The 115343-nt window shown below is 58.5% G+C and carries 101 protein-coding genes, 1 tRNA gene and 1 pseudogene (2 of these 103 running past the window's edge); 42 read left to right on the top strand and 61 right to left on the bottom strand.

The genetic code is table 11. The annotated features are described in order from the left end of the window. Positions 1 to 296: the 5' portion of a transposase gene (locus tag PJU76_RS09180; RefSeq protein ID WP_271779278.1), read on the bottom strand. The gene continues 1075 nt to the left of window position 1, outside the view; only the first 296 of its 1371 coding nucleotides appear in the window; it begins with the start codon at positions 294 to 296; its stop codon lies off the left edge, out of view. A 62-nt stretch (positions 297 to 358) separates the two neighbouring features. Here PJU76_RS09180 and PJU76_RS09175 point away from each other — a divergent pair, with 62 nt between their 5' ends. Next, positions 359 to 775, top strand: coding sequence for a GFA family protein (locus tag PJU76_RS09175; RefSeq protein WP_271779277.1), 417 nt, complete (start codon positions 359 to 361; stop codon positions 773 to 775). A 128-nt stretch (positions 776 to 903) separates the two neighbouring features. Continuing rightward, complete coding sequence (locus PJU76_RS09170; protein WP_271779276.1) at positions 904 to 1209, top strand: hypothetical protein; 306 nt, start codon at positions 904 to 906, stop codon at positions 1207 to 1209. A 56-nt stretch (positions 1210 to 1265) separates the two neighbouring features. On the opposite strand, the gene groL is transcribed toward PJU76_RS09170, so the two are convergent. The 3 genes from groL to PJU76_RS09155 all read right to left on the bottom strand — a co-directional run bounded on the left by groL (position 1266) and on the right by PJU76_RS09155 (position 4154). Next, on the bottom strand, positions 1266 to 2921 hold the full coding sequence (gene groL, locus PJU76_RS09165) for a chaperonin GroEL (protein WP_271779275.1): 1656 nt from the start codon (positions 2919 to 2921) through the stop codon (positions 1266 to 1268). A gap of 47 nt (positions 2922 to 2968) precedes the next feature. Beyond that, the gene (gene groES / locus PJU76_RS09160) at positions 2969 to 3259 is read right to left on the bottom strand and encodes a co-chaperone GroES (protein WP_064219362.1); all 291 of its coding nucleotides are present in this window, start codon (positions 3257 to 3259) and stop codon (positions 2969 to 2971) included. Between the two features lie 133 nt (positions 3260 to 3392). Then, the gene (locus PJU76_RS09155; RefSeq protein ID WP_271779274.1) at positions 3393 to 4154 is read right to left on the bottom strand and encodes an alpha/beta hydrolase; all 762 of its coding nucleotides are present in this window, start codon (positions 4152 to 4154) and stop codon (positions 3393 to 3395) included. A gap of 395 nt (positions 4155 to 4549) precedes the next feature. Here PJU76_RS09155 and dsbD point away from each other — a divergent pair, with 395 nt between their 5' ends. Next, a complete protein-coding gene (gene dsbD / locus PJU76_RS09150; protein ID WP_456298491.1) occupies positions 4550 to 6379 on the top strand; it encodes a protein-disulfide reductase DsbD in 1830 nt (609 codons plus the stop codon). A 20-nt stretch (positions 6380 to 6399) separates the two neighbouring features. On the opposite strand, the gene PJU76_RS09145 is transcribed toward dsbD, so the two are convergent. The 3 genes from PJU76_RS09145 to glnE are packed head-to-tail and all read right to left on the bottom strand — an operon-like array spanning position 6400 to position 10419. Next, positions 6400 to 6612 (bottom strand): zinc-finger domain-containing protein, encoded by a 213-nt coding sequence (locus PJU76_RS09145; RefSeq protein WP_215850352.1) that lies wholly within the window; start codon positions 6610 to 6612, stop codon positions 6400 to 6402. Between the two features lie 4 nt (positions 6613 to 6616). Then, the gene (locus PJU76_RS09140; RefSeq protein ID WP_271779272.1) at positions 6617 to 7540 is read right to left on the bottom strand and encodes a branched-chain amino acid transaminase; all 924 of its coding nucleotides are present in this window, start codon (positions 7538 to 7540) and stop codon (positions 6617 to 6619) included. 14 nt (positions 7541 to 7554) lie between these two features. Beyond that, positions 7555 to 10419 carry a bifunctional [glutamate--ammonia ligase]-adenylyl-L-tyrosine phosphorylase/[glutamate--ammonia-ligase] adenylyltransferase gene (gene glnE / locus PJU76_RS09135; protein ID WP_271779271.1) on the bottom strand — a complete coding sequence of 955 codons (2865 nt, stop codon included), beginning with the start codon at positions 10417 to 10419 and terminating at the stop codon, positions 7555 to 7557. Positions 10420 to 10560: 141 nt separating this feature from the next. Between glnE and PJU76_RS09130 the strand changes: the two genes are divergently transcribed. After that, positions 10561 to 14379, top strand: coding sequence for a YhdP family phospholipid transporter (locus PJU76_RS09130; protein ID WP_271779270.1), 3819 nt, complete (start codon positions 10561 to 10563; stop codon positions 14377 to 14379). Then, entirely contained in the window at positions 14376 to 15206 is an 831-nt protein-coding gene (locus PJU76_RS09125; RefSeq protein ID WP_271779269.1) for a carbon-nitrogen hydrolase family protein, read from the top strand. Before PJU76_RS09130 ends, PJU76_RS09125 begins: the two co-directional genes overlap by 4 nt. On the opposite strand, the gene PJU76_RS09120 is transcribed toward PJU76_RS09125, so the two are convergent. Then, positions 15191 to 15673, bottom strand: coding sequence for a DsrE family protein (locus PJU76_RS09120; protein ID WP_271779268.1), 483 nt, complete (start codon positions 15671 to 15673; stop codon positions 15191 to 15193). The genes PJU76_RS09125 and PJU76_RS09120 overlap by 16 nt on opposite strands. A 126-nt stretch (positions 15674 to 15799) precedes the next feature. Between PJU76_RS09120 and PJU76_RS09115 the strand changes: the two genes are divergently transcribed. The 3 genes from PJU76_RS09115 (at position 15800) to PJU76_RS09105 (ending at position 18950) form a co-directional block, all read left to right on the top strand. Continuing rightward, positions 15800 to 17563: an ABC transporter ATP-binding protein/permease gene (locus PJU76_RS09115; RefSeq protein WP_271779267.1), complete on the top strand. Its 1764-nt coding sequence runs from the start codon at positions 15800 to 15802 to the stop codon at positions 17561 to 17563. Between the two features lie 68 nt (positions 17564 to 17631). Continuing rightward, the gene (locus tag PJU76_RS09110; protein WP_215850347.1) at positions 17632 to 18207 is read left to right on the top strand and encodes a thioredoxin family protein; all 576 of its coding nucleotides are present in this window, start codon (positions 17632 to 17634) and stop codon (positions 18205 to 18207) included. After that, positions 18204 to 18950, top strand: coding sequence for an SDR family NAD(P)-dependent oxidoreductase (locus tag PJU76_RS09105; RefSeq protein ID WP_271779266.1), 747 nt, complete (start codon positions 18204 to 18206; stop codon positions 18948 to 18950). Before PJU76_RS09110 ends, PJU76_RS09105 begins: the two co-directional genes overlap by 4 nt. 75 nt (positions 18951 to 19025) lie before the next feature. On the opposite strand, the gene PJU76_RS09100 is transcribed toward PJU76_RS09105, so the two are convergent. From PJU76_RS09100 to PJU76_RS09075, 6 genes are all read right to left on the bottom strand, one after another. Next, a complete protein-coding gene (locus PJU76_RS09100) occupies positions 19026 to 19244 on the bottom strand; it encodes a hypothetical protein (protein WP_064219370.1) in 219 nt (72 codons plus the stop codon). A 246-nt stretch (positions 19245 to 19490) separates the two neighbouring features. Next, the gene (gene lspA, locus PJU76_RS09095) at positions 19491 to 19949 is read right to left on the bottom strand and encodes a signal peptidase II (protein ID WP_064219350.1); all 459 of its coding nucleotides are present in this window, start codon (positions 19947 to 19949) and stop codon (positions 19491 to 19493) included. Beyond that, a complete protein-coding gene (gene ileS / locus PJU76_RS09090) occupies positions 19949 to 22762 on the bottom strand; it encodes an isoleucine--tRNA ligase (protein ID WP_271779265.1) in 2814 nt (937 codons plus the stop codon). Before ileS ends, lspA (PJU76_RS09095) begins: the two co-directional genes overlap by 1 nt. A gap of 2 nt (positions 22763 to 22764) precedes the next feature. Then, positions 22765 to 23703: a bifunctional riboflavin kinase/FAD synthetase gene (locus tag PJU76_RS09085; RefSeq protein ID WP_271779264.1), complete on the bottom strand. Its 939-nt coding sequence runs from the start codon at positions 23701 to 23703 to the stop codon at positions 22765 to 22767. Positions 23704 to 23963: 260 nt separating this feature from the next. Continuing rightward, positions 23964 to 25517, bottom strand: a complete 1554-nt coding sequence (gene murJ, locus PJU76_RS09080) for a murein biosynthesis integral membrane protein MurJ (protein ID WP_271779263.1) — start codon at positions 25515 to 25517, stop codon at positions 23964 to 23966. A 167-nt stretch (positions 25518 to 25684) separates the two neighbouring features. Continuing rightward, positions 25685 to 27019 (bottom strand): TolC family outer membrane protein, encoded by a 1335-nt coding sequence (locus tag PJU76_RS09075; protein ID WP_271781007.1) that lies wholly within the window; start codon positions 27017 to 27019, stop codon positions 25685 to 25687. Positions 27020 to 27183: 164 nt separating this feature from the next. On the opposite strand from PJU76_RS09075, the gene pabB reads away from it, so the two are divergent. The 3 genes from pabB (at position 27184) to PJU76_RS09060 (ending at position 29714) form a co-directional block, all read left to right on the top strand. Continuing rightward, a complete protein-coding gene (pabB, locus tag PJU76_RS09070) occupies positions 27184 to 28572 on the top strand; it encodes an aminodeoxychorismate synthase component I (RefSeq protein WP_271779262.1) in 1389 nt (462 codons plus the stop codon). Between the two features lie 67 nt (positions 28573 to 28639). After that, positions 28640 to 29626 (top strand): lysylphosphatidylglycerol synthase transmembrane domain-containing protein, encoded by a 987-nt coding sequence (locus PJU76_RS09065; protein ID WP_271779261.1) that lies wholly within the window; start codon positions 28640 to 28642, stop codon positions 29624 to 29626. Between the two features lie 12 nt (positions 29627 to 29638). After that, a tRNA-Thr gene (locus PJU76_RS09060) sits at positions 29639 to 29714 on the top strand. A gap of 20 nt (positions 29715 to 29734) precedes the next feature. Here the strand turns inward: PJU76_RS09060 and PJU76_RS09055 are convergent. The 4 genes from PJU76_RS09055 to PJU76_RS09040 all read right to left on the bottom strand — a co-directional run bounded on the left by PJU76_RS09055 (position 29735) and on the right by PJU76_RS09040 (position 31694). Continuing rightward, positions 29735 to 30085, bottom strand: a complete 351-nt coding sequence (locus PJU76_RS09055; RefSeq protein ID WP_271779260.1) for a tyrosine-type recombinase/integrase — start codon at positions 30083 to 30085, stop codon at positions 29735 to 29737. After that, positions 30061 to 30201, bottom strand: a complete 141-nt coding sequence (locus tag PJU76_RS09050) for a hypothetical protein (RefSeq protein ID WP_271781036.1) — start codon at positions 30199 to 30201, stop codon at positions 30061 to 30063. Before PJU76_RS09050 ends, PJU76_RS09055 begins: the two co-directional genes overlap by 25 nt. 141 nt (positions 30202 to 30342) lie before the next feature. Beyond that, entirely contained in the window at positions 30343 to 31008 is a 666-nt protein-coding gene (locus PJU76_RS09045) for a Pr6Pr family membrane protein (RefSeq protein ID WP_271779259.1), read from the bottom strand. A gap of 80 nt (positions 31009 to 31088) precedes the next feature. Next, positions 31089 to 31694, bottom strand: a complete 606-nt coding sequence (locus PJU76_RS09040; protein ID WP_271779258.1) for a hypothetical protein — start codon at positions 31692 to 31694, stop codon at positions 31089 to 31091. Positions 31695 to 32143: 449 nt separating this feature from the next. Between PJU76_RS09040 and PJU76_RS09035 the strand changes: the two genes are divergently transcribed. Genes PJU76_RS09035 through PJU76_RS09025 form a run of 3 tightly spaced genes read left to right on the top strand, consistent with a single transcriptional unit; the run spans position 32144 to position 33090 of the window. After that, positions 32144 to 32359: a site-specific integrase gene (locus tag PJU76_RS09035; protein WP_271779257.1), complete on the top strand. Its 216-nt coding sequence runs from the start codon at positions 32144 to 32146 to the stop codon at positions 32357 to 32359. A gap of 48 nt (positions 32360 to 32407) precedes the next feature. After that, a complete protein-coding gene (locus PJU76_RS09030; protein WP_271779256.1) occupies positions 32408 to 32644 on the top strand; it encodes a DUF4160 domain-containing protein in 237 nt (78 codons plus the stop codon). Next, positions 32641 to 33090, top strand: a complete 450-nt coding sequence (locus tag PJU76_RS09025) for a DUF2442 domain-containing protein (RefSeq protein ID WP_271779255.1) — start codon at positions 32641 to 32643, stop codon at positions 33088 to 33090. Before PJU76_RS09030 ends, PJU76_RS09025 begins: the two co-directional genes overlap by 4 nt. Positions 33091 to 33137: 47 nt before the next feature. Here PJU76_RS09025 and PJU76_RS09020 read toward each other — a convergent pair whose 3' ends face one another. Further along, positions 33138 to 34352: an ISAzo13 family transposase gene (locus PJU76_RS09020; protein WP_271779254.1), complete on the bottom strand. Its 1215-nt coding sequence runs from the start codon at positions 34350 to 34352 to the stop codon at positions 33138 to 33140. 263 nt (positions 34353 to 34615) lie between these two features. Between PJU76_RS09020 and PJU76_RS09015 the strand changes: the two genes are divergently transcribed. The 3 genes and pseudogenes from PJU76_RS09015 to PJU76_RS09010 all read left to right on the top strand — a co-directional run. Further along, entirely contained in the window at positions 34616 to 34927 is a 312-nt protein-coding gene (locus tag PJU76_RS09015) for a BrnT family toxin (RefSeq protein WP_271779253.1), read from the top strand. After that, on the top strand, positions 34896 to 35180 hold the full coding sequence (locus PJU76_RS13750) for a BrnA antitoxin family protein (RefSeq protein ID WP_408629734.1): 285 nt from the start codon (positions 34896 to 34898) through the stop codon (positions 35178 to 35180). The genes PJU76_RS09015 and PJU76_RS13750 overlap by 32 nt, the downstream gene beginning before the upstream one ends. Before the next feature lie 541 nt (positions 35181 to 35721). After that, positions 35722 to 35937 (top strand): annotated as a pseudogene (locus PJU76_RS09010) (IS3 family transposase); the annotation flags it as partial. Between the two features lie 353 nt (positions 35938 to 36290). Here the strand turns inward: PJU76_RS09010 and PJU76_RS09005 are convergent. From PJU76_RS09005 to PJU76_RS08990, 4 genes are all read right to left on the bottom strand, one after another. Next, on the bottom strand, positions 36291 to 36605 hold the full coding sequence (locus PJU76_RS09005) for a HigA family addiction module antitoxin (RefSeq protein WP_271779252.1): 315 nt from the start codon (positions 36603 to 36605) through the stop codon (positions 36291 to 36293). A 15-nt stretch (positions 36606 to 36620) separates the two neighbouring features. Continuing rightward, positions 36621 to 36899, bottom strand: coding sequence for a type II toxin-antitoxin system RelE/ParE family toxin (locus tag PJU76_RS09000; RefSeq protein WP_271779251.1), 279 nt, complete (start codon positions 36897 to 36899; stop codon positions 36621 to 36623). A gap of 382 nt (positions 36900 to 37281) precedes the next feature. Beyond that, positions 37282 to 37755 carry a signal peptidase II gene (gene lspA, locus PJU76_RS08995; RefSeq protein WP_271779250.1) on the bottom strand — a complete coding sequence of 158 codons (474 nt, stop codon included), beginning with the start codon at positions 37753 to 37755 and terminating at the stop codon, positions 37282 to 37284. A gap of 121 nt (positions 37756 to 37876) precedes the next feature. After that, positions 37877 to 38275 carry a GFA family protein gene (locus tag PJU76_RS08990; RefSeq protein ID WP_271781006.1) on the bottom strand — a complete coding sequence of 133 codons (399 nt, stop codon included), beginning with the start codon at positions 38273 to 38275 and terminating at the stop codon, positions 37877 to 37879. Positions 38276 to 39082: 807 nt separating this feature from the next. On the opposite strand from PJU76_RS08990, the gene PJU76_RS08985 reads away from it, so the two are divergent. After that, complete coding sequence (locus tag PJU76_RS08985) at positions 39083 to 40333, top strand: NAD(P)/FAD-dependent oxidoreductase (protein WP_271779249.1); 1251 nt, start codon at positions 39083 to 39085, stop codon at positions 40331 to 40333. 5 nt (positions 40334 to 40338) lie between these two features. Here PJU76_RS08985 and ilvA read toward each other — a convergent pair whose 3' ends face one another. From ilvA to PJU76_RS08965, 4 genes are read right to left on the bottom strand one after another with little or no spacing between them, the layout of a single operon-like run. Next, positions 40339 to 41859, bottom strand: coding sequence for a threonine ammonia-lyase, biosynthetic (gene ilvA, locus PJU76_RS08980; protein WP_271779248.1), 1521 nt, complete (start codon positions 41857 to 41859; stop codon positions 40339 to 40341). Then, on the bottom strand, positions 41856 to 42227 hold the full coding sequence (locus PJU76_RS08975; protein ID WP_064217783.1) for a winged helix-turn-helix domain-containing protein: 372 nt from the start codon (positions 42225 to 42227) through the stop codon (positions 41856 to 41858). Before PJU76_RS08975 ends, ilvA begins: the two co-directional genes overlap by 4 nt. Beyond that, entirely contained in the window at positions 42224 to 43192 is a 969-nt protein-coding gene (locus PJU76_RS08970) for a YheT family hydrolase (protein ID WP_271779247.1), read from the bottom strand. Before PJU76_RS08970 ends, PJU76_RS08975 begins: the two co-directional genes overlap by 4 nt. Next, entirely contained in the window at positions 43189 to 43398 is a 210-nt protein-coding gene (locus tag PJU76_RS08965) for a (2Fe-2S)-binding protein (protein WP_014029538.1), read from the bottom strand. The genes PJU76_RS08970 and PJU76_RS08965 overlap by 4 nt, the downstream gene beginning before the upstream one ends. A 352-nt stretch (positions 43399 to 43750) precedes the next feature. On the opposite strand from PJU76_RS08965, the gene PJU76_RS08960 reads away from it, so the two are divergent. Together PJU76_RS08960 and PJU76_RS08955 are read left to right on the top strand one after the other, a co-directional pair. Continuing rightward, positions 43751 to 44527 (top strand): GNAT family N-acetyltransferase, encoded by a 777-nt coding sequence (locus tag PJU76_RS08960; RefSeq protein WP_271779246.1) that lies wholly within the window; start codon positions 43751 to 43753, stop codon positions 44525 to 44527. Further along, the gene (locus PJU76_RS08955) at positions 44524 to 45426 is read left to right on the top strand and encodes a lysophospholipid acyltransferase family protein (RefSeq protein WP_196762786.1); all 903 of its coding nucleotides are present in this window, start codon (positions 44524 to 44526) and stop codon (positions 45424 to 45426) included. Before PJU76_RS08960 ends, PJU76_RS08955 begins: the two co-directional genes overlap by 4 nt. Here the strand turns inward: PJU76_RS08955 and hemE are convergent. The 12 genes from hemE to pilM form a co-directional block, all read right to left on the bottom strand. Further along, the gene (gene hemE / locus PJU76_RS08950) at positions 45423 to 46481 is read right to left on the bottom strand and encodes a uroporphyrinogen decarboxylase (protein ID WP_271779245.1); all 1059 of its coding nucleotides are present in this window, start codon (positions 46479 to 46481) and stop codon (positions 45423 to 45425) included. The genes PJU76_RS08955 and hemE overlap by 4 nt on opposite strands. 3 nt (positions 46482 to 46484) lie before the next feature. Next, positions 46485 to 47885, bottom strand: coding sequence for an FAD-dependent oxidoreductase (locus PJU76_RS08945; RefSeq protein ID WP_271779244.1), 1401 nt, complete (start codon positions 47883 to 47885; stop codon positions 46485 to 46487). 28 nt (positions 47886 to 47913) lie between these two features. Next, positions 47914 to 52341 carry a glutamate synthase large subunit gene (gene gltB / locus PJU76_RS08940; protein ID WP_271779243.1) on the bottom strand — a complete coding sequence of 1476 codons (4428 nt, stop codon included), beginning with the start codon at positions 52339 to 52341 and terminating at the stop codon, positions 47914 to 47916. 135 nt (positions 52342 to 52476) lie between these two features. Continuing rightward, entirely contained in the window at positions 52477 to 53649 is a 1173-nt protein-coding gene (locus PJU76_RS08935; RefSeq protein WP_271779242.1) for a deoxyguanosinetriphosphate triphosphohydrolase, read from the bottom strand. Beyond that, positions 53642 to 54487, bottom strand: a complete 846-nt coding sequence (thyX, locus tag PJU76_RS08930) for an FAD-dependent thymidylate synthase (protein WP_215849903.1) — start codon at positions 54485 to 54487, stop codon at positions 53642 to 53644. Before thyX ends, PJU76_RS08935 begins: the two co-directional genes overlap by 8 nt. Then, on the bottom strand, positions 54480 to 55574 hold the full coding sequence (gene aroB / locus PJU76_RS08925; RefSeq protein ID WP_271779241.1) for a 3-dehydroquinate synthase: 1095 nt from the start codon (positions 55572 to 55574) through the stop codon (positions 54480 to 54482). Before aroB ends, thyX begins: the two co-directional genes overlap by 8 nt. A 105-nt stretch (positions 55575 to 55679) precedes the next feature. Then, complete coding sequence (locus PJU76_RS08920; protein WP_271779240.1) at positions 55680 to 56219, bottom strand: shikimate kinase; 540 nt, start codon at positions 56217 to 56219, stop codon at positions 55680 to 55682. Then, a complete protein-coding gene (locus PJU76_RS08915; RefSeq protein WP_271779239.1) occupies positions 56216 to 58561 on the bottom strand; it encodes a type IV pilus secretin PilQ in 2346 nt (781 codons plus the stop codon). The genes PJU76_RS08920 and PJU76_RS08915 overlap by 4 nt, the downstream gene beginning before the upstream one ends. A 44-nt stretch (positions 58562 to 58605) precedes the next feature. Next, the gene (locus PJU76_RS08910) at positions 58606 to 59154 is read right to left on the bottom strand and encodes a pilus assembly protein PilP (RefSeq protein ID WP_271779238.1); all 549 of its coding nucleotides are present in this window, start codon (positions 59152 to 59154) and stop codon (positions 58606 to 58608) included. After that, positions 59151 to 59768 (bottom strand): type IV pilus inner membrane component PilO, encoded by a 618-nt coding sequence (locus tag PJU76_RS08905; RefSeq protein WP_271779237.1) that lies wholly within the window; start codon positions 59766 to 59768, stop codon positions 59151 to 59153. Before PJU76_RS08905 ends, PJU76_RS08910 begins: the two co-directional genes overlap by 4 nt. Next, positions 59765 to 60358 (bottom strand): PilN domain-containing protein, encoded by a 594-nt coding sequence (locus PJU76_RS08900; RefSeq protein ID WP_271779236.1) that lies wholly within the window; start codon positions 60356 to 60358, stop codon positions 59765 to 59767. Before PJU76_RS08900 ends, PJU76_RS08905 begins: the two co-directional genes overlap by 4 nt. Further along, on the bottom strand, positions 60355 to 61419 hold the full coding sequence (gene pilM / locus PJU76_RS08895) for a type IV pilus assembly protein PilM (RefSeq protein ID WP_271779235.1): 1065 nt from the start codon (positions 61417 to 61419) through the stop codon (positions 60355 to 60357). Before pilM ends, PJU76_RS08900 begins: the two co-directional genes overlap by 4 nt. Before the next feature lie 225 nt (positions 61420 to 61644). Between pilM and tadA the strand changes: the two genes are divergently transcribed. The 9 genes from tadA (at position 61645) to pssA (ending at position 69611) form a co-directional block, all read left to right on the top strand. Further along, positions 61645 to 62211 (top strand): tRNA adenosine(34) deaminase TadA, encoded by a 567-nt coding sequence (gene tadA, locus PJU76_RS08890; protein ID WP_271779234.1) that lies wholly within the window; start codon positions 61645 to 61647, stop codon positions 62209 to 62211. Then, positions 62192 to 62623 (top strand): secondary thiamine-phosphate synthase enzyme YjbQ, encoded by a 432-nt coding sequence (locus tag PJU76_RS08885; protein WP_064217768.1) that lies wholly within the window; start codon positions 62192 to 62194, stop codon positions 62621 to 62623. The genes tadA and PJU76_RS08885 overlap by 20 nt, the downstream gene beginning before the upstream one ends. Beyond that, positions 62623 to 63048, top strand: a complete 426-nt coding sequence (locus PJU76_RS08880; protein ID WP_271779233.1) for a hypothetical protein — start codon at positions 62623 to 62625, stop codon at positions 63046 to 63048. The genes PJU76_RS08885 and PJU76_RS08880 overlap by 1 nt, the downstream gene beginning before the upstream one ends. Before the next feature lie 62 nt (positions 63049 to 63110). Further along, positions 63111 to 64649, top strand: coding sequence for an endonuclease MutS2 (locus tag PJU76_RS08875; protein WP_271779232.1), 1539 nt, complete (start codon positions 63111 to 63113; stop codon positions 64647 to 64649). A 131-nt stretch (positions 64650 to 64780) separates the two neighbouring features. Beyond that, the gene (gene ilvB, locus PJU76_RS08870; protein ID WP_271779231.1) at positions 64781 to 66526 is read left to right on the top strand and encodes a biosynthetic-type acetolactate synthase large subunit; all 1746 of its coding nucleotides are present in this window, start codon (positions 64781 to 64783) and stop codon (positions 66524 to 66526) included. Positions 66527 to 66529: 3 nt separating this feature from the next. Then, complete coding sequence (gene ilvN, locus PJU76_RS08865; protein WP_064217764.1) at positions 66530 to 67015, top strand: acetolactate synthase small subunit; 486 nt, start codon at positions 66530 to 66532, stop codon at positions 67013 to 67015. A gap of 50 nt (positions 67016 to 67065) precedes the next feature. Next, positions 67066 to 68082, top strand: a complete 1017-nt coding sequence (gene ilvC, locus PJU76_RS08860) for a ketol-acid reductoisomerase (protein ID WP_064217763.1) — start codon at positions 67066 to 67068, stop codon at positions 68080 to 68082. Positions 68083 to 68199: 117 nt separating this feature from the next. Further along, positions 68200 to 68862 carry a phosphatidylserine decarboxylase gene (locus tag PJU76_RS08855; protein WP_271779230.1) on the top strand — a complete coding sequence of 221 codons (663 nt, stop codon included), beginning with the start codon at positions 68200 to 68202 and terminating at the stop codon, positions 68860 to 68862. Further along, positions 68859 to 69611, top strand: coding sequence for a CDP-diacylglycerol--serine O-phosphatidyltransferase (gene pssA / locus PJU76_RS08850; RefSeq protein WP_064217761.1), 753 nt, complete (start codon positions 68859 to 68861; stop codon positions 69609 to 69611). Before PJU76_RS08855 ends, pssA begins: the two co-directional genes overlap by 4 nt. 129 nt (positions 69612 to 69740) lie before the next feature. On the opposite strand, the gene PJU76_RS08845 is transcribed toward pssA, so the two are convergent. The 4 genes from PJU76_RS08845 to PJU76_RS08830 all read right to left on the bottom strand — a co-directional run bounded on the left by PJU76_RS08845 (position 69741) and on the right by PJU76_RS08830 (position 75911). Then, a complete protein-coding gene (locus PJU76_RS08845; RefSeq protein ID WP_271779229.1) occupies positions 69741 to 70091 on the bottom strand; it encodes a copper-binding protein in 351 nt (116 codons plus the stop codon). Between the two features lie 126 nt (positions 70092 to 70217). Beyond that, a complete protein-coding gene (locus tag PJU76_RS08840; RefSeq protein WP_271779228.1) occupies positions 70218 to 73328 on the bottom strand; it encodes an efflux RND transporter permease subunit in 3111 nt (1036 codons plus the stop codon). Then, a complete protein-coding gene (locus tag PJU76_RS08835; RefSeq protein ID WP_271779227.1) occupies positions 73321 to 74631 on the bottom strand; it encodes an efflux RND transporter periplasmic adaptor subunit in 1311 nt (436 codons plus the stop codon). Before PJU76_RS08835 ends, PJU76_RS08840 begins: the two co-directional genes overlap by 8 nt. Then, positions 74628 to 75911 (bottom strand): TolC family protein, encoded by a 1284-nt coding sequence (locus tag PJU76_RS08830; protein ID WP_271779226.1) that lies wholly within the window; start codon positions 75909 to 75911, stop codon positions 74628 to 74630. Before PJU76_RS08830 ends, PJU76_RS08835 begins: the two co-directional genes overlap by 4 nt. Before the next feature lie 75 nt (positions 75912 to 75986). Between PJU76_RS08830 and PJU76_RS08825 the strand changes: the two genes are divergently transcribed. Together PJU76_RS08825 and PJU76_RS08820 are read left to right on the top strand one after the other, a co-directional pair. Then, positions 75987 to 76223 carry a hypothetical protein gene (locus PJU76_RS08825; protein ID WP_271779225.1) on the top strand — a complete coding sequence of 79 codons (237 nt, stop codon included), beginning with the start codon at positions 75987 to 75989 and terminating at the stop codon, positions 76221 to 76223. A gap of 340 nt (positions 76224 to 76563) precedes the next feature. After that, on the top strand, positions 76564 to 76779 hold the full coding sequence (locus PJU76_RS08820) for a hypothetical protein (protein ID WP_196762978.1): 216 nt from the start codon (positions 76564 to 76566) through the stop codon (positions 76777 to 76779). Positions 76780 to 76853: 74 nt separating this feature from the next. Here the strand turns inward: PJU76_RS08820 and PJU76_RS08815 are convergent, their stop codons facing one another. From PJU76_RS08815 to PJU76_RS08790, 6 genes are all read right to left on the bottom strand, one after another. After that, the gene (locus tag PJU76_RS08815; RefSeq protein ID WP_271779224.1) at positions 76854 to 77903 is read right to left on the bottom strand and encodes a DMT family transporter; all 1050 of its coding nucleotides are present in this window, start codon (positions 77901 to 77903) and stop codon (positions 76854 to 76856) included. Positions 77904 to 78003: 100 nt separating this feature from the next. Beyond that, on the bottom strand, positions 78004 to 81072 hold the full coding sequence (locus PJU76_RS08810; RefSeq protein ID WP_271779223.1) for an efflux RND transporter permease subunit: 3069 nt from the start codon (positions 81070 to 81072) through the stop codon (positions 78004 to 78006). Next, positions 81069 to 82085, bottom strand: a complete 1017-nt coding sequence (locus PJU76_RS08805; protein ID WP_271779222.1) for an efflux RND transporter periplasmic adaptor subunit — start codon at positions 82083 to 82085, stop codon at positions 81069 to 81071. Before PJU76_RS08805 ends, PJU76_RS08810 begins: the two co-directional genes overlap by 4 nt. Further along, entirely contained in the window at positions 82082 to 83386 is a 1305-nt protein-coding gene (locus PJU76_RS08800) for a TolC family protein (protein WP_271779221.1), read from the bottom strand. The genes PJU76_RS08805 and PJU76_RS08800 overlap by 4 nt, the downstream gene beginning before the upstream one ends. An 85-nt stretch (positions 83387 to 83471) precedes the next feature. Continuing rightward, positions 83472 to 84914, bottom strand: coding sequence for a heavy metal sensor histidine kinase (locus PJU76_RS08795; RefSeq protein ID WP_271779220.1), 1443 nt, complete (start codon positions 84912 to 84914; stop codon positions 83472 to 83474). After that, entirely contained in the window at positions 84892 to 85566 is a 675-nt protein-coding gene (locus PJU76_RS08790) for a heavy metal response regulator transcription factor (RefSeq protein ID WP_271779219.1), read from the bottom strand. The genes PJU76_RS08795 and PJU76_RS08790 overlap by 23 nt, the downstream gene beginning before the upstream one ends. A 105-nt stretch (positions 85567 to 85671) precedes the next feature. Between PJU76_RS08790 and PJU76_RS08785 the strand changes: the two genes are divergently transcribed. Continuing rightward, positions 85672 to 86610 (top strand): hypothetical protein, encoded by a 939-nt coding sequence (locus PJU76_RS08785; RefSeq protein WP_271781005.1) that lies wholly within the window; start codon positions 85672 to 85674, stop codon positions 86608 to 86610. A gap of 15 nt (positions 86611 to 86625) precedes the next feature. Here PJU76_RS08785 and PJU76_RS08780 read toward each other — a convergent pair whose 3' ends face one another. Beyond that, complete coding sequence (locus PJU76_RS08780) at positions 86626 to 87228, bottom strand: cytochrome b/b6 domain-containing protein (protein WP_271779218.1); 603 nt, start codon at positions 87226 to 87228, stop codon at positions 86626 to 86628. A gap of 327 nt (positions 87229 to 87555) precedes the next feature. On the opposite strand from PJU76_RS08780, the gene PJU76_RS08775 reads away from it, so the two are divergent. The 7 genes from PJU76_RS08775 (at position 87556) to PJU76_RS08745 (ending at position 98011) form a co-directional block, all read left to right on the top strand. Next, the gene (locus PJU76_RS08775; RefSeq protein WP_271781004.1) at positions 87556 to 89919 is read left to right on the top strand and encodes a TonB-dependent receptor; all 2364 of its coding nucleotides are present in this window, start codon (positions 87556 to 87558) and stop codon (positions 89917 to 89919) included. 211 nt (positions 89920 to 90130) lie between these two features. Next, positions 90131 to 90442, top strand: coding sequence for a PepSY domain-containing protein (locus tag PJU76_RS08770; protein WP_271779217.1), 312 nt, complete (start codon positions 90131 to 90133; stop codon positions 90440 to 90442). Between the two features lie 89 nt (positions 90443 to 90531). Then, complete coding sequence (locus PJU76_RS08765) at positions 90532 to 91194, top strand: response regulator transcription factor (protein ID WP_271779216.1); 663 nt, start codon at positions 90532 to 90534, stop codon at positions 91192 to 91194. Beyond that, positions 91191 to 92504, top strand: a complete 1314-nt coding sequence (locus tag PJU76_RS08760) for a sensor histidine kinase (RefSeq protein WP_271779215.1) — start codon at positions 91191 to 91193, stop codon at positions 92502 to 92504. Before PJU76_RS08765 ends, PJU76_RS08760 begins: the two co-directional genes overlap by 4 nt. A gap of 46 nt (positions 92505 to 92550) precedes the next feature. Next, entirely contained in the window at positions 92551 to 93927 is a 1377-nt protein-coding gene (locus PJU76_RS08755) for a TolC family protein (protein ID WP_271779214.1), read from the top strand. Positions 93928 to 93929: 2 nt separating this feature from the next. Continuing rightward, positions 93930 to 94967 (top strand): efflux RND transporter periplasmic adaptor subunit, encoded by a 1038-nt coding sequence (locus PJU76_RS08750; protein WP_271779213.1) that lies wholly within the window; start codon positions 93930 to 93932, stop codon positions 94965 to 94967. Next, a complete protein-coding gene (locus PJU76_RS08745) occupies positions 94967 to 98011 on the top strand; it encodes an efflux RND transporter permease subunit (RefSeq protein WP_271779212.1) in 3045 nt (1014 codons plus the stop codon). Before PJU76_RS08750 ends, PJU76_RS08745 begins: the two co-directional genes overlap by 1 nt. A 51-nt stretch (positions 98012 to 98062) precedes the next feature. Here PJU76_RS08745 and PJU76_RS08740 read toward each other — a convergent pair whose 3' ends face one another. Then, positions 98063 to 98899 (bottom strand): winged helix-turn-helix transcriptional regulator, encoded by an 837-nt coding sequence (locus tag PJU76_RS08740; protein WP_271779211.1) that lies wholly within the window; start codon positions 98897 to 98899, stop codon positions 98063 to 98065. Between the two features lie 253 nt (positions 98900 to 99152). Here PJU76_RS08740 and PJU76_RS08735 point away from each other — a divergent pair, with 253 nt between their 5' ends. Beyond that, positions 99153 to 101123, top strand: a complete 1971-nt coding sequence (locus tag PJU76_RS08735; RefSeq protein WP_271779210.1) for a DNA topoisomerase IV subunit B — start codon at positions 99153 to 99155, stop codon at positions 101121 to 101123. 17 nt (positions 101124 to 101140) lie between these two features. Continuing rightward, positions 101141 to 103450: a DNA topoisomerase IV subunit A gene (gene parC, locus PJU76_RS08730; protein ID WP_271779209.1), complete on the top strand. Its 2310-nt coding sequence runs from the start codon at positions 101141 to 101143 to the stop codon at positions 103448 to 103450. Between the two features lie 88 nt (positions 103451 to 103538). Here parC and PJU76_RS08725 read toward each other — a convergent pair whose 3' ends face one another. Then, positions 103539 to 104108 (bottom strand): lytic transglycosylase domain-containing protein, encoded by a 570-nt coding sequence (locus PJU76_RS08725; protein WP_271779208.1) that lies wholly within the window; start codon positions 104106 to 104108, stop codon positions 103539 to 103541. 254 nt (positions 104109 to 104362) lie between these two features. Here PJU76_RS08725 and PJU76_RS08720 point away from each other — a divergent pair, with 254 nt between their 5' ends. Beyond that, positions 104363 to 105052: a pirin family protein gene (locus PJU76_RS08720; protein ID WP_271779207.1), complete on the top strand. Its 690-nt coding sequence runs from the start codon at positions 104363 to 104365 to the stop codon at positions 105050 to 105052. 62 nt (positions 105053 to 105114) lie between these two features. Here PJU76_RS08720 and PJU76_RS08715 read toward each other — a convergent pair whose 3' ends face one another. The 9 genes from PJU76_RS08715 to PJU76_RS08675 form a co-directional block, all read right to left on the bottom strand. Next, on the bottom strand, positions 105115 to 105681 hold the full coding sequence (locus PJU76_RS08715; protein ID WP_271779206.1) for an ANTAR domain-containing response regulator: 567 nt from the start codon (positions 105679 to 105681) through the stop codon (positions 105115 to 105117). Positions 105682 to 105685: 4 nt separating this feature from the next. Further along, positions 105686 to 106042 (bottom strand): sirohydrochlorin chelatase, encoded by a 357-nt coding sequence (locus PJU76_RS08710; protein WP_271779205.1) that lies wholly within the window; start codon positions 106040 to 106042, stop codon positions 105686 to 105688. 9 nt (positions 106043 to 106051) lie between these two features. Next, a complete protein-coding gene (cobA, locus tag PJU76_RS08705; protein WP_271779204.1) occupies positions 106052 to 106837 on the bottom strand; it encodes a uroporphyrinogen-III C-methyltransferase in 786 nt (261 codons plus the stop codon). Between the two features lie 13 nt (positions 106838 to 106850). Beyond that, complete coding sequence (gene ybiB, locus PJU76_RS08700; protein ID WP_271779203.1) at positions 106851 to 107882, bottom strand: DNA-binding protein YbiB; 1032 nt, start codon at positions 107880 to 107882, stop codon at positions 106851 to 106853. Beyond that, positions 107864 to 110665 carry a nitrate reductase gene (locus PJU76_RS08695; protein WP_271779202.1) on the bottom strand — a complete coding sequence of 934 codons (2802 nt, stop codon included), beginning with the start codon at positions 110663 to 110665 and terminating at the stop codon, positions 107864 to 107866. Before PJU76_RS08695 ends, ybiB begins: the two co-directional genes overlap by 19 nt. Further along, complete coding sequence (gene nirD / locus PJU76_RS08690; protein ID WP_215849175.1) at positions 110662 to 110982, bottom strand: nitrite reductase small subunit NirD; 321 nt, start codon at positions 110980 to 110982, stop codon at positions 110662 to 110664. The genes PJU76_RS08695 and nirD overlap by 4 nt, the downstream gene beginning before the upstream one ends. A gap of 10 nt (positions 110983 to 110992) precedes the next feature. Beyond that, entirely contained in the window at positions 110993 to 113446 is a 2454-nt protein-coding gene (nirB, locus tag PJU76_RS08685) for a nitrite reductase large subunit NirB (RefSeq protein WP_271779201.1), read from the bottom strand. Between the two features lie 238 nt (positions 113447 to 113684). After that, a complete protein-coding gene (locus PJU76_RS08680; RefSeq protein ID WP_271779200.1) occupies positions 113685 to 114923 on the bottom strand; it encodes an alginate export family protein in 1239 nt (412 codons plus the stop codon). 22 nt (positions 114924 to 114945) lie between these two features. Continuing rightward, positions 114946 to 115343 carry the 3' end of an MFS transporter gene (locus PJU76_RS08675; RefSeq protein ID WP_226817479.1) on the bottom strand. The gene runs 1009 nt beyond the window's last position, so the window shows 398 of its 1407 coding nt (coding positions 1010-1407); its start codon lies beyond the right edge, outside the window; its stop codon occupies positions 114946 to 114948.

The raw sequence follows: 115343 nt of genomic DNA, 5'->3' as shown, positions 1-115343 counted from the left end.
ATGCCTTGGGAGTAGGCGAACAGCACGACCTTCAGGAGCATGGCGGGCGGATAGGCGGCCGCGCCGGTTTCATCATTCTTGAACCGGGCATCGAAGCTGGATAGATCCAGCTCAAAGTCGATTAGATGGTTGAGGGCGTGCTCGAATGTGCCGGGCAATAGTTGCCGTTGCAGGTCAACAGCAAGAAATCGGGGGCTGGTATCGATGGGTTTGTAGCGCGCCATTTGCATCTCCAAAATATCGTCCTCCACTTCGACCTTGATATTTATTTTGGTTCCCGGCACGATTGTGGGCATAAAGATACTTTTTCTACAGCCTCGTTAGGCATCCTTACAGATCACATCAAAAAGGATATGTTATGAATGCCAAAGAGGTGTCTTGTCGTTGTGGCGCCGTGGAATTGCGAATTACTGGAGAACCCGTCGTGCAGCTCTACTGCCATTGCGATGACTGTCAAGCGGCTCATGGGGCAGCCTATGTGCCAGTAGCAATCTACCCGGCACAGGCGGTGGAAGTCATCAAGGGCAACCCCACTCCGATGACTGCCAATACGCTTCCAAGAATACGCTGTGCAGAATGCGGTCAGCACCTGTTTAATGACGTTCAAAGCCATGGTTTAAGAAATGTTAACGGGTACCTTCTCCCCAAGGGGGAGTTCAAACCTCAATTTCATGTTCAGTGCCAGTACGCCGTTCTTCCTGTTGTAGATAATCTGCCGCATTACAAGGGATTTCCAGTTGCGTTCGGCGGCTCAGATGATCTTGTTTCCTGGTAAGCGTGATGCCCAACACATTTATTTCAAACGCTCAGAGGAAGAATATCATTCATGGATTATTTAACGGATATTACAAGACTATAGATAAGCCGGTTATTTTTGACACTAACAGATCGTGGTGCGTAAAAATGGACCTATTAGCCGATTTGTTTCCCGAGTCCAGGGTGATCGCCTGTGTGCGACATATTCCATGGATTATCGACAGTATAGAGCGGTACGCCGTGAAAAATCCGTATCAACCATCCCTGATTTATGATTACAAGTCAGGAGGAACGGTTTATATGCACGTGAAAGATGTGTTCCAGCACGATTTCGATAATGTGCATCAGGAGACAGTCTCTTATGATGAGAAAATGGGCGCCCCAGGTCTTCATTCTGTGTTGATGGTTTGTATAGCGCCCACATACATTTGCGGCGAGACGCATGACCCATAAAAAAACCGGCCCCGAAGGGCCGGCTCTCTGACGCTACAGACGTCGGGGAGTGGGGCTTAGAAACCGCCCATACCACCCATGCCGCCCATACCACCCATGTCACCACCCATGTCACCACCGGACTTGTCGTCTTTCTTCGGCAGTTCGGTGATCATGGCTTCCGTGGTGATCATCAGGCCGGCAATGCTGGAGGCCTTCTGCAACGCGGTACGGGTGACCTTGGTCGGGTCGATGACGCCCATCTCGAACATGTCGCCATATTCGTCGGTGGCGGCGTTGTAGCCGTAGCCGTCTTTACCGCCCACAACCTTGTTCAGCACTACGCTGCCTTCACCGCCGGCATTGGCGACGATCTGACGCAATGGCTCTTCGATGGCACGACGGATGATGGCAACACCCATGTCCTGGTCGTGGTTGGCGGTCTTGAAGCCTTCCAGTGCGTGACGGGCGCGAACCAGTGCCACGCCGCCGCCGGGGACGATGCCTTCTTCGACAGCCGCACGGGTAGCGTGCAGGGCGTCTTCGACACGAGCCTTTTTCTCCTTCATTTCCATCTCGGAACCGGCACCGACCTTGATGACGGCAACGCCACCGGCCAGCTTGGCCACGCGCTCCTGGAGCTTCTCGCGATCGTAGTCGGAGCTGGCATCTTCCATCTGACGACGGATCTGCTCAACGCGCGCCTTGATCTCGCTCTGCTGACCAGCGCCATCGATCATGGTGGTGTTTTCCTTGTCGATGACAATTTTCTTGGCCTGGCCGAGATCGGCGAGGGTGGTACTCTCCAGCTTCATGCCGATTTCTTCGGAAACCACGCGACCGCCGGTCAGAATGGCCATGTCTTCGAGCATCGCCTTGCGACGATCACCAAAGCCAGGGGCCTTGACCGCAGCGACCTTGATGATGCCGCGCATGGTGTTGACGACCAGGGTAGCCAACGCTTCGCCTTCGACATCTTCAGCGACGATCAGCAGCGGACGACTGGACTTGGCGACCTGCTCCAGGATGGGCAGCATGTCGCGGATGGAGGAGATTTTCTTGTCGTGCAGGAGGATGTAAGGATTCTCCAGCTCGGCAACCATCTTGTCCTGGTTGTTGACGAAGTAGGGGGAGAGGTAGCCGCGGTCGAACTGCATACCTTCGACGACGTCCAGCTCATTGGCGAGGCCGGAACCTTCTTCCACGGTGATGACGCCTTCGTTGCCGACCTTCTCCATGGCTTCGGCAATGATCTTGCCGATGGAGTCGTCAGAGTTGGCGGAGATGGTGCCTACCTGAGCCACTTCCTTCTGGGTCTTGCAGGGCTTGGACTGTTTCTTCAACTCTTCGACGATGACGACGACGGACTTGTCGATGCCGCGCTTCAGGTCCATGGGGTTCATGCCGGCGATGACGGCCTTGAGGCCTTCGCGGATGATGGCCTGGGCCAGAACGGTAGCGGTGGTGGTACCGTCACCGGCTTCGTCGGAAGCCTGGGAGGCGACTTCTTTCACCATCTGCGCGCCCATGTTCTCGAACTTGTCGGCCAGTTCGATTTCCTTGGCGACGGAGACGCCGTCCTTGGTGATGGTGGGGGCACCGAAAGATTTGTCGAGCACCACGTTACGACCCTTGGGACCTAAGGTGACCTTGACGGCATCGGCAAGCACGTTAACGCCGCGCAACATCTTCTCGCGGGCATGTTCGGCAAAGGCTACTTGTTTAGCTGGCATAAATACTCCTCAAAATATGTGGATAGGGTTGGGATATTCAGCAATGCTTACTTTTCGACGACCGCCATGATGTCGTCTTCACGCATCACCAACAGTTCTTCGCCGTCTACCTTGATTTCAGTGCCGGCATATTTAGCGAACAGCACGCGATCGCCGACTTTGAGGTCGAGGGCACGAATCTTGCCGTCTTCCAGAATTTTGCCATGGCCAACGGCAACGATTTCACCCTGTACAGGCTTTTCTTTGGCAGTGTCGGGAATGATAATCCCGCCCGCAGTCTTTTGTTCTTCTTCCAGACGACGGATGACGACACGATCATGCAAAGGACGCAATTTCATTGAGCATTTCCTCGTTTTATACAGGTTAGTGGATGACTCCATCCTGGGTGCTGTTAGCAGTCACACCCATCGAGTGCTAATGATAGGCGCTAAGAATGTTCTGTCAAGGGGCGGCCGGAGCTGAGGTGTTCGTTTAGGAAATACGGGTCCAAAGGGATTGCAGGCTGCGCAGGAGCACAGTATCGGCGCCCTGCAAGCGATGATTTATCCCAGGTAAGGGGCGGATAGTCAGTTCCGGCGCATGGGCGCGGGCGGCGAACTGATAACTGAGGGCAAGGGGTACGTCCTTATCGGCGCTGCCGTGGAGAATTTCTACGGGACAACGCAGATAAGGCGGGAAGCGCAGAAAATCGTAGCGCCAACTGTCTGCCACCAGATCAAACCGCATGTGCAGTTCGCCGAGGCCATAAGGATCTTCCCAGCAGCGCAGGTTGGTGTCCTGCCAGGCTTGTTGTTCGTCAGCGGGCAGGTTCCGGAAAATTTCCTGAATAAAGTTGTAGGCGGGGGCGATGAGTAACAGGGCGCGGATCTGTTTTGGCCAGCGGGTGGCGGCGATGGTGCCCAGCCAGCCACCCAGGCTGGAGCCTACCAAAAGCACTGGACGGTTTTCCAGCATTTGCAAAATCAATTGGAGGTCCGCCAGATAGCGGGACAGAGTCAGGGCCTGAAACAGTCCGTCCGAGCGTCCGACGCCACGCGGATCAAAGCGTACCCAGGACCAGCCTTGCACCTGCGCGCTGCGGGCGAGGAGTCGTGATTTGGCGCCCTCCATGTTGGAGGCGAAGCCGGGCAGAAAGACGCCGACGGGGTCAGTATGGGTTTCATGAATGAGTCCGCAAACGCGTTCCCCGTTGGGATGAACCAGAGTAAAAGGTCTTTCGGCTGAGAGGGACACAGGCTGCTCCGCGCAAAAAAGGGCGACTTTAATCGCCCTAAAACCACAAAGGAGGAAAGAAACATGCGCTGCAGCCTGCTACTGACTGCAGCGAAAAATATTAGCAAATTACAGGAACGCTGGCAAATTACATTCCGACCGGTCGGATAAAAGAAGGGCGGACCGTGAGGTCCGCCCAAAACCACCAAAGGAGGAAGAAACATGCGCTCGCAACCATTACAGCCGCTTGCAAAGGATTAGAGAACGAGGTCTGCAGAAAGTTCCATGCCGCTGGGATTTCTTTCTGAGACCCCGTATCCTCAGCGTGGTGGCGCAGTTCTTGCTGCCTTAAGGAACGGATAACCTGCGGAAAATGTCCGCAGGGTAATGACAGCGTGGTGAGGAGCGATGCAGGGATGAAAATTGGAGCAGGGAATAGGACCATTCGGGCCAGGAACGTATCGGTGTGGAGTGCCATTTTCGGTTTCCTGCTGCTGTTTTGGCTGCCGTTAACCCACGCTGCACCATTCTTGGCGCCGGACCAGGCCTTTCGCTTTGACGCGAGACTGAGCGGCCACGACCAGTTGCAACTGCGCTGGAATGTGGCGCCGGGATACCACCTGTACCGCGACCGGATAAAATTCTCCGTGACTCCGGGCAGCATTATCCTCGGCCGTTACACCTTGCCCACGGGGATGATGCTGAATGATCCGGCCTTTGGCAAAGTACGGGTGCTGGAAGGACAAAATACCCTCACGGTACCTTTCACCATCCAAGGTGCGGCCCCTGCGTTCATTGAACTAAAAGGCACCTATCAGGGCTGTGCCAATGCCGGCGTTTGTTACCCTGAGCAGACCAAGACGATCAGGCTGGCTTTGCCCCGGCAAGCTATGGCATCTTCGGCGGCGCCTGTTGTGCAGTCACCGAACGTGGTGGCCACATCTGCCGCGATCAGCCCGACGAGTAATGCCGGGGCCATCGCGGGGGCTTTGCAGGGTCGTTTCTGGCTGACGTTGGGGCTCTTTTTCCTCTCCGGGCTGGGTCTGGCGTTCACACCCTGTATTTTCCCCATGATCCCTATTCTCTCGGCGCTGATTATCGGGCAGGAGGCGGGGCACGGCCAGCAACGCTCACGTGCCTTTGCGCTTTCCATCGCCTATGTGCTGGGAATGTCGCTGACTTATACGATTGCCGGAGTGCTTGCGGCGGTGACTGGTGCCTATATGCAGGCGGCCTTTCAGAGCCCTTGGGTACTGGGGGTTTTTGCATGTATTTTCGTGCTGCTGGCACTGTCCATGTTTGATTTTTACGAACTGCAAATGCCGAGCAGTATCCAGACGCGCCTGGCGGGCGCGGGACGGGGCGGACATCTGTTCAGTACCTTTGTCATGGGGGCACTGTCAGCGCTGATTGTCGGACCTTGCGTGGCGGCACCCCTGGCGGGCGGGCTGCTCTTTATTTCGCAGACGGGGAATGTTTTTCTTGGCGGATTATCGCTCTTCGTGCTCAGTTTGGGGATGGGGGTGCCCTTACTGATCATCGGCACTTCCGCTGGCCATTTGTTGCCGCGCGCTGGCGCTTGGATGGATGCCGTCAAAGCGGTTTTTGGTGTATTGATGTTGGGCGTCGCTATCTGGCTGCTGGCTCGGGTTCTGCCGGGACCGGTGAGTCTGGCCTTGTGGTCAGCGCTGGCGGTGGTCAGCGCCATGTATCTTGGCGCGTTGGATGTGATGGCGGCGGGCGCCTCGGGCTGGCGCCGTTTCTGGAAAGGTGTCGGCGTCTTATTGCTGGCCTATGGTTTGGTTATGGGCTTGGGGGCACTGAGTGGGGCCAGTGATCCGTTACAACCACTGACACCTTACACGGCAGGACCGGCGCATCAGGAAACTCGGCCGGGTGCGCTGCACTTTAGCGTGGTAAAAACTCCGGAGGCTTTACAGAATGCGCTGGCGCAAGCCCACGGCAAGCCGGTACTGGTGGATTACTGGGCAAGTTGGTGCGTGGAATGCGTGCGTATGGATAAAGTCACTTTCGCCGATCCGCGGGTACGGGCCGCTTTACGGGGATGGGTGCTGATCCGCGTGGATGTAACAAAGGATGATGCCGCCAGTCGTGTCCTCCTGAAACGTCACAATCTGGTCGGCCCTCCCGCCTTCATCGCCGTAGGTGCCGACGGCAAGATGGCCGCGCAGCAGGAAGGGTATTTAGGATCAGAGGCGTTTTTGCAGTGGCTGCCGAAATCTTAGAGTAGTCATGCCGATGCTTTTCAGTGCCCCGTCGCCTTCTTTACTGGCCAGCCCTTGAGCACATAAAGTGTCCCGCAATACGGGCAGCGGACTTCCCCGGTTTCTTCGATCTTGAGAAAGACCCGGGGGTGCCCGTTCCAGCGGCTCATGCTGGGCATGGGGCAGTAGAGGGGGAGGTCTTTGGCTTCCACCTCGGTATAGCTCTGGTCACAGCACTTGATGGGTTGGGTCATGGGGTCAGCCAACGTGATGCAGCCATTCCGGATGGTCATCGCGGCGCCCGGTTACGGTGTCGAAGTAGCGGCTTTGCAGCATTTCGGTGACCGGACCACGATGCCCTTCGCCGATGACCCGGCCATCAATCTCGCGGATGGGGGTGACTTCCGCCGCGGTGCCGGTGAAGAAGGCTTCGTCGGCAATATAGAACTCGTCGCGGGTCAGTTGTTTCTCGACGATGGGGATGCCGGCTTCGCGGGCGAAGCGCAGGATGGTATCGCGAGTGATACCCTCCAGGGCGCTGGTCAGTGTCGGCGTGTAAAGAACGCCGTCGCGGATCATAAAGATATTTTCGCCGGAACCTTCCGCGACATAGCCTTCACGATCCAGCAGCAGGGCTTCATCATAGCCGCAGGATGAAGCCTCGCGCTGGGCCAGCATGGAGTTCATGTAGTTGCCGGTGGCCTTGGCCTTGCACAGGTGCACGTTGACATGGTGACGGCTGAAGGAACTCACCTTGACGCGGATCCCTTTTTCCAGCGCTTCCTGGCCCAGATAGCTGCCCCAGCTCCAGGCGGCGATGAGTGCATGGACCTTGAGTCCCTTGGCGGACAAGCCCATACCTTCAGCGCCGTAGAAGAGTAGGGGGCGGATATAAGCGGACTCCAGCTTATTGGCGCGGATGACTTCTTTGGTGGCGTCGTTGATCTGCTCTTGCGTGAAGGGGACCTCCATCTGCAAAATCTTGGCGCTGTTGAAGAGGCGTTTGGTGTGTTCCGGCAGGCGGAAAATGGCGGTGCCCTGGAGGGTGGCATAGGCACGTTCGCCCTCAAAACAGCCCATGCCGTAATGTAGGCTGTGGGTGAGGCCATGCACGGTGGCCTCCCGCCAGGGGACCATCTTGCCGTCAAACCAGATAAAACCGTCGCGTTCCGCCATGGACATCGTCACATCTCCTGTTAATCGCTATAACTGCCAATGAGTTCCTGCCAAATCTCCCGCACTCCATGCGCTGCGGCTTGTAGCGCGTCCCAATCGGGAACCGCTGCAGTGCGAATTTCGTTGCCCTGCAAATTCAGCCAGCGCCGGTTTTCTTCCTGGCGGTACAGTCGCCAGGCTTGCCCGAGGACGGCGCCCCGTTCCGCGTTCCAGATACCCGCGCGGGTCAGTGCGGCTATCCCTGCGGCGGTCCCGGTATCCTGGCATAGAGTCGGCTGCCGGGAGCAAGCCTCTAGCATAGCAAATTGTACGAGAAACTCGATATCTGTGAGACCACCGGGGCTCAGTTTGAGGTGAAAGGCGTCCTGGGCGATGGTTTTGCTCCGATAAATGCGCTGCCGCATGCTGCGGACGTCTTCCACTAACTGCTCGGGATGGCGCGGCCGACTGAGGATTTCTGCACGCAAGCGGGTAAAACGGGCACCGAGTTCCCCATCCCCGGCGACCCAGCGGGCACGGGTGAGGGCTTGATGTTCCCAGGTCCAGGCGGATTCGTGCTGATAGCGGCTGAAGGCCTCCAACGTCGTGACTAGAGGCCCGGATTGCCCACTCGGGCGCAGGCGCATGTCGATCTGGTAGAGCAGACCGGCACGGGTGAGGGTGCTGAGGATGTGAATAAGCCGTTGTCCGAGACGGGCAAACCAGATAGGGGCAGGAAGGGGCAGGGCACCGTCGCTTTCGGTGTCGAGGGATGCGTCATAGAGGTAGACCAGGTCGAGATCGGAGGCAAGACCCATTTCCCGGCCGCCCAATTTGCCCAGGGCGATAACGATGAAGGGGGCCACCTGGCCGTTGCCGGTCCGCACGCTGCCGTGGCGACGCTGCATTTCCGCTTCGGCCCAGGCCAATGCGGTTTGCAGGGTAAGCTGGGCGAGGTCACTGAGTTGGGGGAGCAGGGTCTCCACAGGCATCTGGTTCGTCCAGAAGGCGGCGGCGAGGCGCAGGACTTCGGCGTTTTTGAAGCGCCGCAGGGCATCCATTCGTTCTTCCATATCCTCAGCGAGCTGTAACTGTGCAGCGAGGGCTTGCGGCCAGTGCTCGGGGCTGATGATCGTGTCGCCGAGTACGTCATCCAGCAGGATGGGGAAGCGTGCCAGTTCCTGTGCCAGCCAGGGGCTGTGCAGTAACTCCGCGATGCGCATGAGGTACGGCGGATTTTCCGCAAGCAGGGCGAGGTAGTTGGCACGCCCCAGAATGGCCTCAATGAGGGTAAGGAAGCGATGTAACCAGGCGTCGGTGTCTGGCTGGGCGCTGCAGAGATCGAGGGCCAGTGGAAGCAGGCGATCGAGGCGTTGACGTCCTTCTGTAGAGAGACGGCTGGCCACATCGCGGCTGTGGGTGAAACGCCAGAGGCGTGTCCATACGGCTTCCGGTGCCGTGAAGCGCAGGACCTGGAGCAGATCGCTGGGAACGGTTTCCAGCGCATTGGTCTGAGCGCGTTGCCAGAGTTTCTCTCCATTGCTGTTTTTACCCTGGCGATCATCCTTCCCGGAGGCCAGGGTGCGCTGAAAGATGACGTGGTTCTGCTGGCGGAAGGTGTCGAGGGTTTCGCGCATGGTCATGACATCAGGGAAACCCATGCCGCAGGCCAGGCGTTGCCATTCCAGCTCAGAGTGCGGTAATTGCTGAGTCTGCTGATCATCGACCATTTGCAGGCAATGTTCAGTATTGCGCAAAAAAAGATAAGCGCGGCGTAGCCGGTCGGTATCGTCCGCGGGCAGTAATCCGGCACTGGCGATGGCCGCAAGGGTATCCAGGGTGTTGGTGCTGCGCAGGGCGGGTTGGCGGCCACCGTGGATAATTTGCAGGGATTGACAGACAAACTCGATTTCACGGATGCCGCCTTGGCCCTTTTTGATGTCGTTGCTGCTGCCACCCTGTTCCGCATCCATGAGGGCTTTGACTTCCCGCAGGCCGGTGAGGGCGGTGTAGTCCAGGTAGCGGCGATAGACAAAAGGGCGCAGGGTGTGGAGGAGGTTTTGGCCTAAGGCGAGGTCACCCGCGACGGGGCGCGCCTTGATAAAGGCGTAGCGCTCCCAGCCGCGGCCATGCACCTGATAGTATTGCTCCATGGCCGCGACGGAGATGCAGAGGGGGGCGGCATCTCCGAAAGGGCGTAGGCGCATGTCGACGCGGAAGCAGAAGCCGTCAGCCGTCCGCTGATCGAGGGCCTGAATCAGCCAGCGACCGAGGCGTTGGAAGTATGTGCTGTTGTCGAGGGGGATGGGGCCATCCGTCTCGCCGTCTTCGCCGTAGCAGAAGATGAGGTCGATGTCGGAGGAGAGATTGAGTTCGCGTCCTCCCAGCTTGCCCATGCCGAGGACGGTGAAAGACACCTCTTGACCGTCGTCGTTGCGGGGGATGCCATGGCGCTGGCGCAGCATCTCTACGCCATAAGCATAAGCCTGTTGCAGACAGATTTCGGCCAGCTCGCTGAGGGCGGCTACTGTTTCTGGATAATGTTCGCCGGGCTGACGATCCTGCCAGATGATTTCTACCATACGGGCATTGCGGTACTGGCGCAGATTGGCAAGGAAGACGTCGCTGCTGAGTCCATGGCTGGTGGCAAGGTCGCTGTGTCCGCCGCGTGCAAGGCGCGGCAACCAGTGGGGATGACGGAGGAGGAGTTGGCGCGCAAAGGGGCTGACACAAGCGATATGTGCCCAGTGTGCGGCAAAGGCAGATCCCAGGTGTCGGAGCTCGGTCTGCTCCTCAGCAGAGAGGGCGGCCCAGGTGGTTTCGAGCGGTTCGGTGATCGCCGCCGCTTCCAGGGGTAACAGATTAATGGCGTGGATGATTTCCTCGGGTAACTCGGGGGCCGCCATGCGTGCTCCTTCCGGTGGTGTTCCGCATCGTGTGTATGGGCAGTGTAACTTAATCTCTGTTTTGGGGTCCGCATGAGGCTCTGTGGTGCTTCTTGTGCTAGGATTTTGTGCGGTTACCGTTGGCGCGTTACGCGGTGCTATATGGTAACGCGATCCGCAGAGAGAATCGTAGCAGGGAGCACATTACATTACCTCACGGCGTTTACCGGCGTTGACCGGACGGGTTGGCTGATATTGCGGGTTTTCAAGGAGAGGCGTGCCTTGCCGCGCTTACGCCTGACTTTTGCCGGTGCCCGCCGGGCGGGCGGTTGGCTGCTGGCCATCGTGCCGACCGTGCTGGTGTTGCCGACGGTGGTTTTTTATCTTCTGCTGATTCCCCATCTGGAATTATTGCGTCCCTATGTTTCTCAATACCTGTCGCGGGCTTGGGGTGCTCCGGTGCAGGTGCGCGGGATGCGCTTGGGCTGGAACTGGGGACCGTCGCTGGAATTGGCCACGTTGCGGGTGGGTCCGTCTGCACAGCCGGAACTGGCGCTGCACGGGGTGCACCTACGCCTTTTTGCCTTGCCACTGCTCTGGGGGGACCTGGTAGCGCGGGATTTCCGCGTTGCGGACGGCGAGGTGTCCGTCGTTCAGGTGGCCAACGGTGGCTGGCAGGTGGCCGGACAGTCGCTGGGACGTGGCGGGTCGCCTTTGCCACTGGTGCCGCTGGATCTGGACTGGGCCCATGTGGATGTTCAGCACCTGACTCTACAATGGCGCTCCCAGTTGCAGGCCGCTCCCGTTTCTCTGCAGGTACGGTGGCAGAGCAGCGGTGGTCTGCGCCCACGGATGCAGGTGCGGGTGCGCTGGTCACCGCAAGGCTTCTTGCGCTACTCAGGAGCGGCGCGTGGCGTTTTTACCCGTCCGGGGCGTTCCTCCGGCAGCGGTAATTGGATATTGCAATCGTTGCCGCTGCCGTGGCTTCATCTCGCGGATCCGCGCCTGCCGATGTTGAGCGGAAACGTGAGTGGCAGCGGGCGCCTGCAATGGCGTTATGGCTTGCCGCGCACCGCTACCGGGCAATTTGCCGTGCATGACGCCGGGGTGGACGGCAAGCAGTGGGCACAAATCCATGGCCATCTGGGCTGGGTTGGAACGGGTTCTACCGGGACATTGCAGCTTGCTGATTTGACAGGACTTGCCGCACAACCTTTGGCAATGCGCTTGGGGCTCAACTGGCGCCATCGCCTGCAATGGCAGGTGCAAACGCCACTGTTTCCCGCCGCACTTCTCCAGAACGTGCCGGAGATGGTCCTCCCCGCGCAACTCCGGTGGATACCTCAGCAACGGTGGCAAGGTAACCTGCGCGACCTGCGCTTTCGCTCATACAGCGCCGAACACCACCAGCCCGTCACTTGGGAGCTTCAGGCCGTACTTCATGGCATTGGTGTTCCACCCCATGGATACTGGTTCGGCGTGCAGGGCCTTAGCGGCGACCTCGTCATTCGCCCGGAAGTAGTAAAATTTCATATGGTTAGTCAGAAGCTTACCCTGGACTGGCCGCAGCACTTCGCGGCACCGCTGCATTTGCAGGAAATTTCGGCACGGATTGTCGCCCGGAAAACAGACGCAGACTGGACGATTCAGGCCAATCCGATCGCGTTTAAGGGCCCTGGTCGCCTGCACGCCAGCCTCGCGGTGCAGGGCCAGCAATTGCGTCTGAAGGCTCAGCTTGACGATATGCCCACGACGGCGCTGGCGGATTTCGTACCGCAGAGCGGTATTAGTCCTGCCCTGCGCCACTGGTTGCTGCAGGCATTTCAGGCAGGGTCCTTGCAGCATGCTGATCTGCGGTGGCGGGGACCATGGAATCACCTTCCCCGCCAGGCGCTGGGCGGACATTTTTCGCTGCGGGCGAATTTTCGCCATGTGACCCTGCATTATGCCCCGCACTGGCCAATGGCGACGCAAGTGAACGCGCAACTCCTCTGGCTGGGAGACCGCCTTTCCGTTCAGAGCCATCAGGGTGACATTTTCGGGATGCCGGTTGCTTCCGCCAGCATCGATCTCAACCATCTTTTCGCAGCGCATACTTCACCGCTGCAGGTAACCTTGAAGACGCCGATCCCGTTGGATAAATTGCTGCCCTTTTTGCGGGAAACACCCATACTGGAGGGCAAGGCCGTGGCGAATATGCCTCTGCGTCTGAGCGGGCAGGGACAATTACAATTAGCCTTCAGCATCCCTTTCGGGGCTGAGAAAAGCCAGGTGGATGGCCGAATCGATATCCGTCATGCGGGAGCCGAATGGAGTGGTTGGCAGGCTACCGGTATACAAGGGCCGATTTATTTTCAGCGGGATAAGATTCAGGTTGGCGGGCTGCAAGGCATTTTTGCCGGTGGTCCCGTGCAGGCGAGCCTGCGGGCCAGTCAACTGGCGACCGTGCCGCGCCTGCATTTTTCGCTGCAGGGTGCGCTACAAGCGGCGGATCTGCCGATGCCGGAGCGTTGGCGCACGGCTTTCAGTGGCGTCGTTCCATATCAGGGTAGCGGTACATTGTTAAACGACGAGTTGCGTTTCAAAGGCAGTGCCGACCTGCGCCAAAGTCGTAGTATTTTGCCAGCGCCCTTGAATTGGGCATCAGGCAAGGGTGGCAGCCTGACCGCGCAAGGCCATGGTAACGTGGCTCACCGTCTGCAAGTCAATTTCAATCTACCCATAGGGTCTGCGGTCCTGGACTGGCAACGGGAGAAATCCGGCTGGCGATGGAAGGCTGGCGCCGCCCGTTTGGGTGGAGAAATTCCTCCGTCACTGCCCAGTAATGGGTTTTCCCTTCGGGGCCTTGGTGATAGCCTCTCCGTAGGGCCGTGGCTGAGTATGCTGAGAGGTGGAGCAGACCGCGGGACATGGCCGGAAATCCGCTTCGACCTGCATTGGCGGCATCTGCGTTTTCTGGAACAGGATTGGCCGGATGTGCAGATGCGCGGCCGGGTGGCGGCGGAGAAAAAGCTGTATCTGCAATGCGCCAGCCCCCGGTTATCCGGCGTCTTACAGTATGCGCACGCGCCGCAGCCCATGGTCCCTGCTCAATTGCATCTGGACATCCAGAAATTAAGCATCGCGGCACCGACATTCTCTGGGTCTTCTGCCGCCACCCTTTCGCAAACACTGCGGGGAGCTGCGGGTAATCCGCTGACGCTGCATACCCATGTCGCGCAACTCGATTGGCGGGGCCACAGGGTGCATGACGTAGTGCTGGATGCCGGGCGATCGAAGACCGGCTGGAACATATCTATGCTCAAAGGCGATTGGGCCGGCAGTCAATGGGACTTTAAAGGGTCGTGGCAGGGCGCCGGAGTTGGCCAGTCGACCTTTCAGGGCAATGTCCGCAGCGATAATATCGCCCCTGTTCTGCAGGACATCGGCATGGATACCCTGGACTACGGCCGTGCCGATTATGCGGGAAAGCTGTCCTGGCCGGGCGCGCCCTGGGATTTCTCCGTGGCGCATCTCAGCGGAAACATACAATCAAAGCTGTGGAATGGCCGACTCGGAAAATTGGGTACGGATATTTCCTGGCTCGTCTTCCTGAATCCTACCACGTTATTTCAGGACGTTCTCACCTTTGATTATCGCCCGCTCTTCGGCAGCGGCTTGTTCTTTTCCAAGCTTTTTGCCGATTTCCAGGTACAGGATGGTGTCGCCCATACCCGCAATCTACGCCTTGAGTCCAGCGCGCTCGAAATGAAGGGGGTTGGCGCTGTCGACTTGACACACCGAACCATGAGTATGGGGTTGCAGGTCTATCCCTTGCAGAGTTTTGACTTGCTCCTCGGACATTTTCCGATTCTTGGTCCCGCCCTCTTCGGGAAATCGGGTAAGGTGCTAGAATGGCGTTATCAGGTGGATGGGCCCTGGAAGCATCCGGTGGTGCGTCAGGTCCACGCACCGGTCAAAGCCGGAGGGGAAAAACCATGAAAATCCAGGTTGCCGTAGTGCAGATGGTGTCTTCGGAGGTGCTGGCGGATAACCTCGCCCATGCCGAGTCTCTGCTGGCGCAGGCAGCTATGGGAGGGGCGCAACTGGTGCTCTTGCCTGAGAATTTTGCGCTCATGGGACGCGACGAAAAAGCCAAACTGGCCATTATGGAAGTGGATGGCGATGGCCCGATCCAGTCCTGGCTGGCAGCGCAGGCGCAGCGCTTTGGCCTGTGGTTGATAGGGGGCAGTATTCCCCTGGCCGCCCCTGACGGACGCTGCTATGCCGCCTGCTTGGCCTTCAACCCCGCCGGGCAACGCCAGGCGCGTTATGACAAGATACACCTCTTTGACGTCGATCTGGCGGGCGGCGAAAGTTACCGCGAGTCCCGCACCATTGCCCCCGGCAGGACCCCGGTGGCCGTGACCACGCCCTGGGGCCAGCTTGGCCTCTCTATCTGCTACGACCTACGCTTTCCGGAGTTGTACCGCTGTTATGCGGGGGCTGAATTACTGGCCGTCCCCAGCGCCTTTACCCAGCAGACGGGTGCCGCGCACTGGGAGTGTCTGCTGCGGGCGCGTGCCATTGAGAACCAGGCCTATGTGCTCGCCGCTGATCAGGGTGGTTTGCACCAGAATGGCCGTCAGACCTTCGGCGGCAGTATGATAATTGATCCCTGGGGTCAGGTGCTGGCCCGTCTGGACCAGGGTGAAGGAGTCGCGCTGGCCCAGGTTGACATGGAATTTTTGCAGCGCTGTCGCAGTAATCTGCCTGCCCTGCAGCATCATCGTCGCCAGGCATGTTGCGGCGCTTACCAGGAGATATAGGCGTAACCCTTCTGTTGCAGGATGATAAGGTCCACTGCGCCGCTGAATACCGGCTTCGCCTCAGGAATCAGGCTGGCCTTGTCGATTTTGACGGTCTTCATGGTTTGCTCGCAAGCATTAAAGACCACGCCATACATAGACAGGCTTTGTACCTGTTCCATAATGAATTTTTCGTAGTGGTGATGGTTTTTTGCCGTTTTGACCAGCAGCCAGATACCGGGTCCGAAACAATCAATGACGATGTCTGCGTCGTTATTGAAATGCTGCAGGACCGTTGCCGCACTGTGCAGAATATCTAAAATATAGGCCGCATCAGATTTATTTAGTTGGTAGACCGCTTTGTTCTTGCTGGGTTCCAGCATTTCCCCGGCCTTGCCCTGACCAGCGACGGCCAAAGCACCGACCCCGGCCGCGGCGGCGAGACCTTCCATGAAGTGGCGGCGGGAATGGTTTTTGGCTTGAGCCATGCTATCCTCCTGAGCTTTGCGGGTTGTGATAATCACCCTAAGACTAGCAAAATTTGCGCCGACGTGATCGCGGCGGATGAGGAGCGTATGCGTGGATGTTGAACAGATATTCTTCAGAGGCCGTGCATGAAGCAATTTAACGGCGCATTTTTCCGTGACCTATGGCAGATGACCAAGCCTTATTGGTGGCACTCCGAGGAGCGCTGGATGGCACGCGGGGTGTTTGCCTGCATTATCCTGCTCAACCTGTTCATGGTCTTTATTTCCTACCGTATCACCGAATGGTATGCGGTGTTCTGGAATGCCCTGCAGCGCTTTGCGGTGAATGCCGCCTGGCACCAGATGCTGATTTTTCTCGGGCTGGCCACGTTATATATTGTCGCCGCAGTTTCCCAGACCTTTTTTACCCAGATGCTGGAGATTCGCTGGCGGCGTTGGCTGACGAAGCATTATCTGGATGCCTGGCTGGCCAAAAGTACCTTCTATCACATGCAGGTACTGGGTGATGGCACCGACAATCCGGATCAGCGTATCAGCGAGGATCTGGCCAGTTTCACCGGGCAGACGCTGAATATTGTGATAGGTTTGCTCAGTTCCGTCACGACCCTTGCCGCCTTTGTGTTCATGCTCTGGAACTTGTCGGCCATGATTACCATTCCCTGGCAGGGCAGTCTTTATACGATTCCGGGCTATCTGGTCTGGGCAGCGCTCATTTATTCCATCTTCGGCACCATTCTGGCCGCGCTTATTGGGCGGCCGCTCATCAGTCTGAACTTCAACCAGGAGCGCTTTCAGGCGGATTTCCGTTTCAGTATGATGCGCTTGCGTGAAAACAGCGAGAGTATCGCGCTGTATGGCGGCGAGACCGAAGAGCACCATCACTTCTTACAGCGCTTTGCCAATGTATATGCTAACTATTGGCGGATTATCTGGCGCTCCATGCGCCTGAACTGGTGGGTATCAGGGTATGGTCAGGCCGCCATTATTTTTCCAATCTTGGTGAGTCTGCCAGCCTATTTTGTGAATAGGGCGATTGGTATCGGTGGGTTACAGCAGATTGCTGCGGCTTTTGGTCAGGTGCAAGGCGCGTTGTCCTTCATCGTCAGCAGTTACAGCAGCCTCGCCAACTGGCATGCGGTGGTCGATCGGTTGCGTTTTTTTGAGCGGTCTATGGATGAGGTGCGGATCATCCGTGAAACCCATTACCAGATTGAACGCAAAGACGGCCCGCGACTGCTCGTGAAAGATCTCAACGTGCGCCTGCCCGATGGCCGGGAGTTGATTCATCGTTTGGATATGGATGTGCAGCGTGGGCAGCGTTTGCTGATCATGGGCCCATCCGGCAGCGGAAAAAGCACGCTGGTACGTGCTTTGGCGGGTATTTGGCCCTTTGGCGAAGGGGTCGTGCAAATGCCCCAGGGCGACCATCCTCTCTTCTTGCCGCAGAAACCCTACCTGCCATTGGGTACTTTGCGTGATGTGCTGGTGTATCCCTTCGGAGTGCCGGGGGTCAGCGATGTCCAGTTGCAACAAGTGCTCCATCTGGTCGCTATGGATGCACTGGTCGACAAGTTGGAAGATGCTCGTTTGTGGGCCCATGTATTGTCTTTGGGTGAACAGCAGCGCTTGGCCTTTGCCCGCATTCTGTTACAGAAGCCCCAGTGGGTGTTTTTGGACGAAGCCAGTTCCGCACTGGATGAACCAGCAGAGGATGCGCTCTACCATATGCTCGTCGAGGCGCTGCCAGAAACCGCCATCATCAGCGTGGGTCACCGCTCCAGTCTGTTGCGGCATCATCAGTATTGTTTGCGTCTGCAAGGAGACGGGCGTTGGCACCTGGAGACCGTTGTTCATCCCGTCTCTGGAGGACAAGAGCCGGTACCGATCTGATGCTGGCAGCCGGAAAGAACACCTTGTTTTACTCTTATCCATCCTGCTGGTTTTAAAGGAGATGAAATATGGCCATGACCGCAAAAGATTTGCCGGTTGGTGGGGCAATGCCCGAATTCTGCCTGCCCATCGGGGGTCAGACAGGACAATGGTGCAGCACGCAGGCGCGGGGCAAGCCTTTGCTGGTGCTTTTTATCTGTAATCACTGTCCCTATGTAATCCATATCAGTAAGCGTTTAGGCGAGTTGACGACGCAATGGCAGCAGCAGGGCGTGCAGGTGGTGGGTATCAACAGCAACGATGCCGTAACTTATCCCGACGATGCTTCGGAAAAAATGCCTGCAGAGGCCCGACGCGCCGGGTATTCCTTCCCTTATTTGTTTGATGGAGAGCAAAGTGTAGCCAAGGCTTTTAATGCGGTGTGCACGCCTGATCTGTTCCTTTTTGATGCGGCGGGCGCGCTGTTTTATCACGGCCAGTTTGATGCGAGTCGTCCCAAGAATGATTTGCCGGTGACGGGTGAAGATTTGGCGGCGGCGGTTGCGGCGGTGTTGGCGGGGGCCGAGCCGCCAGCTAAAGTGCTGCCCAGCGTTGGTTGCAGTATCAAATGGCGGCCGGGTAACGAGCCGGAGGACTGGGTATGAGTGCGCAGGGTCTTTGCGCCGTGGTGACCGGTGCCTCTTCCGGCATCGGGACGGCTGCGGCGCGTGCGCTGGCAGCACAGGGATACCGGGTGATTCTTGGTGCCCGGCGCTTGGAGCGTTTGCAGGCGCTGGCGACCGAGTTGGGAGGGGAAGCCGTTTTTCTGGACGTAAGCGATGCGGCTAGTGTGGCTGAATTTGCGGCTCAGCTACCATCCGGAGTCGATGTGCTGGTCAATAATGCGGGTGGTGCGCTGGGGCTGGAATTCCTTGCGGACTTAAATGAGGCCCATTGGCAGGAAATGTGGCAGAGCAATGTTCTCGGCCTTGCGCGCATGAGTAAAGCGCTCTATCCCCATCTGCTGAAAGCATTTTCCGGAGTTGGTCACGTGGTGAATATCGGTAGTGTCGCTGCCCACGAAACCTATGCCGGTGGTGGTGGTTATACGGCCTGTAAACATGCCGTAAAAGCGCTTACGGAGACTATGCGCGCGGAATGGCTGGGTCAGCCTCTGCGGGTGACGGAAATTGATCCTGGTCTGGTGGAGACGGAATTTAGTCTCGTGCGCTTCGACGGCGACGCAGAGCGGGCCGCCAGCGTCTATGCCGGCATGAAACCTTTGGTGGCTGCAGATATTGCCGACGCCATCTTATGGGCGGTGACGCGGCCTGCGTATGTGAATATTGACGAAATTATCATTAAGCCACGGGATCAGGCACGGGTAGGAATGGTGCATCGGCGTTGATGCCGGTTTGCTCCGGATGGAGGGGCTACGTTGGCTTCTCAAGAAGAACCACCTGTGCAGCCCATTCAATGACGATCAGTGAAAAATGGCGTGCAATAAACCAGTGGCCGACTGTTGCTTTTTTGCGACAAGGTGGGTGGGGTTATGGCTTTGACGCTGCCGACGTAGACGCAGCAAGCGCTTTTGCAGCTCACGTTTGATGCGTTGCCGCTCGTGGCCCGCCATGAACGATGCGTAGCTAGGGAAGCTGCGTACCCGGCGTAAGGCGGCCAGAAGATTCGCGGTGCTGTCCATATTAGTCTCCGTTGCTTTGCTCTGATGAATATAAGAGCTATAAGCAATAACCATGCCAAAAAAATAAGTCATTATAATTATGGGGTAAGTGTTTTCCGGCAGATCAGCCGAGGGGAGTTTGTCACATTTAAACGACAATGCTTCGTCGCGCTGCTGCTGCAGTGGAGATTGGTCTAATAACAGGGCTGCTTTTTGCTACTTTGGTTGGCGTCGCAAAAAGCCCCCAGGCCCCGCAGCGGTTTTACATCAATGGCGTCGGAAAGCGTCGAGGACCAGTATCACGGCACCGATGGAAATGGCACTGTCGGCGATGTTGAAGTAGGGCCAGTAGAGGCTACCCCAGTGGGCGCCAATAAAATCGACCACATAGCCCAGGCGGATGCGGTCAATCAGGTTGCCGACTGCGCCGCCGAGAATCAGTGCAAGGGATATGGCGGTCCAGGTGGAGCCGGGCTTGAGCCGTCGCAGGATGGCGACGATGACCGCGACCACGAGCAGGGCGATGCCGATGAGCAGCCAGCGTTGCCAGCCGCCAGCTCCCGCCAGGAAGCTGAAAGCGGCACCGGTATTGTGGATCAGGCGGAAATTGAGCAGGCCCGGAATGATGATAATACCTTGTCCCACTCGCCAGATGTGGCTCAACCAGAGCTTGACGCCTTGATCCAGCAGAATGACCCCGAGCGATAACCATAAATAACGCAGCATCAGCAGAACTCCCGTGTTTCACCGGGTAAGGCGAGATTTTCGACACAGCGGTCGCAAATATCCGGATGCTCGGGATGACGACCCATGTCCGGGCGACGATGCCAGCAGCGCGCGCACTTTTGGGCGTCACTGGGCCGGACCTGAATGGCGATGCCGGGGATGATATCGCTGCATCCTTCCGGACGTTCTCCATAGGGGTGCAGGGCGCACGCGGAACTCAGCAGGAAAAAGCGCAGTTCCTCGCCGAGTGGTGCAAGAAACTCATGCCAGTCGCTGTTGGCGTAAAGGGCGATTTCGGCATCCAGACCCGAGCCAATCTTTTTTTCCTGACGCAGGGGTTCCAGCGTGGCATTGACGGCGTCCCGCAACCGATTGAGCCGCTCCCAACGTACATCCAGTGCTTTACTGTCGGCAGCTAGTGTAATTTTCGGATATTGCGCAAAGAACACGCTGGGGGACGAGCGATTGCCCATCTCGTTCCAGATTTCTTCAGCGGTGAAGCTCAGGATGGGGGCCATCCACACCACCATGGCTTCGAGCATCTGCCAGAGTACCGTCTGCGCCGAGCGCCGCGCCCGCGAGGCGGCGGGCGTGGTGTAGAGACGATCCTTGAGTACATCCAGATAGAGCCCGCCAAGATCCACTGAGCAGAAGTGATGCAGGCGCTGCTGGACGCGGAGGAATTGATACTCGCTATAGGCCGCGCGGATTTCCTCCTGCAGGAGCGCGGTGTGGGATAGCATCCAGCGGTCCATTTCCAGCAGTTCCGCTGTGGGCAGAGCGTCCGTGGCCGGATTAAAGTCGTGGGTGTTGCCCAGCATATAGCGGGCCGTATTGCGGATGCGCCGGTAGCTGTCGCCCAGTTGCTTGAGGATGGTGTCGGAGATGGGGATCTCGCTGCGGTAGTCTTCCGAGGCCACCCAGAGGCGCAGTATGTCCGCGCCGTAGCGGTCGATGATCGTCTGCGGAGCTATGACATTGCCCACGGATTTGCTCATCTTCCGACCTTCGCCGTCGACGGTGAAGCCGTGGGTAAGCACCGCTTTGTAGGGTGCCCGTCCGCGGCTGGCGACGGACTCCAGCAGGGAGGATTGGAACCAGCCGCGATGCTGATCGGAGCCTTCCAGATAAAGATCCGCGGGACTGTGCAGTTCGGGGCGTCGCTCCAGTACAAAGGCGTGGGTGGAGCCGGAGTCGAACCAGACGTCGAGAATGTCCGTGACCTTATGGAAATGCTCATGGCCGCAGTTACCGCAGTGGGCATCTGCGGCCAGAAAATCGCTGTCCGGCTGGTTGAACCAGGCATCGACCCCGCCCGTCTCCACCGCCTGGGCGACACGCTCAAAAGTGTCGGTATCGCGCAGGGGTTCGCCGCACTGGGCACAGGAGAAGAGTGCGACGGGTACGCCCCAGGCCCGTTGCCGGGAGATGCACCAGTCCGGACGCTGGTTGACCATGCCAGCGATGCGGTCTTTGCCCCAGTCGGGAATCCAACGGGTGGCGTCGATGGCCTCGATAGCTTTCTCGCGCAGGTCATTGGCGCTCATGCTGATGAACCACTGGGGTGTGGCGCGGAAGAGCAGGGGGGTCTTGTGGCGCCAGCAATGGGGATAACTGTGGCGGATTTTTTCAAAGTGGAGCAGGGCGTTGCGCTCGCGCAGCAGGGCCGGCACTCGTTCATTGGCTTCCTGCACGGTGATACCTCCCAGACCCAGGGGCAGACCCTCTTTGAAGCGGCCGTTGCCGAGTAAGGGGCTGTCTACGGGCAGGTGATAGCGCCGGGCCGCTTCGTAGTCATCCACGCCGTGGGCGGGGGCGGTATGTACGCAGCCGGTACCCGCCTCCAGGGTGACATGCTGACCGAGAATGACCGGCACTTCGCGATCCAGGAAGGGATGCCTGAGTTGGAGACCTTCCAGCACCGCACCGGCGAACTCCGCCAGTACTTCTGCTTCCGGGTGGCCATAGCGGGCGAGGGTGCTTTCTGCCAGATCCGCGGCGAGGATCAGATGTTGCTTGTCGGCGCGCAGCAATACGTAAGTATATTCCGGGTGCAGGGCGACCGCCTGATTGGCGGGCAGGGTCCATGGTGTGGTTGTCCAGATCACCACGCTGGCCTCTGCAGGTTCAGCGAGGCCAAGGCGTTGGCTCAGGTTGGCGGCGTCGGCGACGACGAAGGCGACGTCGATGGAAGGATCGCTGCGATCCTGATATTCCACTTCCGCCTCTGCCAGGGCGCTGCCGCAATCCACACACCAGTGTACCGGCTTGGCACCGCGTACCACCTGGCCCTTCACCGTCAAGCGACCGAGTTCCCGCAGAATGTTAGCTTCGGCCGTGAAGTGCATGGTCAGATAGGGTTTCTCCCAATCCCCGATAATACCGAGGCGCTCGAAGCCCTGACGTTGCCCGGCAATCTGGCTTTCCGCATAAGCACGGCAGGCATTGCGGAAGGCCTGGGCGCTGACTTTTTCGCCGGGACGTCCCAACTCTTTTTCTACCTGAATCTCAATAGGCAGCCCGTGGCAGTCCCAGCCCGGCACATAAGGTACCCGGAAACCCTCACTCAGCTTGCTCTTGTTGATTATGTCCTTGAGTACTTTGTTGACCGCATGGCCGATATGAATATTGCCGTTGGCGTAAGGTGGACCATCATGCAGGATGAATGCCGGACTTTCGGCACGCGCTTTTTGCAGCGTTCCGTAGAGGTTATGCTCCTGCCAGCGGGCCAAGGTCGCGGGTTCGCGCTCCGGCAGTTTTCCCTGCATGGGGAATTCGGTTTTGGGAAGGTTAAGGGTCTGCTTATAGTCCATGATTATTCAGGGTCCTGGGGATGTTCGGCGAAAAAGTTTCGGGTGTTCACGACGTCATTGTCGATGGCGGCCTTAAGGGTGTCGAGGTCAGCATATTTCTCCTCGTCCCGCAGCTTGTGGTGCAGTTCTACGGAAACCTGCTGTCCATAGAGATCGGGGCTGTCCGCATCCAGGCAGTGGGCCTCCAGTACCATCTGCTTACCGCCGACGGTGGGGCGCAGGCCGATACTGATGGCAGCGACCCAGTTTCCTTGTGGGCTCAACAGACGTCCGGCAAAGATACCTTTGACCGGCACCGGCCGGCGATTCAAGGGGATGTTGGCGGTGGGAAAGCCCAGTTCCTGACCCAGATGGTCGCCATGTACGACGCGGCCGCAGAGGGCGTAGGGACGCCCCAGCCAGGCCGCTGCCTGTGACAATTTGCCCGTCTGCAAAAAGACGCGGATACCGGTGCTGCTCACCCGTTCACCGTCGAGCAGAAAAGGGGGCTGTTCTTTCACCAAAAAGCCATACTCCCGCCCGAAGCGGCGGAGCATGTCCAGATCACCGCGCCGTCCAGCCCCAAAGCGGAAGTCGTGGCCGACGCTCAGCAGTCCGCAGCGCAATCGTTTGACCAGTATCTGAGTAATGAAATCTTCAGCGGACAGGTTGGCCAATGCCTGATTAAAAGGCAGGCAAGTGATGTTCTGTACCTTGTTTTGGAGGAGCGCTACCACCTTCTCGCGCAGGCTGCTGAGGCGCGGTGGCGCGTCCGTACCGCGAAAAAACTCTCGGGGGAGGGGCTCGAAAGTGAGGACCGCCGTCGGTAGCCCGCTTTCCTGCAGAGTCCCCAGTAATGCCTGATGGCCGCGATGCACCCCATCGAAATTACCGATGCTGACCGCCTGGGTTGCATCGGCGGTATGGGTAATACGGTGATGGAGCGAGGGGAAGGGGTGCATGCGCCTCAGTGAATCCGGGTTTGCCAAAAATGCCGTCATCTTAGCGTAAAAATGTGGATTACCCTAGATTGCACCAGGGTCCGAACGAGTGTGGCTTTAAAGAGCGCGAGCGGCAGGGTATGCCATCGCCCCTCACCGCTTTTCTCCCGCGCCGGAAAGCGCCCAGTCGGGCTGGTGCTCCGTGCAGGGTAAAGACCCTGATTTGACCGGGTCGTTGGATGGCGAAGACGGTATCGCCATGTCCGTGTAGTCCGTCGGAATCAGGCACGAGGCGACCTCTGCCGATACCAGTCGCGCAGTTCGTGAATGCCCAGCCACCAGGCACCCGCCAGATACAATGTGGCGGCGAGGAGTGTCAGGCTCAGCACGCGCAACAGCCGCTCCCAGAGGGACAGTGATAACCAAAGTGCTGTGTTGCCGCGCAAAAGCAATAAGACCATGCCTAGAACCATCGCTAATCCGGTGGATTTCAGCAGAAGCATCGGCCAGCCGGGTTGCGGCTGATACAGTCCGTCGCGACGCAAACGACGCCAGAGTAAAAAGGCGTTGACCAGCGCGGCGCAGCTCGTCGCGATGGCTAAGCCCAGTTGTTGCAGTGGCCACGCCAGGATAAGGCTGATACCCATGTTGACCGCGACACTGATCATCCCGAAACGCATCGGCGTGCGGGTATTCTGATGGGCATAAAAGGCAGGTGCGAGCACTCGTGCGGCAATGATCGGCAAGATGCCGAGCCCGTAGCCAATCAGACTGAGGGTACTTTGCCAAGCATCCTCAGCCGTATAGGCCCCATAACGAAACAGGCTGATCAGTAAAGGTTGGGCCAGGATGAGCAGACCGACGGTGGCGGGCAGCCCGATGAGCCATGTGAGGCGCAAGGCCCAGTCCAGGGTTTTGGGGAATTGCGGCGAGCGCTCTGCCGCCTGTCGTGAGAGCAGCGGAAGCACTACTGTCCCCAGCGCCACTCCGAAGACGCCCAGGGGAAACTCCACCAGACGATCAGAGTAATACAGATAAGACACCACATTTGCCCCCACCAAGGAAGCGAGAATAGTGTTCAGAAACAGATTGATCTGTGCTACCGATGCCCCGAATGCCGCCGGTCCCATGAGTCGCAGCACTTTGCCCACGCCGGGATCACGGCGCCGTAAGCGTGGCCGGTGCAGATGCCCGACCTGTCTGAGGGTGGGCAGTTGAAACAGCAACTGCAGCACCCCGCCGATGAAAACTCCCCAGGCCACGGCTATAGCGGGTTGTTGAAGGTGCGGCGCCCAGAAGACCGCCGCTGCGATAATGCTCAGATTCAAAAAGACCGGTGTAAAGGCGGGTACCGTAAAACGTCCGTAGGTGTTCAGCACACCACCGGCCAGTGCCACCAGAGAGATGAAAAAGAGGTAGGGAAAGGTGATGCGCAGCAGCTCTACGGTGAGGTGAAATTTGTCCGGGCTGTCCGCAAAACCGGGGGCGATGGCATAGACAACGGCACTGGCCCCCAGTATCCCCACGATGGTGACGACTGCCAGGGTGAGGGTCAGCCAGCCTGCTACGTCCGCGACAAAGGCTCGGGTTTCCTCGACGGAGCGGGTGGCCCGATACTCCCCCAGCACTGGGACGAATGACTGGGAGAAGGCGCCTTCACCGAAGAGACGTCGGAATAAATTCGGGATACGGAAGGCGACAAAAAACGCATCGGCTATTGCGCCAGCACCGAAGAGCCTCGCCAGAATCACGTCGCGAGCAAAGCCCAACAGGCGTGACAGCATGGTATTGCTGCCTATTTTGAGCACGCTGCGCAGGGGGGGGGGGCTGCTCATGGCGAGGTAACCGTCAGGTGGGGAGGGTTCATCGTTGGATGATGGCACGCGGCTGAGGGTGCGCCAAGAGCACGCGCAGTATGTCGACAAGTAATGTAGCCATTTTATAGGGTGGCCTGGCGTCTTCTTGGCAGTGGCCACGCGCCATAGTCCACCAAGTTGGTGGACTATGGGTTTGCGCTATTGTCCAGCAAGGCATTGACGGCTTCGAGATCCGCCATATTGATTTGACCAGAGGCAGCCTTAAGCTGTACCCGCGCTATTATCTGATTATAGAACGCCACATTGTAGTTCTGCTCGGCGCGGATGTAATCCGTGGCCGTCTGCAGCAGGTCGATGATGGAGCGGGTACCCACCTCATAGCCTTTGCGCGTGCCTTCCAGGGAAACTTTGGCCGAGGCGGCGGTTTCCTTGGCGGCGCGTAATTGTGCCACGCTGTCCTTGAGGTTGAGGAAGGCGGTCTGGGTATTGAGCGTGACTTCATCGCGGACACTGGCGACGTGATCAACACCGGCGATGGTCTGCGCCTGCGCCTGTTGTACGGAGGCAGAGGTGTGTCCGCCCTGATAGAAGGGTACGGAGAGGTTGAGACTCACCCCGGCCTGATTCATGGCCATGCCGGGGAAGGGGCTACCCAGGGAGTGTTGTGCGATACCCTGAAGATTCACCACCGGCCAGCGCGCACGGCGGTTATATTCGACTTGGTCATGCGCGGTTTGCAACTGCGCTTCCGCCTGACGCATCAGCGGTTGATCTTTGACGGCACTCTGTACCCAACGGGTCATATCGTCGGGCTGGGGACCCATGGCCTCGTAATGCCCCAGGTTGTCGAGCATGCCAATGGGATGATGGGTGAGTCGTTGCAGGCGGCGCTGGGCAATAGCGACCCCGTTGCGGGCCTTGATGAGATCGGCTTTGGCGGCATCAAGGCGGGCTTGTGCCTCACGTACGGCAATGATGTCCCCGGTGCCGATTTTCAGGGTGGCGTCTGTCTGTTTGTAAATACTTTCGAGCAGCGATTTCTGTTTTTCGGCGACGTGTTTCTGGGCCTGGGCCTCCAGTACGCCGAAGTAGGCCTGAGCCACCTTCAAAGCCAGTTGTTGCTCGGTATAAGTGAGAGCTGCGGCGCTGGCCTGAATCTCGGTGTCGGCTTGCTTAAGTGCTGTCCATGCCTGACCATCAAAAACGGATTGGGTAATGTTGACGCTATAGTTGTCGGACAGGTAAGCGCGATTGATGGGTCCAGCTCCAAAGCCGGTGATGTCGGCGGTGTTAAAGCCAACACCAGCACCGGCGCCCACATGGGGGAGCAGGGCGGAGCGGGCGAGGGGTTTGTCCTGCATCTGAGCCGACAGTTCGGCGCGGGCCTGCGCCAGTATCGGATCTGTCTGGTAGGCCTGCTGATAGGCCTCAACGAGGCTTTCCGCCCCGGCGGGCGTCGCGCCCAGAATCAATACCGCCATGAGAAGCGAAAGACGTGGGGGAAGACGATCTGCGCGCATGGGAATGACCCTATCGTGACGGTAAGGCCACAAGATACTGACCGCTCGGTCAGTCGTCAAGGAAGAATCCCGCGGTGATGTGCCCCAAGCGGCATCCGGGAATGGGCAAAATCACGCTTCTCCCTTATGCTGATGCTCCCGTTTCAGTGGACGCCGCTCTGCTTATGTCTCACTCTGTACTGACCCAATGTGTGGTGCCTTATCCTGAGAATGTCGTCACGGTGTTTGCGCCACTCGCCTCAACGCCCTGGTCTTTCTTTCTGGATAGTAGCGCGACGGCGTCCCCGCAGGGGCGTTACAGCATGCTGGTGACGGCACCGCGCCAGCGTCTGTGGCAAGAGGCGGGGCGGCTTTGGATTGCCGATGGGGATGGCCCCGCGCGGCGCTCGGCGCTTTCGCTCTGGGAGGCGTTGCGCGAGTCGGTGACGAGGCTCCCCAATGCCGCTTCTCTGCCCGCAGAATTACCGTTCGCAGGCGGGGCGCTGGGTTATCTGGCCTATGATTTCGGGCTGGCGGGGCAGGGTATTCCGCAGCCTCCTACACAGTCTCTTTCTGAAGCGGCCTTCGGTATCTATGATACGGCGCTGCTGGTCGACCATCATGGGCGTAAGGCCTGGCTTTGTGCGCCCGAAGACCGGATGGCGCAGGCACTCGCGGAGTGGCAGCCACGCCTGGCTCGCGCGACGGTATATTCCCCCGATCCATCTTTCCAGGTGCAGGGGCCGGTGCAGCCGCTTTGGAATCGCAGCGACTATGCCGCAGCTTTTGGCCGGGTGCAGGACTATATCCGGGCGGGTGACTGCTATCAGGTGAATCTGGCCCAACCTTTCGCCGTCCCGCACGCAGGATCGCCATGGTCGCTTTACCAGCGACTGCGGACGGTCAATCCGGCGCCTTTTTCGGCATATTTGTCCCTGCCCCAGGGCGCGGTGCTGAGTTTTTCCCCGGAACGGTTGCTGCGGGTTCAAAAAGATCGTTTGCAGGTCCGACCCATCAAAGGGACACGTCCGCGCCTGGAGGATCGGCAGGAAGACCAGCGGATGGCACAGGCTCTTTTGGCCAGTCCCAAGGATCGCGCCGAGAACGTGATGATCGTCGATCTGTTGCGCAACGATCTGGGGCGGGTGGCAGCGACGGGCTCGGTGCAGGTGCCGCAACTCTGCGCGCTCGAATCTTACGTCCACGTTCATCATCTGGTCAGCGTGGTGGAGGCGCGCTTAGCACCGGGACAGGATGCATTGAGTGCGTTGGAGGCCTGCTTTCCGGGGGGGTCCATTACCGGGGCTCCCAAACGCCGCGCCATGGAAATCATCGCGGAGTTGGAAGTCGGCGCGCGCGGCCTGTATTGCGGAAGTATTGGTTATCTGGATCAGCGCGGCCGCCTGGATATGAATATTGCCATTCGCAGTATGACGGCGGTTCAGGGTGATCTGCGCTTCTGGGCGGGGGGCGGCATCGTCGCGGATTCTGATCCGGATGCGGAGTATCAGGAGACGCTGGATAAGGTGGCCATATTTCATCGCGAGCTTGCAGCATTGGCGGGAGGGGAATGATGGCGTTTGTCATGGTGGCCCCATCTGGCATAGAGTCGCTGCCAGTCTTGACCGCAAGAAACTGAATATGTCCGAAGAAAACAAAAAACGTCATACCCATTGGCAATTGTTGCTGCAGATCGTCTTTACGGTCGGCATTCTGTTTTGGCTCCTGCATAACACCGACTGGCAGGATCTTGGTCAGCGTTTTGCGGGGCTCCGCCCGTTGTGGTTTGTCGCGGCCGTGTTGTCCTACGCCATGAATCTGTCGGTGTCTGCCATACGCTGGCGCATTATTCTCATGGCGATGGAGCGCTCCGCGCCCATGCTCTGGCTGCTGCGGCTGAACTGGGTGGGCGCCTATTTCAATCAAGTACTACCGGGTTCCGTGTCCGGTGACGTGATCCGTGCCTGGTACACCCGCCATCAGATCCACTCCATGCCGCTGGCGCTGGCCGCAGTATTCGGAGACCGCTTCATGGGTTTGGGGGCGCTCATCGCCATCGCTGCCGTGGCCTTTGTGCTGGGCGGTGCGCGGGTGGGATTGTTGCCGCAGATGGGCTGGACGATCGGGATTCTGGTCTTTGCCTACGTCCTGATTGTATTTTTGATTCTGAGCCCATTGCTCAACGTTCTGGAAAAATTTGCGGGTAGGCTGGGTGAAAAGCTGCACGACATTCGTCTGGGAATGGCGGCGCTGCTGCGTCATCGTCTGGCCCTCGGGGGCACGATTGTGCTCTCCTTTGTGGTACAATTTTTTTCCATCCTGACTTTCTGGCTGCTCGCCCGTGCCTTGGGTGAAGCCCCCGACGCCGTGGCGGTCTGGGTGGTCTGGCCGGTGATCAGCCTTTTTCTGGCCTTGCCCATCTCTTTCGCGGGCTGGGGACTGCGTGAGGGGTTGATGGTGTTTTACCTGTCTTACCTGCACATGGGGCATGAACAGGCACTGGCGCTCTCACTTTTGCTGGGCTTCACCGTCGTGCTGACCAGTCTGCCGGGTGCGCTGCTCTGGATTGGGCTGCATCGCCACCATCAGGCGCCGCCGGATTTGAAAAAACCGCCCGCCTCGCGTTAAACTGCGCGTCTTGCTGGCGTAGCTCAGACGGTAGAGCTACTGATTTGTAATCAGTGGGTCATCGGTTCGATTCCGGTCGCCAGCACCAAATAAAACAACAGGTTAAGTTTATTTCCCATCCACCTTATTTTTCTGTGTGACGAATTTGTGCCACAGTTCCGAACCGACTGAAGGGCCACATTCTCCACGAAGCCCAAGTGTGTCGAAGATCGTGCCAACGGAACCAGGCTGAATGTCGGCCCTGCTCAGCGCCTTGTACCACGCCTTTGTGGTTACGTCGGTGACCGGATGCCCATCATACGTGAACACGTACTTAGGATTTTGGCCCAATCGACGACGAAGCACGGTAATAGCGACGCTACCCAGGGGCACACCGATGGCCTTCCGTGATTTCGCCTGATCTGGATAGATCCATGCCAGCTTTTTCGACATATCTATTTGTGACCGCTGCAGCTCCATAACATTACGCCGGCGAAGGCCGGTCGCTTGCGAAGAACCACCTTACCATGAGCATCCACCTCATGTACCTGAAACACGTTCTTCGCCAGACCCATACCGATGGTCTTGATTTCCATTTGAGCTACTCCTGCTGTCTGCATGGTCGATGGAATCCCCACTATGGCATATCCGTGCCGTCATGGGTGGGGGGCGTCCATTCCGTTGCTTCTCGTCTAGCTTGGGCGCGGAGCGGATGTTTGTGGGCCAATTACGCCGTGTCACTGGAGGTCATCCCCGCCCTCATTCTGCGACCGCCGCTCTTGGGGAAGTGAACGACGGGGCTTCCGCACTGCAAAGCTGGAGGTGGCGCTTCCCTTGAATCGTCCCACGGCAACCAGAATCAGCGCAAGCGCGACAAAACCCATCAACACCTCCAGGGCATTCGCCAAGGCTTGCCCGTAGCCCAGTTCAGCCGCATTGATGAACTGATAGGGGTAAACACCGGACAGGGCGCCGCGCGTCATTGCATACATAAAATAGAAGACCGGGTAGAGCATCCAGGCGAAAACACTCGTCCAGCGCGCATTCGCTTTCGGGATGGCAACCCACCAGTAGACCAGGAAGAGCGACGGCATGACATAATGGAGAAGCATATCGGCCACGAGTTGGAGCCCTTCCGGATGCCATAGATGTTGCAGGAGCAGGGCGTAGGCGATACCCACCAGGGCGATGCTTGCCGCAATACCTGTATTCACTCCCGGCCGCGTAAAGAATTCGGCAACGCTGGACCGTACCCGCAGCAAAGAGGCGGTCAGCGCCAACGCCACCAGAAAGTTCGTCAGGATGGTGAAGAAACTGAAATAGATGACCAGCCCGCCAAACACGCCCTTACCATGCGCGATGGACAATTGCAGGGACAGGTAGAACTGTAGCGCGAGGGCCATCCAGCCAAGTCCTGCGGACGTGGCCACGAACGGTTTGAACCGGTGTCCACGTGTCACGCCCACCTGCGAAGGAGACCCGTTCAATGTCGCATCCCCTGCAGACCATCCACGAGTACCCTATCCGCCAAATCCACACGGATAAAACCCAGCCGGGGATATTCCATATCCATGATGGTGAACAAGGTAATAGAGGGTGCCGCGGCAAAGAGAATAGTCTGTAGCCAGGATATCTTGGGACTGGAGGCCATGCCGTAGCCCGCGAGCAGGGCGGCTATCAGCGCCACGCCGAATAATAGGATGAATATGACCAGGGGCGGGTGGGTACGCGCAGCAACCAGTCGCGTTGTAGTTATGTCGAATGTCGCATTGAGCGCCGATGCCGTCAGACTGATAATGGCCGCGTTATTCGTGGTAAGGGCGGCCTGCAATTTGATGTTCTGCAGATAAGCCGAATGTGCGGCTGAGGATACCACCGGGGCCTTGTAGGTATCCAGCCATGCCTGTAAATACTCCCGAAATAATGAACGCAAGGGCGCTTGGGCGGACTTGGGCAGCAGGTCCGGGCGCAGATAGACGGTGCCCCTCCTTCTCTGTCGTTGGCCGAGATGATAACCAAAATATATGGAAACAATGAGAAGAACAAAAAGGGGCACGGAAAACATCCATATTTTCATTGCGGTAATCATCCCTATCCCCTCAACTCCATATGGCTTCCTGGTTGTCGACCAGTCCGACTCGGAAAGCTTCCTTTAAGACAAGCATGATGTGTGACTTTGCGATCTTATATGCGCATTGGTCGAACTCTGGTCGCTGGGAATAATACCATGAATGGCCGGTTGGGTCGGATGATGTCACTTTCTTTCCGCTGCTGAATGACCGCAAACAGTCTGATACCGCCCTTTCCGGCAGTGATGAGAGAATGACCCTCTACTTCGCCTTATATGGCGAGATTGTGTCATGCAAGCCAAAGACCGTTCAACCGCTCCGTCCTCCGCACTCTGGAATAAGGACAAGATCGCCGGCCAAAAACGCCCTTTCAAGTTGCAAAAGGTCTGGGCTATCCGGATTCGTCTGCAGTTGGCGTCCGGAACCCGTGACCTCGCGCTTTTTGACCTCGCCATCGACAGTAAGCTGCGTGGCTGCGATTTGGTGGCTCTCCATCGATCTGGATCCTGCCGAGTATGGCACCCACACCCTGCGCCGCACCAAGGCGACGCTGATCTACAAGCGCACCAAGAATCTCCGGGCGGTTCAGCTCTTGTTGGAACACACCAAGCTCGAAAGCACCGTCCGCTACTTGGGCATTGAAGTGGACGACGCCCTGGAGATCGCGGAACAAATGGAGGTATAGGCAGGACCATGCCTTGAGATAGTGCAATAGAGGCCCTATCCTGAGCCTATGATGACGTATCCCCCGGTGGATGATTGGCGCGTGCGCATCAATGGTCGAGAGCCCCATCCGTTGCCTCACGTCCACGTCCAATTCCGGGATGGATCACGGGTATCCTTGGCCATCGAAATCGGGGAGTTGCTCTCAGGCTTTGTGACACCACGGAAGCGATTGGTTCCCGTGCGCGCTTGGATAGCGGCGCGTCGGGAGACGTTGCTGGCGGAATACCGGAGGCTGAACCCATGAACCATGCACCACAAATTCGCAAAGCCGAGATCACCGGGCCATTCCAGGTCACCATCGAATGGTCGACTGGAGAGACCTTTGTGACAGACCTGAGCAGCACCACTGGTCCCAAGCGGGAAGGAGACCCCTTTGCCGCTTTCCACGATCCGGCGATTTTTGCGCAGGCCCAAAGCGATGACTGGGGAGATGGCCTGAGTTGGCCGGGCGGGCTGGACCTGGGAGCAGACCAACTGTACAACCTGGGTCGCCAGCAGGCAGGCCTGCCCACGCGCGAGGACTTCGCCGTATGGATGGAGCGAAACCGGCTCAGTCTGAATCAGGCCGCCCAGGCTATCGGTATGACCCGCCGCATGATTGCCTACTATAAAAGTGGGGCTAGACCCATACCGAAGACGGTTTGGCTGGCCTGCATCGGCTACGAATCCTTGCAACACGAGGCCGCATGATCCAACGCGGAATGGGCGGTCATGCAGCCTAAGGAGTCGTTAATAAATTACGTGCATTTTCTTTTCGGTGAGATGACGTAATTCCACTCTCCATGGAAATCATCGCGATCAAGCTGAATGGCAGCGAATTCAGCGTCAGTGACCTTGATTCCCTTCGGGTAGGGTGTGGGGTCAATGGCGGCACGTACTTTCAACCCTTTGCTCGTGGTGGTGGCAGCGATCAAATTGACAATGACCTCGTGACTCACCAAAGGCCGCCCCCGCCAATTCATGCTGATATAGGAAAACAAGCGGTGCTCAATCTTGTTCCATTTGCTCGTGCCCGGCGGGAAGTGGCATACTCGGATCGGTAGATTCAAATCGTCCGCAAGTCCTTGTAACTCCAGCTTCCAGAGACGCACCCGCGATCCGTTGCTGCCGCCACCGTCGGCCATGATCATCAGCTCCTTGGCGGCGGGGTAAAGGGGTTGACCCATGCCCAACCACCAGCGCCGGATAGTCGCTACCGCAAAACTTGCCGTATCATGATCAGTGCCTACGCTTACCCAGCCCGCGTTCTGGGCGAGATCGTAAACCCCGTAGGGATTAGCTCGCCCCAGTTCTGCATCCACGAAGTCGTGCACCTGAACCGCCTCCGGTTCTCCCTGTGGCCGCCACTCCTGACCGGCATTTTTGTAGTTGCCGACCAGCTCTTTTTTCTTGGTGTCCACCGAAATCACGGGTTGTCCAGCATCCAATGCCTGCTGCGTCTTTTCCTGAATATACTGAAATTGCGCATCCCGATCCGGGTGGTCAGTGCCTTCCAGAGTCTTTCGATTGCCTTGCAGGCTGTATCCCAACTCCTTGAGCAGAATACCCACGGAAACATGGCTAATACGATGCCCTTGTTCGCCCAGTTCATGTGCCAATTGCTTGAGGCTCTTGCACGTCCAGCGCAGGGGTGACTGGGGATCGCCCCGTGCCGCAGGATCCACCAAACGCTCCAACGCGGCCAGTAAGTCTGGATCACGATCTACCAGTTTTTTGCGCCCACCACCGGGCCGACGAACCCGGCCTTTGGGGAGTGTATTCTCTGGATCCTTGAGTTCCTTGAGACCCGCCAGAATGGAACCTCGCGCGACCCCCGTCGCCTCGCTAACCCGTTTGACGCCACCATGGCCTAGCACCTTCGCCTCTACCGCCGCATGCAGTCGTCTTTGCCGCTCATCCAGTATCCCTTCGAGCGCTCGGTGTCGAGCTGCTATCAGTGCGTCTGCTTCCATGCCGCAAGGCTATGCCTGCCGCATAAAAAGTGCAAGTTATTTACTAATGGATCCTAAGCAGCCGTCCAGCGGCTTGACCATCGTGTTCTCAAAACTCGTCACCATGACTGGAAACCGTAGGCTGCCTACTGAGAATAATGTTCGAGAATTGCAACCTATTGATTTACTGTGCGGCAATGATCATCATTTGAAGCCTCTCGAAAACGGCCGTTGCGAGATGGGCATGTCATGCGATGCCGTTTTGTGACAGGCGCGTGACCCATGTGCAGATTGTGCGTACAATAAAAGCAATGGAAATCACCTACGACCCGGCAAAAAATGCCCACAACATTCAAGAGCGCGGCCTCAGTTTTGATCGAGCGGTAGATTTTGACTTCCACACCGCGCTCTATCGCGTGGACGACCGCCACGAGTATGGCGAGACCCGGATCCGGGCTATGGGGAAATTAGATGGTCGCTTATATGCGCTGGTCTTTGTGGAACAGACCGCCGGTATTCGAGTGATTAGTTTTCGGAAAGCGAATCGCAGGGAGATCAAGCGTTATGAAAGCAGCAGACATTCATCGGGAGTCTGAGAACGGCAATCCAGAATGCAATCCAGAATGGACGACGGAGGATTTTGCCAGTGCCCATTCGTTTAGCTCTCTGCCAGGTTCTTTGCAGGCCAAGCTATCTACGCGAGGGCCGCAGAAGGCTCCAGTCAAGGAGCGCGTTACCATGCGGCTCTCACCAGAGGTTGTTGCCCGCTTCCGGGCATCAGGTCCAGGTTGGCAGAGCCGCATTGATGCAGCGCTGAAGGAATGGTTGGAGATACACCATAGGGTGTAACAGTGCGTAGCTGAAAGTATGGGGTTTGTGGAAACTGAAACCAAGTGTTCAGAACACGTTTGCTTTACGGACAACAAAATATACGGTACAGCAAGGCCAGGCAAGAGCAGCGGAGATAACTCCAAGCACGCTGCGACAGCTGGGTATGAGGTTTATGACCATGATTAATGGGCCGTATGAGCGGACCAACTTCCACACCTGCAGCCGACGTCAAAGCCTTATCCGCCTTCTAATTACCTCTTGGACCTGCTGTCCTGGAAGGCGAGGCATCGTCAGTTGCCGTGACTGCAGCTGAAATAGTTGAAACAAACGGTTGCGCAGGTTCATTGATTTCAACGTGATATCTTTCCGCCGCACCCAGGTCTACGAACGATTGGTGGTGTAAATATACCGAGCCATAGCCAGAAGTGATGGCACATATCACTAGATAAGCAACACTATTTTGTTTCATAATTAATCCCTTCATAAAGTTAATGTGCAATTTTAGTCTGGCCTCTTGTGAACGCGGGCCAGTGTTTTAGGGCTTGGAATGGGTCCTGCCTGGTACAACCATGAGCATCATCACAGCCGCATTCGCTTCGTTACCCCGGCACAGTGTCACCGGGGCGAGGATCACGCGCTGCTGGCGAAACGTCATGCCCTCTATGAGGCGGCCAAGGCGAGAAATCCTGCGCGCTGGTCAGGTGGCACACGCAATTGGACACCCGTCGGAGCGGTAGATCTGAACCCGCAGCGGCAGGATAAAAAGGCCGCTTAAAAAATGGGAGACGCGACAACTTATGTCTTGATCCCGGCCCGTAAAAGGGTTGGAATCCTCTGGTTGATCCCCGGAGAAGAGCAAGGAAGACTGGGCTAGACAACTTAGCGCATAGAGTCTGTAAGGTAGATAAGTCCCCTTGCTTACCTTTGCCACCCCCCGTTCGGACGGTATCCGAGGTCTGCATTACACATGAGCCTGCACAGATAAGGATGAACCAGCATTGTCCGTAGATCGCCGTTTTCCATGAAGATGAAGGAAGCTGCCCAATGACTACTCCCACTACCTATGTCGGCATTGACATCGCCAAGGCCAAGTTTGATGCCGCACCCCCTATTCTTCTGTCTGGTGTGTCAGGCTACCTGAATGCGGTTGATGGGGGCATGCCGAACGTGGGGTGCCTCCGCTTGACGGGCTTGCCACAGATCGTAGGCCGCTTGTTGGGCGATCCAGACGTCGGCGCGGCCACCGTTCTCTATGCCGAGCCAGCCTTCCAGGCGCAGGGCCATTTCTGGTGAAATGGAGGCATGTCCATTCAGCACGCGAGACAAGGTGGGGCGTGTTACACCTAGTTGATCTGCTGCCTCGGTAACGGTCAAACTCAAAGCGGGCAAGATGTCGTCTCGCAGCAGGAGACCAGGGTGGGGTGGATTGTGCATTGGGCTCATAGCGTTCATCCGGGTTCAGTGATAGTCCATATAATCTACCAGGATGGCGTCGCCATCCTCGAAAGCAAAAACCAATCTCCAGTTCCCGCTGACCCACACTGCGAAGTGTCCTTGCAGAGTTCCGTGAAGTGGGTGCAGTTTCCATCCCGGTACATTCATGTCGTCTGGGGTTTTGGCGGCATCCAGGCGGGCCAGTTGCCGTGTGATCTTAGCGGCATGGTCCGGTTGAATCCCAGACTTGCTACCCGATTCATAGAAAGCTTGCAGGCCCTTGTGGCGGAAACTTTTGATCATGCCTGATTGTGTCGTGTAACGACACGAATATCAAGACCTGTCGGATATTAGGCAATTTGTATCATTGTGTCCCATCTTGCGCCCCCAATGAGAAGCCCAACAGATTGTATTTCCAGAGTTTGTCATAATAGGCCCACACAAGACAAAACAATGAAATTCCCACTCCCAGCCCCGGCAAGTACAAGGCAACTCTAGCCTATTCATACGTCCGCTGCCAGATACCGCCCTCTTAATGCGATAGTGCATTTCCTACGGATGGACCATACCTATGCCAGCGCCAGCCCCGTCGCTCCTCAGCATCACGCTGCTGCGTGAGGAGCAGGTAGTTTTGCTCTACATCCGAGTTTTCCTTGTCGAGCGCCGAAGTGGAACATAAGACGTTTCATGATTCCCGTCGATCTCTGCCTATGCCAATTGCGATGAAAACTGTGCCACAGGTAATCAAGACGTCGGCAACATTAAACGAATATGGGTTGTTGATTCCGCAGCAACTCATATTGAGGTAATCCACCACCGCACCATAGATTATTACGCGATCGAAGGCGTTGCTAAGCGCACCGCCGACGACGGCACCGGTCGCCAGCGGCAGGATCCAGCCGCGCTTGTTGCGCACCCATGCTGTCAGTCCCAGTGAGACAGCGATGGGGAACACAACAAGCAACCAGCGGCCGCCATAGTTGCTCAGGAGGCCGAAATCGATGCCGGTATTCCAGGCCATCACTAAATTGAAATAGGGCGGCCACACATGGATAGTGTGCACCGACGGTAAATCGAGCCAATGAATAATGACGACTTCGGAAAACAGGTCGAGGCTGAGGGCGATAAGTGCTGATACGGCCATCCGCAGCATGGGCATAGATAAAACTTCTCCTTTTGAACGGAGTTCTCAGCAGGTTTTAAGTGGGAATGAAACGATATGCATCAATTTGCCTTGCTGCCGCATATATAATCATAGTCAGAACCCTTAAACTTATCATCTATCCTGGTTCCCGTTGGAACTTCGGAAGATCGGGATTCATGAAATCCCAATGTGCCGCGCTGGAAGTGAATATATCAACGCTTGGATTGAACAGTGAAGGATCGTCTAGCGTGCCAGCACGTAGACCTATGAGGCCAAGATACCTCTCCGATTTTGCGAATAATTGAGAGCCACATTTAGGGCAGAATCCGCGACTAACTTTCTTACTGCTGTCAGCTATTGATTCGTAGTATTTGGCTTCCCCGGATATTTTTACGGAATCCTCTGGCATGAATATCGCTGGCGTAAATGCTCCGCCAGATGTTCTCTGGCAATCGCGGCAGTGGCAGTTCCCCAAGAAAACCGCATCCCCTGTGGCCTCATATCGAACATCTCCACAGAGGCATCCACCATGCATTTTGTTTGTCATAAGCTAGTATCCCATTAATTGTTTGTTGGAGAGACCTTTTACATCAAATCGTCTGGTAGAATTCTGTCCGTCTATCGGTAATATACTGATTCTCCTGATCCAGGCCAAGCGGTCTGGCGTGTCATGATCAGGCTAAAAGTTGCGGCTGATCAATCTGATTCTGCCGCACCCCCGTGCATTTTTCTCGAAAGCACCCAAGGTAAAGCTGTCCTCCGCTTCTCGCGTGGGGATCCCTGCGGGGACATCGTCTCCTGCAGCTATGCGGAAATACTGTGCATGCTGTTACAAGGCCTCCCGCCAAAGGGAACGGTAAGCGGCATCGTCATCCTGCCGCAATTTCCCGAATGAAGGGTGTGCAGATCATGTCGTTGCCCTTATCTGACAGGTTGGGTGCCAGCATCGTCACTCGCCTTCCCAATAGTTGAGGGATTGACTCTCACAACACACAGGGCAGCGCTAACCGCCCATTCACGGAGTTACACTCCCCCATGCGTCCGCCAGAATTCCATTGGGGTGATTATAGAATATCGATCAGCCAACGCCAGAAGAAGGTCTTTGTCTCCCGTGATGAGGTAGCCAGCACCAGACGTCTTGAGAGCGGCCAGCAGAGTGTGCAGCACCGGTTGATCCTTGTCGTCGCGCAAGTGCCTTGACCCTGACGGCAGGCCACTGCAATATCAAAGGCAACCCATAGAAACGCCATGTCTCAGTGTCCCATACTGACGGTTATATCTATAACCGACCCGACAAAAAATGGCGCTCGGAATGGGCGCATAAACTGTTTCTGGAGTGCTTATGGCAGCGCATGGCGAAGTGGCGGTTCTGGGGGCAGGTATTGTTGGGGTCTCCATTGCCTTGCAACTGCAGTTACGGGGTCGTTCCATCATTCTCCTGGATCAACAAGGGCCCGGAGAGGGAACGTCCTTCGGCAATGCCGGCCTGATTCAGCGCGAGGCGGTTATGCCGCACCCCTTCCCCCGTGCCCTCGCGACGTTGCTCAGCTATGCCCGTAATCAGTCGACCGAGGCTTACTACCGGGGGACAATGTTGCCGCGTCTGGCCATTCCCTTCATGCAGTACTGGTATAACTCCCAGGAAGATCGTCATCGGATGATTGCCCGGCATTATGCCGCACTGATTACCCACTGTTTGGATGACCACCTGGCTCTGGCCGGCGCGGCTGGGGTGATTGACCTGCTCCGTCCCGGTGGCTGGTTGCAGGTGCATGAAGAGCCCGAGTCTCTGGATCATGCTTTGAAAGAGGCGGCATTTAAGGCCGAAAATTTTGCGGTGGCCTACGATGCACTCGACAGCGCTCAGGTGGCGGCGATGGAGTGCAGTCTGCGCCCCGGATTGGCCGGTGGCATCCACTGGACCCAGCCGCTGGCCGTCGTTGATCCCCATGCGCTCACGCGCGCGTACCTGAACTATTTTACCAGGATGGGTGGCGAATTCCGCACCAGCGCCGTGCAGGGTGTGGAGCGCAGTTCGACGGGATGGCGCATCGCTACGGTGCATGAACCGGTCGACGCCGCCGAGGTGGTGGTGGCTTTGGGCGCCTGGTCGCCGGATGTGACTCGGCCTTTGGGCTACCACCCGCCGCTCTTTGCAAAAAGGGGCTATCACATGCACTACGCGCAGCCGGAGGCCACACCACTTTGTCACCCGGTGCTCGATGCCGACCAGGGCTATGTATTGGCGCCGATGCAGCGCGGTATCCGCCTGACGACCGGAGCGGAGTTTGCGCATAGGGATGCTCCGCCATCGGTTATTCCGCTCACCCGCGCGGAGGCGCAGGCACGTCGCTTATTGCCTGCCCTGGGCAAGCGTCTGGACGCCGATCCCTGGATGGGGGTACGCCCCTGCACGCCGGATATGCTGCCGATCATCGGTCGGGCGCCGGGGCATCCTGGGGTCTGGTATGCCTTTGGTCATTGTCATCAAGGCTTGACCCTGGGACCCACCACCGGGCGCCTGCTGGCTGAAATGATGGCGGGTGAAACGCCGTTTACCGATCCCGCACCCTATCGCCCGGGGCGCTTCTGAGCGGGTCAGCGCTGACCCTGATCCAGAAAAAACTGGTAGGCGGGGTTGGCGGTTTCCGCCACATGCGGGTATTCGAGCCGGGCGAGCAGCGATTCAAATTGCGTCATCTCGGTATCCGGCACTTCAAAACCCGCCAGTACCCGGCCCAGGTCAACGCCATTGTTGCGATAATGGAAGAGACTGATATTCCAGTGCCCGCCCAACTGGTCAAGAAATTCCATTAGCGCACCCGGACGTTCCGGAAACTCAAAGCGATAAATCCGCTCGTTCTGCGCCGCCGCGGCATGGCCACCGACCATATGACGAATATGCAGCTTGGCCATTTCATCATCACTTAAGTCCAGCGCCTCGTGGCCCGTCGTTCGTAAGCTCTCCAGCAACGCGTGGGCGTCTTCCCGATCGCGGATGGCCACACCGACAAAAATATGTGCCTGATCCCGGCGGTGCAGGCGATAGTTGAATTCGGTGACGACCCGCTGACCAATGGCCGCGCAGAAGGCACGAAAGGCTCCCGGTCGCTCCGGAATCGTGACCGCAAACAGCGCCTCGCGGGCTTCGCCCAGTTCCGCCCGCTCGGCAATAAAGCGCAGGCGATCGAAGTTCATGTTGGCGCCGGAGAGGATGGCGACCCAGGCCCCTCCCTGGCCGGAATCGGTGGCCGCCATCCGTTTGAGGCCCGCTAAGGCAAGCGCACCCGCCGGCTCCATAATGGAACGGGTCTCGTCAAAGACATCCTTGATGGCTGCGCAGATCTCGTCATTACTCACCCGCACAATCTCATCCACATATTTCTGACAGAGGGCAAAGGTGCGTTCTCCCACCTGGCGCACCGCCACGCCATCGGCGAAAATGCCGACCTGCGGCAGGGTCACCCGCATTCCCGCTTGCAATGACTGATACATGGCATCGGCCTCAAAGGGTTCAACGCCAATGATGCGAATCTCCGGCACGATGGATTTCAGGTAACCCGCCACCCCGGCGATGAGCCCGCCGCCCCCCACCGGAATGAAAATCGCTTCCAGGCCAGCACCCCGCTGGCGGAGTATCTCTGCGCCTATCGTTCCCTGTCCGGCAATGACCAGCGGGTCGTCAAAGGGTGGAATGAAGACCATGCCCGACTCGGCGATCAGCGCGTCGCAATGCGACTGCGCGTCGGAGTAGCTGTCGCCATGAAGAATGACTTCCGCACCTCGCGCCCGTACCGCATTGACTTTGATTTCCGGGGTGGTGCCGGGCATGACGATCACCGCACGGATACCCAGTTTCTGGGCAGCGTAGGCAACGCCCTGCGCATGATTGCCGGCGCTGGCGGTGATGACACCGCGTGCTTTTTCGGCGTTCGAAAGCTGGGCGATCTTGTTGTAGGCGCCGCGCAGTTTGAAGCTGAACACAGGCTGCAGGTCTTCGCGTTTGAACAGCACTTCGCGCTGCAGGCGTGCGCTCAGTTTGGGCGCCGCTTCCAGGGGCGTTTCTCGGGCCACATCGTAGACCCGGCTGCACAGCACTTCGCGGAGCAGGTTTTTCACGAAGCGTTTTCTTCCGGTGTGTGGAGTTGCATGAGTTTGCGGAATTCGGCGATATCAGGAGCGAGGGTAGCATTCGCCTTGCTTTCCATCGCCTCATAGCGCTTCAAGACTTCTTCGCCCATCTCGGTCAGATGGGCGCCGCCGCCATGGCTGCCACCCGTGGCCGTGCTGACTAGCGGTGCCAGAAAGCAGTGATTCATGGTATCCACCAGCAACCATGCGCGCCGGTAACTCATATGCATCGTGCGCGCAGCTGCGGAGATGGAGCCTTTTTCGCGAATATGGCGGAGCAGTTCGGCCTTGCCGGGGCCAACGGCGATGGCTTCTGCCAGAAGAATGCGAAGACGCGGCTGTAGATGGTCTGTCATGGGGTGCTATTCCTCTCAAAATAATCCAGCAGCGTGTTTGGCAACCAGCGCAGATGACCGGGAAAGGTTCCATCTATAAAGCCAACATGACCGCCTTGCTCGGTGATGCAACGTGTTACGGCCGGGCTTGTCTGAACATTACGCAGGCTGTTGATGGGTACAATGGGATCATCTGCGCTGTTCAGAAGCAGTGTGGGCACATTGATACGTGACAACAACGGCGCTGCGGAGCCCTCTTTCCAGAGGTGAATGGCGCCTGAGAAACCATGCACCGGTGCCGTAAAATATTCATCGAAATCATACACGCTTTTTGCCGAAAAGACCCGCGGCCAGTCCGCCAGATCCGGGTAACAGGTCTTGTAATGGCGGACGGAAGCCTTCATTTTCTGGAGAAAATACTGATTGTAGAAGCGAAAGTGACTGGATTGCAGATGCTCTGCCGTCGCGACCAGATCAATAGGGGCGCAGACGGCAGCCGCACGTTCCAGATTTTTGCGCGCCGCGTCCCCGACCTCGCCCAGATATTTGAGTAAGGCGTTACCGCCCAGGGAAACGCCGACGGCGTAGCGTGGGCGGCGCGAGAACAGTGCGCTGGCGCGCTCCAGCATCCAGCGAATCTCGGCGCTGTCACCCGCGTGGTAGCCGCGGGGCAGTAAGTTGTTTATCCCCCCGCAGCCGCGGAAATTGATAAAACAGCCCGCCCAGCCCCTCCGCCGCAGTCCCGCCGCGAGGGAGCGGGCATAATGTCCCCGCGAACTGCTCGCCAAGCCGTGAAAGAGAATAACCACGGGCGCATCGGCTGATGCGTCCACCCAGTCTACAGCGACCCGGTCGCCGTCAGGGGTTTCCCAGATTTCCCGGCGAAAATCGACAGGATCCGAGCGAGCGAAAAAGGGCGCCCATATGGTCTGAAAATCGCCACCCCTCGACCACCAGGGCGGATGAAAGGTGCGGGAAGGATTCAATCCTCTATGTAGGCGTCGTGACTGCGCAAATAAGCTTCCAGATCGTCGATGCAACTGCCGCAACCACTGCCGCAGCCCGCGTGAACCATCAAAAGCTCCATAAAGGGCAGGGGCTTGGCGCGTTGGCGCTCAAGGATTTCCTGAAAAGTGGCGGCCGAACAGCAGCAATAGGGGCTACTATCGACTTCCTCGGGGGCGGCGGACATGGCAGAACTTTCACCTCTCACAAGAATGCACTAAAGCAAAGGCATACAGTAACTATTGAGGGCATGCGGTGCAAGAGCCCGCCGCGATCCACATCAAAACTGCCGCGATTTGATGATCGGTGCTGGTATTGCCTGGTTCATGATATAAAATACTTCGCGTTGACGAAGGTTACTGGTGATGAGGACTCTTGTTAGTAAGGCCAGGACGATGCTACTTACGAAGAAAAGTTACCATGTCTGTGGGAGTCGGCGTATCATTGTCATGAAAAGTTCATGAAAATGCCGCACTATTGTCATATTTATGAGTCATAATAAGCAAGATTCATTATCGTTTTTGCACGGAGAGCCCCGTATGCTCAGCACCCAATCTCACGGCGGTACCGGTCGCGTCGCCGCCAAGAAAGAGCGCTCGTTGCGTCTCTATCTGGCGCGGCACCAGGACGAAGTAGATGCGGCACAACGATTGCGCTATGACGTATTCAGTGCCGAGTATGGTGCCCAGTTGAGTGGTCGTCCCGGGCTGGATCAGGATGAGTACGACCCTTTTTGTGAGCACCTGATTGTCGAAGATGAGGTCAGTCAGGAAGTGGTGGGGACCTATCGACTTTTCCTTCCCGAGAAGGTTGCTAGGGTGGGCCGCTATTATGCCGAGACAGAGTTTGATCTTTCACGTCTGCTGGCTTTGAATATTCGGATTATGGAGTTGGGGCGATCTTGCGTACATCCTGACTACCGTCAGGGCGCGGTTATTGCGCTGCTCTGGTCGGGGCTGGCCGAGACCATGTCGATGTGGAAAATTGATTATCTCATGGGCTGCGCAAGTGTACACAGTACCGATGGCCCGGCCCTGGGCGCCTTGTACCAGAGTCTCAATACATATCTGACGCCGCAGGAACAGCGGGTCTTCCCTCTGCGCGCCGTCCCCAATTTTGATGCGCGAGCGCAGGTGGACCCTGCCACACTGCCAAGTTTGCTCAAGGGCTATTTAAGGGCTGGAGTGCGTATCGGCGGCGAGCCTTTCTGGGATCCGCAATTTCATTGTGCAGATTTCTTCGTCTGGTGCGAAGCTGGTCTGATTGCCCCGCGCTATCAGCAGCGCTTTTTGGAACCGGTGGATGCGCGTAAATGACACGCCGTAAAAAGCCCGCCTCGGTGCTGGTGGCTTACCCGGGGCGGCGCTGGCGCCGTTCGCGGCCCAAGGCTTTGCGGCGTATCTGGCGGCTGCCGGTGCTGGTGTTTTATCTGGTTCTGGCCTTTCCGTTGGCGGTATGGACTTGTGCGCGCAAGTCCGAACCGGACGCGGCCAGTTATCGGGCTTTTTCCTGGTGGAGTCGGCGGGCCTTGCGCGTCTTTGGCATTCATTTGCGTGTGGATGGAATCGTCCCCAAATCGCCGGTACTTGTCGCCGCTAACCATGTTTCCTACCTCGATATTCTCGCACTCGCGACCTTGGTTCCCGGTCGCTTTGTGGCGAAGAAGGAAATGCGTGCCTGGCCTTTTTTCGGGATTATGGGCGAGTGGCTGGGGACGCTCTTTATCGACCGCGGCGACGCCCGTGCGAGTCAGCGCACTGTGCGTCAGGCCGGCAAAATTTTGGCGGCGGGCACCAGCGTCATCCTTTTCCCGGAGGGCACCACCAGCGACGGCAAAAGGGTGGGCGATTTTTTTGCGGCGCCTTTTGAGATCGCCTCTGGGGCAGTAGCGCCGACGATTCCGGTGGCTTTGCGTTACGAAGATGTGCTGTGCCCCGGTCAGCCCGACCCACTCTGCCCTTTTATTGGTGAAGATAGCTTGTTTGGACACCTCTGGCGACTGGCGGCGGCGGCGCCCTTGACACTGCGTGTGGAATTCCTGCCCGCGCTGGCGCCAGAATTGGGTCGCCGGAAGCTGGCAGCAACGGCTCAGGTGGCTATTGCCGATGCTTTACAGCGGATGGAGCAGGGGGCTTCAATCACCTATCTGCATAATCCCCGCCGTCGCCCTATCCGGGATGCCTGGGCAGCATGGCGGCATGGTCACGAGGGTTAGGTCGGCCGCCAGTTATGAACGCTCTCCACCAGGGTGGCGACATTTCCGATGGGGGTTTGCGGGGTGATGCCATGACCGAGATTAAAGATGTGGCCCGGCCCAGGTCCGTGGCTGGCCAGAACGCGCTCGGCCTCTGCGGCAACGCCGCTGGTGCTGCCATAGAGGGCGATGGGGTCCATGTTGCCCTGCAGTGCTATGCCATCACCCAGACGCTGGCGGGCGATACTTAACTCGGTTGTCCAGTCGAGGCCCAGCACATCGGCGCCGCTCGCCGCCATTGCCTCCAACCAGTTACCTCCGCCCTTGGTAAAGAGCAGGATCGGTACCTGGCGGCCTTCCGCCTCGCGCTTCAAGCCGGCGATGATCTCGCTCATGTAAGCAAGCGAGAACTCTGCATAAGCCGGGGTGCTGAGACTGCCACCCCAGGTATCAAAAATCATCACCGCCTGTGCCCCGGCGGCAATCTGCGCGTTGAGGTATTGGGTGACCGATACGGCCAGATGACGCAGGAGGTGGTGCAGCAGCGCCGGATCACTGTACAGCAACCCTTTGACATGGATGAAGTCGCGACTGCCGCGTCCTTCGATCATGTAGCAGGCGAGGGTCCAGGGGCTGCCGGCAAAGCCGATGAGAGGCACCCGTCCATTCAGCTCACGGCGGATGAGCCGCACCGCATCCATCACAAAGCGCAGTTCCGTTTCCGGATCGGGCTGACTCAGTGCGTCGATGTCCGCGGCGTCACGCAAGGGACGTTCGAATACCGGGCCTTCGCCCTCCTGAAATTGCAGTCCGAGTCCCATGACATAAGGAATGGTCAGGATGTCCGAGAACAGAATGGCAGCGTCCAGCGGAAAGCGATCAATGGGCTGCAGTGTCACCTCACAGGCCAGTTCCGGTGTGGTGCAGAGGGTGAGAAAATCCCCGGCACGGGCGCGGGTGGCACGGTACTCCGGCAGGTAACGCCCGGCCTGACGCATCAGCCAGACGGGGACATGATCCACCGGCTGGCGCAGGCAGGCACGCAGGAAATTATCATTCTGCAATGTGGATTTCATCACTTATACTCCCAGTTGATTGAGGATGCCCTCGGCAGCCCGGCGTCCTTCATCTACCGCAGTGACGACCAGATCAGAGCCGCGGCGCATGTCGCCCCCGGCAAAAATACGTGGGTTACTGGTCTGGAATTGTTCGTTGGTGCTGATCCGCCCATGGGCATCCGTGCTGATGCCGTGCTCCGCAAACCAGGGGGCGGGGGAGGGGTCGAAACCAAAAGCGACGATCACCGCACCGGCATCCAATATCTGCTCTGAGCCGGGGATGATTTCCGGACGGCGACGGCCTTTGGCATCTGGTTCCCCCAGGCGGGTTTCCACCAGACGCACACCCCGGGCGCCCGATGCCGCATCACCAATAACTTCGACGGGTTGGCGATTGAAGAGGAATTTGACGCCTTCTTCGCGGGCGTTGGCGACTTCCCGGCGTGAGCCGGGCATGTTTTCTTCGTCGCGGCGATAGGCACAGGTGACACTGCTGGCACCCTGACGGATGGCTGTGCGTAAACAATCCATGGCGGTATCACCACCCCCGAGTACCACGACCCGCTTGCCGGACAGACTGACATAAGGCAGGCCTGGGTCAGGCGGCAACTGCATCAGATGACGCGTGTTAGCGATCAGATAGGAGAGCGCGTTGAGGACGCCGGGCAAGTCTTCACCGGGGAAGTCGCCGGTCTTCGCGGTATAGGTGCCCATCCCCAGAAACACGGCGTCAAAATCTTCCAGTAACCTGGTCAGAGAAATATCCTTGCCGACCTCCGTATCGAGTTGAAAACGAATGCCCATTTCCTGCAATAGGTCGGCGCGGCGGGCGACGACTGCTTTTTCCAGTTTGAAAGAGGGAATGCCGAAGGTGAGCAAACCGCCGACGGCCGGATAGCGGTCAAAAACAACGACCTCGGTACCGGCGCGATTGAGGATGTCCGCACAGCCAAGGCCGGCCGGACCCGCCCCTACCACGGCAACGCGTTTGCCGTTAGGGATAATCTCAGGTGCTTCCGGACGCCAGCCGCGGGCGAGGGCTTCTTCGGTGATGAATCTCTCCAGGTTGCCAATGGTGACGGCGCCATAGCCATCGTTGAGGGTACAGGCACCCTCACAAAGACGATCCTGGGGGCAGATACGGCCGCAGATTTCCGGCAGGGTATTGGTTTGATGGGACAACTCCGCTGCTTCTTCAAGACGATTCTCGACGATGAGTTGCAGCCAGTTGGGAATGTAGTTGTGCACCGGGCATTTCCATTCACAATAAGGGTTGCCGCAATGTAGGCAACGGTCAGCCTGCAATTTGGCACTGTCCAGGTCAAAGCTGTTGTAGATTTCCTTGAATGCCTCGCGGCGTTCTTCCACGTCCAGCTTTTTGGGGTCCTGCCGCGGGTCTTCGATGAATGAAAAATAACTCATGATTTTTTCCTCGGGGTGACGCGGTTGCTCAACTCGCTTCTTCGAGCAGGACATCCAGTTTGGCGGCTTTGGGCACCACCAGCCAGACATCACGGATAAAGTGGGCCCAGTTCTTGAGCAGTGCTGCGGCATAAGCGCTGCCGGTGGTTGCTATATGTGCTTCGATATGGCGCCGCAGCAAGGCCTCGTAACCGCGCATGGACTCGGTTTCAATTCGGTGATAATTCACCAGTTCACCGTTCACCTGATCAGGGAATTGGCGGGCCTGGTCGCGGACGAAGGCGAGACCACCCGTCATGCCGGCGCCGAAGTTCACGCCGACCGTGCCGAGGATGACTATCTGACCGCCGGTCATGTATTCACAGGCATGGTCGCCGGCGCCTTCAATCACGGCGATGGCCCCGGAGTTGCGTACCGCAAAACGCTCACCGGCGCGTCCGGCCGCATAGAGATGTCCGCCGGTGGCCCCGTACAAACAGGTGTTGCCGATAATGGCCGAGTCCTGACTGGCGTAGGAAACGCCCTCCGGCGGTGCGATGATGATGGTGCCGCCGTTCATGGCTTTGCCCACGTAATCGTTGGCATCGCCATGCAGATGCAGGGTCATCCCTTGTACGCAGAAGGCGCCGAAAGATTGCCCTGCCGTTCCGTGGAGTTCGACATGCACCGCGTCTTCCCGCAGGCCGGTATTACCATGGCGTCGGGCGATTTCTCCGGCGAGGCGAGCGCCGATGGAGCGGTTCACATTGCGGATCGGATAGTGCAAACGGGTGGGGATTTGCTCGTCCAGCGCGGGTTGTGCGTCCTTCACCATGATCTCGGCAAGTTCGCCTTTGTCGAAAGGCGGATTGCGGTCCTGAGTGTGGATGTTGCTATCGGCATCGCGCAGATCGGCATTGGCCAGCAGTGGACGGAGGTTCAGATGGGCCTGCTTTTCGGTTTGTGCTCCACCGATTTCCAGCATTTGGCTGGCGCCAACCAGATCGTCAAAGCGTCGGATACCGAGTTGCGCCATGATTTCGCGGGCTTCTTCAGCGACGAAGCGGAAGTAGTTGATGACCATTTCCGGGAGGCCGGTGAAATGCTTGCGCAGGGTTTCATCCTGGGTGGCGATGCCGGTGGCGCAGTTGTTGAGATGGCAGATGCGCAGATATTTGCAGCCCAGCGCGATCATCGGTGCGGTGCCAAAACCGAAACTCTCCGCCCCCAGCAAGGCACCTTTGATCACATCCAGTCCGGTCTTAAAGCCGCCGTCGGCCTGCAAGCGCACCCTGTGCCGCAAGTGGTTGCGGCGCAGGGCGGCCTGAGTTTCCGCCAGACCCAGTTCCCATGGAGAACCGGCATATTTGACCGAACTCAGCGGGCTGGCGCCGGTGCCACCGTCATAGCCGGCGATGGTGATGCGGTCGGCATAGGCCTTGGCCACCCCGGCGGCGATCGTTCCGACGCCGGCCTCGGAGACCAGCTTGACGGAGACATAGGCTTGCGGATTAATCTGCTTCAGGTCAAAAATGAGCTGTGCCAAGTCTTCAATAGAATAGATATCGTGGTGCGGCGGCGGGCTGATGAGGGCGACGCCCTCCTTGGCGTAGCGCAGGCGGGCGATGATGCCACTGACTTTATGTCCCGGTAACTGACCACCTTCGCCGGGTTTGGCGCCCTGTGCCACCTTGATCTGCAACTCTTCGGCGTTGACCGCGTACTCTGGCGTCACGCCAAAGCGGCCTGAGGCTATTTGCTTGATCTTGCTTATCTTATTGTTGTGGTAACGGGCCGGATCTTCGCCGCCTTCGCCGGAGTTGGAACGCCCGCCGATGGTGTTCATGGCGATGGCCAAGGCTTCGTGGGCTTCTGGCGAGAGCGCGCCCAAGGACATGGCGGCGGTGTCAAAACGGCGGGTAATCGCCTCAATAGGCTCGACTTCACTGAGCGGAATGGGTTGCGCTACCGCGCGCAATTGCAGCAGGTCGCGCAGGTTGGTGGTCGGGCGCTCATTGACGAGTCCGGAAAACACCTGATAGTCGGCATAGCGCCCTGATTTCGCCGCCGTCTGCAGGCTCTGGACGACGTCTGGGTGGTAGGCGTGATATTCACCGCCGTGGACATATTTGAGCAGACCGCCCAATGGCAACGTCTTTCTGGGGATATATGCATCGTGGACCTGCTGGCGGATATCGTTTTCCAGTTGGTTGAACGACACCCCGCCGATGCGGCTGACCGTCCCTTTGAAGCAGCGCTCCACTACCACCTGATCCAGGCCGAGCGCCTCAAAAAGTTGGGTGCTGCGGTAGGAGGCGAGGGTGGAAATTCCCATTTTGGAGAGAATCTTGTAGAGGCCTTTGTCGATGCCCTTGCGGTAGTTTTCCAGTGCCTTGAAGACCGTGACCGGCTGGCTGAAGGCATGCCGCTCAGCCAGGCTGCGGATGATGGCATAGCTCAGGTAAGGGTAGACAGCGGTGGCACCGTAACCGATCAGCGTGGCGAAATGGTGAGGATCGCGGGTATGGGCGGTAGCCACGACGATATTGCAGCGAGTGCGCAGACCGGCATCAATGAGGGCATGGTGGACCGCACCCACCGCCATCAGTGCCGGGATGTAGAGCCGGTCGCGCGCCAGGGCGTGATCCGAGAGCACCAGGATAACGGCTCCGTGCCGCACCGCCTCGATGACTTCTTCGCAGAGGGCTTCGATGGCGCCCCCCAGATTACTGTCCGCTGCTGAATAACATAGATCAAAAGTCTGGCTGCGGAAGGTCGGTTCCGTGCGGCTGGTGAGGGCGACAAAGGTAGCATCGGAAAGCACTGGGGAGTGTACCTCAATGCGCCGGGCGTATTCGGGGCGCTCGGCGAAGAGGTTGCTCTCGCTGCCGATGACCGTGTTCAAGGACATCACCAAGGCTTCACGCAGCGGGTCGATGGGTGGATTGGTGACCTGGGCGAATTGCTGACGAAAATAATCGGCAATATGCCGGGTTTGCCGCGATAAGACAGCCATGGGGGTGTCGTCCCCCATGGAGCCAACGGCTTCCTGGGCGCCCTCGGCGAGGACGCGAATCACCTGGTCCTCTTCTTCGAAACTGACACCAAATGCCTTTTCACTGACCAGCAGATCGGTTACCGGCAGCGCGGGGGAGGTGTCGTTGTTGTCGCTATCGAGATGCTCAGCATACTGATCCAACCATTCCCGGTAGGGGTGGCTATTCTGGATTTGTGTGTCGATGTCAGCCGACTCCAGGAATTTACCCGTGGCCATGTCCACTGCCACCAGTTGCCCCGGCCCGACTCGGCCCTGCACGGCGATGTCGCGGTGATCGTAGTCAAAGACGCCCACTTCGGAGGCGATGTTGATGATGCGGTCTTTGGTGATGACATAACGGGCCGGGCGCAGACCGTTGCGATCCAGTGCGCAGGCAGCAATGCGTCCGGTGTTGAGCACCAGTCCGGCGGGACCATCCCAGGCCTCCATGCGCATGGAGTGATATTCGTAGAAGGCGCGCAGGGCGGGTTCAATCCGTGGGACATTGTGCCAGGCGGGTGGCACCAGCAGGCGAATGGCCTTGAAAAAATCCATACCGCCCTGCACCAGCAATTCGAGCATGTTGTCGAGGCTGAAGGAGTCGCTGCCGCCACCAACCGCAGGTAGCACCTCCGCCATGGGTAGCAGGTCGGATTGCAACTGCGCTTCCCGGGCCTTGGCCCACAGGCGGTTACCCTGCACGGTATTCAATTCGCCATTGTGGGCGAGGATGCGGAAGGGCTGGCACAAGCGCCATTCCGGCCAGGTATTGGTCGAAAAGCGTTGGTGATAGGTGACCAGCGCGGAGGCGAAGCGCGGGTCGCGGAGATCGGGATAAAAAACGGGGAGATTTTCCGGCAGCACCAAGCCCTTGTAGCCGATGACCTGAGAGGAGCAGGTCACGACAAAAAAGCCGCTCTCGTCGACAAAGCGTTTTTCTACCCGCCGTCGCAGGCGATAAAGGAGGCGTTCGTGACCGTCTGTGTCGGTGGCGTCGGGGACGCCCACAAAGGCTTGCCATACACCCGGCAGGCTTTTGAGGGCTTCATCGCCACAAGCGGCAAGGTCGGTAGGGACTTCGCGCCAGCCCAGACATCTGAGCCCAAGGTCCTGGGCTTCGGCATCCAGTGTCGTGCGGATTTTACTCGCAACCGCCTGGTCTCGCGGGAGAAAAAATTGGCCGATACCGAAATGTCTGCCGAGAGTGATGCCTTGCTCAATGGCGATAGCGCGGAAAAAGGTCTCCGGCATTTGCAGTAGTAAGCCGCAACCGTCGCCACTTTTGCCATCGGCGGCCACCGCGCCGCGGTGGGTGAGCCGTGCCAGGGAGTGGATTGCCGTCGCGACAATGGCGTGACTCGCCTGATTGTCCATCTGGGCAATCAGCCCGAAGCCGCAGGAGTCTCGTTCAAAGTCGGGGGAGTATAAGCTTTGCGTCATGTCGTCACCTGGTTGTCACCGCACCCTGTCGCCGGACTGCAAAGCAGGGCCGAGCATTATAACGCGCTCATGGATAGCATCCAAGGGCGCGGGCGCGTTATCTTTCGGGATTTTTGTGTGGAATGGTCGAGGTGCTTACGCCTCGCCATGGGGATCGAAGAGGCGGTCATACTCGGCAATGGCGAAGCGGTCGGTCATGCCGGCCACATAGTCGGCGACGACACGCGCCTGACGTTGCGTTGCGCCGCTACACTCGTTAATGCGTGCCTGGTATTTCAGCGGCAGCAGCCGCGGATCTTCCTGCAGGGCATGAAACAGCTTGTGTACCAAGCGCTTGGCTTTTTCCGATTGACGATGCACCCGCGGGTGACGATACATGCGCTGAAAAAGGAAGCGTTTGAGGGTCACCACTTCGTGGGCGATGGCCGGACTGTGGGCCGCGAGCTGGCGTGGCGCAGCCCGCACTTCCGCAATGGTGGTGATACCCTCAGCCGCGATGTGGCGCCGGGTTTCATCGACCAGATCGTGGATGAGCAGATTGATGAGGCGGCGACCCGTTTCGTGGCGCAATACGGTTTGCGAGGTCTCAGGGTAGCGCTGGTGTACCTCGGCAAAAATAGCCCCGTACAAGGTGCTGGCGCAGAGTTCTTCCAGACTCAGCAGGCCAGCGCGTAAACCATCATCAATATCATGGTTATTATAAGCAATCTCGTCGGCGAGATTGGTGATCTGTGCTTCCAGGCTGGGCTGGGTACCCTGCAAAAACCGTTCACCTACGTTTCCCAGGTCGACAGCCTTGCTTCTGGCGCAGTGCTTGAGGATGCCCTCGCGCGTCTCAAAGCTCAGGTTTAGTCCGGGGAAGTCGCCGTAGCGCTTTTCCAGGTGGTCCACAATGCGCAGGGACTGGATATTGTGCTCGAAACCACCGAAATCGGTCATGCACTCCTGCAAAGCTTCTTGCCCAGCATGACCAAAAGGGGTGTGACCGAGATCGTGGGCCAGGGCAATCGCTTCGACCAGATCTTCATTCAGAGCCAGTTGGCGGGCGATGGCGCGCCCCACTTGTCCTACTTCAAGGCTGTGGGTGAGGCGGGTGCGGTAGAGATCACCCTCGTGATTCACGAAAACCTGGGTTTTATACTCGAGGCGGCGGAAGGCGCTGGAGTGGATGACCCGATCCCGGTCGCGCTGGAAAGCGCTGCGATTGGCGGGTGGCTCTTCCGCGTAGGTACGCCCGCGACTCCGGGCAGGGTCGGCGGCGTAGGACGCTAATCCCCCGTATGACCCAACAACGCTAGCATCAGGCATTGCCAGATGGCCCCTGTACGGTATCGGCCGCTGCCGACGCCGATTCGTCTATCACCCGCTGCATGGTTTCGGCGAGCAGGGGCAGGCGCGTGGCGAACAGCGCAAAAGCCGCATCGGCATATTCGCGGATTTCATACTGGGCATCTTTCTTGCGACGCAGCTTGAAAAAATTCATCAGGCTACGGAAGTTGACGGTCCAATAGACATCCGAGTAGGCAGCAACTGGCATCACGTTGCGCAGGAGCTCGCGGGCCCGACCGCGGTAGGGGTCGCGGCCGCCTTCTTTAGGACCCAGTTTGCCGCGCTCGCGCGCCAGATCAATGCGACTGCAAGCAGCGCTGTATTGCCGCTCGTACCAGTCAAAGAGCTGCGCCATCAGCGCTTCGTATTCGGCGATGGCAGCCTCGTCCAACACCGCAAAGCCATCCACCGTGCGCGCTGCGGCGTCAGGCACATAAGCGACGGAGATCGGCTTGCGATAGCGCATGGAAAACTCATTCCAGCTGGAAATGCGGTGTTTAACCCACTGGCGCAACACGAAAATCGGCGCGATAAAGCGGAAGCGAAAATAGACGGTCTCAAAAGGCGTGCCATGTTGATCACGGAGTAACTGGTAGAGCAGGGCACGGTCGCGCTCTGAAAAGTCGTGCCCGTTTTGGAGACGTTGGTTGGTGGTGCTGATGCGCGCGGTATTGATGATGGTGGCTTCGTCCCCCCAGGTTTCTTCCAGCTCGATGAAACCGAAATTGCCAATACGGCGGGTGCCGCCCGGGTTCAGCGCGATACGTCGCGCCATTTCCTCTTGCAATTCCGCAGTCGCTTTATTGATCTCATGCATGTTCATGCTCCATGAAGGCTTGAAGGGTCTGGGCGATGGCCGCCGGGGGAACATCGCCGGTAATCACCGCACTCCCAATGCCACGCAGCAGGATGAAGCGCACCCGACCCCCTTCCGCTTTCTTGTCGACACGCATAAAGGCGAGATAATCGTCGATGGGGAACGCTGGTGCGAAGGTGGGCAACCCGGTGGCCTTAACGAGGGCGTAGATACGGTTCTGTTCGCTCTCCCGAATCAGATCGAGGCGGCGGGAAAGGTCTGCTGCCATGACGATGCCGATGGCCACAGCTTCGCCATGGAGGTACTGGTCGTAGCCGGTCGCTGCCTCAATGGCATGGCCGAAGGTGTGACCGAGGTTGAGAATGGCCCGTAACCCCCCCTCCAGCTCGTCGCGCACCACGACGTCAGCCTTGTCTTTGCAGGAGTATTGGATCACCTTGACCAGGGCGTCGGCCTCCCGGGCAAGCACAGCATCCATATGGTCTTCGAGCCAGGAGAAAAAGCCCTGATCGTTAATCAGACCATATTTGATGACCTCGGCCAGTCCAGAGCGGAATTCCCGGTCGGGCAGACTGTCCAGGGTGTCGGTGTCGGCGATCACGGCACGCGGCTGGTAAAAAGCGCCGATCATGTTTTTACCCAGGGGGTGATTGACTCCAGTCTTGCCGCCGACAGAGGAGTCCACCATGGCAAGCAGGCTGGTCGGCACTTGAATACAGGCGACCCCGCGCTGATAGACCGCGGCGGCGAAGCCGGTGATATCTCCTACGACGCCGCCGCCAAGGGCACAAAGGGTACAATCACGCCCGTAACCCGCACTCAGCAGGCGGCCGGTGATTTCCTGGATATTAGCGAGGGATTTACTCGCCTCACCGGCCGCCAGCGTGACGGTGAGCACGTCTTTTTCAAGTTTCCTCAGGGTTTTCTGTAGTGCTTCCAGATAGAGGGGGGCGACATTGCTGTCCGTGATAATGGCGACGGGGCCTGTGCTCAGAGCGGGCGCGAAGAGGGCCGGGTCGGCAAGAATACCAGTGCCTATGTGGATGGGATAGCCGCGCTGCCCCAGATCGACGCGAAGACTGTGCATGATGATTACTCTTAATGGACCGAATTTATGCCCCATTGTTGGGGTTCTTTTACGTTGAGGCAAGTGGGTCGCCCCTAGAACGCCATCTTGAGCTTGTTTCTACGGCTATCCGCGCGCGGGGATCTGCCCTGACCGCGGTTGGAGATGTCGCAGTATGCGGCGCAAAACCTGATCCGAGCGCAGACCATCTCCCAGTATCCGCCAATGCGCTGTTTCCTGATAAAGCGTGTGGCGCTGTTCTGCCAGAGTTTGCAGGCGGCTGTCCAGGTCGGTATTTTGCAGTAAGGGACGGTTACGGTCATGGCGGATACGCTTGAGTTGCTCGTCGACACTGACATCCAGATAGATGACCTTGCCCATGCGGCGTAAATGACGGCGATTAGCGGGGTCGAGTATGGCGCCACCACCAGTGGCCAGTACGATTGCTTCACTCTGGGTGGAAAGATCGGCGATCACTTTGCGCTCCCGCTCGCGAAAGCCCGATTCCCCCTCAATTTCAAAAATGGTGGGGATATCCACGCCGGTATGACTGACGATGAGCGCGTCACTGTCCACATAAGGGAGATGCAAGCGGGCGGCCAGAAGCCGCCCGATGGTGGACTTACCCGATCCCATAGGACCGATAAGGATGATGCTTCCGGTCATCGCCCGAGATTGGCGCTGCCGGATGTCCCCCCCAAGCCATCTGGGGCATCGCCGCCAATCACCTTGGGGGTCAGAAAAACCAGCAACTCCGTTTTCGCCACATTGTTGAGGTGACTCTTGAAGAGCCAGCCGAGCAGCGGGATGTCTTTCAATAACGGAACCCCGGTTTCCGTTTGGGTGGTCGAGTCCGTATAAATGCCACCGATGACGACGGTTTGGCCATTATTGACCAACAGCTTGGTTTTAACTTGCTGGGTATCAATCGGGATGCCGGAAGGCAGGGCCTGGGCATAGTTAGGTTGGTTGTTTTGTGCATCCACGTCCAGGGTGATCTTGCCGTTGGGCGAGATGTGTGGCGTGACGTTCAGGCTGAGCACCGCTTTCTTGAAGGATACCGCCGTCGCGCCGCTGCTGGTGGATTGCTGATAGGGGATTTCCTGACCCTGTTCGATGACCGCTTTTTCGTTGTCCTGAGTGAGGACTTTCGGGCTGGAGATAATCTTGGCGCGGTTATTCGCTTGCAGAGCCTGTAATTGCAGATTCAGGATGCGATTGCCCGCAGCGGTGCCCAGAGCAAAACCCAGCGATGCTGGATTGCTGCCCGCGAGGGCGCTGCCTGCGGTGGAGGGTGTCAGATTCACCAGCGCCGGAGTGGTGAAACCGGTTCCGCTGGTGGTGGAAGTTCCAGACATCGGGTAGGCGCCCCCCTGCGTCGAGGTGACCCCCGTAGCACCGGTACCCGACAGGTTGATGACGCCACCACCACCGCCGCCGGTATAGGTTCCGCCCCAATTGACGCCCAGGGACTGGGCGGCATTGGTGGTGATCTGCACAATGCGCGTTTCAATCAATACCTGTGGGACCGGGCGATCGATTTTGGTGATCAGATTTTTAATGTTGGCGATATCCTGCGGAGTGTCCCGCACCAGCAGGCTGTTGGTACGGGTTACCACTGCTACCGAGCCGCGTGGGCCGAGCAGCGAGTTGCCAATAAGACTGGAGTTCGGAATGCCCAATGCACTGGCCAGGGCTGCATTCTGTGCGGGATTCATGTTCATGCCGTTGTCGGCCCCTGCAACTCCGGGCTGCTGGTTTTGGTCAAAGCCCTGCAGTAGGGAGGCAATCTCTGAGGCTTTTGCATATTTGATCTGGATCAGTTCTGTCTCCAGTGGCTCAAGCTTGCGTTTACTGGCAGCGGCCTTCAGTTGCGCCTCCTCCTGACTGGCAATCTGGTTAGCGGGGGCCACCCAGAGAATGTTGCCGATATGTTTTGCCGCCAGTCCCTGAGACTCCAGAATCACTTGCAGGGCTTCTTTCCACGGCTCGTTCTTGAGGCGGAGGGAAAGGCTGCCGCTCACGTTGTTGGAGACGACGATGTTTTGGTGCGTGAAGTCGGCAATTACCTGCAGGGCATCGCGCACGCTGATGTTCTGAAAATCCATACTGAGGCGCGCACCGGAGTCGGGATTGCTGCCTGTCTCAGTGGTTTTGGGGTGTACATCAATCATGGTGCGTTGCCCCAGCTGATAAGCCGAGTATTCGTAAGGACCATGAATGGCAAAAACCAGCCGGGTGCTATGCCCCAGAGGATAACTATCCACATACTGAACCGGGGTACCGAACTGGCCGACCCCGAAACGGTGGGTATAGCTGGAGGGAATGACCGTGTCTTTGAGATCGACGACGAGGACGCCATTCTCGCGGGTGACGTTCATCTGCGGTTGCGGGCCGGAGATGGAAAGATCCAGAATCCCACCACCGTTCTTGCCACGCTTGAAATTCAGGTCGTTGATCTGGGTGCCCGCAGTTTGGACAGGTACGGGTATGGCAGGCGTCGCGGCGACGTTGCTGGTGGGCACACTCGCCGCGCTCGGGGCGGCGGCCACACCCTTACCCCGTTCCGCCACCAGGGCGAGGCGGTAACCGCCCGGTGTCGGTGCTACCATGATCGCCTGTGGTGATTTTAGGAGCAAATCAAGTCTGGCGTTGTGCCCGATGTTTTCCGCAAGCACATTCTCGACCGCGCCGCTGCTTGCGATCGTTCCCACCGAGCTCATGAAATGTGCATTGTTGAAATCGATCCGCAGCCGATAGCCACCGTCGAGGGAGTTGACATCATAAGCCGGTCGGCTGTTGCTGCGGATGAGGAGGGCCGTGCCATGCTGGTCCTGTACCGGAGTAACGCCGGTGATGAGACTTTCTGCCCAGGCGGCCCCTGAACTCAGGCAGAGCGCTGCCGCCATGACCGCAAGCGTCACCGGTCTCAGCGCCAAGGAGTGGAGCTGCAGGCGCGGTACTGCAACACGGCGGGCGTGGCGGGCGGTAATGGATGCTGTGCTCATCTTTTCGCTATCCTCTGTATTCTTGGGGGTTAGGCAAGTCATGTTCAGTTGCCGTTGTGCATCTGCAAAACAGTCGGTTTTTTCTGGAATCCACCGAAGGCATTGGGCAGGTATTGTTCGACGGTGACCGACCGTTTCGTCATGCTGTCATCAATGTTCACGATGTGGCCGTCATGGGTGCCAATGTAGCTGCCGATCGTCGCGCGATAGACTTTATGATCCGGTGTGCCAATCACGGCCCAGAGCCTGCCCTGATCATCCCGGACAATACCGGTTATGCTCAGGCTGGAAAGGGCATATTTTTCCAGAGGCTGGACAGGTCCATGGCTGACGGGACGTGGTCCGGTGCTGGCGGCAGCGGCCTCCTTGCGCAAAAGAAGCTCAGAGAAGCTCGTGAAGGGGTCACGGTTGATCGGATTTTCATAGGTCTTCGGCTTGTAGGTAACCGTCTTGGGCAGCGGCATAATGTGTGTGTTTGTTTTGGGGCCAGCGGCGACAAAAGCCTGAAGACGGCTGAGGTTGTCGCTATCTGAGCAACCGCTCAACAGTACCATGCCGGCAAGCATCATTAGGACGCTGAGAGAGCGTTTCATGGCTTGCTCCCCAGATAGCGATATGTGGTTGCTGTACACTGCATCACCAGTTGCTGGGCTGCCTGTGCCTTGGCCGCGCTGGTCGCCCCCGCGTTAGGCATCCGGGCGATGCCGATATTGTTGATGGTCACAATACGAGGCATGGCGGCGACCGCGGCGGCGAAGCGTCCGATGTCACTGTAAGTGCCGACCACTTTGAGCTTGACCGGGATCTCCGCATAAAAATTCTTGTTCACTTCTCCCGTAGGCTGGAACAGTTCGAAATCCAGCCCGCGACTACGTCCGGCCAAGGTTACATCATCCAGCAACGAAGGGATCTGGGTGCGGTTGGGCAACTGCTGCAGAAAGTTCTGAAAACGCAGATTCATTTCCTTGATCTGGGCTTGATAGGCGGGTAGGGAGGCGGCTAGCAGTTGTTTTTGCCGCACCTGGAGCTTCAGGCTGTCTTCCTGAGTTTTTAGTTGATGATATTGGTCGTTTTCGGGTGCAATGAACTCAAACCAGACCAGGATACCGAGAATCAGGACAATGATGGCGACGATGATGAGCTTGGTTTTGATCGGCCAGCGGATGACATCATCCATTTGCAGGTTACGGAATTCATCAAAGGTCATGGCTGAGTATCCTTGTGCTGCGCGGATGCGTCACTTTTATTCGCGGTAGCCGGTGCGCGGATGCTCATCTGCAGCGTAAATTGTCCTACCGATTCATTGCCCAGCTTGGACTTGCTGATGATGTTCAGTTCCGGCTTCGCAAAAATTTTTGAAGCTTCGATGTTGCGCATAAATGCCGCGACCTGACTGTTTGTCTGGGAATAACCATTCACCCTAATGGAATTACCCGTCTGCTGAAGTTTCGTCAGAAAGATGCCATCGGGAGTTACCCGAGCCAAGGTGTTGAAGAGTCGCACTACCATATCCCGCTGGTCTTGCAGGTCGGTAATGATGCCCTCACGGGAAAGCAGTTCATCACGTTTTTTACGCAGATCGGCAATGGACGCGATTTTTTTATCCAGTTGGGTGGTGACCCCTTGCAAATACCGCACTTTTTGCTGTTCAGCAGAGACCCGCGCACTAAAAATACTGTAGATACCGTAATAGAGCAGAGCAGCAAGCAGCAGAACGCCGATAAAGGCTAACACTAGCAGCTGACTGCGTTGTGCGCGCTGAGCCTCTCGATAGGGCAGCAGGTTGATGCGAATCATGCCGGAATCCTCCTGAGCGCCAGCCCACAGGCAACCGCCAGAGACGATCTGTCTGCATCCATAAAGCGACGGCTGATCTGAGGGGCTATTTCCATGCCCGCGAAAGGATCAGGCACGTAAACCGGAAAGCTCACGAGTTGACGCAATTGCTCTGCAAGCTGCGGAATTTTAGCGCCGATACCAAAAAGATGCACCGATCCTGCGGAAATATCCGGCATGCTGGCCTGAAAGAAGTCAAGAGAACGAAACAGTTCCTGAGCCATACTCCGGGCGAAGGGATTAAGTACATCACGCTCATATTCGGGAGGCAAACCACCGAAGCGCTCCATGCGTTCTGCGGCATTGGCATCGAGGCTATAACGACGCTGTATTTCTTCAAGCAGACGACCCAAGCCAAAGTTATGCTCACGGGAATAAACCGGATGCCCTTCCTGAAACACGTTGATATTTGTGGTGACACTACCTATTTCCACCAGAATGACCGCTCCGCCTGAGGTGTCGTGTGCTAGTGGCGATGCTCTGGTGAGGTGCTCATGTAATAACCAGAGAGCAAAGGGTTTGACATCAATGATTTTTGGTTTTAAGCCCACCTCTTCGAGGACTGCGGCACGATCTTCAATGGCTTCTTTTTTGCACGCTACCAGCAGGACATGATTATAACCTTTTCTGACTTCATCGGGTCCAAGCACCGCGAAATCAAAATTGACGGCGTCAATACTGTAGGGAATATATTGGCTGCTCTCAAAGCGAATTTGCTCTTCAATACCCACCTCATCCAATTCAGCCGGAAGAGAAATGATCTTGACGATGGCCGTATTGGCCGGCAGGGCGGTTGCCACGGCCTTGGTCCGGATGCGGGACCGCTCCAGAATGGTGTGTAGCGCCCGGCTGACGGCTGTGGCGTCCTGGATGTCACGATCATTAAGGGCGCCCGGCGGAAGTGCTTCGGAGTCCGCATGTTCGACGCGAAGCTTCCCCCTGGACTGCGAGAGTTCAACGAGCTTGACTGCGTCCGGACTAATATCCAGGCCGAGCAAAGGAGGACTTGGTAAGCGCAGCACGTTTATTCCCTTTTATGAGCTGACGAATATTACATAAATTTGCTTTGCAGAACACTCAACGGCACTTGCGCAACGCACGAATACTTTTTGCAACACGTGGGGGAAATTAGCAGCATTCCCGATTCTGTCAAGGCGCGCTGACCGAGAAATTGTTACCATAGGCGCGAAACCCGGTGGGGGTGGCCATACCAACGCGACTTTTGGCGAGAGTGATTTTGGAGTTCCATGATTTTGACGAGAGCGGATGGTCATTGCAGGGATCTGGCGTGGATGACGCTGGCGCTGGATTATGCGGCGCGCGGCGCCGTTCAGGGCGAGGTTCCGGTGGGCGCAGTGTTGCTGGACGCTGACGGCCATCTGCTGGCGGCGGCGCATAACACGCCTGTTCATAGCCATGATCCCAGTGCCCATGCGGAAATGCTCGTGCTGCGTCAGGCGGCACAGGTTTTGCGGAATTATCGGCTAACGGGTGCTACCCTCTATGTTACGCTGGAGCCTTGCGTTATGTGTGTTGGGGCGATGCTGCATGCGCGAGTTGCGCGTCTCGTCTATGCGGCGTCGGATCCTAAGACGGGCGCAGTGGAAAGTCTTTACCATCTTTTGGAGGATGGCCGCTTTAACCATCGTATCGTGACGGAGGGGGGCGTGCTGGCCGCACCATCCGCGACATTACTAAGGGACTTTTTCCGGGCGCGGCGACGCGGAAAAGGGGCAGGAGAGGCCGATGTCGCCACGGCTGAAACGGGTGTCGAAACGGGGCAGGGGAGCGGTGATGCGGCATTGCAGTCATGAATGGCAGGTGAACAATGGTGGTCGCGGCCTATATGAACTCACTCAGAAATTGCAGGCTTGGTTGCGGGAAGTCGATGCCTGGGCAGGATGGGCGAATCTCTTCGTGCCACACACCTCAGCCAGTTTATTACTGCAAGAAAATGCCGATCCGGACGTGCGGGCGGATATCCTCGATTATTTTGCGCGCTTGGTTCCGGATGGCGATCCTGATTTTCGTCATCGCAATGAAGGAACTGATGATATGTCGGCGCACCTGCGCAGTGTGCTGACTCAGAATAGCCTGATCATCCCCGTACGGGAGGGGCGGGCGGCGCTGGGGGGCTGGCAGGGGGTTTTTCTTTTCGAACATCGGGTGCGACCAATCAGCCGCCGGGTGTTGGTCAGTTTTCAAGGGGTTATGGAGGAGGGCTGATGTCTGAGTTCATGGAATTATACAACGGAATGCTGCGCGGTATTCGTGCGTGGTCGCGTTGGGATGAGTTTCAGAAAACGCTCGCAGAACAGGCCGATAATGGCTGGTATGTGTACTTCGTTGGGGTGGATTTTCCGCAGGCGCCACTTGATGCCGTGACCTTTTGCAAGGTGCTGGACGCGATCAATACCTTGCTGCATCACGACCATAAAGAGACATATCTGGGTATCGTCTATGTGGATGATTTTGAGCATCCGCGGCTGATCAAGATTTACGATCCCAACCATTTGGGGGCGTCTTGTGGCAGCAGCGGAAAGGTGATTCCAGCCGGCTGGATATTCTCGCGGGTACCTCCCGATCCTTTGGGGGAATTTGTTGTGCCCGAAGGCCGCAAACGCTGGTGGCGGGAAATTTTTCAAAACTGATTGGGTTGGCATTGCCGCCAGGCCTTTTGTACCCTTTGGCGAGCTAATTATCGGGAGAACCCATGGACGCTGACCTGAAGCCCCTGGAATTCGGGGGCATTCGCCGCTTGCTCGAAAGGCTCTGTGCGACGCCCTTCGGGGCCGAGGCGGCGCGTAACCTCGCACCTGCCCCCACAGTGGGCGTCGCGCGCCAGTTGCAGGCGGCCATCACCGCCGCCCGCGTTGGCCTGGAGTCGGGCGAAGGCCCGATTCTCCCGGAGCTGCCGGATGTGCGCGCCAGTATTCGCCAGGTAGCCTCTCCTGGTGCGGCGCTGGCGGGTACCGCCTTGCGTAATCTGGCGCTGGTGCTGCGGGTCGGCTTGCAGTTGCGTCCTTATGTGGAGAAACGTCCTGCGCTGTTGCCCACCGGGGCGGAGCGGCTGGACGCGGCAGCGGACCTGTTACCCCAGATTGACGCTGTTCTCCTAGCCAACGGCAGCGTACGCGAAGATGGTAATGATACCCTGCGCCAGTTGCATGGTGAGTTGAAGACGGAGCGCGAGCAGATTCAAAGGACCCTGCAGGGGCATCTGCGTGCGCCGGGAGCGAAGGTCCACTGGTCCAGCCAGCGCGCCTGCGTGCACTTGCCCGATGGGGCAGTGGACAAGATTCGCGGGGTGCGGCGCGGTACCGGCCCAGGCGGACATGGCGTTCTGGTGGAGCCGATGGAGGTGGTGGCGGGTAATAACCATCTGGAGAAGATCGCTGGCCGTATCGAACAGGAGAACCAGGCTATCCTCCGCGCCCTCAGCGATGCCGCGCGTGAGCGCCTGATTGGCTTACAGCATTTGGTCGAGTCACTGACCTGGCTGGACCTGGCCATCGCGGGCGCGCAACTGTCCATCCATCTGCATGGCAAAGCGGCTGAGATGGTGGACGTGCCGGTGCTGGTACTGGAAGTGGCCTATCACCCGCAACTCGTCCTCGCTTATGCGGAGAAGCGGGGTCCACGGCCCAAACCGTTATCCGTGCATATTGATGCCGAGTCTCCGATTCTGGTGGTGACCGGACCCAACAGCGGCGGCAAGAGTGTCGCTCTGAAGACGGTTGGGTTGCTTACGGTAATGGCCCATTGCGGCTTGCATATTCCGGTGGAAGGGCGCGCTGTGGTTGGGAATTTCACACATGTTTTTGTGGATATGGGTGATCCGCAAAGTGTCGCTTTTGAGTTGTCTACCTATTCTGGTCATGTGGAGATCCTGAAAAGACTCCTTGCGGATGCGGATGATCATACCCTTATCCTGTTGGATGAGTTGGGTACCGGCACGGACCCGGAAGAGGGCGCAGCGCTGGCGATGGCCGTGCTTGATCATTTGGCGGGACGTGGGGTGCGGGGTATGGTGACTACCCATCTCGCCCCGCTCAAGGCTTTTGCCGATACCCACGCTTGCCTGTGTAATGCCTCCATGCGCTTTGATCAGGAGCGCTTGGAGCCCACCTACGAGCTGCAGATCGGGGTGCCGGGGCGTTCCCTGGGTCTGGTTATTGCGGCAAAACGCGGACTGCCGGAGGTGTTGGTCAGCAAGGCGCGCGATTATCTGGAATACTTGCACAGCCACTAGGCCGGAAAACGTGCCGCTGACCGCGGTACCATAGATGACAAGCCGTATGTGCCAAGGCATTTTTATTTGACCTCACAGCAAAAAATGTCTAGCTTTTTGCGCTAATACTTTATTCCCTGAGGAGTACGACGATGACGTCCCTGACGACTACGCAAAATCGCCCAAGTCCCGATCTGGTAGAAGAAGACCTGACGGGTGCGGAGATTGTGGTACGTGCGTTGCGTGATGAAGGTGTGGAACATGTCTTCGGTTATCCGGGCGGTGCGGTGCTGTATATTTATGACGAGCTCGCACAGCAGGATGCCGTCAAGCATATTCTCGTACGTCATGAGCAGGCGGCAGTGCATGCAGCAGATGCTTATTCCCGGGTCACTGGCAAGGTTGGTGTGGCGCTGGTCACCAGTGGTCCGGGTGCCACCAATGCGGTGACTGGCATTGCCACGGCATATATGGACTCGGTGCCCATAGTGGTGATCACCGGGCAAGTGCCCGTTGCGCTCATCGGTAATGACGCATTCCAGGAAGTGGACACGGTGGGTATTACGCGGCCCTGCACCAAGCATAATTTCTTGGTGAAGGATGTCCGCGATCTGGCGACTACCCTGAAGACGGCTTTTTATCTGGCGGCGACGGGGCGGCCAGGCCCGGTGCTGGTGGACATCCCCAAGGATATTACCAGTCACAAAACCCATTATCATTACCCGGAAAAAATCAGCCTGCGTTCCTATAAACCGACGCTGAAAGGCCATCCGGGGCAGGTGCGTAAAGCCACGCAGCTCGTTACCGGTGCGCAGCGGCCGATGTTCTATACCGGCGGTGGCATTATCCTCGGTAACGCTTCCGGGGAACTACGCAAGCTGGTGCGCACTTTGGGCGCGCCCATCACGAATACGCTCATGGGGTTGGGCGCTTACCCGGCGTCGGATCGCCAGTTTTTAGGGATGCTGGGTATGCACGGTACCTACGAAGCCAATATGGCGGTACAGCACTGTGACGTGCTAGTGGCCCTGGGCGCGCGTTTTGATGACCGCGTCACCGGCAACCTCGCCAAATTCGCGCCGCATGCCCGGATTGTGCATGTGGATGTTGATCCGTCCTCCATCTCCAAGAATGTGCGGGTGGATGTGCCCGTCGTTGGCGATTTGCAGCAGGTACTGCTGGAGATGAACCAGATTCTGGCGGAAAATGGTCAGCGCAATGATCCGCAAGCCATGCAGGCGTGGTGGGCGCAGATTGAAGAATGGCGGCAGCGCGATTGTCTGCACTATAATCAGGACGACCGGGTCATCAAGCCGCAGCTTGTGATGCAGAAACTGTTTGAGCTTACCGGTGGTGACGCCATCGTCACCTCGGATGTGGGCCAACACCAGATGTGGGCCGCGCAATTCTATGGTTTCGACCAGCCACGTCGCTGGATCAATAGTGGTGGATTGGGCACCATGGGCTTCGGGCTGCCTGCGGCCATGGGCGCGCAGGTCGCCGAACCGGATGCGACGGTGGTTTGTGTGACGGGAGATGGTAGCATTCAGATGAATATTCAGGAGTTGTCCACCTGCCTGCAGTATAACCTGCCCGTCAAGGTGGCGTGTCTCAACAATCATTATCTGGGGATGGTGCGGCAGTGGCAGGAGTTTTTCTATGAAAATCGTTATGCCATGAGCTATGTGGATGCCTTGCCTGACTTCGTGAAATTGGCCGAAGCTTATGGCCATATTGGCCTGCGCGCGGATACCCCTGCTGATGTGGAACCAGTGATCCGTGAGGCACTGCGCCTTAAAGACCGCATGGTGTTCATGGACTTCCAGGTAGACCCGCAGGAAAACGTCTACCCCATGGTGCCTGCGGGTGCGGCCCTCTCCGAAATGATTCTGGTATAACCCATGCGCCATATCATCTCTATCTTGCTGGAGAATGAAGCGGGTGCCCTGTCACGAGTGGCGGGGCTGTTCTCGGCGCGTGGTTATAATATTGAGGCGATGACTGTCGCGCCGACTCACGATCCGAGTATTTCGCGGATGACGGTGGCGACGCGAGGTTCCGAGGAAATCATGGAGCAGGTCCTCAAGCAGTTGAATAAGCTTGTGGAAGTCATACGCGTGCACGACTTGACCGAGGGGCCGCACATTGAGCGCGAGCTGATGCTGATCAAGGTTCATGCCGTAGGGCAGGATCGCGAGGAGGTCAAAAGACTGTCGGATGTTTTCCGGGGGCGCATCATTGACGTGACGGACCGCTCCTACACGATGGAGCTGACGGGTACAGGCGAGAAGCTGGATGCCTTTATCCATGCCCTGGACCCCGGTATGGTCATCGAAGTGGTACGCAGCGGTGCCAGCGCCATCAGTCGTGGTGCCAAGGCAATCTAATCCATAAATAAAAATTTACAATCACTTAACCAAATATAAAGAGGTTTCACATGAAGGTTTATTACGATAACGACGCCGATCTCGCCCTGATCCAGAAGAAGCAAGTGGCCATCATCGGCTACGGTTCCCAGGGACATGCGCACGCCTTGAACCTCAAGGATTCCGGCGTCAGCGTGGTCGTTGCTTTGCGCAAGGATTCTTCCTCCTGGGAGAAAGCCAGTAATGCCGGACTAGCCGTCAAGGAGGTTGCCGCAGCCGTGGCCGCAGCCGATGTGATCATGATTCTGACCCCCGATGAAGGCCAGGGTGCGCTGTATCGCGATGAAATCGCGCCGAACATCAAGCAGGGTGCGGCACTGGCGTTTGCCCATGGCTTTAACGTCCACTTTGGCCAGATTCATCCGCGTGCCGATCTGGACTGCTTCCTGGTGGCACCTAAGGGACCCGGTCATCTGGTGCGTTCTACCTATACGCAAGGTGGCGGTGTGCCCAGCCTGATCGCGGTCCATCAGGATGCAAGCGGTAATGCCACCAATATTGCGTTGTCCTATGCTAAGGCCAACGGTGGTACCCGTGCCGGCGTGATCGAGACCAGCTTCCGGGAAGAAACCGAAACGGATTTGTTTGGCGAGCAAGCGGTGCTGTGTGGTGGTGCTACGGCGCTGGTGCAGGCAGGTTTTGAGACGTTGGTGGAGGCCGGTTATGCGCCAGAAATGGCCTATTTCGAGTGCATGCATGAACTGAAGCTGATCGTCGACCTCATGTACGAAGGCGGCATCAGCAATATGCGTTACTCCATTTCTAATACGGCGGAGTACGGTGACCTGACGCGTGGCCCGCGGGTTGTAAATGCGGATACCAAGGCGGAGATGAAGAAGATTTTGACCGAAATTCAGAATGGTCAGTTTGCCAAAGAGTTTATTCTGGAGAATCAGTCAGGTAAGCCGACCATGCAGGCTATGCGCCGAATTGGGGCGGAGCACCCCATTGAAGTGGTGGGCAACAAGTTGCGCTCAATGATGACCTGGATCGGCCAGAACCGGATCGTGGACCGTTCACGCAACTAAAGTTTGCGGCCGGGATTGGCGATAGTCTGCATGGGCGGAATGGCTGTGGGCAAAAAGTAATGTGCCTGTGCTGATTCCGCCCTTTTATCATTGTCCGGCTCCTGATATCCTCCGCCCATGAAAACAGACTATCCTTATCCCTTGCTGGCGCGCGAAGGCTGGCCTTTTTTGGCCTTGTTTTTGGGTATCGCCATTGTGCTGCAGATATTTACGAATGGCTGGTGGGCAGCGCCGTTTTATCTGCTTTTTCTCTTCAGCCTCCAGTTTTTTCGTGATCCGCGGCGTCCCCTGCCGATGTTATCGGAAAGATCGGTGGTGTGCCCCGCTGATGGCAAGGTGATCGCTGTTGAGCAGGTTGACGATCCCTATCTTTCCCGTCCTGCGCTCAAGATCAGTATCTTTATGAATGTGTTTGATGTGCATGTGAATCGCATGCCGGTTAAGGGACAAGTGCAGAAAACCTGGTATTTTCCGGGTAAATTCTTCAATGCCGCCCTCGACAAGGCTTCTTTGGAGAACGAACGCAATGCCCTTTGGGTGAAAACTGGCGATGGCAGCGACGTGACTGTCGTACAGGTGGCAGGGTTGGTCGCGCGGCGTATTGTTTGTTATGTCGCGGCCGATAGCGGCGTGGCCGCGGGACAGCGTTTCGGCTTTATCCGCTTTGGTTCGCGGGTAGATACCTACCTGCCGGTCAATGCCCAGCCCCTGGTGGCCGTAGGCGAACGGGTGCGTGCAGGTGCCCAGTGTATTGCGACCTTGGGTGCCCAACAGCCATGAATCCCAGATATCCGCGCCGTGGGGTTTATGTCCTGCCCAACCTCTTTACCACGGCCAGCCTGTTTGCCGGTTTTTATTCCATCATTGCTTCCATCAACGGTCACTACCGGGTGGCCGCCATCGTCATTTTCATTGCCATGATTCTCGATGGTCTGGATGGGCGCGTGGCAAGGATGACGCATACGGAAAGCGCATTCGGCGCGGAATATGATTCATTGGCGGATGTGATTGCCTTTGGTATGGCGCCGGCCATTTTGGTGTTTCTGTGGGGACTGCAGGATTTCGGCAAATTCGGGTGGCTGGGGGCCTTTATCTATACTGCCTGCGGTGCTCTGCGTCTGGCCCGCTTTAACACTCAGGTGCATAGCGCATCCAAGCGCTACTTCCAAGGCTTGCCCATACCCACCGCGGCGGCAGTGCTGGCCAGTCTGGTCTGGGTGGCGGTAGGGGAGGGATATCCCTGGCTGACACAGATTAGCGAGTATCTGGCGCTGGGACTGGTCTACGCGTTGGGTCTGTTGATGGTCAGTAATGTCCGTTTCCGCAGTTTCAAGGATTTTGACCTGCACGGGCGAGTACCTTTTGCCTTAGCCATCTTTGTGGTGCTGGTTGTGGCCCTGGTCGCCGTGCATCCACCGTTGGTACTGTTTATCGCCGTGATTTCCTACGTGGTGGTGGGGTTGCTGTTGACCTTGTGGCAAATCCGCAGCCACCGCATTCAGCGGCGGCGTGGTGGCCTTGGTCACTGACTTGCCGGCACGGTGAATGCGCCCCAATGCAGAGTGCAGGAAACGCGCGCCGACTGACCATTTTGTACTGGCGCCCCTTTGGAGACGCCCAGGCCGGGTTAGGCCGGTTACGGGGATGCCCCATATTTTTTATTTGGCTGGCGATATTCTGGTGATCACGTACCCTCCGGCAGTATCTTTTGAGAAGTCGAAATTCACATGCTCGCCAATCTTAAGACTGGCGAGCATGGCCTTGTCCAGGATCAGGAAATTCATGGACATCTTGGGCCAATCAAGGGCCTTGACGGGGCCCATGGCAACGTTGACTGTGCCGGTGGGATTGATGCTGTTGATTTTGCCATGTCCCATGAAGATCTGGGCCTTGACCGCCTGTGCCCCGGCCATGTTTTTGGTGCCACCCATATTGTCCATGGCCGCCTGTGCCGGAAGCGTGACCGCCGAAGAACACAGCAGAATGAGGGTGAGATAGAAGCGTTTCATTGTCGTCTCCTTGCTATTGTTAAACTGTTTCCTTGTTGAATTCCAACTTTAGTGTCGCTACAAAAACTCCCGCGGTATCCCTCCTTTTCACCCATGATCATTACTTCCCCCTCATCTGTAGCCCCATCAGTGTAGGCCCAATCGCCGCTTCTGCCACAGGGCGTAAAGGGCAGGAATTACCAGCAAGGCCAGCAACGCGGCGCTGAACATGCCGCCCACCATGGGGGCGGCAATGCGCTTCATCACATCGGCACCGGCGCCATGGCTGAACATGATGGGTAAGAGGCCACCCACCACCAGGGTAAAGGTCATGGCCAATGGCCGCAGGCGCAGCATGGTTCCCTCAATGACGGCCAGCCGAAGATCGTGCCAATTCCGTAAGTTGTCACGGGCCTGCCGCCGGAGGAGGGCCTGGTCCAGGTAGAGAAGCATCACCACCCCGAATTCTGATGCCACTCCCGCCAAGGCGATGAAACCCACCGCCACAGCCACCGAGAGCTTGTAATTCAGCCAATAGATGAACCAGAAACCACCCACCAGAGACAGGGGCAAAGTCAGCAGGATAATGGCCACCTCCACCCAGTTCTTGAAGTTGAAGTAGAGGAGCAGGGCGATCAGCAGAATGACGGCAGGAATGACCAGTTCCAGGCGTTTAGTGGTTTGCTGCATGATCTGATACTGGCCCACCCAGGAGACGGTGTAACCACCTGGGAGATTGACGGCTTTCGCAATGGCCGCTTTGGCACGGGGCACATAGGCACCGATGTTGGTGCCCGGTTTCAGGTCAATGTAGATCCAACTGTTCAGACGGCTGTTGTCGCTAGTGAGCATCGCTGGCCCCCCCTCGATGCGGAGATCGGCTACCTGGGTCAGGGGGATCTGGGCACCGTCGGATGTGGCGATTCGGCTTTCCATCAGGGTGGACAGGGATTGGCGCAGTTCCCGAGGGTAACGGAGAACCACTGGGAAGCGTTCCAGCCCTTGTACCGCGGTGCTCAGGACCTTGCCGCCAATGGCCGTTTCCACGAGACGGTTCACATCCGCCACCGAAAGGCCGTAACGGGCTGCTTTGCTGCGATCAGTGCGCACGACGATATATCGGCCGCCAGTAACCCGTGCCGCGTAGGCACTCTGGGTGCCGGATATTTTCTGCAAAGCCGTTTGGAGTTTCTGCCCCAGGCGGTTCAGGGTATCGAGATCCGGACCCGTCACTTTGATGCCAAGAGGGGTTGTCAACCCGGTGGTGACCATATCCACCCGGTTCTTGATCGGCTGTGTCCACACATTGGACAGGCCAGGAATGCGCAACGCCTCATTCATCCTGTTCTGCAGCTTGTGTATCGTCATCCCGACGGGCCACTGATCCGGCTCTTTGAGCGTGACGGTGGTATCAAACATTGATAAGGGTGCCTGATCTGTCGCCGTCTGGGCTCTGCCCGCTTGACCGAAAACCGTTTTCACCTCGGGGAAGGTCTTGAGGATGCGGTCCGTCTGCTGCAAAACTATGGCCGCCTCACCGATGGAGACGGCGGGGTCCTGAAATATCGGCATGTAGAGCAGCGTCCCCTCGTTCAGGGGGGGCATAAACTCCGATCCCAGACGGTTCCAGGGGTAAATGAGGGTGGCCGTGAGCAGCAGGGCAAGAATCAAAATAATCCAGGGCGCGCGCAGAACAGTGTGGATAACCGGACGGTAGAGGAAAGCCAGGACCCGATTCAGGGGGTTTTTGTTTTCAGGGCGGATGCGGCCGCGGATGAACCAGGCCATCAAAATGGGCACCAGGGTGACCGAAAGGAGGGCGGCGGCGGCGATGGAAAAGGTCTTGGTGAAGGCGAGCGGCGCGAAGAGTTTACCCTCCTCGCCACCCAAGGCGAAGACCGGCAGGAAGGAAACAGCGATGATAATCAGCGAGAAGAACAGTGCCGGACCGACCTCCGCCGCCGCCGCTATGGCCGCCGCCCAAGGGTCGACGCCAGGGTTGTGTTCCAACTGCTTGTGCATATTCTCGATCATGACCACGGGGGCATCCATCATCACGCCGATGGCAATGGCGATGCCGCCCAGAGACATGATGTTGGCGGGGATGCCCATGGCCCACATGATGAGGATGGCGGCCAGTATTCCCAGCGGTAGAGCGACGAGGGCGACCAGCGCCGAACGTGCGCGCAGCAGAAAGAGCAGGGAAATGAGCGCCACCGCCAGGGATTCTTCCAGCAGCTTGCCGGTCAGGGTGTGAATGCTGTGCCGAATAAGCGGGGCTTGGCTATAGGTGGTGACGACTCGCACCCCCTTGGGTAGGGAGGGCTGGAGTTCCTTGAGCTTGCGCTCAATCCGGTGGATGAGGGCATAGGCGTTGCCACCCTGATTCATCATCACGATACCGCCCACCACCTGACCCTTACCGTCGAGTTCGGCGACGCCGTTGGGCAATTGTGGACCCAACTGCACCCGGGCCACCTCCCGCAGCGTAATGGGCACATCGTTGCGTACGGCCAGCGACGCATCTTGCAGGTCTTTCAGGGAATGGATATAGCCCGCGGTGCGGACGATATAACTGGCGTCTCCCATGTCCACCACCGAACCGCTGGTCTCCCCGTTAGCCGCCCGGATGGCGGCCTCCACCGTCGGCAAGGTCAGGTGGTAGGCGAGAAGTTTCTGCGGATCCACCACCACCTGGTACTCCTGCACCATGCCCCCTAGCGTGGCCACCTCCGCAACGCCGGAGATGCCCTGCAGTTCGTACTTGAGGAACCAGTTCTGCAAGGTGGTGAGCTGGGCCAGATTCAACGTCCCGCCGGGGTCGGTGAGGGCATACTCGAAGATCCAGTCCACCCCCGAACTGTTCGGCCCCAGGGCCGGGGTGATCCCCGGCGGCAGCTTGGACTGTACCTGACTCAGGTATTGGAGTACCAGGTTGCGGGCCTGATAGATGCTGGTGCCCCCTTTGAAGAGGACGTAGACATAGGAGTCCCCGAACATGGAGTAGCCGCGCACGGCCTGGGCACCGGGTACCTCCTGCAGGGTGGTCTCCAGGGGGTAGGTCACCTGATCCTGAACAATCTGCGGAGCCTGACCAGGGTAGGAGGTCTTGACGATGACCTGGGTGGGCGAAATGTCGGGGATAGCCTCCAGGGGGATATTGATCATCGCCAACATACCACCGGCAATCAGCGCCAAGGCGGCGATCACGACCAGCGCGCGGTTTGCCATACACCATCGCATGATTGCTCTAATCATGAGACTGCCCTCCTGGACTCATATCCATCCCGGCCATGGTGCTCTTGGTAGATGCCGTATTGCCCCCCAGCATACGGGCCTTGACGGACTGGAACTGGGATTCGGAATAGAGCAGGAACTGGGCACTTTCCACCACCCGGTCACCCGCTTTGAGCCCCTTGTCGATGGCTACCCAGCCGTCGGCCTCCACTCCGAGAGCGACCTGTACCGGCAGGAAGTGTCCTTGGTCCTCGCCCAGCATCACGTAATCTCTCTGGCCGGTACGCAGTACGGCGCTGCTGGGGACCGCCAGGGTCTCCTCGGGACTGGCCAGAACCGTGGCGTCGGCATAGGTGCCGGGGCGCAGGTTTCCCCCAGGATTGGGAAAGCTCAGCCGGGCTGTCACCGTCCGGCTTTTGGGGTCGAGGGTCGGATAGAGGAAGCTCAAACGTCCTTCCCAGGTCTTGCCGGGATAGGCCGGCAGATGCAGACGCACGGGGTTGCCGATCCGTACCCAGGGCAACTGATGGGAGTAGAGCGCCACATTGACCCAAACCCGGTCGAGGTTGGCTATTTCATAGAGATTCGTCTGCGGCGAGACATAACCACCCTGGCGCGCATGGAGGGTCTCGACCACCCCGGAAGTGGGGGCTATGACCGCTACATTGCGTTCCGCTGTGCCGTGCCGGGCGAGCGCCGCGATCTGGTTTTCCGGCATGCCCAGCAGTCGCAATCTCGCCCTGGCTGCCGCCAGCAATGCCGGGCCTTCCGTCGCCCCATCCTGGCGGCGGGCAATGAGATATTCTTGCTGGGCACTATACAGTTCGGGAGAATATATCTCGGCGAGCACCTGGCCACGCTGCACGGGATCACCCACGGCGCGGACGTTCAAGCGTGTCACCCAGCCGGAGAAACGCGGAGTGACGGAATAGACCCGGTTCTCGTCCACCGCCACGGTGCCCACGGTATGGATGGCATGCCCCATCTGCCGGTGCTGCACCGCCACAAGGCGCACCCCCAGATTTTGCGCCAGGCGCGGATCGATGCTGAGGCCGGACTCTTTTTTTGCGTTCGAGCTGGAGGCATAGACCGGGATATAGGCCATCCCCATACTGTCCTTCATCGGGTGATCCGAATGGATTTTGGGGTCCATGGGGGCAGCCCAGTAGAGGACGTGCCGTTGCTTGGGCATACTTGTCGGAGCTGCGGCGGAGTGGGCGCCGGGCGCCGCGGCAGGGGTTCGCAGCCACCAGACCGCATTGGCCCCGAGACCCACACCAATGACGAGTAGGCTGATGCCGATAATCCAGTTGCGTGGCTTCATGGTTGTATCTCTCCTTGGGTGGCGAGAAAATCCAGCTCTGCGGCGCTGAGGGCCAGATCGCGGCGGTATTGCAGCCGGGTCAGGGCGTAGTCCAGCACGTCCTTCTGGGTGCGCAACACCGCATCCAGTCCGGCGCGCCCCGCCGAGTAGGCGGCGAGTGTTGCGGAAAAGGCATTCCGTGCGGTGGGCAGCAGTTGTCGATCCATGCGCTGCAACTGGATTTTGTAGGATTCATAGCGGGCAAAGGCGGCACGCGCCTGCTGGGCCAGGGCCAGGTGTTGATCGTCGTAGCGATATTGCGCCTGCTGGGCCTTGGCCTGGGCGGCGGCAACGTCCTGGTCTTGGCGATCGCCCGGGAATAGCGGCAGGCTCAGGTTAACCCCCGCTGACAGCCAGTTGGGGCTGCCGGGGTGGAAATCCTGGCCATAACCGACGCTGACGGTAACGTCCGGCCAATAGCTGGTTTTGGCTACCTGCACGCCCATTTGCGCGGCACGGGTTTGCTCCTGGGCGGCGCGCAGGAGGGGCTGACCGGAAAGTCGGGCTTCCATTTCGGCAAGAGTGGGGGGTGGCGGTAGATTCGGCCATTGCTTTTCTATGGACGGCGGTTCCGGCAGGTTTAGAATCTGGGCGATTTGCGCCAGATCGCTTGCCTGTTCTGCCTGCAATCTGGTGATGTCATTGGCCAAACTGGCGTGCGCCAGTTGGGCACGGAGTACCTCGGCCTGTGTCCCTTGTGCGGACCGGTAGAGCGCCAGTGCTGCTTGCACGCTCGCGGCCTCCAACTGTTCCTGGTGCCGGACCGCGGCCATGGCATTTTCGGTATAAAGGGCTTGCAGCCAGGCACGGCGCAGCAACAACACCAACTCGGCGGACTGGCCGCGCAGGGTATCGGCGGCCGCCTGGGCCTCCACTCCCGCCCGTTGTCCTTCCAGCCCCAGTTTGCCAAAGGAGGGAAAGGTCTGACTCAGGCCCACGCTCAGCATGCTCATCTGCTGCTGGTTCATGGAGAAGCTGTTGAGGGGCAGGTTCGCGGCACCGAGGGCGAGATGCGGATCGGGCAACTGGGCAACAGCCACGGCTTTGTGCCGCAATTCCGCAATCTTTTGGGTCAGGGCGCCGAGTCCGGGATTTTGCCGCAGGGCAACGGTTTCCGCGCTCTGCAGACTCAGCGAGGCGGCCCAGGCGGATGTTGCCGACAGGAGCAATAGCACCCCGACAGAGAGGCGAATACCGCCCCATGTCGGTTGGATAAAACGACCAGGAATATTGGCGTACATAAAAATCTCCATGGCAAAACAGCTATGCATTTCCTCAAGTTGGAGAGGGGTGCCAGTTTGCTCAGGGGAGATTAAATGACCAACCGCACGTGCTGGAGGGGAGGGGAGGGATGTGGCAGGCGGGGGGAAAAAACCTGGGTTGCTGCCGGGAAGAAGATTGCCGGACGGGAGAATGTCACGGAGCCCATCATTGCCGGGGCCGGGAAGGTTATTCCCGGGAGTCTTAATCCCCCCGGTGCATGGGTTGCTGCGCAGATCGACACGCACTGGCCGGACATCGCCCAGGAATGTGTGCTCACGTTCATATCGTGACCACCTTGGCAACAGGGCATGTCCGCTATCGACATGCCTGGCGTGGCAGCGCAGGAAACACCGAGCGGCATGGCCACTGCGACATTGCTTACCCATGTTCCTAGGAAGAACATGAATATAGCCAGCAAGGCGAGCAAGGGAGGGTGATGGCGGATTGTCTGCATGTCGGTGTCAGGTGATCTCGGTCAGCACGTCTAGGGCATCGTAAACCATGAAGTGCGCTACAGAGTCAAGGCGTAAAAGTTTTCCCTAAATCGACAAGGAGCAGGACGCTGCACAGCATGAGGTGCGTGGTTATGATCTGTGGGAAGTTGTAGTAGTCTGTTCTGGGGGGTACGCAATGATATTGACGATATACGGGGCCACGATTGTCACCCTGATGATGCTGTTTTATGCATTCGAATCGCGCTCGCACTGGTTTACGCTGGCCTTTGCAGTAGCTTGTCTGGGGTCTGCGGCTTATGGATTTCTCGCCGGCACCTGGCCCTTTGGTGTTGTCGAGAGCGTTTGGTCGCTGGTGGCGTTGCGTAAGTGGCAAGTGGTTCGCCTCCGCTAGCAACACGGCCGCTCATACCAGAGGCGTGTTGCACCTGGAGACGCATGGATATGCGGAATTGTGGAGCGTGCGGCTCAATGCTTATGTAAATGGTGCATGTCCGGGGTGTGGGCATGGTTATGGGTCAGTGCTTCGTGCTTATGCGGGTGGCGATGGCTGACACCGGGCACCAGCGGATCAGGGTGTGCGTGCTGATGGTGTGCGTCATGCTCATGGACATGATCATGTTCCATGAGCGTATGGGTATGTTCATGCGCGTGGCTTTCGGTGAGATGCATCCAGATGCCCCAACCCATCAGCGCTCCGGCGATCAGTAAGAGTGGAGTGACTGGGGCACCGAGCATCACGCTGAGCATGGCCCCGATAAAGGGGGCGCTGGAAAAATATGCTCCCGTCCGCGCGCTGCCGAGATGACGCAGGCCGACCACAAAAAAGGCGAGGCTGACGCCATAGGCGAAGAAACCCAGCAGCATCGCCGCCGCCATGTCCGGCAGGGCAGGCAGACGGTCACCGAGTAACAGCGCCAGTCCGAGGTTCACGCTACCCGCCACCCAGCCTTTGTTGGCGGCGATCCAGCTGGTATCGGTCAGGGACACCTTGCGAGTCAGGTTGTTATCCATACCCCAGGCAAAGCAGGCGCCGATGATGGCGGCGGCGGACCAGAGGTGGTCGAAATGCACCTGTCCCGGCCAACTGAGGAGCACCATCCCCAGCACAATGGCCACCATGCCCCAGGCTATGCGCCGGTCAAAACCTTCCTTGAACACCCACCATGCCAATAGGGTCGTAAACACTGTCTCCGCATTTAACAATAAAGAAGCCGTTGAAGCGGCGGCACCCTGCAAGCCGATCATGAACAGCACCGGTGCAATGATTCCACCCGCCAGCACCGAAGCCCCAAACCAGAAAGCATCCCGACGCGACAAGCGCACCCGTTCGGCGCGGCGCAGCCAGCGGTAGAGGGTCAGCCCCAGGCCGGAGCCCAGATAGAGCAGACCCGCCAACATCCAGGGACTCACCGATGCCAGCAGAATTTTGGCCAGCGGCGTACTCGCTCCAAAGAGCAGCGCTGACAGGAGGGCGGCCTGGATGCCGGGACGGCGTAGGGTGTGGAGGAGGGACATGAGCATCCTGTAGGCGAAAAGAACCATTGATCAGCCGCCATGATAAAACGGGCGCGGTCGGCATGACAGACCGCCATAAGCACCGTCGTCGAGAAAAGGGTTATCCAGGAAGCGATGCTTGCCGCGCTGCTTTCGCTGTCAAAGCGCTATAAATCACCGGTGCCAGCCACAAAGACATGAATACGGACAGCAGCAGGCCACCCATGACCGCCACCGCGAGGGGCTTGAGCAGGTCAGTGCCGTGGCCGATACCGATGGCCAGCGGCAAAAAGCCGAAGACATCGGCGAGCATGGTCATCAGGATGGGGCGCAAGCGCTGGCGGGCGGCTAGGGCGACCACGGCGGGGCGCGGCTGCGGACCCCCGAGTTGCCGGGCGCGGGCAAAAATCAGTATCACATTGTTGACCGCAATGGCAAAGACCAGCAGCACGCCGAGAAACGCGGTGCTATCGAGGTCAATACCGAGGAGCAGGAGCGCCAGCAAGGCCCCCGGCGCCGCCAGCGCAATCGCCAGCAGGGAGGAAATAGCCGCCCGCTGACTGCTGAACTGAAAGCCGAGCAGGATCAGGAGCAAGGCCAGCGCCCCGCCGAGAATCAGCGCCATCTGCTGAAAGCTCTGTGATTGCTGACGATAATAGCCGCCCAGCAAGGTCGTCACGTTGGTCGGCAGATGCAGGTTCGCTACCACCACACGTGCTTTAGCGGCGGCCTGCGCCAGTCCCTCACCGGGCTTCGGCTGCAGCCAGACATAAGCATCGGGCACCAGATTTTGATGGGTCACAAAGGGTACCGCCCCCTGCACATGAACGCCGGCGATGCTTGCCAGTGGAGTAAAGCTTCCGTCCGGCAAGCGAATGGGGAGGGTGTCCATCTCGCGCGGGGTGAAATCGTGGCCGGCGAGGCTGACGCGAATCGGCAGAATCTGCTCGCCGTGCAGGAGGAAGCCCGCCTGTCGCCCCCAGAAACGCTCTTTGACCTGGCTAGCCAGCACTGGCGGGGTGATGCCATAAATCGCGGCCAGTGGCGATGGAGTGATCTCCAGCTCCGGACCCGCTGAAGGTGACTTGAAGTTCACGGACTCAAAGGCATGGCTCTGGCGCAATGCCGCCGCCAGACGCGCTCCCTGCGTGCGCAAGGTGGTGGAATCCGAGCCGAAGAGATAAACCACTAGCGGCGCGTGGGCACCCGAGAGATTGCCCAGGCGTACAATCATCGTTTGATGGAGCGTCAAGGAGAGCAGATTGGGGGCCGTCTGACGAAACTGTGCCCGCAGCGTGTGCATCACCGTCTCGGTGCTCTGCGCGTGATTGGACTTGAGGACGATGGCGATAGCCCCTTTGTTGGCCGGCGCATGGAGGAACTGGAAACCGCGCCCGACCATCAGCGATGCCCGCGCCACATTGGGATTCTCCAGCGCCACCCGCATGAAATCCCGCCCCACGCGGGTGGTTTCCGCCACGCTGCTGCCGACCGGGGTACGGAAGGGCACCGAAATCACGCCCTCGTCCCAATGAGGCAGGAAGGCGGTAGGCAAGGTGGTCAGCGTCAGCCATCCCGCGACCGCGAGGAGCAGGACCACCGGAATGGCCCACCACGGGCGACGCATGCCGAAAATCAGCCAACGGCTGAAATGTCGGCGTAACCAGCGCTCAGCGCCATTCCGCCGCTTCTGCTGCGGGCGCCCGGCGAGCCAGGCGGCCAGCACCGGCGTCACCAGCAGGGCAACGATTTGCGAAGTCAGCAGCGCAATGACTATGGCCAGTGCCATATGTCGGAACAAAAGCCCCAACGTGCCGGACAAAAAGATCAGCGGCAGAAAGATCAGGCAGGAGGTGAGGGTGGCCAGGGTCATCAGTGGCAGAATTTCGGCAGCGCGGCGCAAGGCTTGCCGCCGTCGCGTCGTGCGGTCACCGTGCAGGCCATGGATCCCGCGTTCGATCACCACGATGGCGTGATCCACCAAGGCACCGATCGCCGCTGTCAGGCCGCCGAGCGTCATGATATTGAGTCCGTAGCCCAACGTATGCAGCACCAGAAAAGTAGCCGCCAGGGCCAGCGGGACGACCACCAGGGTCGCCAGCGCCCCGTCGAAACGACCGAGAAAGGCGAAGACCACCAGCCAGGCGATCAGGCTGCCGAGCCCGAGGGCGATCCAGACGTCGCGCAGGCTGCTGCTGATCAAGTGACTCAGGTCATAGATCGGCACCAGTTGCACGCCGGGTGGCAGGTGTGTCCGTAAGGCGGCCAGCCGACTCTGCACGGCACGGGCGACATTCACATCGTTGGCTCGCGATTGCGACAGGACGTCGATGATCAGGGCATGGCGGTAGCCGGGGACGGCGGCATCGGTGAGCAAGGGGGGCGGACCGACCTGTACCCGCCCCAGCGCGCCCAACGCCAGCGGGGCGCGGATGCCTTCGGCGTTGGCCGGGCCGAGGGGCAGGGTCAGGGTGGCCAGATGCGCCGTATCCACCGGCCGCGGCGTCGTGGCGACGATAAATTGCTGGTGATAGGCATGCAGAACGCCGGAGAAAAAAGGCCCCTGGGCGCGGCGGAGGGTGTCGATCACTTGCTGTGCCGTCAGGTGATATTGCGCCAGGCGCACCGGGTTCAGATCGATATGCACCTGCGGCCAGCCGCGGCCGGTGCTCTGCACCTGATAGACACCGGGAATCGCCAGCAGGGCGGGGCGCACCTGGAAGGCGAAAGTCGGCATCATCGCCGAGCTGCCCTGCTGATTGGAGACCAGCGCATACTCGGCGAAGGGGTAGGTGTAGGGCGCCATGCGCGTCACCCGCATCTGCGCGCCAACGGGTAAGCGAACCTGCGAGAGGCGGGCCTGCAGCATGAGATAAGCGGTCTGCGGGTTGACGCCGGGATTGAAGTAAACATTGAGCTTGGTCAGTCCGTTACCGGTCTGCGAGCGCACCAGCCGGACGCCCGGCTGACCCTTGGCCAGCGCCTCCAGCGGTCGGGTGATCTCGACCTCCATGAACTTGACTGGCAGGCTACCGTCATTGACCAGTACTGTAACGCGCGGAAAATCGACATTGGGAAACACGCTTTCCGGCAGACTTTGCAAGGCAAACCAGCCGGCGGCCAGCAAAAACAGGGTGGCGAGGATTATACTGAAGCGATTTTCCCAGAGAAAATCCAGATAGCGCTTCATGGCTTTTGGACCTGCACGGGGGTGCCGGCGACGAGACGGGCATTGCCGGAACGGATGACGAATTCGCCGACCCGGAGATCACCGCTGACCCAGGTACGATCGCCCCGACTGGCAACGATACGGACGGGTACCACGACCGCCCGTCCGTGGCGGATGGCGAATACCTCGGTGCGGGAGCCACGCATGACAATACTGGTGGTCGGTAAGACGAGGGCCGTTGCCTCTGGCGCGGACAGTCTTACCTGCAGCCATTCGCCTGGCAGCAGCAGGCTGTGGGCGGGCAGATCAATATAGACCGACACCAGACCCAGATGCCGCGCACTTTGCCCGACAGAGCGAATCTTGCCATGCCCCTGCCAGCCGCTGCCATCAAGCCCTACCACCATTCCCGGCTGCAGCCCCTGCGCCACGGCAGGGGTGACATAGGCGTGCATCCAGGGTATCCCGCGCCCGGCGAGGGTGGCGATGGGCTGGCCGGCATTGACCACTGCCCCAGCGGGTATCAGATAATGCAGGCTCCCGGCGAACGGAGCAGTCAGTTGCTGCTCGTTGGCTTGCGCCTGTAGGACACGGAGAGTGGACCGTGCTTCATCCAATGCCAGCTTCGTCCGTTCCACATCCTGCCGGGAGAAGACGCCATCGGTATAGAGCTGTCGGTTGCGGAGCCACTGACTGCGGCTGAAAGTGACCCGCGCCTGAGCGGCGCTGATGGTCGCCCGCAGGCCGGGCGGCGCGATACGCGCCACCATGGCGCCGGCGGGGACTTGTCCGGCCGGCAGCAGCGGGCCGAGCACCCGGCCGGTAACGGCGGCGGTCAAAGTCACTTGACCGTTGCTCTCGACGGTGGCGAGTACGGTGTTCTCCTGCCGGGCCGGCGCGGAGGCGACAACGGCTACGCGTACCGGCAGTGCCCAAGCCGCGCTCATGCCGGTCAGCCAGAGCAGGATGGCGAGGCCGATAACGGCGGGCCAGCGTGGGGAAATGTGGATCATCGAGCGTTGGCGAGGGGTCATGACGATTTCCTTTGATCGGGCAACAAGCCACTATCCAATGCCAGTTGCGCACGTGTCAGGCGGGCGCGGATGGCGGCGCCCGCGCTTTGCAACTGGGTTTGTACCCAGTCATTCTCCGCTTGTTGTAACGCCAGTGCGCTCTCCGCACCGGCGAGGTAGCCCTTGCGGGTCATGGTATAGACCGTCCGTGCGGTCCGGGCCAGCGTCTGGGCGTCCTGCAGGGCGTTTGCTGCCGCCTGTGCCGCCCCGTAATCGGCCGCCAGACGGCTGCGAATCTGCAGTCGCAGCGCCGCCTTGGCGGCCCGCATGGCAGCCACCTGCTCCTGCGCCGCGGCGACGCGATCCCGGTTGCGGCCAAAGCCAAAAATGGGCATCTGCAGGCTAAGGATCGCCTGCCAGCCCAATCGCTGGCTTTGCGGCAGTGTCGAGGTGTCCACCCCATAGGCGCCGGTGGCGGCGATGATCGGCAGTCGCGCCGCCTGTCGATAGTGCAACAGCGATCGCGCCGATTGAATTTCGCCATCGGCGACGCGCAACAGCGGCTGCGATCGATCGGCTTGCTGGCGGAGCGTATTGGTACCCGGCAAGGCCGTGCGTGGGACGGCGACGCGCGCCAGCACGGGTAACGCCGCCGTTGTGTAACCGGTTTGCAGCGCGAGCACCTGGCGCGCCGCCTGCGCCCGTGGCCGCGCCTGATCGAGTCCCATCCGGATACGCACCAGGGTCAACTTGGATTGACTCAGATCCAGGCGGGAGCGGGTCCCCGCCCGGTAGCCCTCTTGTGTTGCCACGAGCATCTGGCGCGCGGCCGCCAGCGCCTTGCGCCAGACGGCCAGAGTGTTGGCGTCCAACGCCATCTGGTAATAAGCCATGGTTACCTGCGCCGCGACCGTAAGCCGTGTCTGTTCCAGCCGATAACGGGCGATGGCCGAGCGGTTGCGGGCCAGCGCCGATAAGGCATAGGCTTGCGGCGTATACAGTGGGATCTGCAGGCGAACCTGTCCGATCAGTTCCCGCGCGCCATTGGCGCTGACAAAGCGCGGCTGGCCGTTCTGGGTTTGGGTCCAGATGCCCCCGGTACTCAGCGAGAGGGCGGGCAATAGATCCGCACGCGCCGCGCGACCCTGATCCCGACGCTCCGCGATCATGTGCTGCGCCTGCTGTACCACCGCCTGATTGACCAGCGCCCGCTGGATGGCACTCCGTAAAGTCAGGTCATCCGCCGCGGCGATACTCGAGAGCAGGCAGGCGCCGATTCCGAGCGCGGTCGTTATCCGCCGTGTTGCGGCTTTGTGTATCATGCACCGACCTTTACATTAAAACGAACCATGAGCGCATCATCGCAAAAGCAGGGAACCGGAAGATGACCGCAACCTGACGGATTCGTCATCTTGGCTGCGATGCCGGAGTTTCCGCCGCGATAATCGGGAAAGATAACGTGACGGTGGTGCCTGTCCCCAATTCACTCTGCAGTGTGGCCTCACCGCCGTGCAATTGCATAATGGACCGCACGATGGCGAGCCCCAGTCCGGTGCCCTGACCCTGACGCAGACGTGCCGCATCCGCGCAATAAAAGCGGTCAAACACATGCGGCAGGTCCTCGGGCGCTATCCCGGAGCCGCTATCGCTGACGACGATCTGCAACAGCGATGGCTGAATGGCGGTTCGGATACTGATCTGCCCGCCCGCAGGGGTATGGCGCAGCGCGTTGCCGAGCAGGTTGCCCAGCGCGCGCCGCAACAGCCCTGGATTTGCCGCTACTGGCCCACTGGCCTTGTTGACCAGCGTGATGTCCGACTCGTCGGCCATCGCCTGATAAAAGGCGCAGACTGCCGCTACTTCTTCCCGGCTGTCCAGCAACGGTGTGTCGAGCTGGGCATCCGGCTGCTCCGCGCGGGCGAGAAAGAGGAGGGCGTCCACCATGCGCGAAAGCCGTCCGTATTCTTCCATGGCCGACTCGATGCACGTCTGATAGTCCGCCGGATTGCGGCCTCTGGAAAGTGCGATTTCCGCCTCGCCGCGCAGGATATGCAGGGGCGTGCGCAGTTCATGGGCGATATCTGCGGAGAAGCGCGAGATACGGTTGAAGGAGGTCTCCAGCCGACCCAGCAGGCGGTCAAAGTTGGTCGCCAGATTGCGTAGCTCGCTCGGCCAGGGTTCGTCGGCAACGCGCCGATGCAATTGCCTGGCGCTCAGCCCATCGATAATCTGCGCCAACCGTGCAACCGGTCGCATAGCCCGGCGGGCAATCAGATAGCCCGCCGCCACCGCCGCCAGCAGGACGAGAGTCGTCGCCAGCAGCAGCGCCCGCCGATAAATGGCCAAAAATTGCGCATTCTGCGTGGTGCTGATGGCGACATAAATCGTTGTGGACGGATTACCTGCAAAGCGTTGCGCCATGACCAGATAATGATCGTGATCGTGTATTTTCCATTTCCACTCTTTTTTTTGCAGAGTGTTTGGCGATTTCGTGAATGGTCGTGAGCTATCCAGAAGCGGATTGAAGTCACGACCGCGGGCAATAATGCCGACAGGGGAGCGGCTGACCCAGATGAATACGCCGCGAATCGTACTCGCCTCCAATTGTGTTTCGTGTCGTAGCGCCGCTGCATTCCCGGCATGGCGACCCAATGCACTATGCACCGCATGGATCTTGCTGGATAAAATCTGGCTGTCGACCTGCTGCAATTGCTCCACGAGTACCCAATACAAGGTACCGCCAGCGGCGACAATCAATAAAACGCTGAGCAACGCGTACCATAACGTCAGCCGTATGGCTATCGAACCGGTAACGCGGCGGAAGGCTTCAGTTGCGTGTTTCAAGAACATAACCAACCCCCCGCAGCGTATGAATCAACCTGCCGGAATAGGGGTCGTCGACCTTTCTGCGCAGCCGCCGGATCGCGACATCCACCACATTGCTGTCGCCGTCAAAATTCATATCCCAGACCTGCTCGGCGATCCGTGTGCGGGTCAGCACTTCTCCGGGAAAGCGCATCAGATAGGCCAACAGCCGATATTCCTGAGGGGCAAGGCCGATGCTCTCTCCCGCCCGCCAGACCTTATGCCGCAACAGATCGACTTCCAGATCCGCGTAATGGAGCACGTCTTCGGCGCGCAGGTGACAGCGGCGCAGAATATTGCGCACCCGCATCAGCAATTCAGAAAAGGCAAAGGGCTTGACCAGATAATCATCGGCGCCGAGTTGCAAACCCTTCACGCGTTGTGAGATGGCATCCAGCGCCGTCAGCAGAATCACCGGCTGATCTGCCCGCCGCCTGCGGATTTCCTGCAACACCCACCAGCCGTCCCGTTGTGGCAGCATGACGTCCAGTACGATGACGTCGTAATCGCCTGTCGCCGACAAGTGTTGTCCGTCCACACCATTGGTCGCGATATCTACGACATTCCCTTCCTCCATAAAACCTTTTTTCAAAAAGGCGGCGGTTTTTAGCTCATCTTCGATGATCAATATTTTCATGGTGTTTGTTCTTTAATAACCAGGGCAAAAGATTTTCCGATCTTTGACCTTCTTGTCGATTTCCTGAAGAATGTCCGCATTATTAATGACACAATGAGAGGTATGATGAAAACACCCCAGCCCTTGGAATCGCGTCGTAAACAGGCTTTTGGTGCTGTTCGCATCCTTTTTGGTCTGATCTGGCTGGTCAATACATGGTTGCAACTTAACCCTGTTTACAGTACTCACTTTCTCGGCACCTTCGATGCTGACTGGGTACCCGGACAACCCGCCTGGATCGCCGGTTATGGTCACTGGATGGCGCAGCAGGTTCAGCAATTGGGTGCGCAGCATGTGGCGTATGCGACCATAGTGCTCGACGCCATTTTGGCCATTTCCCTTATTACCGGTATCGGCCTGCCGCTGCTGGCCTGGGTGGGCGTGATTTATAACCTCTGGCTATGGAGTACCGTTGGCGGTTTTGGCGGCCCCTACACCCAGGGCGCGACCGACCCTGGCACCGCCATCATCTATGTGCTCTGTTTCCTTTTGGTAATCTGGACACGGAGTTGGGAGGGGCTGAGTCTCAGTAAAGTACCGCATCGTCCTATTTCTGCGCCGGCCGTACACACTGCGCGTGTCTTGTTCGGCATGCTCTGGGCCTTCGATGCGTTCTTGAAATGGCAGCCCTATTTCATCAATCATGCGGTCACCTACCTGCAGCAGGCCCTGCCGGGCGAGCCGGCATGGATTGCCGCTTACATCAGCTTCTTCATCACGGTCATCACCTGGGTCGGGCCGGTGCTCTTTGGTTATTTTGCCGCGATCATGGAAAGTATTATCGCTTTTTACCTGATCATCGGCCGTGGCCTGCGCTGGGTGATTCCTGTTGGTATTGCCTACAGCATCGGCGTCTGGACCACGGCGGAAGGCTGGGGCGCACCGTTTCTGCCGGGCGCCACTGCGAATAAGGGCGATGTCCTGGGTACCACCAATATCTATGTCATCGCGTTCCTTTTTCTGGCGGTCTGGGTTTATCTCACCCCACATCGTAAAGAAAATTAGGGGGCGGTTTACGGTTTACTGGCGAAGGAGGAAAATACGCGCCAGAACCCGGTGACCCAGAATCTCGTGCAACAGTGCCATGCCGATATGGCCGTACCAGTACACCCAGGCGAGGTTGGCGATAAGACTGTGCAGATCGGCGACGTTGCCGACGAAGGGTGTTTCCGCACCGCTCTTTGGGTAAATAAAAAAAAGTACGGCACCGGTGGCCGCCATAGTGGAGACGGCGAGAAATCCCAGCCCATGGACGAGTCCCGCCAGCCCCCCCTCGGGGCCTCCCTGGGGTAATTGAAAGCGCAGGATCTGGCGTAATTCCACCAGGAGCTTCGCCCGCCCTTTTGCATCCCAGGGAAACAGGTGGCGGAAGCCACTGTCGTCACGGGTGAGCAGTGCGCTCCATACCCAGTGGGCGATGATGACCCCAACCGTAGCCAAACCCACCCACTCATGGAGTTCAAAGGATAGGGCCTGGGTAGATGTCAGCACCCGACCCGGCTTGGGGTGTTCCATGATCAAACTGATGAGGAGTTGAAAACTCACGGTGACCGCCATGCCCCAGTGAAGGAGGCGTGTGCCAGTATTCCAGTAGGTGACATGCGGGGTTGAACTCTGTTTCATAGGCTGCCCTCCTTGGGTGTCGGTTAAATCGCAAGCACGATCTGGCTTCTGATGATAGCATTGCCCGCTGACTAGGTTATATAGACCAATACCTTGTGCTCCGATTACACGTCAGATGCCCGCCTTTTGTCGAAGGCGGGCATCGCATGTATTCAGAGGCGCATCATCCGCATTTTTAGATTCCTCCTAAAAATATCATAAAAAAGTCATCGTGTTGTCACGTTATCGTCACATCCATTGATTATGATGCTCACTCTTTGAAAAGCCCAAAGACGCTTTAAAAAGATTCTTTAGGGCTGCCGATCATACCTAGGGAGTGTCTTGAATATGTGTAACACCACGAATTTACGTCCTATAATTGTTGCGCTCATGGCATCCGGGGTGATGTTGTCGAGCGCTCTTGCCCTGGCCGATGGCGTCACTGCCAGCACGGTAAGTGCCGACCATGCTGCCGTCGACGTGGGTCAGGTCAATGCCGCTGCACAGGGAAGTTCTTATCTTGGGAGCAGTGAGGCGCGGTCCCTTACCCAGAAGCACCGTTTTAATTCAGGGCAATCGGTGAAAGTGCTGGACAAGCATGAATTGGCGGCTGCTGGTCCGGTAGGCGGCAGCGCGCAGGCGTTGTCTTACGCGCCGGGCGTCAGCGTCTCCAGCTATGGATACACCGGCTCCACCAAGACCTCCATCAGCGTGAACGGGATCAAGCAGGGTTGGGGCGGTTTCTCCGGTGGCCAGATTGACAACGGCAGTCTTTCCGTCACCTTTGACGGCGTTCCCATGGTGAACCCCTCCACTGGCCTCTGGGAGAGTCCGCAGGTGCCGCAGAACGGCATTCTACAGGGCATCGGCATCACCTATGGTCCCGGTAACCCGGTGGATCGCTGGTATAACAACATTGGCGGCCAGATTGATTTTGTTCCCTTGCAGCCCACAAATAAAGCCGGTGCTTCGATCAAAATGAGCTACGGCAGCTACGATACCAAGAATATCGTCTTCAATGTGCGCACCGGGAGCATAGACGGCTGGTCCACCATCCTGGCGGGCGGCTCCGGTTCCGGCAACAGCTACCGGCAAACCCCGGATGGTTTTGCCAACCCCAGTTATAACTACGCCTGGTTCCTGAAAACCCGCAAGACCTTCAGCAACGGTGACTTTTCACTGGGTGCCTACCTGGCGAAAGGTTCCGGTTACCGGCCGGTATCCATCCCCCTCAGCCCCATTGCCGGCGTGACCATGGATGGTACCGCAAACTCGCCGCTGTATAGCCAGGCGACTTCCGGGTATTATTCATCGCTGCCGGAAAACGTCTGGTTCAAACGGGACGGCAATACCACCTGGCTGGTCTATAGCAAACTGAACCTTGCACTGGACAGCATGGTGGGTCTGCATAACACGCTCTGGTATCGCAACGGCCACCGTCTGCATTTCCACTACAACAACTACGGACTGTCCAATCCGAAGAACCTCTACGAATACAATAACCCTCATACCAATGTGTATGGTGACAAACTGTGGTTTTCGGTGGCCTTGCCCTACAACGACGTGAACGTGGGTGGATTCTTCCTGAACAGCCGGTATAACTCGCGGAACGCCTTTTACAATACCAACCCGCCGTACTACGGCTCGGCGTCTGTGCCCAACGCGCACTACCGCAGCGACTATTTTGACCAGACCGACCTTGCCGCGTTCATCCAGGACCGGATCAGTCCGATGAAAAACCTGCATATCACGCCAGGCGTGCGTTTCATCAATTATCAGACGCGTTACACACCTGCCGCGCAGTCGGATTTCGCCGCGGCTTATGCCCTGTATCCGCAGAATAATCAGGGTACGCTACCGACCGCCAGCAACAGCTTCACCAAGGTGGAGCCCTCGGTGGATTTCAACTGGCAGCCGATGAAATGGCTGGCGGTGTTTGCCAGCTATGCGCAGGCTTACAAGGAGCCGCAGGTGGGCGGCGGTGGTGGTCTGTATCAAAGTACCCCACCGCTTTATAGTCTGGAAAAAAGCGCCGATTACAATGCCGGCATAAAGGTTCATTTCAGGGATGCCGCTTACCTGCATAATTTTTTCCTGCTGGCGAGTTTTTACCATCTGCACTATACCAACCAATATATTCCGTTCTACGATGCCAATGGCAATTATCTGGGTGACGCGAACGGTGATTCCATCTATCAGGGTGTCAATATGGCGCTGGAAGATGACCCGATCTACAATCTGCATGTCTTTGCCAATCTCAATTTCGAGAAGGCGACCTTCGCCCATTACGTGACCGGCGGTGTCAGTTATGACGGGCTGCCGGTATCCAACGTGCCGAGCAGCACCTTTAATATCGGCACGGCGTACAGCTACTATCTCCCGGGCGTGTTGCTGGAGCCGCGAGTCTGGTATCAGTACACGGGCGCGCAAAGCATGTTTAATAACAATACGACCGCGCCCAGCCTGCAGAAAATGCCGGGTTATGGTACGGTGAACCTGGGTTTTGACAGCACCATCCCCACGCGTGGGAGTATTCCGGGTTTGAAGGATGTCAAGCTGAGTGTCGACGTCCTCAATCTTGCGAATAATCATTACAATGAGTTTCAGTATATTACGGCCGGCGGACTTCTGGGAGGGAACTCGGCTGGGCAGGTGCTGGCATTGCCCGGAGCTCCGCTGACGGTATACGGAAGTATTGCGGTAAACTTCTAGCTTTACCGTTGCTGGTAATTTTCGGCAGAAAGGTTCCAGCGTGTTGTGTCTGGGGCTTTCCTGCCGATATTTTTTGTAGGATGGCGAGCCTGCATTCAGAAATCTCCGCTTGGCCGGCGCTAAGCCTGCGCTAATTCCGAGGTGGTAGAGTGGGCAACACGGTGGAAGCACAAGCATCCACCAGACCCCAATCTTGGAAAGGAGCGACATCATGGGAATATCAAATAAAGTGGTCATTGGCGTGCTGGGTGTCATTTTGAGCGCAGCATCCCTTAGTGCCTTCGCCTTCACCGGTCAGAATCTGGCGGGTAATGCCAAGGTAACTATCGAACAGGCCCGGACTATCGCCTTGAAGGCGTACCCCGGCAAAATCACGGACGAAGAACTGGAGCAGGAGAAAGGTGGGAGCGGTTTGCGCTATTCTTTCGATATCAAAAATGGCAAAGTCACCCATGAGGTAGGCGTCGATGCCAAAACCGGGGCCGTTCTGGAGAACTCCACCGAAGGCGCGCATCCGGATTGATCACCGGCATTGCGAGAGCCCCGCTTCCTTTTGAGGGGACGGGGTTTTTGGGGTGAGCAAAGTCACCGGGAATATACTGGGACCATCTTATGCGCATTCTCCTTGTTGAAGATGACCGAATGATCGGCGAAGCCGTCACGGTGGCTCTGCAGGATGCGGCTTATGCCGTGGACTGGGTGCGGGACGGCGAAACCGCATTGCGGGCCATCGGCAACCAGGAGCACCAGGCGGTGTTGCTGGATCTGGGTCTGCCCAAGCTGGACGGACGCGATCTGCTGAGAAAGCTCCGGGCCACGGGCAACACCCTGCCCGTTATCATCATCACTGCCCGCGATGCGCTGGCGGACCGGGTCGATGGCCTGGACCTCGGCGCCGACGACTATCTGGTCAAACCCTTTGAAATGGATGAACTGCTGGCCCGCTTGCGCGCCATCATCCGCCGTCAGGGCGGGCAGGCCACCCCGGTACTCAGCAATGGATTGCTGCAACTCAACCTGAGCACCCATGAAGTGCAGCATGGCGATGCACGGGTCCTGCTGACTGCCCGGGAATTCGCACTGCTGCAGGCCTTGTTGCTGCGCCCCGGCACCATTCTCAGCCGTGCCCAGCTCGAAGAGCGCTTATATGGCTGGAATGAAGCCGTGGAAAGCAACACCATTGATTTTCTGATCCACGGCATTCGCAAAAAACTCGGCGCGAAGGTCATCAAAAATGTCCGTGGGGCGGGTTGGATGGTTGCGCGCCAGCCATGACACGTTCTCTGCAAGGCCGTTTGTCCGTCGGATTGAGCATGGCTATTGTGTGTATGGGCTTACTGGCCGGCCTGGCATCGTTCTGGCTCGCCTTTGATGAGGCGCAGGAATACCAGGATGCATCCTTGCGGCAGATCGCGGTCCTGATCCCCCCGGAACATTGGTCGACCGTGGAAAAGCCCGTTGCGACCCCCCTGGATGTGGATCCCGATGCGCGCATTGTGGTGCAAGCCTTAACGACGTCCCAGTCGCCGACCGCACCCTTGCTCAGGCTCCCGATTCACCTGAGCAGCGGCTTCCACACTGTGGACGTGGCTGGCCAGAACTGGCGCGTCTTTGTCCGTCGGGTAGCGCCGGGTAAAAAACTCGCCGTTGCCCAGTCTACCGATGTACGCAGTGACGCCGCTTTCGATAGCGCTCTGCGGACCCTGATGCCACTTTTGCTGCTGGTGCCTTTGCTGATCGTATTCGCCCGCCATCTGGTCCGGCGCAGTCTGGCACCCGTGCATGCCCTGGCCCAGGCGGCAGATGCGCAGAACGCAGAATATCCGGAGCCTTTACCGGCAAGCGAGGTGCCGGAGGAAATCGCACCCTTCCTGCGCGCCATCAACCGCCTGCTGGAACGGGTCAAGCTGCTGATGACCCAGCAACGCCGTTTTGTCGCCGACGCCGCCCATGAACTGCGGACACCTCTGACAGCACTCTCACTACAAGCGCAGAATCTGGAACGGGCGGAATCCCTCGCCGAATGCAAACAACGCCTGCTGCCTCTCAAAAGCGGCCTGGAGCGATCCCGTCATCTGCTCGATCAGTTGTTAAGTCTGGCCCGCCAGCAGGCGGCAGTGGCAGCGCATCAGCCGGTGGACCTTGCCGCTGTCGCCCGTTTGGTGGTGGAAGATCTCTATCCGCTGGCGGAGCAGAAAAACCTCGATTTTGGCTTGGAGCTACAGGGCGTGGTGTGGGTAGAGGGGACGGAAGCGGCGCTGCATAGCCTGCTACGCAACGCCGTCGACAATGCCCTGCGCTATAGCCCGGAAAACGGTGAGGTGACCATCCGAATCCGTAGCGATAGCGAAGAGGGGATCGTGGAAGTCATCGACAGTGGTCCGGGCATTCCTCCAGAGAAATCGCGTAGAGTATTTGATGCATTTTACCGCTTGCCGGACAGCGCGGAAGGCGGTAGCGGCCTGGGTCTGACCATCGCTCGTCATATTGCCGATCAACTCGGCGGACGAATAACACTCAGCTCGCGGAGCGACCGGCAAGGACTGGTTTTTATGTATCGACAGCGCCTTGTCACGTCTCCTTGAATCATAAAACATGGTGGTACCATACCCCTCACGGAGCGCAGGGATCATGTATTCGATTTTTGAGAGATCAGGTTGGTGGCGCTTTGTCGCGCTTCACGGACGCGTCGTCCTTCCTCTGTGCTTTCTGACGGGCTGCGCCAGCTACCACGCACAGCCATTACGCGATCAGCTGCCAACCATGGCGAAGATGGAGCAGGAAATGGCTGCCGCCCTGCGCCACGATCATCCCTCCAGCGCCCAACCGGTAAACCTGCACGCGCCCCTGTCCGGCGAAGATCTCGGGGAAATGGCCGTGTTGCTCAATCCGGACCTGCGGGCGATGCGCGCACAAGTCGGCGTTGCCCAGGCGCAGGTCTTCGCGGCCGGCCTCTTGCCAGATCCGCAGCTTGCCCTGAGCGCCGACCTGCCCAGTAATGTGGCAGCCGGTTACACCAACGCCTACAGCATGGGGCTGAGCTGGAGTCTCGCCAGCCTGTTCACCCGCGCTGCGAATCTGCATATTGCCCGGGCGCAAGCGCAGTCGGTGCAGTATCAGGTGGCCTGGCAGGAATGGATGGTGGCCAACCAGACGCGGATACTGGCCCGGCAACTGTATTATCTGCAGGAGCAAGAGGCGGTGTCGCAACAGGCCGCAGCGACTACGGATCGGCTCTACCGGACCTCGGTCCAGAATCTCCGGTTGGGAGACGCCACCATCACCACCACTTCGTTGCGGCAAATCGCCTGGCTGGACAGTCAGGACCGCATGCTGGCGCTGCGCCGGCAGGTGACTGCCGTGCGGCAGAATATAAATAAAGTGATGGGGTTGCCGCCGAACATGCGGCTTTCCCTGCGGGCGCCGCAAACGCAGCCGGATATTCCCGATGCTGCCCGTTTGGTTACCCTTGCGGATGCCCACCGGCTCGATTTGCTGGCACTGCGCGCGGGCTATCAGGCCCAGGAAGCGCGGGTACGACGTGCCATCCTCGGCCAGTATCCGGGATTTACCATCGGCGTCTCCAGGGCGGCCGATACCTCGAATATCCAGACCATCGGCCCCAGCGTCAGTCTCGATATCCCGCTCTGGAACCGCAATCGCGGCGTTATCGCCGAGTCCGAAGCCACCCGTGCGCAGTTACACGCCGCTTACACCGCCCGCCTCTTTCAGACCCGTGCCGATATCACCGCGCTGGTGGCCGATTTGCACCGGTTGCATCAGGAAATCACCCCGCTGGAGCGGCAGGTGCCGCAACTGCAAAGCGCCGAGCAACGACTGCGGGGTGCGGCGGCGGAGCATAATGTGACTTTGATCGATTATGAGGCGGTACGCAGTCAAGCCCTCGCCAAGAGTCTGCAATTACTGGCCCTGAAGGAGGCTTATGCGGAACAGCAGGCGGCTCTGGCAATGGCGGTGGGCCTGCCTTGGCAACAATGGGGAGGATAGCGGTGACGCGACGGATACCAGGATGGCTATGGGGTGGCTTGGGACTAGGGCTCAGTATACTGGCACTGCCGGTGATGGCGGAGGTATCGGCTCTGGTCCAGTTAACTCCAGCGCGGGTGATGCCCCTGGCGGAGCATTTGCGGGCTTATGGTACCGTGGAATTCGCGCCGGAGGGCGGTCGGACCTTGTCGCTGGAAGCGGAGAGTTTGGTCAGTCAGGTGCTGGTGGCGAATGGCCAGCGAGTACATCAGGGGGAAGTATTGCTGCGGGTGGCGCCGTCCATCAATGACCAGCTCCAGTTGCAGCAGGCGCAGATCGGCGTGCGCTTCGCCCTCACCGACCAGCAGCGTTTGGAATCCTTGCGCGTCAGGCAGCTGGCGACCAATGCCGAGGTGCAGACCGCGCAGCAAACCCTCGCCAGGGCGCAAGCCACCCTCCACGATCTACAGGCGCGTCTCAAGACCCTGCAAGCTGGTGCAGTGCGTGCGCCCATCAACGGCGTTGTCGAAACGGTATCCGTGCACCAGGGCGATCTGGTTCCCGCCGGTCAGCCTTTGCTGCGCCTCAGCACGGGCAACACCCTGCGCATCGTGCTGGGTGTCGAACCGGAAGATCTGCCCCGCGTCAAAGTGGGCGACGCCGTGCAGCTCCGTCCCGTTTACGGCGCCCAGCCCCCGTTATCAGGCAGGATTCGGCAGATTTATTGGCAAGTCGATCCCAAAACACGTCTCACCCAGGTGGTCGTCCCCATGGCCGCCACCCCCAGTCTGCTGCCTGGGGCCATGGTGCGGGCGGAGATCACCCTGGGGCGCCATAAAACTTTGGCTATTCCCGACAGCGCTGTTCTACAGCAGGGCGGTCGCGCTTATTGTTTTGTGGATGTTCATGGCAAAGCGCGGCAGCGCTGGATTGAAACCGGCTGGCGCGAAGCAGGCTGGATTGCGGTCAGCAAAGGACTCCAGGCGGGAGAGCAGGTGGTCAGCCTTGGTAATTATGAACTGCAGGATGGCATGGCCCTGCGTGTGGCGGGGAGATCCTGATGGGTGATTGGCTGCAACGGCACCGCCGTTCTCTGCTTTTCATGCTGGTGGTGTTGGTGCTGGCGGGTTTGTTGGTGGCGTTGAAAATGCCCGTGGCCTTGTTCCCGGATATCACCTTTCCGCGCATCGTGGTTTCCGCAGATTCTGGCAACATGCCCATCGCGCAAACACAAATCGCCGTCACCCGCCCGCTGGAGCAGGCCCTGCGCGCAGTGCCCGGCGTCCAGCGCATTCGTTCCACCACGGCCCGGGGCGCGGCGGAGATCTCCGTGCAGTTTGCCTGGGGTACCAACATGACTTCGGCCCTGTTGCAGGTGGAGTCGGCCGTCAATCGCGCACTCCCGAGGCTGCCGCCCGATACCCGCTTCAGCGCCCGGCGCATGGACCCGACGGTTTTCCCCATCCTCGGTCTTTCCCTGACTTCCGATCGCCTTGATTCTGTGGCCTTGCGCCATTATGCCTACTATGACTTGCGCCCCTTGCTGTTGGCTGTCCACGGCGTAGCACAGGTGGATATTCAAGGTGGTGCGCAGGCAGAATATCAGGTGATCGTTGACCCCATGCGCCTGCAAAGCTACGGCCTGAGTCTCACTGATGTAGAACATGCCCTCGCCAATAGTAATATCATTACTGCGGTGGGACGTCTTCAGCGCCATTACCGCCTTTACCAGATCCTCAGCGAAAGTCCCCTGAAAAATGCTCGGGATATCGGCCACACCATCCTCAAAACCGGCGCTGACGGCGTGGTGGATCTCAGTGATGTGGCGCAAATCCACCCCGGCATAGTTCCCCAGTGGACCACGGTCACCGCCAATGGCAAGCCTGCGGTGTTGGTTAACGTCAAACAGCAACTCGGAGCCAATACGGTGGCGATTGACCGCGCCATACGTACTTTGTTGCGTCAAAACGTCGACAGCATCCCGGCCGGAGTAAAAATCAGCACCTGGTATGACCAGAGCCAGTTGATCACGGCGGCCGCATCCAGTGTCCGGGATGCGATTTTTATCGGAGCCGCACTGGCCGCACTGGTGCTCCTTGCTTTCCTCCGTAATCTGCGGTTGACCTTCATCGTTGCCATCGTCCTGCCCAGTGTGTTGCTGGCCAGTGTGCTGATTCTCTATGTGCTTCATCAGAGTTTTAACATTATGACGCTGGGCGGTATGGCAGCCGCGGTGGGGTTGGTGGTGGACGACGCCGTAGTCATGCTCGAACATATTATGCGGCGCATCAGCGAACACCCTGGGGAGCGTGTGCCGGTGCTGCATTCCGCGTTGGAAATGAGTAAGCCGCTGGCGGGTTCTTCGGCGGCGACGATCGTTATCTTCGCGCCGCTGACCTTTTTGTCCGGAGTGACCGGGGCTTTTTTCCAGGCACTGGCCATCTCCATCTCCGCCGCGCTGATCATTTCCTTTCTGGTCGCCTATCTGGCGGTTCCCATTCTGGCGGATGTGTTGCTGACCAGCCGGGATGCCGAAAGGGCCGAGCGGCCGGGTCGCCTCCTGGGCTGGACCAGTTTGCATTATGGCCAGGTGCTGGAGAAACTCTTGCGACGTCCCATACTGCTAGTACCTGTTTTGTGCGCTTTTCTGGCCCTTGGGGGCTGGTCCTATACTCAGGTGGGCAGTGGTTTTATGCCCTCTATGGACGAGGGAGGCTTCGTTCTCGACTACAAGGCAGCCCCCGGCACTTCCCTCGCCGAAACCGACCGTTTGCTGGACCAGGTGCAGCAGATTTTGGCTAAGACACCGGAGGTGGCGAGCTATTCCCGGCGCACGGGCCTGCAATTGGGGGGCGGTATTACGGAGGCCAATACCGGAGACTTCTTTATTCGCTTGAAATCCCATCGCAGTCGCAATATCTGGCAGGTAATGCAGAATGTACGCGACAAAATTAACAAGCAAGTGCCCGGTCTGCGGGTAGAGACCGGACAGTTGATGGAGGATCTGATCGGTGATCTTACCGCCGTACCGCAGCCTATAGAAATCAAGGTGTTCGGTGCGAATCCCCAGACGTTGGAAAAAGTCGCAGGACAGGTGGCGCAGCGTATCGGGAAAGTATCGGGTGTGGCGGAGGTCTTTAACGGTGTGACCATTGCCGGGGACGCGGTGGATATTCATGTGGATCCGGTCAAGGCGGCGCTGGCGGGAATGACGCCGGGGCAGGTAACCGCGCAGTTACAGGGCCTGATGGAAGGCAGGGTGGTCAGTCTGATTCCCCAGGGGCAGGAGATGGTCGGGGTGCGGGTGCGTGCGCCCCATGATCTCTGGAATGAAATTCGTCGCTTGCGGCAATTACCCATCGTCGCGCCGGATGGCCATTATCTGGCCCTGGGACAGATCGCGCGGATTCAGATCAAGGCCGGACAGGCGGAATTGCAAGCCGAAAATCTGAAGCCGATGGTTGCCGTCACGGCACGCATCGAGGGGCGGGCCATGAGTACGGTCATGGGTGAGGTGCAGGCCCGGCTAGCCCATCTGTCCCTGCCGCAGGGTGTGTATCTGCAATACGGCGGCCTCTACCGGGAACAGCAGAAGGCCATGCACGAACTGGCACTGGTCCTGCTCGCCGCCATTTTGCTGGTGGCGGTTCTGCTGCTTTTTCTCTATGAGCGCTTCACCATCGTCCTCAGCATTCTGGCGACGGCGTTGCTCGCCCTCGGTAGTGTCTTTATCGGCCTCTGGATCACGGGAACGCAACGCAACATCACGGCGATGATCGGCATCACCATGATTGTCGGGATCGTTACCGAGACCGCTATTTTCTTCTTTGCCGAGGCGCAGAGTAGCGACGTCTCCGAACTCGTCAGGGCGGGAAGGGCGCGTCTGCGGCCGGTGCTGATGACGGCCATTATCGCCATACTGGCCCTGACGCCCCTGGCACTGGGCCTGGGCGCCGGGGCGGAAATGCAGGCCCCACTGGCCATCGCCATCATCTCCGGATTGCTGGCGGAATTGCCCCTGGTTCTGGTGGTGATGCCGGGTATCTATGCCGCTCTGGAGGCTTTTAGCCGACGCATGGCGCGCTCCTCCTTAGAAAAACCATAATTATTTATTCATGGAAATGATATATGGGCGTCATATGCTTTTGCTATGCTTTTACTGCGCTGACTGTTCAACCAGGCGGGCAACATGTTTCGGCGGACAGAAGCGATAACCAAAGCCGGGGATGGTCTCCAACCATCTGTGTACCCCCGTATCCTCCAGTATTCTCCGTAATCGGTAAATTTTTACTACCAGCGTATTCGGTGCGATATATATCTTTTTCCCCTCTGCGAGGACTTGGAGAAGCTGGTGATAAGATATCGCTTCATCGGGGTGTGTCACCATATATTCAAAGAGCCGGAAAAGTTGTTTTGGCAGATAAAGTTCCTGATCGAATATCGAAACTCTGCGAGAACGGGGATCTAATTGAATCTGCCCTGGCAACTTTGACAGTTCCATGCGGCGGATAGTTATCTCGTCAGCAAGTCTGCGGAGATGGGCCATCAGGAGCCCTTCCCCGAGAGCCCACGGAATAAAGGCGGTGGCTCCCGCTTCAATCGCGGCGACCGCTATTGATCCACTGTTTGCTTCCGTACCATCTCCTATGACCAGAAAGGGCACTGTTTTATGACCGACATCCCGCAGGCGCCGGAGATGTTCCCGAGAATCATCTGGCCATCCATATACCACAGCGTGGTATATTTCGACACCTTTTGGGAGCCTTTCCACATCCTGCTGGGAGGTAATCCTCTGCACGCGGTAGCCATTTCTTACCAGAGCGTATTCGACCTCCTGCGGACCTGACTGGTGTGCGTTGGGCGCAATCAGAAAAATTCTGCGCTCTTCCGGAGGGATATGAATACATGTTGGCAGATGCAGCCATGCCAGGGTCTCCAGAGCTGCTGCATGGGCGTGTTGTAGATAGATGTTACCTAAGAGAATATTGAACATTAGAATGACTCCGCACTGGTTATCGCTGGATTATTCATATAGTTATGGTAGCCTTCTAATGTGACAATATCGTGTCAATTTTGTGACATTAAGATGACGATCACCAATGAAGCGGCGGCGCGTGTTACCCCAACCCTGAAAACCTCGATAGTGCTACGAGGATGATGAGGCGGCTGCAAAATAGTGGCCGCAGGGCTGCCAATTTGACCAATTCAGCTTTATGATGGAAAGAGAAGGCAGAAGGGAACCGCCATTGAGCTATAGCGCCGAGCAATTTACCGTCCTCAAGGGGCTGGAGCCGGTCAAGTTACGTCCGGGTATGTACACACGAACGACCTGCCCGACCCACATCATTCAGGAAGTGATCGACAATGCCGCCGACGAGGCGCTGGCCGGGCAGGCGACACGCATCGATGTCACCGTCTGTAATGACGGTTCGGTGATCGTCGAAGATAATGGCCGAGGTATCCCAGTGGGCATACCACCCGGCGAATTCCGCCCGGCCGCCGAGTTGGCCTTCACCACCCTGCATGCGGGCGGCAAGTTTGATAAAATGGCCGGGGAGTCGGCGTATCGCTTTTCGGGCGGTTTGCACGGGGTGGGTGTTGCGGTCACCAATGCCTTATCGCAAAGGGTGGAAGTCGAGATCAACACCCGCGATCCTCAGGGAACAGGGAATGGTCGCTATCGGTTGGCGTTTACCCAGGGCGATGTCAGTGAGCCGCTGACCCGACTGGAAGATTGCGGCCCGCGCACCCATGGCACGCGGGTTCAGGTATGGCCGAACGGGCAGTATTTCGACTCGGCCAAAATCAATGTCCGGGAACTCACCCATCTTCTGCGCGCCAAGGCCATTCTCCTCCCTGGCCTGCAAGTGAGCCTCACCCTTCCGGAGCAGGAACCCGTCGTCTGGAAGTACCGCGAAGGTCTGGCGGAATACCTCGCGGAAATCGTCGCTGATCTCGAACTGGCCACGCCGATTTTTTCTGGGGCCTCTTATCAGGATGGAGACACCAATGGTTTCGCCAAAGGGGAGGGCGCCGCCTGGGCCTTGTGCTGGAGTGGCAATGTGATGCCCAACCCGGAAACTTACGTCAATCTGATCCCGACATTGAACGGCGGTACCCACGAGTCGGGTTTCCGGGCCGGGGTCTTTGAGGCCGTGCGCAGTTTTATGGAGCACCACAGTCTCGTCCCCGCCAAGCTCAAACTGGTACAGGATGATGTTACCGGCAAGATGGCTCTGGTACTCTCCGCCCGGGTGCTTGATCCACAGTTTCAGGGGCAGACCAAAGATAAGCTCACCAGTCGCGACGCCCATAAGTTGATGGCGCAGACGGTGCGTGATCCGCTCGAACTCTGGCTCAACAGTCATCCAGATGCGGGGAAGGCGATCGCCGAGTTGGCGATCCAGAATGCCCAGGCCCGGACCCGCGCTGCGCAAAAAATCGAGCGTAAGAAGGGCTCGGGCCTGGCGACACTTCCCGGCAAGCTGACGGATTGTGAAAGTGAGGATATTCAGCGCAATGAGTTGTTTCTGGTCGAAGGAGATTCTGCCGGCGGTTCGGCCAAGGCGGCGCGTGATAAGGAATATCAGGCCTTGCTGCCGTTGCGGGGAAAAGTGCTCAATACCTGGGAAGTGGATGCGGACCAGATCTTCAAAAACCAGGAAGTCCACAATATGGCGGTAGCTCTCGGCATCGAGGCCCACAATTTTCAGGCGGATCCAGATCGGGTGCTGGCGGGGCTGCGCTACGGCAAAATCATGATCCTGTCCGATGCCGATGTGGACGGCAGCCATATTCAGGTGCTGATCCTGACCCTGTTCCTGCGGCATTTCCCGGCACTGTTGCAGCGCGGCCATGTGTTCGTGGTCAAACCACCTTTATACCGGGTAGACGCCACCTGGCGCGGCCGGGTCCGCAAAATCTACTGCGAAGCCGAAGCCGAACGGGACGCGGCAATAGAGCGTTTGCGCACCGAGGGCGTCAAAGAAAGCGCCATCTCGGTGCAGCGTTTCAAGGGCTTGGGTGAGATGAATCCGGATCAGCTCTGGGAAACCGCCATGTGCCCTGATACACGTTCCCTGGTCTCGTTGTCGATGACTGCCACCGATCAGGCTGCTCTGCATACACGCTTCGGTCTGCTGATGGCCAAGCAATCGGCCGCCGGGCGCCGTGAATGGATGGAGCGGGATGGTTGGTCAGCAGAGATTGATATTTAAGGCGAGGGTTTCCAGGCATGACTAACACCCGGGATCTTTTTGATCTCACCGGTAACGAGAAGCTACAGCCTCCCCCATCCGAGGACGCGGAATCGGACTCCATCCAACCTCCCGAGCCGCCGCTCGCGGAATATGCCGCGCGTGCTTACCTCGCCTATGCCATGAGCGTGGTAACCGGGCGGGCGATCCCGGCGCTGGCCGATGGCCAGAAACCGGTGCAACGGCGAATTCTCTATGCCATGCGCGACATGGGGTTGCAACGCTCCCCTAAGCATGTAAAGTCCGCCCGGGTGGTGGGCGAGGTGATCGGCAAATGGCACCCCCATGGCGACACCTCGGTGTATGACGCCATGGTGCGTATGGCCCAACATTTTACCTTGCGCTACCCGGTGGTGGATGGTCAGGGCAACTTTGGCTCCCTGGACGGCGATTCGGCCGCCGCCATGCGCTACACCGAAGCCAATCTGACGCCCATCTCTGAATTGCTGCTGGCAGAAATAGATGAGGGCACCGTCGATTTCCGCAGCAACTATGACGGTACCCTGGAAGAGCCGGTCACCTTGCCCGCCCGCTTACCTTTCCTGCTGATGAATGGGGCCTCCGGCATTGCGGTCGGCATGGCCACGGAAATTCCGCCCCACAATTTGCGTGAATTGGCGCAGGTCTGTGCGGCATTGGTGTTGCGTCCGGATATGGCCGATGACGAGATTGTGCTCCAGATTCCCGGCCCCGACTTTCCTGGCGGTGGCCAGATTATTTCGCCACCCCAGCAAATCCGCGAGGCCTATCTGTCGGGGCGTGGCAGTATCCGGGTGCGTGCCCGCTGGGAGATCGAAAAACTGGCGCGCGGGGAGTGGCGTATCGCGGTACAGCAACTGCCGCCAGGGGTGTCCACCGCACAAATCCTCGCGGAGATAGAAACCCTTTCCAACCCACAGGCCAGAGGGGAGGCTAAGAAAAAGGCGCTCACCCCGGAACAGCAGGCGACGAAAAGCGCCATGCTCTCCCAGATTGATACCGTGCGGGACGAATCGGGCAAGGACCACGCCGTGCGTATCGTCATTGAGCCACGCTCGCGCAACCAGGATCCGCAGAGTCTGATGACATACTTGCTGGCCCGCACCTCGCTGGAATCCAGTCAGTCGGTGAATCTCACGGTACTGGATCTGGATGGCAAAGCGCCGTGCCTGCCGATCACTCGGATATTACGGCAATGGGTGCGCTATCGAGTGACAACCGTACGGCGGCGCAGTCAGTTTCGCCTCGATAGGGCCTTGGCGCGCATTCATATTCTCGAAGGCCGTTTACGGGTACTGCTGGATATCGACGCGGTGATCCGTGTGATCCGCGAGTCCGACGACCCCAGGGCCGACCTCATGGCGCACTTCAATCTCAGCGAGATTCAGGCAGAAGACATCCTGGAAATTCGCCTGCGGCAACTGGCGCGTCTGGCTGGTATTGAGTTGGAAAAGGAACTGGACGATAAGCGGGAAACCGCTGATTACCTCGGCGCACTGCTGCGCAATGAATCGCAGTTGCGCGCCCTGGTTGCAGAAGAAATCACCGCCGATGCCCAGAAATTCGGTGACGATCGTCGCACCCTGCTGGAAGTTGAGGCCGCGATCACCAACAAATCCATCCAGACCATCGCTGCTGCCGTCACGGACGAAGCGGTCACGGTGATCGTCTCCCAAAAGGGCTGGCTGCGTACCCGCTCCGGTCACGGACTGGATACGGCGGCTCTGGGGTTCAAGGAAGGTGATGCCTTGCTGCAAGCCTTCGAGGTGCGATCGGTGGATACGCTGGCCTTGCTGGATAGCGCCGGGCGAGCCTACTCTATCGCGGTCGCGCAAATACCCGGGGGGCGCGGTGACGGCATTCCAGCCTCCAGTCAGGTGGACTTCCAGCGCGGCGCCGGGCTGGCGGCGGTAGCCTGCGGAGCCAGCGACAGCATGTGGTTGGTGGCCGGAACCGGTGGTTATGGATTCCTGAGCACACTGGAAAATATGACCGGCAGGAACAGGGCGGGCAAGGCGTTTTTAACCTTGAACGCGGATGAGCGGCCGTTGCCGTTGGTGCCGGTCACCGACCTTCAGGCCGAAACCCTCTGCTTGTCTTCCGATGGGTATGGTCTCCTATTCCCGCTGGCGGAGGTCAAAAATCTGCCCAAGGGTAAGGGCGTCAAACTGATCGCCCTGGGTGCGTCGGTCACCCTGCAATCCCTGTCGGTATATCGCGAAGGTCAACCCTTGCCGCGCGGGTTGCGGAAAAATCGCATGGAAGCTTGCCGTGGTCGACGGGGAGGGCGGGGCAGGGCGGCGCGTTGAACCTTTTGATCGGCAAAATGATGGCTCGACAAGGCATCGCCCCGTATGTACGAGAGACACGTTGATCGCGTGATTCAGCTCAATTATATCAGGCAGCCAGCGCCATCACCTGTTTTGCGTAGGTGACTGCAGGGATTGGAATGACCCCCTCTGTTACCGCTGTAGGTCCTGCATTGTAAGCCTCCAGCGCCAGGCGCAGTTGACCGTGGAAGCGTGTCAGCAGGCGGCGCAGATAGCGGGCACCGCCGATAATATTGGCACGGGGCTGCCAGGGATTGACGTGTAACACTTTACTGGCGGTCGTGGGCATAAGCTGCATGGGGCCAATGGCACCGGCGCTGCTGATCAGGTTCCGGCCGCGGCTCTCCACATGCACAACCGCGGCGATGAGTTTGCGGGAAAGGCCGGTCTGTTTGGCGGCATAGAGCACGTCGGTGCTGTAAATGCCGGCGAGAAGCCGCCATGCACGGCGCGGCGCGGGTGTTGCTGTAACTTGCGAAGTGGCTGTGCTTGCGTCATGGATAGGCCCCAAGCCATGCAGCAAAGGCGTCGTCATCTTTACGGGGAAGCGTGGGAGGGTGCGCTGGAGGGGCTGTGGGGCGCCAATAAAAAAGAAGCTTAGACCGGCCGTCATGGTGGCGACTAGGAGTTTTTTCAAATCAAAATAACCGAGTTTCCATAAGGGCCATTGTTTATACTCGCATTTATCTGGTATGGCAACTTTTTGAACGAGGTTTGAACGAGGTTGTTAGCCCAAAGCAGTAATGTCCCCTTTGCGTGAGAAGAGTGTCGCGGGTTTGCAGGGCGCAATGGTTACCCAATCGTACCTACTTTACATAAAGAACTTCATGCGGTTTACTGGATGCGCTGAACATCATGGTCAACCAGGGATAGAAGCAGGAGCTTGACGTTATGTGGCAATTACATCGCGCCGAAGAGCGCGGCAGAACCGGGGCAAAGTGGCTGAAAAGCGCGCATAGCTTTTCTTTTGGTGAATATTATAATCCGGAAGCGGTCAGTTTCGGGCCATTGCGGGTGATCAACGAGGATGTGGTTGCTCCCCAGTCTGGTTTTCCTATGCATCCCCATAAGGATATGGAAATCATCACCTATATCCTCAGTGGCGCTCTGGAGCATCGAGACAGTATGGGTAACGGCAGCGTTATCCGCGCCGGTGATGTTCAGTATATGTGTGCAGGAACGGGCGTGCGGCATAGCGAATGGAATCCCTCGGTAGATACGCCGGTGCATTTGCTGCAGATATGGGTATTGCCGCCACAAAACGCTCTACCACCCAGTTATGATCAGCGGCATTTTGCCGACATCGCGAAGCTGAATCGCTGGTGCCTTTTGGCGGCCCCTGATCGCGAGGGTGCGTTAGTGGTGCATCAGAATTTCCGGTTGTATGCCAGCGTACTGGATCAGGGCGCAGAGCTTGGTTATCAGCCGACATCGGCGCGGCGTCTGTATTTACATGTGGTGCATGGTGTAGTGCAAGTCGGAGACCTTCTGCTCGGTGCTGGAGATGCAATCTCCGGCTCCGCGGGCTTGTCGGTGACAGCGACACAAGCGGCGGAGTTGTTGTTGTTTGACCTGCCATAAATGGCGGCCATGGTGTGTCGATTCCATACCAGGGAGCTGAGTGCCGATCTGTTTGGGCGCGGTTACGAGCCGATGGTAATCACCATTTCGGCGATCTCCGCCAATTTTTTGCCCTTATCCATCGCCAGGCGGCGCAAGCGGCGGTAGGCTTCGGCTTCGTCAATCTGCAGATCGCGCATGAGAATACCCTTGGCTTTTTCCACCAGCTTGCGTTCGGAGAGGGCATCTTTGGTGTCTTTGAGTTCTTTGCGTAGCAAGCGGTAGTCGGCATAGCGCAAGGCGGCGACCTTGAGAATGGGGGCGATATCGCGGGCGGAGATGCCGTGGGCGACGTAGGCAGCGACCCCTGCACGGATGGCGCGGCGCATGGTGTCTTCATCCTCGGGAGCGCCGAGAACGACAACCGGAAGTTCTAAGGTCTCGCTGAGAAAGACAATGTGTTCGAGGACGTCGCGCTCCGGCGTGCCGGCTTCGGCGATGATGACGTCGGGTTGCAGTTTTTCCAACCGCTGCCACGAAAGTTCTGTCCAAACAAAAATGTCGGCGACTTGATGGCCTTCTAGATTGAGGGCGTCACGAAGCATTTCCGCGCGCTCCGTATTGTTGTCGATCAGGACGATGCGGTGCATAGGCTCATTGCAGGGCTTGCAGTGCAGCGCGGACGATGATCTCTGATTCGCCGAGAGGGCTATCGATGGTGATTTCGCAGCCAGATAATTCAACCTGAAGTTGGGTGACAAGCGCGGGTAAATCCTCCTGCAGGTGCCTGCCGCTGCTCCAGAAAATTGGCGAAACCCGGTACCGGCGCAAACCGGAAGCGTAGGCCTTGCGCATCGCCTCGGCGAGGCTGGGCGTCCATATTTCCAGATAACAGAGTATGATCTTCCGCTGTGGCTGGCTGGCTTGCAGGCGCATGGCAATAAGCTCGAAGGGTAGTCGCCATTGCGGATTGCGTGAACCGTGGGCCAGCAGGAACTGTACTTGAGACACGAAAACTCCTTAAGGTTGTTGCATTAAGTGGCGCGCAGCATCTTCTGTTTTCGGTAGCCAGGCGCAGAGCTCGGCAAGCTCCACGACCGCGCCGATAATCAGTATGGCCGGGCTGCCGAGTCCGGCACGGGCAATTCCCGCGCTCAGTCGTGCCAAGGGCGCCTGCACTTGTTTTTGCTCCAAGGTGGCCCATTGTACGGCAAGACACGGGGTTTCCGCCGCAAGACCGCCTGCCATAAGATTTGTACAGATGCCGGCCGCCCGTTCGATGCCCATATAGATCACCAGAGTATCAGCCGCCTGGGCGTGGCGCGACCAGTCTGGAGCCTTGCCACCGCGCGCTTCATGGCCGGTGAGGAAGAGTACGGACTGGCTGCGATGGCGGTGGGTGAGGGGCACTCCGGCGTAAGCTGCCGCAGCCATGCCACTGGTGATGCCGGGAATGATTTCGTAATCGACGTTGGCAGCGCGCAGGGCCAGGCATTCTTCACCGCCGCGACCGAAGAGGAAGGGGTCACCGCCCTTCAAGCGTACAATCCTCAGCCCCTGCCGTGCGGCACGGATGAGCTGCTCGTGAATGAACAGTTGTGGCGTCGAGTTTTGGCCACCGCGCTTGCCCACTTCGACCTTGCGGCAATGGTCCGCCGCCATGTCGAGGATACGCGGGTTGGCGAGGGCGTCATAGAAAATGATCTCGGCCTCGGCAATACGTCGCGCCGCTTTGAGGGTGAGCAGTTCGGGGTCGCCGGGACCTGCGCCGACAATGGAGACCGGAGGGAAGGAGGGTTGATGCATGGGGCTTCTCCGGTTATGCCGCATCGTGGGAAAGGATTTGAGAAAGGTGGGTGCGGGCGCTGTCCACATCGGCGCAGCGGCCGCTGAGGCAAAGCAAGCAAATTACCTGATCGGCTAGCGCCGGGGGCAAGGGAGCGTGTCCGGTGAGCACCTGTGCCATGAACCGGCAGGTAGCACTGACGCCCTGATCATCAGGCAAGACCGGGATCTGGAGTAGTGGCTTATCGTCTTTAGCCACCCACAGAGTGCATTCTCCCGCTAGGCAGGTATGCAGATCGGGGCGGCGTTTGGGGTTGGCGAAAGGTTCGCCTTCGGTGCCGCGCAGACAAAGAGCGCGACGCCCTGTTGCGGTAAAAAAAGCCTGCAGAAGCGCCAGATAGGGTGGATGGGTAACCCCGGCGCAATGTACCGCAGGCGTCCGGAAGGGATTCATGAGTTTGACGACCGTATGTACGCTGGAGCGAACGCCGAGTTGCTGACGGAGTCGAAGCATTCGCCCGAGGCCTGGACAGAGCTGTTCCACGGGCAGGTAACTGAGCCCTTGCTGCCGCAATTGGGTGCCCGCCTGCACATTGTCCTGGGCGATGGGGAGGCCAAATGCAGTAAGAATCCGTGCCGTGCCGACCCGCCCGGAAGGGTCATGGTCGCTCAGTGTCATGGCACTTTCCATGCTGCCGGCATGCAGGCCATGCAGCAATACTGGTACGCCGCAACGGGCGAGGATGCATGCCAGCAAAGGCAGCAAATTGGCCCCACGCCGAGTCCCATTGTAGCTGGGTAAAATGACCGGCTGACAAGCACTGTCGAGAACAATGGGCCGCAGGCTGGCCTCGCTGGCGCGAACGAAGCCACGCAACTCGTCCACGGATTCGCCCTTGATACGATACGCCGTCCACAGCGCACCGGCGCTAAGATCAGGAAGTGTGCCCGCCAGCCAAGCGGCGAAGAGGGCCTGGGCTTCTTCCAGAGATAAGTCCTCAGCATGTTCGCGGCCCCGCGCCACACGGCCGACGAGTTGGGGCAGATTCAGAGTTGGGGCGCGCATGAGGCCTCCCGGCGCATGAGGCGGATGATGTCGAGGATTTCCGGTTTGCAGGAGCCGCATTCGCCGCCCGCACCGCAAGCCTGGGCGATCTGGCCAAGGGTAACGGCGCCCGCGGCAACGTGTTGCTGCAGAATGCGTTCATCCACCCCGGTGCAGGCACACACTCCCCGTGAGCGCACCCAGGTGCCCATGTCGGTGGGGACTTTGGGAGCAAAAAGGGCATGCCGGTAAGAATGCACATCGGCGGCACTGAGTAATAGTTCGCGCAACCAGTCACGGGTGACGTCTTCCCCGAAGAGACGCGCGGCATAAAGCTGATCCTGCCGAATGCAGAGGCGTTTGCGTATGCCCCGGCGGCCATCGTCATAGTCGATGATGTCAAGGCTGTCCATGCTCAGGGCCTGATCCCAGGCCTGGATATCACTGGCCGCCGGGGCCTGTTCACCGGCGATGCGAAGAATGAAGCCCTCGCGTTCGCCCCGGCGCATGCGAGCGAGGCTGGCGTAGGGGAACTGGCGGGCGATCTGTTGGGCGGCATGGAAATACGCGTCTTTGTCCAGCAAGCGCAGAATCGTACCTTGCCAGGGGAATAACACCGGCTCTACCCGTACAGCCGTATGTTTGAATTCCGGCTCGCCGGAAATGGGATCAATGGCTGCGAGAGTCAGTTGATTGCAGAGGGCGGCGGGGGCGTAGCGGCGCCCGAAATGCATAGGGGCGAAAAGGAGTCCCGGCTGCAGATCGGCGTTGACCCTCACCCTGAGAATATTATTGCCGCGTCGGCTGCTGACTTTGGCCAGCATGTCGTTATCGAGATTCAGGCGCCGCGCATCGTCCGGCTGTATTTCGAGAAAGGCTTCTGCGTCGCTGGCGAAGAGGGTGGCCACTTTGCCAGTGCGGCTCATGCTGTGCCAATGATCCCGCAAGCGGCCGGTGGTCAGGCGTAAGGGATAACGTGCGTCGATTTCTTCGGCAACCCCCAGATATTCGGGATCACGGAAATGGGCGCGGCCACTTGGTGTGGGGAAAACGCCGTCGGCGTACAGGCGCGCTTGCCCGGCTACGGCGCCTTCTGGATAGGGCCACTGCTGCGGTCCCTGATTGTCCAATACGGAGAAGTCGAGACCAGTGATGTCCAAATCCCGGCCCCGGGTGCATTCCCGGTATTCCAGAAAAATACTGGTGGAATCGGCAAAGTTGAACATGCGCTGGGCACGTGCAGCCCAAGAGGCATCTTTTGCGCTTGGTAGTGGATGGTTGAGGGCATCCAGGGCGTCACCGAGAATAAAGGCGAAATCGCGGAAGATCATCCAGTCGGGCAGGGCGCTGCCCGGTGCGGGAACTGCGGTTCGCAGATGGGTGATGCGCCGTTCAGAGTTGGTCACCAAAGCTTCGCGTTCACCCCAACTGGCAGCGGGGAGCAGGAGATCCGCATAGGCGGCAGTTTCGGTGCCCAGAAAACTGTCCTGCAAGACGACGAGACGGGCTTTTTCGAGAGCGCGCTGCACTTGTGTTTGGTCCGGCATGGACAGTACCGGGTTAGTGCAGGTGATCCAGACAGTCTCGATCTCCCCGCGTTCCAGCGCCTGGAATAGGGGTACTGCGGTGTAGCCGGGCTGTGGATGCAGGCTTTCCACCCCCCAGAGTGCGGCGATTTCTGCCCGGTGCTCGGGGTTGGCAATTTCGCGATGACCGGGGAGGAGTGCGGGCATGCCACCGGTCTCACGTCCGCCCATGGCATTGGGTTGTCCGGTCAGACTGAAAGGACCGGCGCCCGGTCGGCCAATTTGTCCGGTGGCCAGATGCAGGTTGATGAGAGCAACGTTTTTATCGGTGCCATGACTGGATTGATTCAAGCCCTGACACCAGAGGGAAAGGGCGGCGGGCGCCTGGCCGAAGGCTATTGCCGCGGCACGCAGGTCGGCAACCGGAATGGCGCAGGTTTCCGCTACCCATTGCGGGGTATAGTTCTGCACCCGCGCCTTGAGTTCTTCCCAGCCCTCAGTATGGGTCTCAATAAAGGCCCTGTTCAGGAACCCTTCCCAGATCAGAATGTGCAACATGCCGTGAAACAGCGCCACATCGGTGCCCGGCTGAATGGGCAGAAAAATATCAGCGATGGCGGCGGTCGGTGTGCGCCGCGGATCGACAACGATAATCTGCAGTTCCGGGCGGCGTAACTTCGCGGCCTCGATCCGGCGGAACAGTATCGGATGGGCGTAGGCGACATTAGCACCAACAATAAACAGGCAATCAGCGCTGTCGAAGTCCTCATAACCGCAAGGCACAGAGTCCATGCCGAGGCTGGATTTGTAGCCCGTTACCGCAGACGCCATGCAGAGCCGCGAGTTGGTGTCGATATGATTGGTGCCGATAAAGCCTTTGGCCAGTTTGTTGACGACATAATAGTCCTCCGTCGATAATTGCCCGGAGACATAAAAGGCCACGGCCTGGGGGCCTTGCGTATGGATAATTTCCGCCCAGACCTTCGCCACCTGCGTCAGCGCCTCCGGCCAGCGCAGGGGCGACCAGTTTTCGTTGCCGCGCTGGTGTTGCAGGGGTTCGCGGGCGCGATCATCCCCCCGGCTGGTCAAATGCAGGTTGCTGCCCTTGCTGCATAGTTGCCCAAAATTGGCAGGGTGATCCGGGTCGCCGCGCACGCCGGTAATGTGCTGGCCATCATGCTCAATGATGACGCCACAGCCAGTCCCGCAGTAGGGGCAAGCCGATTTGCTCTCTAGACGGCGCAATGGTTGCCCGCTCTGCGGGCGGATCAAGGTCATGGTGTCACCCCCTCCAATCCCAGCCAGACCTGTCGGCCTTCGATTTTCACCGGAAAAGTCTTTACGCAACCATGGTCTGGCGCCATCGCCTCGCCTTTTTCCAAATCAATCTGCCAGTTATGCAGCGGACAGAACACGATTTTTCCAGAAATGAAGCCTTCAGACAATGGCCCGCCACGGTGCGGGCAGTGATTGCTGACGGCGAAAATCTTGTCATTTTCGTTGCGCAGGATGGCGATTTGTCCTTGGGGGGTATCCACATAACGACCACCAAGGGCGGGGATTTCTTCTATGCTGCCAAGTGCCAACCATTCCATGGGGATCACCTCAAGCAGGGATGCGGCGCAAGGGCGCGGCGTGAATGTTCAGGCAACCGGAAACCGCTTCCGCCCAAGGATCTTTTTCCTGGGACAGGGCGAAATCCAGGCGTGCGGCGAGCTGTTGGCGGGACGCCACATCCACCACCACAACGGCTTTTATGTGGTCCAGGCCGACCCGTTCCACCCAGGGCGCGGTACGCTCCAGATATTGGGCATCTTCCCGGTACATTTGCAGAAAGGCCTTAGCCATTTCCAGCACTTCATCATGGGTTTTGACCTTGCAGAGGAGTTCAGCGGCACGCACCTTCATGCCGCCGTTGCCGCCCACGTAAAGTTCCCAGCCCGAATCGACGCCGATGATGCCAAAGTCCTTGATGGTGCTCTCAGAACAATTGCGCGGACAGCCGGAGACAGCGAGCTTTACCTTGTGTGGTGCCCACATGCGCTCTAGCCCCTTCTCCAGTTCGATGGCCAGGTGGGTGCTGTCCTGCACCCCGAAGCGGCAGAATTCAGTACCCACACAAGATTTTACGGTACGCAGGGCCTTACCGTAGGCGTGCCCCGAAGGCATGCCCAGTTCCGCCCAGATTTGCGGCAAGTCTTCCTTTTTCACGCCGAGCAGGTCGAGACGCTGGCCACCGGTAAACTTCACCATCGGCACGTTATGGCGTTCCGCCACTTCGGCGATGCGCTTGAGCTCCGCAGGACTGGTTACTCCGCCGTAAATACGGGGAATCACTGAATAGGTGCCATCTTTCTGAATGTTGGCATGGGCACGCTCGTTGATGAAGCGAGACTGGGCATCGTCCAGACCCTCTGCTGGCCAGGCGGTGCGCACGTAGTAATTCACCGCCGGCCGACAGGTGGCGCAACCGCCGGGGTGCCGCCAGCCCAGACGGGCGAAAGTCTGCCGTACGGAGAGGAGCTTTTGCTGGATAATGGCATCGCGGATCTCTTGATGGGTGAAATCGGTACAGCCGCAGAGCGCCTTTTTTTTCGGGCTGCTGTCATAAAAACCGCCAAGGGTGCTGGCTAGTAACTGTTCCACCAACCCGGTGCAGGAACCGCAGGAGGCGCTGGCCTTGGTGCATTTGCGCACCTCCTCCAGTGTAAACAGGCCTTGCTCGCGGATAGCTCTGACGATACTGCCCTTGGCTACGCCATTACAGCCGCAGATCTCGGCCCCGTCGGCCAGTCGCGAAGCCTGGTTTTCACCGGCGTGACCAGAATTGCCCAGATGGGTTTCGCCGAAAACAATATTGTCGCGGAAGGCGGAGACGTCCGTGCCATCGCGCATGAGCTGAAACAGCCATGGACCGATGCTGGTATCCCCATACAGCAAACCGCCGACCACCTTGTTGTCCTGTAAAATAACTTTCTTATAGATACCCTGATTGCCATCCAACAGGGTAACCTCCTCAAACCCTTCGCCCCCCATAAAGTCCCCGGCAGAAAACAGTTCAATTCCCGTGACCTTGAGTTTGGTACTGGTGACCGAGCCCTGATAACGCATCCGCCCGTACTCGGCGAGATGATTGGCGGCCACCTTGGCCTGTTCAAACAGCGGCGCTACCAGCCCGTAAGTCTGACCACGGTGCTGCACACATTCGCCGACGGCATAAATGCGAGGGTCGTATGTTTGCAGGGTGTCATTGACCAGAATGCCGGTCTCGCATTGCAAACCTGCAGCCTGGGCGATGGCAATGCGTGGTTTGATGCCGATAGTCATCACCAGCACGTCCGCCGAAATTGCGCTGTCATCGGTAAAACGCAGGCCGGTGACGTGGGTATCACCGAGTATCTCGGCACTTTCCTTGTCGAGCAGAAAACGCACCCCACGGTCCTCCATGGCCTTCTGCAGCAGGGCACCGCCACGGGCATCCAGTTGCTTGTCCAATGGCCAGGCACGACGATGCACCACGGTCACTCCCATGCCCCGCGCGCGTAGTCCGTGGGCCACTTCCAGTCCCAGCAGGCCGCCACCGATAACCACCGCTTCACCACCCAGCTCGCTGCTGTGGGTGAGTTCTTCTACATCGGACATATCCCGGTAGCTGAATACTCCGGGCAGGTGGTTGCCGGGAATGGGTGCAATAGCCGCTGCCGCTCCGATGGCTAACAACAGACGATCGTAAGGCGCGGAGCATCCGTCTTCGGTCAGCACTTGTCGCTTCACCCGATCTATGGCTGTCACTCGGCTTCCGGTATGTAGAGTAATTCCGTGTTCCGCATACCAACCCAGCGGGTTGAGAATGGTTTCTTCCAAGGCCATCTCCCCGGCGAGCACCGGAGTGAGGAGAATCCTGTTGTAATTGGGATGGGGCTCATCCCCAAAAATGGTAATCTCGTAGAGTTCCGGCGCCATTTTCAGCAGTTCTTCGACGGCGCGAATACCCGCCATGCCGTTGCCGACCACCACCAGACGCGCTTTGCGATGTTGTACAGCTACGGGGTTCATCATTTTAAGGCTCCCGAAATAGAAAAAAGGCGTCGTCAGCCGAATTGCTGACGACGCCTTTGCCGTTTTGCACTATAACGATCATTGGGGATCGCGTTGTGAATTATTAAAGCAACAGTCGTGCCTGATTTCATGGCAAATAAAAACAGATAATTATGGTATACGCTGCTGTGCCATGCCATATTATGGTGCGACCGCTGGTGCAGTTGCATTAAAATGGCGCAATTGGGCGACGCTGCGGCTAGAATTTCGCCGTCACGAAAATCCAAGCGCCCTCGGTATTCACTCCGTAACTGGTGCGCCGGTAATCCGCGTACTGCACTCCGGCACCCCAGTGTTTGGAAAAACTGCGGGTGGCCGACAAATCCAGCTCGTACCCGTATTGAGCACCCCCGCGGTCGGCCTGAAAATCGTAATAAATGGCCGCCAGTCGGGTGCCCATGAGTCTACCGCCGAGGGTGCAGTACAGGCTGCGCAAACCTTTGGGCGGCGTGACCAGAAAAACTTCTGCCCAGCCATTAAAGGCATGTTTGGTGGCGAGCGGCGTTTGAAAGCCGTAACTGCCCTGACTATTCGTCCCCATGACCATGTAGTCGGCATGCAGCCAGATCTTCGGCAGCGCCAGACCGGCACCAACGTGATAATACTGGGCATTCACCGCCGCACCCCCGCTGTCATAAGGCAACTGTTTGGCATAGCTCAGGTCGTAGGGCAGATGCAGAGCGTCCCCCAGAGGAATGGCGCCCTGCACCCGTACGCCCAGCGTAGCGCTGTTACAAACCTGCGCATTACCCGCCAGAAAACATGCCGCCGCTCCGGGAATGGCGCTATGCGCCTGATTCCCATAGCCATAGCCGAAGGCTTGCGCATGTAGTAAGGGGGATGGTGTCCAGCTCATCTCACTGAGAAAGGTTCGCGATGGCACATTTTCATTGAGGATGTTTTTGATCCGCCATATATAAGCCCCGTAAAGCGTCAGATCGGGCAGTGCTTCGTCCTGCGCCGAGACAGCATCAAAACTCTGCGGCGTCTGCCGAAAACCCACCGCACCAACAAAGCGTTCGTCATCGAGATTGATTTTCTGACGGCCGGCGCGCAGGCGCAGACCGGGAATGCCCGCATACTGGAGATAGGCCTGGTTGACGTTGGTTTCCTCTGGATCGGGAATCAGTGAATAGGCTGCTTTACCGTTTTTCAGGCTGTTGTACTGATTGACGATCCCGGCCACATTGATGAACTGCAGATCGGCGCTGATCCCGGCGACGGGCTTGCTCGCCAGACCGAGCAGGGTTTGCACCGTGAAGGCACTGGCGTCGTTTTTGTTCGCCTGAGACATGAATTCATAGCGCGGACGAAAGTCGAGGTTGACCTGGCCACCGCTGATGGCATTGGCCAGGGTGTCTGCCTGAGCGGTGCTGGCCAGCAGGGCGAAGAGGGTGGCAGAGTAATGACGACGTCGATGTAAAAATGACTGCGACATGGGTTTCTCCGGTATTTTAGGGTTAGTCGCTTATGGCCGCCGCGTTTTGCAAAGCGGGGGGGCTGACGGCATCCGGAGCGGCGACTTCATGTCGTGCCCAGGGTAGCCAGTGGCGGCGCATGGCCAGCACCAGTCCCAGCGCCGTCGTCGCGAGGAGGGCGAAGCAGGCGAAGCCAAGGTGATAGGTCCCTGTTTCTTCCTTGGCGATGCCAAGGATTACCGGCAGATAGAAGCCACCAATCCCGCCCGCCGCGCCAATGATGCCCGTCATGATTCCGGTCTTCAGCGGCCAGCGCAGGGGTACCAGTTGAAAGGTCGCGCCATTGCCCAGCCCGAAGCAGGCATAAAGGAAGAGCAGCAGGGCCACGGCCACGGTTGGCGACGGCGTCCACAGGGCAAAAGCGGCGTCCGTCAGCGCGA

The sequence above is a fragment of the Acidithiobacillus ferriphilus genome (assembly GCF_028215975.1).
GTDB classification, from domain to species: domain Bacteria; phylum Pseudomonadota; class Gammaproteobacteria; order Acidithiobacillales; family Acidithiobacillaceae; genus Acidithiobacillus; species Acidithiobacillus ferriphilus.
The sequence above is the reverse complement of the archived record's forward strand: the minus strand, read 5'-3'. Positions and strand labels throughout refer to the sequence as shown.

Excerpts from the sequence above, each read along its gene's own strand:
- hemE (WP_271779245.1), bottom strand. The coding sequence starts at position 46,481 with ATGAAATCCACATTGCAGAATGATAATTTCCTGCGTGCCTGCCTGCGC.
- PJU76_RS08825 (WP_271779225.1), top strand. The coding sequence starts at position 75,987 with ATGACCAACCGCACGTGCTGGAGGGGAGGGGAGGGATGTGGCAGGCGG.
- PJU76_RS08810 (WP_271779223.1), bottom strand. The coding sequence starts at position 81,072 with ATGAAGCGCTATCTGGATTTTCTCTGGGAAAATCGCTTCAGTATAATC.
- PJU76_RS09125 (WP_271779269.1), top strand. The coding sequence starts at position 14,376 with ATGAAAATCCAGGTTGCCGTAGTGCAGATGGTGTCTTCGGAGGTGCTG.
- ileS (WP_271779265.1), bottom strand. The coding sequence starts at position 22,762 with ATGGACTATAAGCAGACCCTTAACCTTCCCAAAACCGAATTCCCCATG.
- PJU76_RS13750 (WP_408629734.1), top strand. The coding sequence starts at position 34,896 with ATGAAAGCAGCAGACATTCATCGGGAGTCTGAGAACGGCAATCCAGAA.
- PJU76_RS08845 (WP_271779229.1), bottom strand. The coding sequence starts at position 70,091 with ATGAAACGCTTCTATCTCACCCTCATTCTGCTGTGTTCTTCGGCGGTC.
- dsbD (WP_456298491.1), top strand. The coding sequence starts at position 4,550 with ATGAAAATTGGAGCAGGGAATAGGACCATTCGGGCCAGGAACGTATCG.
- PJU76_RS08955 (WP_196762786.1), top strand. The coding sequence starts at position 44,524 with ATGACACGCCGTAAAAAGCCCGCCTCGGTGCTGGTGGCTTACCCGGGG.
- PJU76_RS09105 (WP_271779266.1), top strand. The coding sequence starts at position 18,204 with ATGAGTGCGCAGGGTCTTTGCGCCGTGGTGACCGGTGCCTCTTCCGGC.
- nirD (WP_215849175.1), bottom strand. The coding sequence starts at position 110,982 with ATGGAATGGTTGGCACTTGGCAGCATAGAAGAAATCCCCGCCCTTGGT.
- PJU76_RS08790 (WP_271779219.1), bottom strand. The coding sequence starts at position 85,566 with ATGAAAATATTGATCATCGAAGATGAGCTAAAAACCGCCGCCTTTTTG.
- PJU76_RS09020 (WP_271779254.1), bottom strand. The coding sequence starts at position 34,352 with ATGGAAGCAGACGCACTGATAGCAGCTCGACACCGAGCGCTCGAAGGG.
- PJU76_RS09045 (WP_271779259.1), bottom strand. The coding sequence starts at position 31,008 with ATGGCCCTCGCGCTACAGTTCTACCTGTCCCTGCAATTGTCCATCGCG.
- PJU76_RS08835 (WP_271779227.1), bottom strand. The coding sequence starts at position 74,631 with ATGAAGCCACGCAACTGGATTATCGGCATCAGCCTACTCGTCATTGGT.
- aroB (WP_271779241.1), bottom strand. The coding sequence starts at position 55,574 with ATGCACAGTCTTCGCGTCGATCTGGGGCAGCGCGGCTATCCCATCCAC.
- PJU76_RS08695 (WP_271779202.1), bottom strand. The coding sequence starts at position 110,665 with ATGACCTTGATCCGCCCGCAGAGCGGGCAACCATTGCGCCGTCTAGAG.
- ilvN (WP_064217764.1), top strand. The coding sequence starts at position 66,530 with ATGCGCCATATCATCTCTATCTTGCTGGAGAATGAAGCGGGTGCCCTG.
- PJU76_RS08960 (WP_271779246.1), top strand. The coding sequence starts at position 43,751 with ATGCTCAGCACCCAATCTCACGGCGGTACCGGTCGCGTCGCCGCCAAG.
- pssA (WP_064217761.1), top strand. The coding sequence starts at position 68,859 with ATGAATCCCAGATATCCGCGCCGTGGGGTTTATGTCCTGCCCAACCTC.
- ybiB (WP_271779203.1), bottom strand. The coding sequence starts at position 107,882 with ATGCGCGCCCCAACTCTGAATCTGCCCCAACTCGTCGGCCGTGTGGCG.
- PJU76_RS08935 (WP_271779242.1), bottom strand. The coding sequence starts at position 53,649 with ATGCCTGATGCTAGCGTTGTTGGGTCATACGGGGGATTAGCGTCCTAC.
- PJU76_RS08920 (WP_271779240.1), bottom strand. The coding sequence starts at position 56,219 with ATGACCGGAAGCATCATCCTTATCGGTCCTATGGGATCGGGTAAGTCC.
- PJU76_RS08815 (WP_271779224.1), bottom strand. The coding sequence starts at position 77,903 with ATGTCCCTCCTCCACACCCTACGCCGTCCCGGCATCCAGGCCGCCCTC.
- PJU76_RS09170 (WP_271779276.1), top strand. The coding sequence starts at position 904 with ATGGACCTATTAGCCGATTTGTTTCCCGAGTCCAGGGTGATCGCCTGT.
- PJU76_RS08775 (WP_271781004.1), top strand. The coding sequence starts at position 87,556 with ATGTGTAACACCACGAATTTACGTCCTATAATTGTTGCGCTCATGGCA.
- PJU76_RS09140 (WP_271779272.1), bottom strand. The coding sequence starts at position 7,540 with ATGTCCATGGCGGAACGCGACGGTTTTATCTGGTTTGACGGCAAGATG.
- PJU76_RS09055 (WP_271779260.1), bottom strand. The coding sequence starts at position 30,085 with ATGGAGCTGCAGCGGTCACAAATAGATATGTCGAAAAAGCTGGCATGG.
- PJU76_RS08855 (WP_271779230.1), top strand. The coding sequence starts at position 68,200 with ATGAAAACAGACTATCCTTATCCCTTGCTGGCGCGCGAAGGCTGGCCT.
- PJU76_RS09115 (WP_271779267.1), top strand. The coding sequence starts at position 15,800 with ATGAAGCAATTTAACGGCGCATTTTTCCGTGACCTATGGCAGATGACC.
- PJU76_RS09005 (WP_271779252.1), bottom strand. The coding sequence starts at position 36,605 with ATGAGCCCAATGCACAATCCACCCCACCCTGGTCTCCTGCTGCGAGAC.
- ilvB (WP_271779231.1), top strand. The coding sequence starts at position 64,781 with ATGACGTCCCTGACGACTACGCAAAATCGCCCAAGTCCCGATCTGGTA.
- PJU76_RS09040 (WP_271779258.1), bottom strand. The coding sequence starts at position 31,694 with ATGATTACCGCAATGAAAATATGGATGTTTTCCGTGCCCCTTTTTGTT.
- PJU76_RS09030 (WP_271779256.1), top strand. The coding sequence starts at position 32,408 with ATGATGACGTATCCCCCGGTGGATGATTGGCGCGTGCGCATCAATGGT.
- PJU76_RS09000 (WP_271779251.1), bottom strand. The coding sequence starts at position 36,899 with ATGATCAAAAGTTTCCGCCACAAGGGCCTGCAAGCTTTCTATGAATCG.
- PJU76_RS09085 (WP_271779264.1), bottom strand. The coding sequence starts at position 23,703 with ATGCACCCCTTCCCCTCGCTCCATCACCGTATTACCCATACCGCCGAT.
- PJU76_RS09100 (WP_064219370.1), bottom strand. The coding sequence starts at position 19,244 with ATGGACAGCACCGCGAATCTTCTGGCCGCCTTACGCCGGGTACGCAGC.
- PJU76_RS08905 (WP_271779237.1), bottom strand. The coding sequence starts at position 59,768 with ATGACCTTTGATGAATTCCGTAACCTGCAAATGGATGATGTCATCCGC.
- PJU76_RS08770 (WP_271779217.1), top strand. The coding sequence starts at position 90,131 with ATGGGAATATCAAATAAAGTGGTCATTGGCGTGCTGGGTGTCATTTTG.
- PJU76_RS08985 (WP_271779249.1), top strand. The coding sequence starts at position 39,083 with ATGGCAGCGCATGGCGAAGTGGCGGTTCTGGGGGCAGGTATTGTTGGG.
- PJU76_RS08680 (WP_271779200.1), bottom strand. The coding sequence starts at position 114,923 with ATGTCGCAGTCATTTTTACATCGACGTCGTCATTACTCTGCCACCCTC.
- thyX (WP_215849903.1), bottom strand. The coding sequence starts at position 54,487 with ATGCATGAGATCAATAAAGCGACTGCGGAATTGCAAGAGGAAATGGCG.
- PJU76_RS08805 (WP_271779222.1), bottom strand. The coding sequence starts at position 82,085 with ATGACCCCTCGCCAACGCTCGATGATCCACATTTCCCCACGCTGGCCC.
- PJU76_RS08795 (WP_271779220.1), bottom strand. The coding sequence starts at position 84,914 with ATGTTCTTGAAACACGCAACTGAAGCCTTCCGCCGCGTTACCGGTTCG.
- PJU76_RS08945 (WP_271779244.1), bottom strand. The coding sequence starts at position 47,885 with ATGAGTTATTTTTCATTCATCGAAGACCCGCGGCAGGACCCCAAAAAG.
- PJU76_RS08760 (WP_271779215.1), top strand. The coding sequence starts at position 91,191 with ATGACACGTTCTCTGCAAGGCCGTTTGTCCGTCGGATTGAGCATGGCT.
- PJU76_RS08965 (WP_014029538.1), bottom strand. The coding sequence starts at position 43,398 with ATGTCCGCCGCCCCCGAGGAAGTCGATAGTAGCCCCTATTGCTGCTGT.
- groL (WP_271779275.1), bottom strand. The coding sequence starts at position 2,921 with ATGCCAGCTAAACAAGTAGCCTTTGCCGAACATGCCCGCGAGAAGATG.
- PJU76_RS08720 (WP_271779207.1), top strand. The coding sequence starts at position 104,363 with ATGTGGCAATTACATCGCGCCGAAGAGCGCGGCAGAACCGGGGCAAAG.
- PJU76_RS08800 (WP_271779221.1), bottom strand. The coding sequence starts at position 83,386 with ATGATACACAAAGCCGCAACACGGCGGATAACGACCGCGCTCGGAATC.
- PJU76_RS09065 (WP_271779261.1), top strand. The coding sequence starts at position 28,640 with ATGTCCGAAGAAAACAAAAAACGTCATACCCATTGGCAATTGTTGCTG.
- PJU76_RS08715 (WP_271779206.1), bottom strand. The coding sequence starts at position 105,681 with ATGCACCGCATCGTCCTGATCGACAACAATACGGAGCGCGCGGAAATG.
- PJU76_RS08755 (WP_271779214.1), top strand. The coding sequence starts at position 92,551 with ATGTATTCGATTTTTGAGAGATCAGGTTGGTGGCGCTTTGTCGCGCTT.
- PJU76_RS08740 (WP_271779211.1), bottom strand. The coding sequence starts at position 98,899 with ATGTTCAATATTCTCTTAGGTAACATCTATCTACAACACGCCCATGCA.
- PJU76_RS09175 (WP_271779277.1), top strand. The coding sequence starts at position 359 with ATGAATGCCAAAGAGGTGTCTTGTCGTTGTGGCGCCGTGGAATTGCGA.
- groES (WP_064219362.1), bottom strand. The coding sequence starts at position 3,259 with ATGAAATTGCGTCCTTTGCATGATCGTGTCGTCATCCGTCGTCTGGAA.
- PJU76_RS08780 (WP_271779218.1), bottom strand. The coding sequence starts at position 87,228 with ATGAAACAGAGTTCAACCCCGCATGTCACCTACTGGAATACTGGCACA.
- PJU76_RS09130 (WP_271779270.1), top strand. The coding sequence starts at position 10,561 with ATGGTAACGCGATCCGCAGAGAGAATCGTAGCAGGGAGCACATTACAT.
- PJU76_RS09120 (WP_271779268.1), bottom strand. The coding sequence starts at position 15,673 with ATGGCTCAAGCCAAAAACCATTCCCGCCGCCACTTCATGGAAGGTCTC.
- PJU76_RS08900 (WP_271779236.1), bottom strand. The coding sequence starts at position 60,358 with ATGATTCGCATCAACCTGCTGCCCTATCGAGAGGCTCAGCGCGCACAA.
- PJU76_RS08785 (WP_271781005.1), top strand. The coding sequence starts at position 85,672 with ATGAAAACACCCCAGCCCTTGGAATCGCGTCGTAAACAGGCTTTTGGT.
- PJU76_RS09025 (WP_271779255.1), top strand. The coding sequence starts at position 32,641 with ATGAACCATGCACCACAAATTCGCAAAGCCGAGATCACCGGGCCATTC.
- pabB (WP_271779262.1), top strand. The coding sequence starts at position 27,184 with ATGTCTCACTCTGTACTGACCCAATGTGTGGTGCCTTATCCTGAGAAT.
- PJU76_RS08910 (WP_271779238.1), bottom strand. The coding sequence starts at position 59,154 with ATGAAACGCTCTCTCAGCGTCCTAATGATGCTTGCCGGCATGGTACTG.
- tadA (WP_271779234.1), top strand. The coding sequence starts at position 61,645 with ATGATTTTGACGAGAGCGGATGGTCATTGCAGGGATCTGGCGTGGATG.
- PJU76_RS08880 (WP_271779233.1), top strand. The coding sequence starts at position 62,623 with ATGTCTGAGTTCATGGAATTATACAACGGAATGCTGCGCGGTATTCGT.
- PJU76_RS08975 (WP_064217783.1), bottom strand. The coding sequence starts at position 42,227 with ATGACAGACCATCTACAGCCGCGTCTTCGCATTCTTCTGGCAGAAGCC.
- PJU76_RS08885 (WP_064217768.1), top strand. The coding sequence starts at position 62,192 with ATGCGGCATTGCAGTCATGAATGGCAGGTGAACAATGGTGGTCGCGGC.
- PJU76_RS08820 (WP_196762978.1), top strand. The coding sequence starts at position 76,564 with ATGATATTGACGATATACGGGGCCACGATTGTCACCCTGATGATGCTG.
- PJU76_RS08840 (WP_271779228.1), bottom strand. The coding sequence starts at position 73,328 with ATGATTAGAGCAATCATGCGATGGTGTATGGCAAACCGCGCGCTGGTC.
- PJU76_RS09110 (WP_215850347.1), top strand. The coding sequence starts at position 17,632 with ATGGCCATGACCGCAAAAGATTTGCCGGTTGGTGGGGCAATGCCCGAA.
- nirB (WP_271779201.1), bottom strand. The coding sequence starts at position 113,446 with ATGATGAACCCCGTAGCTGTACAACATCGCAAAGCGCGTCTGGTGGTG.
- parC (WP_271779209.1), top strand. The coding sequence starts at position 101,141 with ATGACTAACACCCGGGATCTTTTTGATCTCACCGGTAACGAGAAGCTA.
- PJU76_RS08875 (WP_271779232.1), top strand. The coding sequence starts at position 63,111 with ATGGACGCTGACCTGAAGCCCCTGGAATTCGGGGGCATTCGCCGCTTG.
- PJU76_RS08765 (WP_271779216.1), top strand. The coding sequence starts at position 90,532 with ATGCGCATTCTCCTTGTTGAAGATGACCGAATGATCGGCGAAGCCGTC.
- PJU76_RS09075 (WP_271781007.1), bottom strand. The coding sequence starts at position 27,019 with ATGCGCGCAGATCGTCTTCCCCCACGTCTTTCGCTTCTCATGGCGGTA.
- PJU76_RS09145 (WP_215850352.1), bottom strand. The coding sequence starts at position 6,612 with ATGACCCAACCCATCAAGTGCTGTGACCAGAGCTATACCGAGGTGGAA.
- cobA (WP_271779204.1), bottom strand. The coding sequence starts at position 106,837 with ATGCATCAACCCTCCTTCCCTCCGGTCTCCATTGTCGGCGCAGGTCCC.
- PJU76_RS08990 (WP_271781006.1), bottom strand. The coding sequence starts at position 38,275 with ATGCATGGTGGATGCCTCTGTGGAGATGTTCGATATGAGGCCACAGGG.
- PJU76_RS09050 (WP_271781036.1), bottom strand. The coding sequence starts at position 30,201 with ATGGAAATCAAGACCATCGGTATGGGTCTGGCGAAGAACGTGTTTCAG.
- ilvC (WP_064217763.1), top strand. The coding sequence starts at position 67,066 with ATGAAGGTTTATTACGATAACGACGCCGATCTCGCCCTGATCCAGAAG.
- murJ (WP_271779263.1), bottom strand. The coding sequence starts at position 25,517 with ATGAGCAGCCCCCCCCCCCTGCGCAGCGTGCTCAAAATAGGCAGCAAT.
- gltB (WP_271779243.1), bottom strand. The coding sequence starts at position 52,341 with ATGACGCAAAGCTTATACTCCCCCGACTTTGAACGAGACTCCTGCGGC.
- PJU76_RS08915 (WP_271779239.1), bottom strand. The coding sequence starts at position 58,561 with ATGAGCACAGCATCCATTACCGCCCGCCACGCCCGCCGTGTTGCAGTA.
- lspA (WP_064219350.1), bottom strand. The coding sequence starts at position 19,949 with ATGCTGCGTTATTTATGGTTATCGCTCGGGGTCATTCTGCTGGATCAA.
- PJU76_RS08745 (WP_271779212.1), top strand. The coding sequence starts at position 94,967 with ATGGGTGATTGGCTGCAACGGCACCGCCGTTCTCTGCTTTTCATGCTG.
- glnE (WP_271779271.1), bottom strand. The coding sequence starts at position 10,419 with ATGGCGGCCCCCGAGTTACCCGAGGAAATCATCCACGCCATTAATCTG.
- lspA (WP_271779250.1), bottom strand. The coding sequence starts at position 37,755 with ATGCCCATGCTGCGGATGGCCGTATCAGCACTTATCGCCCTCAGCCTC.
- PJU76_RS08830 (WP_271779226.1), bottom strand. The coding sequence starts at position 75,911 with ATGTACGCCAATATTCCTGGTCGTTTTATCCAACCGACATGGGGCGGT.